112 protein-coding genes and 1 tRNA gene (2 of these 113 cut by a window edge) are annotated in these 114,826 nt (G+C 54.9%); 73 read left to right on the forward strand and 40 right to left on the reverse strand.

The features are described from left to right. The 3 genes in view from proS to ACOSDM_RS08110 are tightly spaced (at most 33 nt apart) and all read left to right on the forward strand, a layout consistent with a single transcriptional unit that may run on beyond the window. Positions 1-746: the 3' portion of a proline--tRNA ligase gene (gene proS / locus ACOSDM_RS08100; protein WP_420723992.1), read on the forward strand. It extends 604 nt beyond the left edge of the window; 746 of the gene's 1,350 nt are visible here — the last part of the coding sequence; its start codon lies beyond the left edge, outside the window; it ends in the stop codon at positions 744-746. Positions 747-779: 33 nt separating this feature from the next. After that, positions 780-2,024, forward strand: a complete 1,245-nt coding sequence (locus ACOSDM_RS08105; protein ID WP_420723993.1) for a lipoprotein-releasing ABC transporter permease subunit — start codon at positions 780-782, stop codon at positions 2,022-2,024. Continuing rightward, on the forward strand, positions 2,017-2,715 hold the full coding sequence (locus ACOSDM_RS08110) for an ABC transporter ATP-binding protein (protein ID WP_420723994.1): 699 nt from the start codon (positions 2,017-2,019) through the stop codon (positions 2,713-2,715). The genes ACOSDM_RS08105 and ACOSDM_RS08110 overlap by 8 nt, the downstream gene beginning before the upstream one ends. A gap of 37 nt (positions 2,716-2,752) precedes the next feature. Here ACOSDM_RS08110 and ACOSDM_RS08115 read toward each other — a convergent pair whose 3' ends face one another. Both ACOSDM_RS08115 and ACOSDM_RS08120 read right to left on the reverse strand, forming a co-directional pair. Beyond that, a complete protein-coding gene (locus ACOSDM_RS08115; protein WP_420723995.1) occupies positions 2,753-3,355 on the reverse strand; it encodes a HupE/UreJ family protein in 603 nt (200 codons plus the stop codon). Next, a complete protein-coding gene (locus tag ACOSDM_RS08120) occupies positions 3,352-3,957 on the reverse strand; it encodes a HupE/UreJ family protein (RefSeq protein ID WP_420723996.1) in 606 nt (201 codons plus the stop codon). Before ACOSDM_RS08120 ends, ACOSDM_RS08115 begins: the two co-directional genes overlap by 4 nt. A gap of 100 nt (positions 3,958-4,057) precedes the next feature. Between ACOSDM_RS08120 and ACOSDM_RS08125 the strand changes: the two genes are divergently transcribed. After that, a complete protein-coding gene (locus tag ACOSDM_RS08125) occupies positions 4,058-4,900 on the forward strand; it encodes a SapC family protein (protein WP_420723997.1) in 843 nt (280 codons plus the stop codon). 5 nt (positions 4,901-4,905) lie between these two features. Here ACOSDM_RS08125 and ACOSDM_RS08130 read toward each other — a convergent pair whose 3' ends face one another. Then, positions 4,906-5,337 (reverse strand): cyclic nucleotide-binding domain-containing protein, encoded by a 432-nt coding sequence (locus ACOSDM_RS08130; protein WP_420723998.1) that lies wholly within the window; start codon positions 5,335-5,337, stop codon positions 4,906-4,908. Positions 5,338-5,340: 3 nt separating this feature from the next. Further along, positions 5,341-5,790, reverse strand: a complete 450-nt coding sequence (locus ACOSDM_RS08135) for a cyclic nucleotide-binding domain-containing protein (protein WP_420723999.1) — start codon at positions 5,788-5,790, stop codon at positions 5,341-5,343. A 280-nt stretch (positions 5,791-6,070) separates the two neighbouring features. Between ACOSDM_RS08135 and ACOSDM_RS08140 the strand changes: the two genes are divergently transcribed. The 3 genes from ACOSDM_RS08140 to ssb all read left to right on the forward strand — a co-directional run bounded on the left by ACOSDM_RS08140 (position 6,071) and on the right by ssb (position 7,772). Then, the gene (locus tag ACOSDM_RS08140) at positions 6,071-6,583 is read left to right on the forward strand and encodes a response regulator (RefSeq protein ID WP_420724000.1); all 513 of its coding nucleotides are present in this window, start codon (positions 6,071-6,073) and stop codon (positions 6,581-6,583) included. A 32-nt stretch (positions 6,584-6,615) separates the two neighbouring features. Next, a complete protein-coding gene (locus ACOSDM_RS08145) occupies positions 6,616-7,128 on the forward strand; it encodes an Hpt domain-containing protein (RefSeq protein WP_420724001.1) in 513 nt (170 codons plus the stop codon). Between the two features lie 122 nt (positions 7,129-7,250). Beyond that, on the forward strand, positions 7,251-7,772 hold the full coding sequence (ssb, locus tag ACOSDM_RS08150) for a single-stranded DNA-binding protein (protein ID WP_420724002.1): 522 nt from the start codon (positions 7,251-7,253) through the stop codon (positions 7,770-7,772). A gap of 17 nt (positions 7,773-7,789) precedes the next feature. On the opposite strand, the gene ACOSDM_RS08155 is transcribed toward ssb, so the two are convergent. Further along, a complete protein-coding gene (locus tag ACOSDM_RS08155) occupies positions 7,790-8,188 on the reverse strand; it encodes a hypothetical protein (RefSeq protein ID WP_420724003.1) in 399 nt (132 codons plus the stop codon). A gap of 86 nt (positions 8,189-8,274) precedes the next feature. Beyond that, positions 8,275-8,991 carry a glutamine amidotransferase-related protein gene (locus ACOSDM_RS08160; protein ID WP_420724113.1) on the reverse strand — a complete coding sequence of 239 codons (717 nt, stop codon included), beginning with the start codon at positions 8,989-8,991 and terminating at the stop codon, positions 8,275-8,277. A gap of 217 nt (positions 8,992-9,208) precedes the next feature. Here ACOSDM_RS08160 and gyrA point away from each other — a divergent pair, with 217 nt between their 5' ends. The 3 genes from gyrA (at position 9,209) to ACOSDM_RS08175 (ending at position 13,663) form a co-directional block, all read left to right on the forward strand. Next, positions 9,209-12,031 carry a DNA gyrase subunit A gene (gene gyrA / locus ACOSDM_RS08165; RefSeq protein ID WP_420724004.1) on the forward strand — a complete coding sequence of 941 codons (2,823 nt, stop codon included), beginning with the start codon at positions 9,209-9,211 and terminating at the stop codon, positions 12,029-12,031. A 57-nt stretch (positions 12,032-12,088) separates the two neighbouring features. After that, complete coding sequence (gene coaD, locus ACOSDM_RS08170) at positions 12,089-12,595, forward strand: pantetheine-phosphate adenylyltransferase (protein ID WP_420724005.1); 507 nt, start codon at positions 12,089-12,091, stop codon at positions 12,593-12,595. A gap of 189 nt (positions 12,596-12,784) precedes the next feature. Continuing rightward, positions 12,785-13,663, forward strand: a complete 879-nt coding sequence (locus ACOSDM_RS08175) for a hypothetical protein (RefSeq protein WP_420724006.1) — start codon at positions 12,785-12,787, stop codon at positions 13,661-13,663. Between the two features lie 19 nt (positions 13,664-13,682). Here ACOSDM_RS08175 and ACOSDM_RS08180 read toward each other — a convergent pair whose 3' ends face one another. From ACOSDM_RS08180 to ACOSDM_RS08190, 3 genes are all read right to left on the reverse strand, one after another. Next, positions 13,683-14,141 (reverse strand): hypothetical protein, encoded by a 459-nt coding sequence (locus ACOSDM_RS08180; RefSeq protein WP_420724007.1) that lies wholly within the window; start codon positions 14,139-14,141, stop codon positions 13,683-13,685. A 222-nt stretch (positions 14,142-14,363) separates the two neighbouring features. After that, a tRNA-Lys gene (locus ACOSDM_RS08185) sits at positions 14,364-14,439 on the reverse strand. A 357-nt stretch (positions 14,440-14,796) separates the two neighbouring features. Then, complete coding sequence (locus ACOSDM_RS08190) at positions 14,797-15,495, reverse strand: Crp/Fnr family transcriptional regulator (RefSeq protein ID WP_420724008.1); 699 nt, start codon at positions 15,493-15,495, stop codon at positions 14,797-14,799. A gap of 119 nt (positions 15,496-15,614) precedes the next feature. Between ACOSDM_RS08190 and ACOSDM_RS08195 the strand changes: the two genes are divergently transcribed. From ACOSDM_RS08195 to ACOSDM_RS08225, 7 genes are all read left to right on the forward strand, one after another. Then, positions 15,615-17,357: a sensor histidine kinase gene (locus ACOSDM_RS08195; RefSeq protein WP_420724009.1), complete on the forward strand. Its 1,743-nt coding sequence runs from the start codon at positions 15,615-15,617 to the stop codon at positions 17,355-17,357. A 183-nt stretch (positions 17,358-17,540) separates the two neighbouring features. Further along, positions 17,541-18,263 (forward strand): DUF502 domain-containing protein, encoded by a 723-nt coding sequence (locus tag ACOSDM_RS08200; RefSeq protein WP_420724010.1) that lies wholly within the window; start codon positions 17,541-17,543, stop codon positions 18,261-18,263. A 135-nt stretch (positions 18,264-18,398) separates the two neighbouring features. After that, a complete protein-coding gene (locus ACOSDM_RS08205) occupies positions 18,399-20,747 on the forward strand; it encodes a transketolase (protein ID WP_420724011.1) in 2,349 nt (782 codons plus the stop codon). A 937-nt stretch (positions 20,748-21,684) separates the two neighbouring features. Further along, positions 21,685-23,241: an ABC transporter ATP-binding protein gene (locus tag ACOSDM_RS08210; protein ID WP_420724012.1), complete on the forward strand. Its 1,557-nt coding sequence runs from the start codon at positions 21,685-21,687 to the stop codon at positions 23,239-23,241. Then, positions 23,238-24,308 (forward strand): ABC transporter permease, encoded by a 1,071-nt coding sequence (locus tag ACOSDM_RS08215; RefSeq protein ID WP_420724013.1) that lies wholly within the window; start codon positions 23,238-23,240, stop codon positions 24,306-24,308. The genes ACOSDM_RS08210 and ACOSDM_RS08215 overlap by 4 nt, the downstream gene beginning before the upstream one ends. Further along, complete coding sequence (locus ACOSDM_RS08220) at positions 24,308-25,231, forward strand: ABC transporter permease (RefSeq protein WP_420724014.1); 924 nt, start codon at positions 24,308-24,310, stop codon at positions 25,229-25,231. The genes ACOSDM_RS08215 and ACOSDM_RS08220 overlap by 1 nt, the downstream gene beginning before the upstream one ends. 67 nt (positions 25,232-25,298) lie before the next feature. Then, positions 25,299-26,381 carry a BMP family ABC transporter substrate-binding protein gene (locus tag ACOSDM_RS08225; protein ID WP_420724015.1) on the forward strand — a complete coding sequence of 361 codons (1,083 nt, stop codon included), beginning with the start codon at positions 25,299-25,301 and terminating at the stop codon, positions 26,379-26,381. Between the two features lie 58 nt (positions 26,382-26,439). Here the strand turns inward: ACOSDM_RS08225 and ACOSDM_RS08230 are convergent, their stop codons facing one another. Then, positions 26,440-28,089, reverse strand: coding sequence for an adenylate/guanylate cyclase domain-containing protein (locus ACOSDM_RS08230; RefSeq protein ID WP_420724016.1), 1,650 nt, complete (start codon positions 28,087-28,089; stop codon positions 26,440-26,442). Between the two features lie 393 nt (positions 28,090-28,482). On the opposite strand from ACOSDM_RS08230, the gene ACOSDM_RS08235 reads away from it, so the two are divergent. From ACOSDM_RS08235 to ACOSDM_RS08245, 3 genes are read left to right on the forward strand one after another with little or no spacing between them, the layout of a single operon-like run. Beyond that, on the forward strand, positions 28,483-29,229 hold the full coding sequence (locus tag ACOSDM_RS08235) for an outer membrane lipoprotein-sorting protein (RefSeq protein ID WP_420724017.1): 747 nt from the start codon (positions 28,483-28,485) through the stop codon (positions 29,227-29,229). 47 nt (positions 29,230-29,276) lie between these two features. After that, positions 29,277-32,072 (forward strand): MMPL family transporter, encoded by a 2,796-nt coding sequence (locus tag ACOSDM_RS08240; protein ID WP_420724018.1) that lies wholly within the window; start codon positions 29,277-29,279, stop codon positions 32,070-32,072. Next, positions 32,072-33,466 carry a hypothetical protein gene (locus ACOSDM_RS08245; protein ID WP_420724019.1) on the forward strand — a complete coding sequence of 465 codons (1,395 nt, stop codon included), beginning with the start codon at positions 32,072-32,074 and terminating at the stop codon, positions 33,464-33,466. The genes ACOSDM_RS08240 and ACOSDM_RS08245 overlap by 1 nt, the downstream gene beginning before the upstream one ends. Before the next feature lie 15 nt (positions 33,467-33,481). Here ACOSDM_RS08245 and ACOSDM_RS08250 read toward each other — a convergent pair whose 3' ends face one another. Continuing rightward, positions 33,482-34,042, reverse strand: a complete 561-nt coding sequence (locus tag ACOSDM_RS08250; protein WP_420724020.1) for a hypothetical protein — start codon at positions 34,040-34,042, stop codon at positions 33,482-33,484. Between the two features lie 370 nt (positions 34,043-34,412). Here ACOSDM_RS08250 and ACOSDM_RS08255 point away from each other — a divergent pair, with 370 nt between their 5' ends. The 19 genes from ACOSDM_RS08255 (at position 34,413) to ACOSDM_RS08345 (ending at position 42,968) form a co-directional block, all read left to right on the forward strand. Next, positions 34,413-34,796 (forward strand): hypothetical protein, encoded by a 384-nt coding sequence (locus ACOSDM_RS08255; protein WP_420724021.1) that lies wholly within the window; start codon positions 34,413-34,415, stop codon positions 34,794-34,796. Further along, positions 34,783-35,178, forward strand: a complete 396-nt coding sequence (locus ACOSDM_RS08260) for a hypothetical protein (protein ID WP_420724022.1) — start codon at positions 34,783-34,785, stop codon at positions 35,176-35,178. The genes ACOSDM_RS08255 and ACOSDM_RS08260 overlap by 14 nt, the downstream gene beginning before the upstream one ends. 25 nt (positions 35,179-35,203) lie before the next feature. Continuing rightward, a complete protein-coding gene (locus tag ACOSDM_RS08265; protein WP_420724023.1) occupies positions 35,204-36,394 on the forward strand; it encodes a protein rep in 1,191 nt (396 codons plus the stop codon). A 125-nt stretch (positions 36,395-36,519) separates the two neighbouring features. Beyond that, positions 36,520-36,873 (forward strand): hypothetical protein, encoded by a 354-nt coding sequence (locus tag ACOSDM_RS08270; protein WP_420724024.1) that lies wholly within the window; start codon positions 36,520-36,522, stop codon positions 36,871-36,873. Then, positions 36,863-37,381, forward strand: coding sequence for a hypothetical protein (locus ACOSDM_RS08275; protein WP_420724025.1), 519 nt, complete (start codon positions 36,863-36,865; stop codon positions 37,379-37,381). Before ACOSDM_RS08270 ends, ACOSDM_RS08275 begins: the two co-directional genes overlap by 11 nt. After that, positions 37,365-38,018, forward strand: a complete 654-nt coding sequence (locus ACOSDM_RS08280) for a hypothetical protein (RefSeq protein WP_420724026.1) — start codon at positions 37,365-37,367, stop codon at positions 38,016-38,018. Before ACOSDM_RS08275 ends, ACOSDM_RS08280 begins: the two co-directional genes overlap by 17 nt. Positions 38,019-38,151: 133 nt before the next feature. Then, entirely contained in the window at positions 38,152-38,286 is a 135-nt protein-coding gene (locus tag ACOSDM_RS08285; RefSeq protein ID WP_420724027.1) for a hypothetical protein, read from the forward strand. 15 nt (positions 38,287-38,301) lie between these two features. Beyond that, positions 38,302-39,168, forward strand: a complete 867-nt coding sequence (locus tag ACOSDM_RS08290; protein ID WP_420724028.1) for a hypothetical protein — start codon at positions 38,302-38,304, stop codon at positions 39,166-39,168. Positions 39,169-39,226: 58 nt separating this feature from the next. Further along, positions 39,227-39,598: a hypothetical protein gene (locus ACOSDM_RS08295; protein ID WP_420724029.1), complete on the forward strand. Its 372-nt coding sequence runs from the start codon at positions 39,227-39,229 to the stop codon at positions 39,596-39,598. A gap of 9 nt (positions 39,599-39,607) precedes the next feature. Continuing rightward, on the forward strand, positions 39,608-39,859 hold the full coding sequence (locus ACOSDM_RS08300; RefSeq protein WP_420724030.1) for a hypothetical protein: 252 nt from the start codon (positions 39,608-39,610) through the stop codon (positions 39,857-39,859). A 4-nt stretch (positions 39,860-39,863) separates the two neighbouring features. Beyond that, entirely contained in the window at positions 39,864-40,286 is a 423-nt protein-coding gene (locus ACOSDM_RS08305; protein WP_420724031.1) for a hypothetical protein, read from the forward strand. A gap of 2 nt (positions 40,287-40,288) precedes the next feature. Beyond that, entirely contained in the window at positions 40,289-40,690 is a 402-nt protein-coding gene (locus ACOSDM_RS08310; protein WP_420724032.1) for a hypothetical protein, read from the forward strand. Positions 40,691-40,694: 4 nt separating this feature from the next. Continuing rightward, complete coding sequence (locus tag ACOSDM_RS08315; protein ID WP_420724033.1) at positions 40,695-41,381, forward strand: hypothetical protein; 687 nt, start codon at positions 40,695-40,697, stop codon at positions 41,379-41,381. Next, the gene (locus ACOSDM_RS08320) at positions 41,381-41,575 is read left to right on the forward strand and encodes a hypothetical protein (protein WP_420724034.1); all 195 of its coding nucleotides are present in this window, start codon (positions 41,381-41,383) and stop codon (positions 41,573-41,575) included. Before ACOSDM_RS08315 ends, ACOSDM_RS08320 begins: the two co-directional genes overlap by 1 nt. Then, the gene (locus tag ACOSDM_RS08325) at positions 41,575-42,039 is read left to right on the forward strand and encodes a cell wall hydrolase (RefSeq protein ID WP_420724035.1); all 465 of its coding nucleotides are present in this window, start codon (positions 41,575-41,577) and stop codon (positions 42,037-42,039) included. Before ACOSDM_RS08320 ends, ACOSDM_RS08325 begins: the two co-directional genes overlap by 1 nt. Further along, a complete protein-coding gene (locus tag ACOSDM_RS08330) occupies positions 42,039-42,218 on the forward strand; it encodes a hypothetical protein (RefSeq protein ID WP_420724036.1) in 180 nt (59 codons plus the stop codon). Before ACOSDM_RS08325 ends, ACOSDM_RS08330 begins: the two co-directional genes overlap by 1 nt. Further along, the gene (locus tag ACOSDM_RS08335; RefSeq protein WP_420724037.1) at positions 42,218-42,367 is read left to right on the forward strand and encodes a hypothetical protein; all 150 of its coding nucleotides are present in this window, start codon (positions 42,218-42,220) and stop codon (positions 42,365-42,367) included. The genes ACOSDM_RS08330 and ACOSDM_RS08335 overlap by 1 nt, the downstream gene beginning before the upstream one ends. Further along, positions 42,364-42,783, forward strand: a complete 420-nt coding sequence (locus ACOSDM_RS08340) for a holin family protein (protein ID WP_420724038.1) — start codon at positions 42,364-42,366, stop codon at positions 42,781-42,783. Before ACOSDM_RS08335 ends, ACOSDM_RS08340 begins: the two co-directional genes overlap by 4 nt. Then, on the forward strand, positions 42,780-42,968 hold the full coding sequence (locus tag ACOSDM_RS08345) for a hypothetical protein (protein ID WP_420724039.1): 189 nt from the start codon (positions 42,780-42,782) through the stop codon (positions 42,966-42,968). The genes ACOSDM_RS08340 and ACOSDM_RS08345 overlap by 4 nt, the downstream gene beginning before the upstream one ends. 199 nt (positions 42,969-43,167) lie before the next feature. Here ACOSDM_RS08345 and ACOSDM_RS08350 read toward each other — a convergent pair whose 3' ends face one another. Beyond that, positions 43,168-43,575 carry a hypothetical protein gene (locus ACOSDM_RS08350; protein WP_420724040.1) on the reverse strand — a complete coding sequence of 136 codons (408 nt, stop codon included), beginning with the start codon at positions 43,573-43,575 and terminating at the stop codon, positions 43,168-43,170. Between the two features lie 231 nt (positions 43,576-43,806). On the opposite strand from ACOSDM_RS08350, the gene ACOSDM_RS08355 reads away from it, so the two are divergent. From ACOSDM_RS08355 to mazG, 3 genes are all read left to right on the forward strand, one after another. Beyond that, positions 43,807-44,751, forward strand: coding sequence for a DMT family transporter (locus tag ACOSDM_RS08355; protein WP_420724041.1), 945 nt, complete (start codon positions 43,807-43,809; stop codon positions 44,749-44,751). A 102-nt stretch (positions 44,752-44,853) separates the two neighbouring features. Next, positions 44,854-46,221: a glutamine synthetase family protein gene (locus tag ACOSDM_RS08360; RefSeq protein ID WP_420724042.1), complete on the forward strand. Its 1,368-nt coding sequence runs from the start codon at positions 44,854-44,856 to the stop codon at positions 46,219-46,221. A gap of 8 nt (positions 46,222-46,229) precedes the next feature. After that, positions 46,230-47,039: a nucleoside triphosphate pyrophosphohydrolase gene (gene mazG / locus ACOSDM_RS08365; protein WP_420724043.1), complete on the forward strand. Its 810-nt coding sequence runs from the start codon at positions 46,230-46,232 to the stop codon at positions 47,037-47,039. Between the two features lie 15 nt (positions 47,040-47,054). Here the strand turns inward: mazG and ACOSDM_RS08370 are convergent, their stop codons facing one another. Genes ACOSDM_RS08370 through ACOSDM_RS08380 form a run of 3 tightly spaced genes read right to left on the reverse strand, consistent with a single transcriptional unit; the run spans position 47,055 to position 49,879 of the window. Then, entirely contained in the window at positions 47,055-47,927 is an 873-nt protein-coding gene (locus ACOSDM_RS08370; protein ID WP_420724044.1) for a VOC family protein, read from the reverse strand. Between the two features lie 43 nt (positions 47,928-47,970). After that, positions 47,971-48,612: a glutathione S-transferase family protein gene (locus ACOSDM_RS08375; RefSeq protein ID WP_420724045.1), complete on the reverse strand. Its 642-nt coding sequence runs from the start codon at positions 48,610-48,612 to the stop codon at positions 47,971-47,973. Between the two features lie 10 nt (positions 48,613-48,622). Next, complete coding sequence (locus ACOSDM_RS08380; RefSeq protein WP_420724046.1) at positions 48,623-49,879, reverse strand: divergent polysaccharide deacetylase family protein; 1,257 nt, start codon at positions 49,877-49,879, stop codon at positions 48,623-48,625. A 352-nt stretch (positions 49,880-50,231) separates the two neighbouring features. Between ACOSDM_RS08380 and ACOSDM_RS08385 the strand changes: the two genes are divergently transcribed. The 7 genes from ACOSDM_RS08385 (at position 50,232) to lexA (ending at position 55,835) form a co-directional block, all read left to right on the forward strand. Then, positions 50,232-50,390: a hypothetical protein gene (locus ACOSDM_RS08385; RefSeq protein ID WP_420724047.1), complete on the forward strand. Its 159-nt coding sequence runs from the start codon at positions 50,232-50,234 to the stop codon at positions 50,388-50,390. 467 nt (positions 50,391-50,857) lie between these two features. Further along, a complete protein-coding gene (locus tag ACOSDM_RS08390) occupies positions 50,858-51,433 on the forward strand; it encodes an anthranilate synthase component II (RefSeq protein WP_420724048.1) in 576 nt (191 codons plus the stop codon). Positions 51,434-51,444: 11 nt separating this feature from the next. Next, on the forward strand, positions 51,445-52,494 hold the full coding sequence (gene trpD, locus ACOSDM_RS08395) for an anthranilate phosphoribosyltransferase (protein WP_420724049.1): 1,050 nt from the start codon (positions 51,445-51,447) through the stop codon (positions 52,492-52,494). After that, positions 52,491-53,294, forward strand: a complete 804-nt coding sequence (trpC, locus tag ACOSDM_RS08400) for an indole-3-glycerol phosphate synthase TrpC (protein WP_420724050.1) — start codon at positions 52,491-52,493, stop codon at positions 53,292-53,294. Before trpD ends, trpC begins: the two co-directional genes overlap by 4 nt. A gap of 2 nt (positions 53,295-53,296) precedes the next feature. Beyond that, complete coding sequence (moaC, locus tag ACOSDM_RS08405; RefSeq protein ID WP_420724051.1) at positions 53,297-53,785, forward strand: cyclic pyranopterin monophosphate synthase MoaC; 489 nt, start codon at positions 53,297-53,299, stop codon at positions 53,783-53,785. Further along, positions 53,785-55,005, forward strand: a complete 1,221-nt coding sequence (glp, locus tag ACOSDM_RS08410; RefSeq protein ID WP_420724052.1) for a gephyrin-like molybdotransferase Glp — start codon at positions 53,785-53,787, stop codon at positions 55,003-55,005. Before moaC ends, glp begins: the two co-directional genes overlap by 1 nt. Before the next feature lie 134 nt (positions 55,006-55,139). Next, complete coding sequence (gene lexA, locus ACOSDM_RS08415) at positions 55,140-55,835, forward strand: transcriptional repressor LexA (protein ID WP_420724053.1); 696 nt, start codon at positions 55,140-55,142, stop codon at positions 55,833-55,835. Here lexA and ACOSDM_RS08420 read toward each other — a convergent pair. Further along, on the reverse strand, positions 55,832-58,021 hold the full coding sequence (locus tag ACOSDM_RS08420) for a ComEC/Rec2 family competence protein (RefSeq protein WP_420724054.1): 2,190 nt from the start codon (positions 58,019-58,021) through the stop codon (positions 55,832-55,834). The genes lexA and ACOSDM_RS08420 overlap by 4 nt on opposite strands. Before the next feature lie 140 nt (positions 58,022-58,161). Here ACOSDM_RS08420 and gltX point away from each other — a divergent pair, with 140 nt between their 5' ends. Beyond that, a complete protein-coding gene (gltX, locus tag ACOSDM_RS08425) occupies positions 58,162-59,565 on the forward strand; it encodes a glutamate--tRNA ligase (protein WP_420724055.1) in 1,404 nt (467 codons plus the stop codon). A gap of 153 nt (positions 59,566-59,718) precedes the next feature. Then, positions 59,719-61,020, forward strand: a complete 1,302-nt coding sequence (locus ACOSDM_RS08430) for a citrate synthase (RefSeq protein ID WP_420724056.1) — start codon at positions 59,719-59,721, stop codon at positions 61,018-61,020. A gap of 35 nt (positions 61,021-61,055) precedes the next feature. Here the strand turns inward: ACOSDM_RS08430 and lpxB are convergent, their stop codons facing one another. From lpxB to ACOSDM_RS08510, 16 genes are all read right to left on the reverse strand, one after another. Beyond that, positions 61,056-62,234, reverse strand: a complete 1,179-nt coding sequence (gene lpxB / locus ACOSDM_RS08435) for a lipid-A-disaccharide synthase (RefSeq protein ID WP_420724057.1) — start codon at positions 62,232-62,234, stop codon at positions 61,056-61,058. Next, positions 62,231-63,082, reverse strand: coding sequence for an LpxI family protein (locus tag ACOSDM_RS08440; protein WP_420724058.1), 852 nt, complete (start codon positions 63,080-63,082; stop codon positions 62,231-62,233). The genes lpxB and ACOSDM_RS08440 overlap by 4 nt, the downstream gene beginning before the upstream one ends. Positions 63,083-63,107: 25 nt before the next feature. Beyond that, a complete protein-coding gene (gene lpxA, locus ACOSDM_RS08445; protein ID WP_420724059.1) occupies positions 63,108-63,911 on the reverse strand; it encodes an acyl-ACP--UDP-N-acetylglucosamine O-acyltransferase in 804 nt (267 codons plus the stop codon). A gap of 16 nt (positions 63,912-63,927) precedes the next feature. Next, positions 63,928-64,395 (reverse strand): 3-hydroxyacyl-ACP dehydratase FabZ, encoded by a 468-nt coding sequence (fabZ, locus tag ACOSDM_RS08450; RefSeq protein ID WP_420724060.1) that lies wholly within the window; start codon positions 64,393-64,395, stop codon positions 63,928-63,930. Positions 64,396-64,409: 14 nt separating this feature from the next. Beyond that, entirely contained in the window at positions 64,410-65,438 is a 1,029-nt protein-coding gene (lpxD, locus tag ACOSDM_RS08455) for a UDP-3-O-(3-hydroxymyristoyl)glucosamine N-acyltransferase (RefSeq protein WP_420724061.1), read from the reverse strand. A 14-nt stretch (positions 65,439-65,452) separates the two neighbouring features. Then, positions 65,453-66,049 carry an OmpH family outer membrane protein gene (locus ACOSDM_RS08460; RefSeq protein WP_420724062.1) on the reverse strand — a complete coding sequence of 199 codons (597 nt, stop codon included), beginning with the start codon at positions 66,047-66,049 and terminating at the stop codon, positions 65,453-65,455. A gap of 1 nt (position 66,050) precedes the next feature. Continuing rightward, complete coding sequence (gene bamA, locus ACOSDM_RS08465; RefSeq protein WP_420724063.1) at positions 66,051-68,522, reverse strand: outer membrane protein assembly factor BamA; 2,472 nt, start codon at positions 68,520-68,522, stop codon at positions 66,051-66,053. Positions 68,523-68,695: 173 nt separating this feature from the next. Then, positions 68,696-69,802, reverse strand: a complete 1,107-nt coding sequence (rseP, locus tag ACOSDM_RS08470) for an RIP metalloprotease RseP (RefSeq protein WP_420724064.1) — start codon at positions 69,800-69,802, stop codon at positions 68,696-68,698. A gap of 15 nt (positions 69,803-69,817) precedes the next feature. Further along, positions 69,818-70,984, reverse strand: coding sequence for a 1-deoxy-D-xylulose-5-phosphate reductoisomerase (locus ACOSDM_RS08475; protein ID WP_420724065.1), 1,167 nt, complete (start codon positions 70,982-70,984; stop codon positions 69,818-69,820). After that, entirely contained in the window at positions 70,981-71,844 is an 864-nt protein-coding gene (locus ACOSDM_RS08480) for a phosphatidate cytidylyltransferase (RefSeq protein WP_420724066.1), read from the reverse strand. The genes ACOSDM_RS08475 and ACOSDM_RS08480 overlap by 4 nt, the downstream gene beginning before the upstream one ends. Next, on the reverse strand, positions 71,841-72,572 hold the full coding sequence (locus tag ACOSDM_RS08485) for an isoprenyl transferase (RefSeq protein WP_420724067.1): 732 nt from the start codon (positions 72,570-72,572) through the stop codon (positions 71,841-71,843). Before ACOSDM_RS08485 ends, ACOSDM_RS08480 begins: the two co-directional genes overlap by 4 nt. A 38-nt stretch (positions 72,573-72,610) precedes the next feature. Next, positions 72,611-73,165, reverse strand: coding sequence for a ribosome recycling factor (frr, locus tag ACOSDM_RS08490; protein WP_420724068.1), 555 nt, complete (start codon positions 73,163-73,165; stop codon positions 72,611-72,613). Between the two features lie 98 nt (positions 73,166-73,263). Next, a complete protein-coding gene (gene pyrH, locus ACOSDM_RS08495; protein ID WP_420724069.1) occupies positions 73,264-73,998 on the reverse strand; it encodes a UMP kinase in 735 nt (244 codons plus the stop codon). A 143-nt stretch (positions 73,999-74,141) separates the two neighbouring features. Continuing rightward, positions 74,142-75,068, reverse strand: coding sequence for a translation elongation factor Ts (tsf, locus tag ACOSDM_RS08500; protein WP_420724070.1), 927 nt, complete (start codon positions 75,066-75,068; stop codon positions 74,142-74,144). A gap of 127 nt (positions 75,069-75,195) precedes the next feature. Continuing rightward, on the reverse strand, positions 75,196-76,053 hold the full coding sequence (gene rpsB, locus ACOSDM_RS08505; RefSeq protein WP_420724071.1) for a 30S ribosomal protein S2: 858 nt from the start codon (positions 76,051-76,053) through the stop codon (positions 75,196-75,198). A 176-nt stretch (positions 76,054-76,229) separates the two neighbouring features. Beyond that, entirely contained in the window at positions 76,230-78,083 is a 1,854-nt protein-coding gene (locus ACOSDM_RS08510; RefSeq protein ID WP_420724072.1) for an ABCB family ABC transporter ATP-binding protein/permease, read from the reverse strand. Between the two features lie 138 nt (positions 78,084-78,221). On the opposite strand from ACOSDM_RS08510, the gene ACOSDM_RS08515 reads away from it, so the two are divergent. Beyond that, positions 78,222-79,055 carry a universal stress protein gene (locus tag ACOSDM_RS08515; protein WP_420724073.1) on the forward strand — a complete coding sequence of 278 codons (834 nt, stop codon included), beginning with the start codon at positions 78,222-78,224 and terminating at the stop codon, positions 79,053-79,055. Positions 79,056-79,101: 46 nt separating this feature from the next. Here ACOSDM_RS08515 and ACOSDM_RS08520 read toward each other — a convergent pair whose 3' ends face one another. From ACOSDM_RS08520 to ACOSDM_RS08530, 3 genes are read right to left on the reverse strand one after another with little or no spacing between them, the layout of a single operon-like run. Beyond that, the gene (locus ACOSDM_RS08520; protein ID WP_420724074.1) at positions 79,102-80,592 is read right to left on the reverse strand and encodes a sodium:proton antiporter; all 1,491 of its coding nucleotides are present in this window, start codon (positions 80,590-80,592) and stop codon (positions 79,102-79,104) included. Positions 80,593-80,651: 59 nt separating this feature from the next. Next, positions 80,652-81,980, reverse strand: a complete 1,329-nt coding sequence (locus ACOSDM_RS08525) for an MFS transporter (protein WP_420724075.1) — start codon at positions 81,978-81,980, stop codon at positions 80,652-80,654. A 51-nt stretch (positions 81,981-82,031) separates the two neighbouring features. After that, the gene (locus ACOSDM_RS08530) at positions 82,032-82,547 is read right to left on the reverse strand and encodes a Panacea domain-containing protein (protein ID WP_420724076.1); all 516 of its coding nucleotides are present in this window, start codon (positions 82,545-82,547) and stop codon (positions 82,032-82,034) included. Positions 82,548-82,664: 117 nt separating this feature from the next. Here ACOSDM_RS08530 and ACOSDM_RS08535 point away from each other — a divergent pair, with 117 nt between their 5' ends. The 20 genes from ACOSDM_RS08535 to ACOSDM_RS08630 all read left to right on the forward strand — a co-directional run bounded on the left by ACOSDM_RS08535 (position 82,665) and on the right by ACOSDM_RS08630 (position 104,916). Further along, positions 82,665-83,456 carry an SRPBCC domain-containing protein gene (locus tag ACOSDM_RS08535; protein ID WP_420724077.1) on the forward strand — a complete coding sequence of 264 codons (792 nt, stop codon included), beginning with the start codon at positions 82,665-82,667 and terminating at the stop codon, positions 83,454-83,456. 163 nt (positions 83,457-83,619) lie between these two features. After that, positions 83,620-84,108 carry a (2Fe-2S)-binding protein gene (locus tag ACOSDM_RS08540; RefSeq protein WP_420724078.1) on the forward strand — a complete coding sequence of 163 codons (489 nt, stop codon included), beginning with the start codon at positions 83,620-83,622 and terminating at the stop codon, positions 84,106-84,108. A 114-nt stretch (positions 84,109-84,222) separates the two neighbouring features. After that, entirely contained in the window at positions 84,223-86,598 is a 2,376-nt protein-coding gene (locus ACOSDM_RS08545; RefSeq protein WP_420724079.1) for a xanthine dehydrogenase family protein molybdopterin-binding subunit, read from the forward strand. Between the two features lie 30 nt (positions 86,599-86,628). Further along, positions 86,629-87,417, forward strand: a complete 789-nt coding sequence (locus ACOSDM_RS08550; RefSeq protein WP_420724080.1) for an FAD binding domain-containing protein — start codon at positions 86,629-86,631, stop codon at positions 87,415-87,417. A 133-nt stretch (positions 87,418-87,550) separates the two neighbouring features. After that, positions 87,551-88,405, forward strand: a complete 855-nt coding sequence (locus ACOSDM_RS08555) for a tetratricopeptide repeat protein (protein WP_420724081.1) — start codon at positions 87,551-87,553, stop codon at positions 88,403-88,405. Beyond that, positions 88,402-91,383, forward strand: coding sequence for an intermembrane phospholipid transport protein YdbH family protein (locus ACOSDM_RS08560; RefSeq protein ID WP_420724082.1), 2,982 nt, complete (start codon positions 88,402-88,404; stop codon positions 91,381-91,383). Before ACOSDM_RS08555 ends, ACOSDM_RS08560 begins: the two co-directional genes overlap by 4 nt. A gap of 86 nt (positions 91,384-91,469) precedes the next feature. Continuing rightward, positions 91,470-91,664, forward strand: coding sequence for a YnbE family lipoprotein (locus ACOSDM_RS08565; protein ID WP_420724083.1), 195 nt, complete (start codon positions 91,470-91,472; stop codon positions 91,662-91,664). Beyond that, positions 91,639-92,034, forward strand: a complete 396-nt coding sequence (locus ACOSDM_RS08570) for a YdbL family protein (protein ID WP_420724084.1) — start codon at positions 91,639-91,641, stop codon at positions 92,032-92,034. The genes ACOSDM_RS08565 and ACOSDM_RS08570 overlap by 26 nt, the downstream gene beginning before the upstream one ends. Before the next feature lie 92 nt (positions 92,035-92,126). Further along, the gene (locus ACOSDM_RS08575; RefSeq protein WP_420724085.1) at positions 92,127-93,056 is read left to right on the forward strand and encodes an AAA family ATPase; all 930 of its coding nucleotides are present in this window, start codon (positions 92,127-92,129) and stop codon (positions 93,054-93,056) included. Further along, on the forward strand, positions 93,053-94,312 hold the full coding sequence (locus ACOSDM_RS08580; protein WP_420724086.1) for a vWA domain-containing protein: 1,260 nt from the start codon (positions 93,053-93,055) through the stop codon (positions 94,310-94,312). The genes ACOSDM_RS08575 and ACOSDM_RS08580 overlap by 4 nt, the downstream gene beginning before the upstream one ends. Continuing rightward, positions 94,309-94,632 (forward strand): XdhC family protein, encoded by a 324-nt coding sequence (locus ACOSDM_RS08585; RefSeq protein ID WP_420724087.1) that lies wholly within the window; start codon positions 94,309-94,311, stop codon positions 94,630-94,632. Before ACOSDM_RS08580 ends, ACOSDM_RS08585 begins: the two co-directional genes overlap by 4 nt. A gap of 7 nt (positions 94,633-94,639) precedes the next feature. Further along, positions 94,640-95,332, forward strand: a complete 693-nt coding sequence (locus ACOSDM_RS08590) for an XdhC family protein (RefSeq protein WP_420724088.1) — start codon at positions 94,640-94,642, stop codon at positions 95,330-95,332. Continuing rightward, positions 95,332-96,942 (forward strand): NTP transferase domain-containing protein, encoded by a 1,611-nt coding sequence (locus tag ACOSDM_RS08595; protein WP_420724089.1) that lies wholly within the window; start codon positions 95,332-95,334, stop codon positions 96,940-96,942. Before ACOSDM_RS08590 ends, ACOSDM_RS08595 begins: the two co-directional genes overlap by 1 nt. Before the next feature lie 77 nt (positions 96,943-97,019). Beyond that, on the forward strand, positions 97,020-98,324 hold the full coding sequence (locus tag ACOSDM_RS08600; protein WP_420724090.1) for an NAD(P)/FAD-dependent oxidoreductase: 1,305 nt from the start codon (positions 97,020-97,022) through the stop codon (positions 98,322-98,324). 8 nt (positions 98,325-98,332) lie between these two features. Then, positions 98,333-98,932, forward strand: coding sequence for an NUDIX domain-containing protein (locus ACOSDM_RS08605; RefSeq protein WP_420724091.1), 600 nt, complete (start codon positions 98,333-98,335; stop codon positions 98,930-98,932). Positions 98,933-98,988: 56 nt separating this feature from the next. Then, positions 98,989-99,990, forward strand: a complete 1,002-nt coding sequence (locus ACOSDM_RS08610) for a cysteine synthase A (protein ID WP_420724092.1) — start codon at positions 98,989-98,991, stop codon at positions 99,988-99,990. Between the two features lie 619 nt (positions 99,991-100,609). Continuing rightward, complete coding sequence (locus ACOSDM_RS08615; RefSeq protein ID WP_420724093.1) at positions 100,610-101,326, forward strand: alanyl-tRNA editing protein; 717 nt, start codon at positions 100,610-100,612, stop codon at positions 101,324-101,326. A 55-nt stretch (positions 101,327-101,381) separates the two neighbouring features. Next, a complete protein-coding gene (gene sseA, locus ACOSDM_RS08620) occupies positions 101,382-102,242 on the forward strand; it encodes a 3-mercaptopyruvate sulfurtransferase (RefSeq protein WP_420724094.1) in 861 nt (286 codons plus the stop codon). Positions 102,243-102,251: 9 nt separating this feature from the next. Then, positions 102,252-103,286, forward strand: coding sequence for a GNAT family acetyltransferase (locus tag ACOSDM_RS08625; protein WP_420724095.1), 1,035 nt, complete (start codon positions 102,252-102,254; stop codon positions 103,284-103,286). Between the two features lie 964 nt (positions 103,287-104,250). Then, positions 104,251-104,916, forward strand: coding sequence for a DsbA family oxidoreductase (locus tag ACOSDM_RS08630; protein ID WP_420724096.1), 666 nt, complete (start codon positions 104,251-104,253; stop codon positions 104,914-104,916). A gap of 34 nt (positions 104,917-104,950) precedes the next feature. On the opposite strand, the gene dnaE is transcribed toward ACOSDM_RS08630, so the two are convergent. The 4 genes from dnaE to ACOSDM_RS08650 form a co-directional block, all read right to left on the reverse strand. Next, positions 104,951-108,460: a DNA polymerase III subunit alpha gene (gene dnaE, locus ACOSDM_RS08635; RefSeq protein ID WP_420724097.1), complete on the reverse strand. Its 3,510-nt coding sequence runs from the start codon at positions 108,458-108,460 to the stop codon at positions 104,951-104,953. Between the two features lie 113 nt (positions 108,461-108,573). Then, positions 108,574-109,716, reverse strand: a complete 1,143-nt coding sequence (locus ACOSDM_RS08640; protein WP_420724098.1) for a glycosyltransferase family 4 protein — start codon at positions 109,714-109,716, stop codon at positions 108,574-108,576. After that, entirely contained in the window at positions 109,713-111,284 is a 1,572-nt protein-coding gene (locus ACOSDM_RS08645; RefSeq protein ID WP_420724099.1) for an asparagine synthase-related protein, read from the reverse strand. The genes ACOSDM_RS08640 and ACOSDM_RS08645 overlap by 4 nt, the downstream gene beginning before the upstream one ends. A 252-nt stretch (positions 111,285-111,536) precedes the next feature. Continuing rightward, positions 111,537-112,430, reverse strand: coding sequence for a helix-turn-helix domain-containing protein (locus ACOSDM_RS08650; protein ID WP_420724100.1), 894 nt, complete (start codon positions 112,428-112,430; stop codon positions 111,537-111,539). Positions 112,431-112,606: 176 nt separating this feature from the next. Between ACOSDM_RS08650 and ACOSDM_RS08655 the strand changes: the two genes are divergently transcribed. Further along, the gene (locus tag ACOSDM_RS08655; protein ID WP_420724101.1) at positions 112,607-113,545 is read left to right on the forward strand and encodes a fatty acid desaturase; all 939 of its coding nucleotides are present in this window, start codon (positions 112,607-112,609) and stop codon (positions 113,543-113,545) included. Between the two features lie 2 nt (positions 113,546-113,547). Here the strand turns inward: ACOSDM_RS08655 and mfd are convergent, their stop codons facing one another. Next, on the reverse strand, positions 113,548-114,826 hold the 3' portion of the coding sequence (mfd, locus tag ACOSDM_RS08660; RefSeq protein ID WP_420724102.1) for a transcription-repair coupling factor. The gene runs 2,210 nt beyond the window's last position; only the last 1,279 of its 3,489 coding nucleotides appear in the window; the start codon falls outside the window, past its right edge; it ends in the stop codon at positions 113,548-113,550.

The raw sequence follows: 114,826 nt of genomic DNA on the forward strand, positions 1-114,826 counted from the left end.
CGGCCGATACGGGTCCCATTGGCGGCGATATGAGCCATGAATTCATCATTCTGGCCGAAACCGGCGAAAGTCAGGTCTGGTGCGATACGGATCTGCTGAAGCTGGACCTGCTGAACATGGATATCGATCACCGCAATGCCGACCAGATGAGCGAGGTCATCGGCAAGGTGACGTCTTTCTATGCGGCAACCGATGAGATGCATGATGAGGCAAAATATCAGGCCGAAGTCCCAGTCGATCGTCAAATGACGGCCCGCGGGATCGAGGTCGGCCATATCTTCTTCTTCGGCGACAAATATTCCGAGCCTATGAACGCCAAGGTTCAGACGGCAGATGGCGGCTTCGCAACGGTCCAGAGCGGTTCTTATGGTGTGGGTGTCTCACGCCTGTTGGGTGCGATCATTGAGGCCTGTCACGACGATAACGGCATTATCTGGCCGGAAGAGGTTGCCCCGTTCAAAGTGGGTCTGATCAATCTGCGCGTCGGGGACGAGGCCTGTGATGCCGCCTGTGAGGACTTCTATGCCAAGCTTCAGGCCGCAGGGATGGACGTCATGTATGACGACCGCGATACGCGCGCCGGTGTGAAATTCGCCGATATGGACCTGATCGGCCTGCCCTGGCAGGTGGTGATCGGACCAAAAGGCGTTGCAAATGGCATCGTCGAGCTTAAATCCAGAAAAACCGGGGAGAAAGAAGAGCTCTCTCCAGAAGCGGCCCTTGCTAAGTTGTCTGGGTCCAAATAAGGCTATCCGCCGCTGTGAAAGGGCGCTTTGACGATGTTTACAGCTGTTGAGCGGTTGGTTGCCTTTCGCTATTTGCGGGCCAAACGGCAGGAGGGATTTATCTCTGTCGTTGCCTGGTTCTCTTTATTGGGAATCATGCTGGGCGTGGCGACCCTGATCATCGTCATGTCGGTGATGAATGGGTTCCGGGCTGAATTGCTGGGGCGCATTATCGGGCTGAATGGGCATGTTACCATCGGGTCCGTTGAAAGACGGATTGAGGCCTATCAGGAGATCACCGACCAATTGCTGGCCCGCCCGGACGTGCTGGCCGCAACCCCGATGATTGAAGGTCAGGTCATGGCAAGCGCCAAGAATGGCGCAGCAGGGGCTTTGGTTCGGGGCGTGCGGGCAGCAGATTTTGAAGCGCGCCCAATTCTGCGGGATTCCCTGATCGCCGGCAGCATGGATAACTTCACACAACAGGATGGAATCCTGATCGGGGTTCGGATGGCCAGTCGCCTGGGGCTGACCCTGGGGGACTCGCTGACGCTGATTTCTCCCAATGGAACGGTAACAGCATTCGGCACCGTGCCCCGCATGAAGGCCTTTCCAATCGTCGGCATTTTTGAAGTCGGCATGTATGAATATGACAATACCTATGTCTATATGCCGTTAACGACCGCCCAGGCATTCTTTCGAACAGGCGATGCTGTTGGATCAATTGAGGTTATGTTGAAAGACCCTGATGCGGCAAAGGCAACGGCCTTTGACCTGCGGGGCAGTCTTCCCCCTGGATATACGGCCACAGATTGGCAGCGTGTTAATTCCAGCTTTTTCAATGCGCTACAGGTGGAACGTAATGTTATGGCGCTGATTCTGTCACTGATCGTTGTGGTGGCGGCCTTCAATGTCATATCGTCCCAGATCATGCTGGTTCAGGATAAATCCCGGGGCATTGCCGTATTGCGCACCATGGGGGCGACGCGGGGATCTATCCTGCGGATATTCTTCATGACCGGCAGTTCGGTTGGCGTCATTGGTACTGTTCTGGGGGCCACGCTGGGTATTTCCTTCGCGCTGAATATCGAGAGCATTCGACAGGCGATTCAAAGCCTGTCGGGCGCCAAGTTATTCGATGCAGAAATTTATTTCCTGTCTCAATTGCCGGCAAAAATAGATCCGACAGAGGTGATCGTCACCGTGACATTTGCCCTGGTAATCAGCCTTCTGGCCTCAATTTATCCGGCCTGGCGCGCGGCGCGATTGGATCCTGTAGAGGTGCTGCGCTATGAGTGACGATACGACCGTATTGCGCATGGACGCGGTTGAACGGACCTATAAGACAGCTGCCGGACCCCTGACCGTGCTGGATGGTGCGTCTTTGCATGTCAGCAAGGGGGAGTTGGTTGGGTTGGTTGCGCCCAGTGGGACCGGGAAATCCACCCTGTTGCATATGGCGGGTCTGTTGGAATTGCCTGACAAAGGCGATGTCCTGATTAATGGACGGGCCTGTGGCACGCTGGGGGACCTGGAACGCACGGCGATTCGGCGCAAGACCATTGGTTTTGTGTATCAGTTTCATCATCTGCTGCCGGAATTCTCCGCCCTGGAGAATGTGATCTTGCCGCAAATGGTGGCGGGGGAAACAAGACGGGCTGCCCGTGATCATGCAGCAGACTTGTTGGAAAGCGTTGGTTTGACGTCTCGCGCCACCCATCGGCCCGCCAAGTTGTCGGGTGGCGAGCAACAGCGGGTTGCCGTTGCGCGGGCCCTGGCGAATTCACCGGCTATCCTGTTGGCAGATGAACCGACCGGCAATCTGGACCCCAAAACGTCTGAGATCGTGTTTGATCTGTTGGTAAAGCTGGTGCGGGAGCGCGGGATGAGCGCCCTGATCGCGACCCATAACATCGCCCTGGCACAGCGTATGGACCGCGTGGTGACATTGGCGGCTGGCAAAATTCAGGGTTTTTCTGCCGAGTCCTGAAGGCGTTCAGGGGATCGGATGCCTTTCAAGATTTCCATCACCGAAGCTCGAAGGCCAGCAGGATCAGGGACATGGCAATCAGCCAACTGCCTGCGATTCGAATGCCAATCACCGCGATGGGGTGCCGAAGCTTCGCGCTGAGTGCCATAATATTCAAGGCGATGATGTTCACCCCGATCCATATGCCAAAGCCCAGCAACAGGGTTTCGTTTGCCTTTAGGGCTTCCGGCTTTGAATCCAGGCCAACGCACAATCCGGCCAGCGCAAAAACACTGACATTCAATAAGCTGGGCACGGGTCTGTTTACAGCCAGCAGGGTACCAGCGATCAGGGTCATAGCGGCCAGTGTCAGGCTGGTGATCTGGGTCGGGTCTATCCAGATCGTTGCTGCATATCCGACGACCAGTCCTGCATTCAATGCGGCCAGCAAAGGCGGAATTTGGCGATCCTGACGACGGCCCATCCATAAACCGATCCCAATCAACAGCAACAGGTGTTGGGGAACGGCGACAGGATGCAGCAAACCGTTTGGGAAAAGGCCAACGCCGGAGATGCTGGTATGGGCATCTGCGGGTGTCGCAAGGCCCAATCCGCCCCCCACCAGGATAAGCAGGGGGAGAAAGAGATGCTGACCCGTCACGCGATGCCGGTCATAAAGGCGACGCCGACCAAAGAGATCGCAACGCCGAGACCGCGCACTGCGATGCGGCCCGATGGCATTTTAACCAGCATGCCAAAGGCAATACCGACCAGGTGCAGCATGCCCGTTGAGAGGACAAATCCGATGGAATAGGTGATCGCATTCGCGGCATGGGGCAGTTCCGCACCATGGGCATAGCCATGGAATATGGCGAATGCGCCGACCAGACAGGACGCAATCCAGATTGGGGGCCGCGCGGCCAGAGCGACCAACAGACCCAGCACGATGGCAGATCCCGCAATGCCGATTTCAACGCCGGGCAGGGGAAAGCCCAATACACCCAGCGCGCCGCCAAATGCCATCACAACTGGAAAAATTATCGGCAAAAGATATAGGGCCGGACGCCCCAGAAAGGCCCCCCATAATCCAACGGCGACCATCGCAACCACATGATCCAGACCAAACAACGGATGCGTTAGGCCGCTGACGAAACCACCCGCCATCCCGGCCCCTTCATGGGCAAAGGCGGCGCTGGAAATCATTGCTGTCGCGGCAAGAATACAAGCGGCAAGGGGGGCAATCCAGAGGACACGGGATGTCATAAAACTATCCTTTCAGGCAATGGCATTTTTTTGGTTTGCTTGATTGATGTTAAACAGCCGATAAAGTATCGCTTCGGCCCAAGGATTGGAAGGTGTAAAGATGGGCAAGACCCCGGTGGCAAGCCGAAAGAAATCTGCATCAAAGAAGCCACCTGTAAAACCGGTGGCAAGCCCTGCTGCAACCGGACTATCGGATCAGGTGGGGGAAACGTTGCGGCAATTGCTGCGCCGTGCGGAACCGCTGGACCTGAAACGACACGCCGATTTTAAAGTTAAGGATGGTCGGGATTTCAGCTTTGCCAGCAAGCTGCATACCATCCCGCTCAGCGCTGTGGAGTTCATGCCAACTGCACGGCATTATCCGATTATTTTTGCCGGTGAGAAAGATATTCATCCGGTCGCCCTTCTGGGTTTGCGATCCGATGAAAATCTATTTGTCGAGGCAAATGGGCGCTGGAAAGAAGGCTGTTATGTTCCTGCGATTCTGCGGCGCGCGCCTTTTGTTCTGATGCAGGATACAAAGCATGGGAAAGATGGCGTCGGTCTGTGCCTGGATGTCGAATCTCCGCTGGTGTCGAAAACCGAAGGCACTCCGATTTTTGCCAATGGCAAGCCAACAGCAATGCTGGCCAAAATGGCGACCTTTGCGGCGTCTTATTCCAAGGAACAGGCGCGCACCCGTCAGTTTGTGAATGCCTGTATGGCCAATGATCTGTTGGTAGAACGCCGGATGGAGATCACATTGGCAAGCGGCCAGAGAATCATATTTTCCGGCTTTCGTGTCATTGATGAGGAACGCCTGCGCAAGCTGGATGATACAACGGCGCTGAAATGGTTCCGAACGGGATGGAGCGCCCTGGCGCTGGCGCATTTTCTGTCATTGGGAAATATGGGCCGTTTACATCATCGCTCTAACGCGCGTGTTACTCAAAAAGCCCCCTGAAGCACTTATTTTTCGTTCGTTTCCGATGGGACTTCTTCATCCTGGGTCAAATCTTCCAAAGAGGCCATTTGTTCGAATTTGTTCTTCTGATCCATGACCGATAAGAGGTTCTGTGCCAGGATTTGAAACAGCGCTTTCACAAAAGGATCGGTTTCTTTTAATTTTTCGTTCAGTCTTGTGCGCTGAATGGTAATCACGGTGCTGGCGGTTTCGGCGCGCGCACCTTCGGTTCTGGGGCGACTGGTCAGCAGGGCAAGTTCCCCCAGGACCTGACCTGGTCCGCGCTTTTCCGTGATATCGACAAAGCCGTCGCTGCCGCGTTTCAATATCTCGATGGATCCGGCCTGGATCATATACATGGCCGTGGCGTCATCGCCTTCGTGATACAGCATATCGCCAGCAGCAAATTCTTGGCGCAGAACCAGGTTCCCACTCATGGATCAGTTCCCTTTTTCGGCCCGCAATGCGGCCGCATGTTCTGCAGAGTTTGCGGCACGCGCCATGGCGGCGATATCGTCCGCGGGCAGCGGTGTTTTGCTGGCCGCCTGGCGCAGTAAACGGATTAACATCAGAATCAGCATTTTTAATCCAGGATCGGCATTGCCCAGCTTCTTTTTCAACAAATCCTCAGTGATGACGATGCAGACACATGACTCTTCAGCAATTGCAGACGCCATGCGTTTGGATTGATCGATCAGTGCCATTTCACCAAAAATGCCACTGGCTTCGACAAAGCCTAATGTGCCGCGCGCCCCCCCTGGCAGGGATTTCGTGATGCGCACACGACCGCTTTGCAGGACATAGGCCTGGTTGCCGTAATCGCCCTCATTAAAAATGACATCGCCTTTATAAAAGGTTCGTCTGTTCAGGACGCGTGAAGAGTCGGACAATAAATATCCCCCAGTGGCTTATTACGGAAAAATATCGCGAATATTACCTTCGCATGCTTTTGTTAACTATAATCGAATTCACGGCCAATGCGTAACACTGATTGACGGTTTTGCTGATATTCTATGATACTGCGCAGCGAATCGATATGTGTGAATATGAATGTGAGGGTTGTTAAAGTCACCTCCTTCCTGTAGGCGGAAAGGGGGCATTGATTACGGTTAAAAAAATATTCCACTTGGATGGAAGTATCGGGGCGTGGAAATCAATCGGTCTTAGAAAATGTCTAAAAACTATGATTTCAGAAATCTGCGCGTGCTTGTCGTTGATGACTGCAAGTTCATGCGTGGCATCTTAGAGCGGATGCTGGACGCGCTGGGCATTGGATATGTGCGCGTCGCTATCGATGGCATCAGCGCGTGGGATCTGTTGCAGACAGAGGATTTCGATCTGGTCATAACAGATTGGGAAATGGAACCAGAAGACGGCGCAACCTTTGTTCGTCGAATTCGCCTGGATCCGGAAAGCCCCGGGCGATACATTCCAGTAGTGATGCTGACGGGGTATACCGAGAAGGCAAAGGTGATGAATGCCCGCGATATTGGGATAACGGAATTTCTGGCCAAACCGCTGGCGGCCCGATCGCTTCATGCACGGATCGTGAATATCATTGAGAATCCGCGCCCCTTTGTCAGAACCACGTCTTTCTTTGGTCCCTGTCGTCGGCGTTTGAATTTGCCCAGTTTTGAAGGGGCGGACCGTCGCGCCGCCCAGGACGATGCGCTTGAGATTTAACCGCCGTTACGGGTTTGAGGAGAGTTTGGTCAATGGGTAGGGAAAAACTTCCAGAGATACCGGCAAATGCCTCCAAATCGTGGCATGAGGTCGTAGAGCGCCCGAATGACCTGGCGAAAAAAGTGCCGCGGACTGGTGGCATTGAACCGGAAAAGGCATTTGAGGCCGCAGAAACCGTCGTCAAACAAATGACGAGTGATTACGTCGACAAGCTGGCTGAAGATATTGAGCAGATGAAGCGGTTGGCCGCGAAGTATCGAGAAGACAATTCGGACGCGACGCTGGATCAATTATTTCGATTGGTCCACAACATGCGCGGGCAGGGTGCCACCTTTGGCTTCCCGCTGATTACCGAAATTGGCCGACATTTCTGTCGCTATGTGCGCGAACGCCCAAAGGGAAAAGCGGTAAAGCCGGCCCTGGTCGATCAGCATCTGAAGGCCTTGCTGGTGGTGTATAATCAGTCCATCAAAGGCAGCGGCGACGAAATTTCACAGGCCGTCGTTTATGCCCTGGCTGAAGTTGTTGATCGCGAATTGTCATAAATTTCGATCCATATGCGCCGTTGTGCTTTAAAGCCGTGACGCACTGTCATAGACTGATGGCAGTCACACCAGAGCCAAGGGCTCACCATTTCCAGTTATAGATACATTTGAAGGGGGCTTTTATGTCCGGCAGCTTAAACAAAGTCATTTTAGTCGGAAATCTGGGCCAGGACCCCGATGTGCGCTCTATGCAGAATGGCGATAAGGTCGCCAACCTATCCATCGCAACGTCCGAAAACTGGAAGGATCAGTCTGGACAGCGGCAGGAGCGGACTGAATGGCATCGCGTCGTGATTTTCGGCAAGGTCGCTGAGATTGCAGAGCGCTATTTGAAAAAAGGCTCAAAGGTTCTGATCGAAGGCCATTTGCAGACCCGCAAATGGGAAAAAGACGGCAAAACCAACTATACGACAGAAGTCGTGGTGCGCGGTTTCAACGGTAACATGACCATGCTGGACAGCCGCGATGGCAGTGGTGGCAGCGGCGGCGGTTATGGCGGCGGCAGCAGCGGGGGCGGTTCGCGCGGTGGTTCCGGTGGCGGATATGATGGCGGTTACGATGATCGCGGTGGCCCCAGTGGGGGCGGCAGTGGTGGAAGCGGACGCGACTATAGCGCCGATCTGGACGACGAAATCCCGTTCTAGGCTACAAATACGCCCTATCAGGTCAGCGGATCGGTCTCTCCCAACAGATACCGCACGACATCCTGTGCGTCGAAGGCAAGACAGATCAGCAAGGTTCCGATCAGGATATACAGAACCTGTCGATACGGTGTTTCGATTGGCGTTCCGCGACAGACCCGCAGGATCAGATAGATCACCAGGGGTATCCAGAAAATCAGGTGGGGCAGGCCCAACAACCGCACATATCCCATATGGTCATACATTTCTGGAACAATGATAAAGACCGGAATATGGGCGATAATCGTAAATAACCCGGCGCGTCGCGTGCTTCGTGATACCAGCAGGATTAGGGGGGCCAGGACCAGCACAAGCATCAGCCACAGCAGCCAGATTTTAACCCACATTGGTTGCAGCATGGCGGCATCAAAGAATGACATCAAATCCTCCTCCTGACGGGTTTCACTTAAATCTGGTCCATAACAAACACAAGGCAAGGCGGTCAAAAGCATAAAATGGCAGTGGGCTAAAAGGGGACCGCCCCTTTGATCCATTTTTCCAGGAAGCCGATGAACCACTCCTTCATGGGTGTGTGATAGACATCGGCCAATTGGCGTTGTGTAAACACATCCTGAGCGCCCGGAATCGTCGTCATGTCGATACTATGCTCCAGCCAATGCTCATGCTGTTCCATGCTGAGTTCCGGATGGAATTGGAAGCCAAAAGCATTTTCTGAATATCGAATGGCCTGGTTGGGAAAATATCCCGATGTTGCCAACAGCGTGGCGGAATCGGGCAGGGTGAATCCCAGAAAGTGCCAATGGGCGACCATCATGCGGTTTGGAAACACCGACAGGCCATCTGGGGTCGGGTCGAGGGTGTAGTAGCCGATTTCAGAAAGACCATCGGGGCTGGGATGCAATTCCGCCCCCAAAGCAACCGCCATGACTTGCGCACCGGAACATATGCCCAGAAACGGGCGTCCAGTCGCCAGATATTGGGAAACCCAGTCAACCTCTTGCGCCATAAAGGGATAACGCCGCGTTTCGGTTGCGGCATACTGGCCCCCATAGACGATGGCGCCAACGTGATGCTTCTCTATAGCGGGCAGGGAATCCCCTTTCGCCGGACAAACCCATTCCAGGTGATAGCCAAGGGCCCCCAGATGATCAGACGCCGTATCGGGCGAATTGGGGCGCTCGTGCGTGATCAAAACAATGGTTGGTTTGCTGGATGATTGCATATCCACACTGTAATCTGCTTATGGGAAATAAGGAAACAAAAGACATCATCCGCTAAGGGGTCTAAATCATGCCATTTTCCCTTATTTGGTTGTTCACCCGGTCACCAATATGCTAAATATATGACAGATCGCGACTCTCGCGGTCTGGTCATTGAAACACCCTTGTGACTGTTTCCGTGCCCTTTTATCCCTTCAGTAAAAAGCGACGATTTGACCCTTGTCTGACGAGAGCAACGCCCCTTCGAATTTCGATATTTCATCGGTCCTGATTGAGGACGAGATGCGCCGCAGCTACCTGGATTACGCGATGAGCGTGATCGTCAGCCGCGCGCTGCCGGATGTCCGCGACGGGCTGAAACCGGTGCATCGCCGCATTTTGTACACCATGAAGGAAAATGGTTACGATTCGACAAAAGCGTATCGTAAATCGGCGCGTATCGTCGGGGATGTCATGGGTAAATATCACCCCCATGGCGACAGCGCGATCTATGACGCCATGGTGCGCATGGCGCAAAGCTTCTCTCTGCGCGTGCCCCTGATTGACGGCCAGGGCAATTTTGGCTCCATGGATGGCGATGCTGCGGCGGCCATGCGATATACGGAGGCCCGCCTGTCCAAGGCCGCAGAGGTCATGCTGGACGATATCGACAAGGATACCGTCGACTTCCAGCCCAACTATGACGAATCAGAGTCTGAACCCCGCGTTCTTCCTGCTCGTTTTCCGGCCATTCTTGTCAATGGTGGGGGCGGGATCGCGGTTGGGATGGCGACAAACATCCCCCCCCATAACCTGGGGGAAGTGCTGAATGCCTGTGTCGCCTATGTCGATAATCCAGACATCACCATTGACGAATTGAATGAGATTATCCCTGGTCCCGACTTCCCAACAGGGGGAGAGATTTTGGGGCGGTCTGGGATTCGCGCAGCTTATAATACCGGACGCGGGTCTGTTGTGATTCGATCCAAGGTTACGACCGAGACTGTTTCGAAGGATAAAGAGGCACTTGTCGTTACCGAGATACCCTATCAAGTCAATAAATCTCGTATGATAGAGCGCATTGCTGAAGTTGTACGTGAGAAGATGGTTGAGGGTATCAGTGACCTGCGCGACGAATCGGATCGCGACGGTGTGCGCGTTGTAATCGAATTGAAGCGCGGCGTTGAGCCGGAAGTCGTCAAGGCGCAATTGTTCAAGCATACGCCCTTGCAGACCAGTTTCGGCATGAACATGCTGGCGATCCATGACGGTCAGCCAAAAACTCTGAATCTGAAGGACATTATCGGGGCCTTCATCTATTTCCGTGAAGATGTGATCAAGCGCCGCACGGCCTATGAGCTGAGCAAGGCGCGGGACCGGGCGCATATTCTGGCCGGTCTGATGATCGCGATCATGAGCATTGATGAAGTGATCGAACTGATCCGTCGTGCACCGGACCCTCAGACGGCCCGTGAGAATCTGATGGCGCAACCCTGGCCCGCCGGGGAGATTCTGCCCTATCTGAAATTGATCGATGATCCAGACGGCAAGATTGAGGGCGAAAGCGCTTGGCTGAGTGAACGTCAGGCACGCGCAATCCTGGACCTGCGCCTGCAACGCCTGACCGGTATGGAGCGGGAGAAGCTGGAGCAGGAAGCGCAGGAAATTCAACTGCGTATCACCGACTATCTGGAAATTCTGGCGTCGCGTCCCCGCCGTATGCAGGTCCTGTCGGATGAATTGATCGATATTCGCGACCGGTTTGCCGATCCGCGCCGCACGATCATCCTGGAAAATGAATTCGAACATGATATCGAAGACCTGATCCAGCGCGAAGACATGGTGATGACCGTCACCCATGGCGGCTATATCAAGCGCACGCCTTTGACGACCTATCGTGCGCAACGGCGCGGCGGTAAGGGACGCACCGGTATGGTGATGAAGGACGAGGATGTTGTTTCCAGCGTCTTTGTAACCTCGACCCATACGCCGGTCCTGTTCTTCTCGTCACGCGGCATGGTTTATAAGATGAAGGTCTATCGCCTGCCGGCCGGGTCGCCACAGTCCAGGGGCAAGGCGCTGGTCAATGTGCTGCCCCTGGAAAAGGACGAATGGATCACGACCGTGATGCCCTTGCCGGAGGAAGAGGAAAGCTGGGCCAATCTGGATGCCGTCTTTGCCACTGTTTCCGGCAATATTCGCCGCAACAAGTTGTCAGACTTCACCAATGTGAAGGCCAACGGCAAGATTGCGATGAAACTGGACGAGGGGGACCGTCTGATTTCCGTCAGCGTCTGTTCTGACGATCAGGACATCATGCTGTCCACGAAGCTGGGCAAGAGCCTGCGGTGCCAGGTTGAGGCTGTGCGGGTCTTTGCCGGTCGATCTTCCACCGGGGTGCGCGGCATTCGATTGGCCGAGGGTGATTCGGTGATCGGGATGTCCATTCTGCGCCACAGCGATGATACGCCAGAGCAACGCGATGATTATCTGCGTGCCCAGGCGGCGGCCAAACGCCTGCAATATGGTGAATATTCTCAGGAAGAAGACCGTAAGCGGGATGAAGAACGCGCTGCGATGTTACAACAACCGCATTTCGCCGATATGGCGGAACGGGAAGAATTTGTTCTGACCGTATCGGATCAGGGCATGGGCCAACTAGCCTCAACCTATGACTATCGCGTCACCAATCGTGGCGGCCAGGGGATCAACAATATGGACCTGCGGGGCGCGAATGTGGCGGCCTGCTTCCTGTTTGACACATCACTGGACGAATTGATGATGGTCAGCGACGCGGGACAAATCATCCGCATCCATGGCAACGGCATTTCCGCACGCCGACGGGGCGGCAAGGGTGTCATCGTGTTTGATGTCGGTGATACGCAAAAGGTCGTGTCCGTTGCCCGCCTGCGCGATGAAGAAGGGGGCGACGAGCCGCCTTTGGATGGGGAAGAAGGGGCAGCCCCGCCAGTTCAGCAAGACATGCCAGAGGCGGATGGCGATAGCCCAATCGAAGAGGGCGATGAAGCAGCCTCTTCCGATCCGGATGAAAGCAGTCTATAAGACGCCGCAACGAGAAGACTGATTTGGCTTAACGACTTCCGGGGAGGGTCCGGCATTATGGGCACTGTTGAACGCATTGGGATTTATCCGGGTACTTTTGACCCCATAACCAATGGGCATTTGGATATTATCCGCCGTGCGGCCACACATATGGTCGATAAGCTGATCGTCTCTGTTGCGATCAATGCGGGGAAGGGGCCGTTGTTCAGCCTGGAAGAGCGGACCCAGATGGTGCGTGAAGAGGTTCAAAGCCTGCCGGAAGACCTGCAAACCCGCATCGAAGTTGCCCCATTTGAGGGCCTGCTGATGCATCATGCGGTCAATGTCGGGGCAGAGCTGATCGTGCGGGGACTGCGCGCGGTTTCTGATTTCGAATATGAATTCCAGATGACCGGTATGAATGCCCGCCTGAACCGGCATGTCGAAACCGTCTTCCTGATGGCCTCAGAACGCCATCAATTCATCTCCAGTCGCTTTGTCAAAGAGATCCACGAACTGGGCGGCGATGTCGAAGACTTCGTCAGCCCCCGCGTCCTGGACCGGCTGAAAGTGAAGTTTGGGTGATTTGAATAGGAAATCTACTGATTTAATCGTTTAACGACCAACAAAAAGAACAAAACGGCAATTTTTAAGGCTAAACTGCTATCTCCAAGGAATTGTTACCATCAACCCGAGCAAGCGATATGTTTTAAGTTGCCTTGGTAGATCGGTTCACTTTGACGTTAGAGACTTGAGGAAGTTGGGAAAAGGCCTATGGCACGTTATACAAGTCTATGGTCGATCATTATTGAAGTGTCAGGTTTATGCGATGAAGAAAAAGTTGAGCTTCGTCATATTATTGCTGATCAAATCGTGCAGGATGAATATTTAGTATTAGGTACTCTTTTCCGTGCTATGGACCCATCGGAGTATGTGCTCTTTGTGGGGGATGGTGATCGGCTACTAATAACCCCATGGGGATTTCAATGCAGTTCCTTCATAAAATATAATAAATATGATGGCGAACGGCTTCCCTACGTTAACGAATTAATGCCAGATCGATTTGCGATTAGCGATAGCGGGCTACGAAGTTTTTTCTGCATGCTAGAACTTTCAATATTTAAACTACTTAAATTGCATGAGGTTTCTGCAGTGATGGGCAAGGATTTTCATAAGCTAACTCTAGGAAAATTAAGTCTCGAGCTGCGAAAGTCTGGTCTCTTGAGTGAAATAGCCATTGATGTGCTTGATAATATTATTGAAACACGCAACGAGTTTAGTCATGCCATGAAGGATGTAAGGGAAGTTAGATACTGCGACCGACCTTTGGCGGTTAGCCATTCAAGCAAATACATACCTTGGGACGACAAAGATAGCACCGTGCAACACTTTTTCATTGATGATGCTTTTCTCGTTACTGAAAAAATCATAGACGCTTACAAGATGAAACAACATAAGGTCGTTAACGGTGAAATCCTCCTGGAATTTATGCGTGGAAACCTTGGGCTCCCCATAATTCAAGGGCAATTAATTAAGTACTTTCGTGACTGTGCACTTGAAGATAAGCACTGGAGTGATCGCCAAAAGTCGGTGGAGGAAACTCAGAAAAAGTTTCTCTCATCAAGTATATCAGAACCGACTTGGGATATTTAAAAGTGAGATAAGTTAATTACTAATTAGCCAGCTGAAACCCAAGGTCTAGTGGCTCAGACCGTTCCGCTTTCTGCGAGACGGGCAGGCCACAGGCACTTTGGGCGGCTGCGCCTTTGGCTTCAATTACTATTGCGTCACCTTCTCCTAGAGCGACATATTGGGCTTGTGTCCCGATCCAAAACGACAGAGAGACATAGGCAACCCAGCCCTTTGATTTGAGAGTGTTATCCCCCCAAGTCCCCTCGCCAAGCCGGGTTAGGGACAGGATTACTTCTTCGTTGCTAGGCAATTCCGCCAAGCCTGGGCAAGCGTCAAAGATCACCGTCTCGGCACGGCGGATTACTTCTACGTCTTGCAAGCTATAATTGCGACCAGTGGCTATAGGGACCTCACTGGCCGCGACCGCGGTTCCAGCCATCATAAAGGCGACAAAGGCCAATCCCCAGACTTGGAACACTGTAAGCAATATGTAACGCATATTTACCTCAGTGGATTGATTAGTGGCACAACTTGAACGTTGTCCCCGTACCATCGCATTTTTATATCCGGAAAGTTCAAAGTTTTTTAGTTTGAACACCGTAAACTGCCCCAGCCACGTCTAAAAGCAAGCCCAAAAAAGTCCAAAATCTCGCGCGCCGCCACAAACAGGCACAACTGGCCGTTTATGGACAGTGCAACTGATTAAAAAATTAGGAAAAAATGGTGGGCACTATAGGATTCGAACCTATGACCTAACGATTAAAAATCGTGTGCTCTACCAACTGAGCTAAGTGCCCGGAGAGGGACGGGACCCTGTGTTTTTGCAAACCAACGGGGTGTTCCCTCGAACCGGGGCGGAACATAGGCAAGTGTTTCGGAATGGTCAATCATTTGCAGCCCTGAAAAGACAGCAAAAATGCATTTTATCCAAAAAAGAGGATGCGACCATATACCATCTCGGACAAGAGCAGTGCCAAAAGGCTGATTGGCACCCCTAAAATCAAGGTTTTCAGCGTTACCATGCTCCATTCCTCCACCGCGTTCTGCGTAAAGTTACGTCAACACAGCACAGCATGCAGTGATACGGGTCACAAAATCGGGCAGGTTCTGGGTGATTTCAGGGCAGGGGCCGGGATTGGCCTGGAAGCAGGGTGTCAATCGCCGCGGAATTGCTCGACCATATCGCGCAGGCGGTTGGTATCGGTCAGAATCAGGACGGAACCTGTACGTTTTACCAGCCCTTTGCGGGACAGGTCGCTGAGCACGCGGGCCACGGTTTCACGGGTGGTGGATACCCGGCTGGCCATTTCCGAATGAATGGGGATGGGTTCGATTCGCCCGGTGCCATCCGGCTGTAAGGTAGGTTTGGCCAATCGCAGCAGTTCGGCATAGATCCGGTTGTTGGCGCCTAACGTGCTGAGATCCATGATGCGCTCAACAGATACCCGAACCATTTGGGTCAGCCGCCGCATCAAACATAGTGCAACGGTAGGGTGTTCTTCCATCACAGAGCGAAAAATCTGAGGATGCATCATAGCGACCGTTGTATCGGTAATCGCAACGACGGTCGCAGAGCGCGGTTCGCCATCAATAGCGGCAAGTTCGCCAAAGATCGATCCCGGTTTTAAATCGTCAAAGGCGATTTCGCGTCCAGAGACGGAATAATTCACAACACGGGCAACGCCACTGGTAATGAAAAACACATCCTGTGTGTCATCCTGGAAATCAATCATTTGTTCCTGGGGTTTAAAGTCACGCCAGCGGCAGCGCGCTTCAATGCGTTTCAGGGCATCTGCCGGTAAATCTTTGAAAAGAAATATTGATGCGAGACTTCTCGCTGTCTCTGCAAGCATCTGGCCCCCCGAAACAATCCATATTCATTAAAATATTACCCCAACCCTGTCAGCAAGGCGATAGGATTGTCGCCAATCTACTCTTTAGCAGCTAGTTTGCTATAGAAATTATTTCTAAAATGAAAGACGTGGCACAGGGAATGGAGCAATCGGCACCGGGCTCAAAGACGAAATCATCGACCCTCTGGGTCGTGGTATTAGCCGTGAGCATCATCTTTGGCGGCATTGCATTCAGCTTTTATGCTGCCGATCAAGTGGATGAATGGGAAGGGGCGGCCTGGAAAGCGCGGGCACAGGACGATACCCGCAGATTGACGGAATTCGGGTCATTGGCTGTAAGTCAGGCACGGAGAACTCTGGTGGCTATCGCGGCCCGGTTGAATTCTGACTCGATGAATCCGATAAATCCGTTGAGGGACGGCGCGGTCGTTCAACCTGACACGATCACGTTTGAATTTATGGTTTTTGCAAAAAGTGCTGATGATCCCAACTCATCCACCCCTCGTATTGAGTCTGTTTCCGCCTATTTTCTGCCAACCTCACAAGCAGAAATGGATTACGCACAGTTCATCGCCAGTGACACTTTCAAAAAATTGACGATGGATACCTATCTATCCGAATCGCTGGGGAACGTGCCAGAAGTCCTGGTCGGCGGAACCTTTTCCCCTGATGGCACAAAACGCTTTACGTCATTGGGTGTCCGCGTCCAGTCGCAGCGGGATCAGGGGGTCTTGATAGCGATCTTTGATCTTGTTGGCTTCTTTAAGTCCTATATGGCGACGATCGCCCCGGATGGACTGGTCCTGAGGTTGAGTGAAATCACCGCGGCCGGCGAACAACATGCTGTAATCGGCGGTGATAACCCTTTACCCGATACAGTCGAAACATTCGTTTTCCCGATATCCTTAGGTGATACAGAATGGCGCTATAGTTGGGATGTGCTCAGCAACTATGAAGGCGGAAGGGACCGTTCGACCGGTACGTTGGTGCGCTATGGTGGCGTGGGGCTATTTACCATGTTCGGCCTGCTTCTGGCTGTGCTGCTGCAGGTTAATCATCGTATTTCCAATGCCGTGCGCCGCCGAACCGAAGAACTGGCGCGGGCGCGCGATCAGGCGGAGGTTGCAAACCGTGCGAAATCAGAATTTTTGGCGAATATGAGCCATGAATTGCGCACCCCTCTCAATTCTGTGATCGGGTTCGCTGAATTACTCGAATCTCAGGTATTAGGTCCGGAAAGCTGGCAGCGCTATCGTGACTACGCTACGGATATCCGACAAAGCGGCCGTCATCTGCTGTCCCTGATTAACGATATTCTGGATTTATCCAAAGCAGAGGCCGGACATCTGGCGCTGGACGATGCCTATATCTCACCGGAAGTGTTGATCGATGCAGCGGTTCGATTGGTTCATGAGCGCGCCCGCAATTCCGGCCTGGAATTGACCGCATCTGTTGAGGATCCCACGCTGTTGCTGCTGTGTGATGAGCGTCGGGCGAAACAGATCCTGCTGAATCTGCTCTCTAATGCGATCAAATTTACCCCCCGTGGCGGGTCCATCACTGTTCGTGCACAGCCCTGCCCGGATGGGGGAATGGAATTGCAGGTAATTGATACCGGTATTGGCATGAAACCGGAGGAAATCCCGTTAGCTCTGACGAAATTTCAACAGTTGGAGTCAAAACCAAGAGGGGATTTCGCCGGCACGGGCCTTGGTCTGCCCCTGGTTGAAAATCTGGCCAGACTTCATGATGCAAGCCTGAACATTCAATCAAAACCGGGGAAGGGAACAACGGTCATTGTGAAATTCGGTCCAGACCGCGTCGCCAAGGCAGACGACATTTTTGGGCAAGCGCCCGTGTAAACAAGCCCCCGTGTAAACAAGCCCCGTATAAACAGGCCCCCGTATAAACAGGCCCCCGTGTGAAGCTATGCACCTCGTATCAAATTCTGATCATTGAATCCTGATGTCTATTGCGTATAGTGAGATACGTATATTTTGCGGTGCAGCATCGCTCTCTTAAAGTTATCTGTAAGGAAATAATTTATGGAGTCCGAAGGCTCTAACATGCCAGAACCGGAAAAGACGCCCGCACCATCGGAACAGACGTCCAAGCTGGGCATATTCGCCCGGCTACGTGCGTATTTCTTTGCGGGCGTATTGGTCACGGCGCCCATCGCCATCACCATTGCCTTGGCGGTATGGATTATCGGCTATATCGATGATCAGATCGTGCCGTTGATCCCCCAGCGCTATAATCCAGATACATATTTCCAGCAGTATTTGGGCGTGGATTTCGGGCTGCCCGGATTGGGGGTTCTTGTCCTGATTTTGGCGATCACCCTCATCGGGGCGTTTACGGCAGGGCTGGTCGGTCGCTGGATCGTCCGATTTGGCGAAAAGCTGTTGGACCGGATGCCGATCATCCGCAGCCTGTACAAGCTGACCAAGCAGATCTTTCAAACCGTTTTACAGAACCAATCCAATGCTTTCCGGCAGGCGGTTCTGGTAGAATATCCACGACCGGGTTTGTGGGCGATTGCTTTTGTCACAGCCGAGACTCAAGGTGAATTACACGAGTTGTTACAACGTGATACAGTCAATGTCTTCCTGCCCACGACGCCGAATCCAACCTCCGGGTTTTTGCTTTTCGTGCCCAAGGAAGACATTAAAATACTCAATATGCCGGTAGAAGATGCCGTCAAACTGGTGATTTCTGCAGGTATTGTTCATCCTGGGGATGATCTGGCCGGAATTGACCTTAAATAGCTTAAGCGAGGCAAAGGTCCTATAATCCGCGCAGGCTAAAGTGCTGTTCTTTTCACTATGCTGGTTTGACAGGCTCTCTCGCTTTACTGTCGGCGCAAAATAAGAATTGCATAGTGGACAAAAGGAGACGACCGCATGGATCAATCATACATATCGTCAAGCGCTGAAGCTGATATCGAAACCCTGGAAGCGTTAGAGGAAAAGGTGCGATGGCTCGCATCCTGGACCATTCACAACGCCAATCATTTGCGGGAAAGCCGCGATGGTTTGAAAGTTGGGGGACACCAGGCTTCCTGTGCGTCGCTGTCTGCGATTATGACCGCGCTGTATTTTCATGTCCTGCGGTCAGATGATCGTGTCGCGGTTAAACCCCATGCCAGCCCTGTTTTCCACGCCATTCAGTATCTTCTGGGTCATCAGACTCGCGAAAAGCTGGAATCCTTCCGTGCCTATGGTGGGGCTCAGTCTTATCCGTCCCGTACAAAAGACAATGATACCGTTGATTTCTCGACTGGATCTGTCGGGCTGGGGGCGGCGGTCACCAATTTTGCAGCCCTGACCCAGGATTACCTCAGGCTTAAGGACATTATTCCATCCAGCAAGCCGCCCGGGCGCATGATCGCCCTGGTGGGCGATGCGGAATTGGACGAAGGCAATGTCTATGAAGCCCTGATGGATACCTGGAAACATGATATCCGAAATGTCTGGTGGGTGATTGATTATAACCGTCAAAGCCTGGATGGGGTGGTAAACGAACAGCTGTTCCGGATTATCGGGCGGTTCTTCCGCGCTGTTGGTTGGAACGTCATCACGCTGAAATATGGCTCTAAACAAATGGCCGCTTTCGCAAAGCCAGGCGGGCAGGCCTTGAAGCGGTGGATCAATACATGTCCCAATGATGTCTATTCCGCCCTGGCATTTCAGGGCGCGGCCGCCTGGCGCGCCCAAATCAAGGGGGACATGCCCCATGATCAGGACTTGCACAGCCTGATCGACAGCTATGACGATGCGGGTTTGAGCGCCCTGATGACCAATCTGGGTGGGCACGATATTCCAGCTTTGTTGCACACTTTCTCCACAGTGCCGGATGATCGCCCGACATGCTTTATCGCCTATACGATCAAGGGATGGGGCCTCCCTCTGATGGGGCATAAGGATAATCATGCCGGCCTGATGAACCCGCAACAAATGGCGGCATTCCAGAAACAACTAGGCGTCCCAGAAGGCCAGGAGTGGGAGCCATTCTCCGGCATGAAAGTACCGGCGGATCGTGTTCAATCCTTCCTGAACCGATTGCCTCAGAAGCAGCATCGCCTGCATGAGGCCAATAAGATCTCCATCCCCGATACTCTGACCTATGGCGCCACCGCCAAATCGTCGACACAGGAAGTCTTTGGAAAGCTGTTGAATGAAATTGCCAAGGCGGGCGGACCGCTGGCAGATCGTATCGTCACCACCTCTCCGGATGTGTCGGTTTCGACCAATCTAGGTCCCTGGATTAATCAACGCGGTCTGTTTGCGCGCGAAAGCCGGCCCGACGAATTCCGGGAGCGCAATTTGCCATCCGCGCAAAAGTGGATACGCTCCCCCCAGGGCCAGCATATCGAACTGGGTATCGCGGAAAATGACCTGTTTTTGAACCTGGCGGCTTTGGGCCTGTCGGAAAGCCTGTTCGGGGCGCGGCTGTTTCCCATTGGAACATTGTATGACCCCTTCATTGCGCGCGGGCTGGATGCGCTAAACTATGCCTGTTATCAGGACAGCCGTTTCATTGTGGTCGCCACCCCGTCCGGGATCACATTGGCCCCGGAAGGTGGTGCGCATCAATCCATATCAACCCCGATGATCGGGATGGGGCAGCCGGGCTTAACATCTTACGAGCCCGCCTATGGGGATGAACTTGCCGTTATTCTGCGCCATGCCTTCGTGCATTTGCAGGATGAAGAGAAGGGGGGCTCCCTCTATCTCAGGCTTTCAACCCGCCCGATTGAGCAGCCTGATCGCAAAATGACCCCGGATCTGGCACGTCAGATCATCAAAGGGGGCTATTGGGTCGTGCCGCCTAAGAAGGGGGCAAAGATGGCAATTGTCTATATGGGTGCCGTCGCCCCCCAAGCCTTGGAAGCGTTCGAGGCGCTGCGTGAAGATAACCCAGATGCCGGACTGATGGCGATCACCTCAGCCGATAAGCTGTATTCTGATTGGCAGACAATTGAACGTGCCCGCCTGGCCGGAACTGATTCGGGTGAAATGGCCCATGTGGAAGACCTGTTTGCCCCCCTGGCATCGGATGCCCGGTTTACATCCGTGATTGATGGCCATCCCGCGGCTGTTGCCTGGATGGGGGCTGTTCGTGGTCACTCCGTTGCCCCTCTGGGGGTGGAAAGCTTTGGCCAAACGGGCGATCTGATCGATCTGTATCGCCATTATGGAATAGATGCGGACCACATCCGCCGTGCCGCAGAACGCAAACCCAAAGGCTGAGGCGCGCGGGGAATTTAGGGGATAATGACACCGGCCATCCAGGGCGGCATGCACCAGTCGCGCTTGGGGCCCTGGATCCCGGATCACGTCCGGGATGACGAAGTATTAGCCAAATGCATCCTCACCCTGAGGAGCGAAGCGTCTCGAAGGGTGTGCCCGCTGAAAGCACTACACTTACAGCCCCTCCTTCGAGACGGCGCTATCGCGCCTCCTCAGGATGAGAGTCTTTGTGCGCCTCCTTCGCGCCCTTCGCGGTTAATCTTCTCGTCCCTCCCGCGCAGGTGGGAGTCCAGGGCGGCATGCACCAGTCGCGCTTACCGCCCTGGATCCCGGATCAAGTCCAGGATGACGAAGTATTAGCCAAACGCATCCTCACCCTGAGGAGCGCAGCGTCTCGAAGGGTGTGCTTGCTGAAAGCACTTTACTTACAGCCCCTCCTTCGAGACGGCGCTATCGCGCCTCCTCAGGATGAGAGTGGTGCCGAAGGTCAGAAGCGACGTGTCATCCCCTCAGCGCTCTTTGCGCCTCCTTCGCGCCCTTCGCGGTTAATCTTCTCGTCCCTCCCGCGCAGGTGGGAGTCCAGGGCGGCCGAGTGAGATGATAAGGCGTGTGGAGATCAAAAAAGTAGGGGCTGCCTTTTGAGCAGCCCCGTCTATCCCGTCCAAACCCACAATGCTGCTGGTGTTTTACCGCGCATTATCGATTAAAATGCTGCCCTCCCTAAACTTGGGCCCCGTTGACGTTTTTTTATCTGTTTTATTGCCAGATGCCGCCGTTCGGTGAGGAATTTATGACAGTAGTTTCCTCGCCCTGTCAACTCATCCCCTTATTGATTTTTGAGTGTAGGGAAAGAGTCTCATCTGGTCACGGCAAAAATGCATCTAGGATTAAAATTCTTACACTTGGAATTTTCACATAGTTTGATTAAACACGATAGATGGACTCTGAAACACCTCTCGCCGTTCCCCCCAACACGCCGCCTCGTTTGCGGCTTCGTGATATTACAAAGCGGTTTCCGGGCTGCCTGGCCAATGATGCCGTCTCCTTGGATCTGGCCCCTGGAGAAATTCACGCGCTTTTGGGGGAGAACGGGGCGGGTAAGTCGACCCTGGTGAAAATCCTGTATGGGGTTCAGGGGGCTGATTCCGGCACAATCGAATGGGAAGGGCAGAATGTTGATATTCCAAGCCCCAGCGCGGCGCGCGCGCTTGGTATTGGGATGGTATTTCAACACTTTTCTTTGTTTGAGACGCTCAGCGTCGCAGACAATGTCGCACTGGCCATGGAACGAGGGACAGGGCGTGATCCCGCCTTGTTGGCCGAAATCAAAAAGCTGAGCATCGAGTATGGGCTGGCTTTGGATCCCACACGCAGTGTGCATGAGTTATCCGTGGGCGAGCGTCAGCGGGTCGAGATTGTCCGATGCCTGATGCAGAATCCCAGCCTGATCGTGATGGATGAGCCGACATCGGTTTTAACGCCCAGTGAGGTTGAAAAACTGTTCGCCGTCTTGCGTCGATTGCGCGATGAAGGGCGCACAATTCTGTATATCTCGCACAAGCTGCAGGAAATTCGTGATTTATGTGATCGGGCGACCATTCTGCGCGGCGGCAAGGTTGTCGCCAGTTGCGACCCGCGCACAGAAACGCCCAATTCCCTGGCGGCGCTGATGATCGGGCGTGCGTTTGATGGGCCAAAGCCAGGCAAGCCCGTTCAGGTGGGGGAGGGGGTTCCCCTATTGTCCGTCCAGGGGTTGAGCATGGAAGCGGACTCTCCCTTTGGCACATCGCTGAAGAATATCAGTTTCACCGTTCGCTCCGGGGAAATCTTTGGAATTGCTGGCGTTGCGGGCAATGGACAGAACACGCTGCTGGCTGCGCTGAGTGGGGAACGCACGGCCCCCCGGGATGACTGGGTGAAATTTGAAGGCCGGTCAATCGGGCGCGTCGGCGCGCGCGGACGCCGTGACATGGGAATCAGTTTCGTGCCGGAAGAACGCCTGGGCCATGGCTCTGTCCCGGATCTACCCCTGGAAGAGAATGCGCTGCTCAGCGGCTGGGGCCGGTGGGGGTTGATTCGCCATGGCCTGATCTCACGGGGGAAATCCCGCCAGAAGACAGAGGATGTGATTGAAGCATTCAATGTTGTCAGCACCGGGGTAGGGGCCGCCGCCCGCAGCCTGTCCGGTGGCAACCTGCAGAAATTTATCATCGGGCGCGAAATCATGCAGGATCCCAAACTTTTAATCGCCGCCCAGCCAACATGGGGCGTCGATGCAGGATCCGCAGCGGCCATCCAATCCGCGCTGATCGAACTGGCACGGGCCGGCGCCGGAGTTGTTGTGGTCAGCCAGGATTTAGATGAACTTTTCACCATCGCCGACAGGGTGGCGGTCATTTTTGACGGGACCTTATCGGAAAGCCGCCCGACCCAGGCCACATCGGCAGAAGATGTCGGGTTGCTGATGGGTGGATTGTTTGAGGGGACGCCATGATCGCCCTGGAACGCCGTCCCAATTCATCGCGACTGTGGCTGTATGCAACACCGATTCTGGCAGTATTCCTGACGGTTCTGTCCGGGGCAATTCTGTTTTCAGTGCTGGGCTTTAACGCGATTGAGGCATTGACCGCCTATTTCATAAGTCCCTTGCGGGATTCCTATGGATTGGGGGAATTGACCATCAAGGCAACACCCCTGGCGATCATTGCCATCGGGCTGGCCATCGGTTTCCGTGCCAATGTCTGGAATATCGGGGCAGAGGGGCAATTGACCCTGGGGGCAATCACCGGGGGTGGGCTGGCATTGCTGTTCTATGGTGCGGAAGGGCCCTGGCTGCCCCCCTTAATGCTGATCGGGGGAATGATTGGCGGTGCTGCCTGGGCAGCGATTCCCGCTTTTCTGCGCACGCGGTTCAACGCCAATGAAATTCTGGTCAGCCTGATGCTGACCTATGTCGCAGGATTGCTGTTAAGTTATCTTGTGACCGGTCCGTGGAAGGATCCGATGGGCTTTGGCTTTCCGCGCACGCGGATGTTTGGGGATGGGGCTTTGCTGCCGACCTTGTTTGCGGGATCACGCATGCATATCGGCTTTCCCATCGCCCTGGTGACAGTCGCTGCGGCCTGGTTTCTGATCGCCCGCAGCTTCATTGGCTTTCAGATCAAGGTGGTGGGCCTGACCCCACCCGCGGCGGGCTATGCGGGTTTCAGTAACAAGCGGATTATATGGGCAACGCTGTTGGGCAGCGGCGCGTTGGCGGGCCTGGCAGGCGCAATAGAAGTTGCCGGGCCGATTGGTCAATTGACTCCGTCTATTTCTCCTGGATATGGCTTTACGGCAATCATCGTTGCTTTTCTGGGACGATTGCATCCACTGGGGATTCTGTTTGCGGCACTGTTGATGGCGCTTAGCTATATTGGCGGAGAATCGGCGCAGATTGAACTGGGGCTTCCTTTGGCGGTGACCGGCGTCTTTCAGGGCATGTTGCTGTTCTTCCTGTTGGCCAGTGACGTGCTGGTCCATTATCGCATCAAGCTGCGCCCGGCGCGGGAAGGGGTGTGATGGATATCCTGGCCCCGATCCTGATTTCAATTATCGCTGCCTCGACCCCTTTGCTGTTTGCCGCCATTGGTGAATTGGTGGTCGAGAAATCGGGCGTCCTGAATTTGGGTGTCGAAGGCATGATGCTGGGCGGGGCCGTGATCGCCTTCATCATTTCGGTGGAAACCGGCAATAGTTCCCTTGCCATTGTCGCAGGCGCAGCCATGGGCGCCATGATGGCCGGGCTGTTTGCCGTCTTGACCCTGGGACTTCTGGCCAATCAGGTCGCAACAGGCCTGGCCCTGACACTGTTTGGCATCGGTCTTAGCGCGCTATTGGGTCAGGGCTATGTCGGCACCCCGCTGACGGCTTTACCAAAGCTGAACATTGCGGGCCTGACAGATATTCCAATTCTGGGACCGGTTGTCTTTGGTCAGGATATTCTGGTCTATCTGTCCTTTGTTGTGACCGCTATTGTCGCTTGGTTCCTGTATCGCACGCGGGCGGGACTGATCCTGCGATCGGTCGGAGAAAATCCGCATGCCGCCCATGCAATTGGATTTCCCGTCATCCGGATACGGTTGTTCGCGGTTCTGTTTGGTGGGGCCATGGCGGGATTGGGCGGCGCCTATCTGTCGCTATCTTATACCCCGATGTGGGCAGAAGAAATGTCGGCCGGGCGCGGCTGGATCGCCCTGGCGCTGGTCGTGTTTGCGACATGGCGGCCGGGCAGGGTGGTCCTGGGGGCCTATCTTTTCGGGGGGCTGACCCTGGCGCAATTGCATCTGCAAGGGATGGGCAGTTCCGCAATTCCTTCGCAATTCCTGAATATGGTTCCCTATATCGCAACCATTGTGGTGCTTGTTCTTATTTCCAGGGACGCCACACGAATTCGTATGAATGCACCCGCCAGCATCGGGAAAGTGTTTCATCCTGATGGCTAAACGGTTACAATTTTGCATCGCAGCACACTTCTAAAACACCATATTTCAAGAACAGGGGGTTCCCAGCATGACCAAACTGACCCGGCGGTCCTTCTCCGCCTTGACGCTTGCCGCCGGTGCGGCCGCAGCCTTTCCCGCCCGCGCAGCAGACCCGTTAAAGGTCGGCTTTATCTATGTCGGGCCAGTCGGCGATTTTGGCTGGTCCTATCAGCATGACCAGGGCCGCCTGGCGATTGAACAGGAACTTGGGGATCAGGTTAAGACCAGCTTTGTCGAATCCGTACCGGAAGGCGCGGATGCGGACCGCGTGATCACCCAATTGGCCCGCAGCGGTCACAAGCTGATCTTCACAACGTCCTTTGGCTATATGGAACCGACCAACAAGGTCGCCAAGAACTTCCCGGATGTCATGTTCGAGCATGCTACGGGCTATATGCGGGCCGACAATGTCGCGACCTATGCCGCGCGCTTCTATGAGGGGCGTTATGTTGCGGGCATTCTGGCCGGTCGCCTGAGCAAGACCAACAAGATTGGCTATATCGGGTCGATCCCCATTCCCGAAGTTATCCGGGGCATCAATGCCTTTACCCATTCCGCGCGCAAAATCAATCCGGCCATCGAAGTAACCCCGATCTGGGTGAACGAATGGTACAATCCAGGCAAGGAAGCGGATGCAGCAAAGGCGCTGATTGACCAGGGCGCTGATATCATTCTGCAGCACACGGATTCACCAGCCCCCGTGCAGACGGCGGAAGAACGCGGTGTTCTGTGCGTTGGTCAGGCTTCGAATATGGAACGGTTCGGTCCAACAGCCCATATGACCGCTATTGTCGATCATTGGGCTCCTTATTACGTGGCACGGACCAAGGCTGTTCTGGACGGCACATGGACGTCCGGCGATGTCTGGGGCGGATTTGACAGCGGGATGGTCGAAATGTCCCCGTTTAACAAGAACCTGCCTGAAGCCGTGGTTGCAGAGGCCAAAGCGGCCCAACAAGCCATTCATGACGGCAAATTGCATCCATTCAGCGGTCCGATCAAGAATCAGGCTGGCGAGATAGCGATTGCCGATGGCGCAACGGCCCCGGACGGAGAGCTGTTGGGCATGAACTGGTATGTCGAAGGGGTGAATGGCAAGGTGCCTGGCTGATAGGTACTACAACATACCCTGGAAAGCGCCCTCCATCGCTTGATGGGGGGCGCTTTGTTTAGAGGGGCAGGATGCCGTTCGAGTCCCGGATCGGGAAGAACACCACAGGTGCGGTTCGCCCCCGAACCGGCACTTCTGACCTTTCCAGGCCAGTTGTATCCACCCCCGCAGCTTGTGCGACTTCCTGAGAGAATATAACGGAAACATCATGGGTCTTGGTCAATCCTTCCAGGCGTGCGGCAATATTGATCGTATCGCCAATGGCGCTGGTGATTTGGGCGCGTGGCGGGCCCATGGCACCGACGATTGCCTCTCCATGATGCAGGCCGATGCCAACCCGCAGCGGGAAGGGAAGCTCACTGGCTAAAGATTTGTTCAGCGCTTCCAGCCGGTTCAGCATGGCCCGTGCCCCCTTAAGCGCGCTTCTTGCCCCATCCTCTTCAGTACCCATCAATCCGTATAGGGCCATCAACCCATCGCCATTAAATTGCGCATAATGGCCATTCGTTTCGGTGATTGCGCTGCTCATTTCTGAAAAGAACTGGTTCAGGATGAACAGAACATCATAAGGAAGTTTTTCTTCCGCCAGTTTTGTCGAGGCCCGAATGTCGATGAACAATGAGGTGACACGGCGTTCCTCACCTTCCAATCCACCCAACTGCTGTCCATCCTTCGCCGTTGCTGTTGGTGGCAGGAGAGGGGATATCCCCAGCGAGTCCTTTGGGCGGATCTGACAGGCCAACCGCACCCCTGCCATGGCCTTAATACGGGTCAGGGCGGTCAGTTCCAGCCCTTCCGGTGGTTCCAGAACATCGCCCCCTTCAAGAATCTTCACCCGACAGGTGGTGCATCGCCCGCGACCGCCACAGACTGCCGCATGCGGACGCCCGGACGAACGCAGCGCTTCCAGTGCCGTGGCGCCGGCAGGGACAGGTACTTTCGTGCCGTCTGGCAGCAACAGGAGAATGCGCGACTTCTGCTCCAGCACGGCACGCAGTTTTCGGGCACCAAAAGGCGCAACCCCCAACAGGGCCAATCCAAATGTTATTGGTGTGACAAGGGCTTGCAGGGGTTCAATGGCACTGCTGTTGTATCGGGCATTCTCCAGAATGGTGGAGATCATATGATCCCTGTCCAATTCAAACAGAATTTCAAAACCGGCGGATACATATCCTGCCAGAGACAAAACCGGCAGGATGATCGCGACGACGGTCAGCTCACGCTGCCAATTCTGATACCAGGGTTTCACCCGCAGCCACAGATACAAACCGATGCATCCATGCATCCAGGCCAAAACCAGTGTTATCGCCTGCAACACGCCCAAAACCGGGCTGGCGACCCATAATGCGGCGATGACATATTCATATGTGGGCTCAATCCCGGCAATTTCTTCCGCAACCCGCGTACCGATTATATGATTGACCATCAGCATTGGTATGACAAAGCCAGACAGAATTTGAGTGATTTCCAACCCGGTCAATTTCAGCGTCCGGCGTTTATAGACACTCAAAAAAGCCACGGCGATATGGGTCACCATGGCGCTGATCAGTATAAAACTGCCCAAGGGTGTGCGCCAAATCTCCATAAGGATGTCGTGGGCGATCCCAAGTGCATCGAAGGAAATCAAACCAAAGGCGTGATTCAATAAATGACAGGACAAATATGCAAAAAGAACTGACCCGCTGAGGGCACGCAATCGCGCCTGCATACATTCAAAACCCTTAAGAGAGTTAGACGTTCACTTTAGTTTATCATGTTATTCGTATGTGTGTCTGAATCAGACAATAAGTCTAAGATTAAGTGAGCGGCCAGCCTTTTGGCTCGCCTGTTTTTAGATATGAACAAATAAGAGCGCCAGTCGTTCATACTTGAAAACATCAATTGAAAACACATTCAATGTATTGAAACTATTAATATATTTCTCCTTAAGCCTTGGCTTCCAAGTGTGCTTCATGATAGTCAAAATAGAGTGAATGTCACAGTCTTGGGGAATTACGTGTTACAGGTATCTGGTTCAGTTTTTCGGTCGTTGTTTGTTTTCATTTTAGCAACGGTTTTCATTTTTTCGGCCCATGCAGATGATTTAAGCGGACGCCAGATCATGGACGAGGTTTCAGCCCGGCATGATCGACCGTTTGAATTTGAAGAGCAGGCGATGGTGCTGATCGATGACAGGGGCAACACAGAAAATCGTGAAGTTCGGCGATATGCCCGCGAATGGGACAATGGCCTGTACCGATATCTGCTGGTTTTTGATTCGCCTGCCGGGGTGCGCGGCGTTGCCTTGCTGACCTGGCAAAACAAAGGCGCCAGCGACGATCAATGGATGCACCTGCCAGCCTATGGACGGGAGATGAAGCGATCCGCAGATGGCGGCAAGCGCAATTACTTCATGGGAACCGATTTCGCCTTCGAAGATATGACATCCGAGGAACGGGAGAAATTCCGCTATGATCGGCAACCCGATGAAACTTTTGAAATAAAAGACGAAACTGGCGCAGTCCTGGATACGGTTGAAGGCTATGTCGTTGATGCCTATCCCAAAGACGAAGAACTGGCCAGTCAGACCGGATATCAATATCGTAGACTATATGTCAGTAAAGACCGCTTTTTCATTCGCCGGATTGATTTCTATGATCGGCGCGGGCGCTTCCTGAAAACTCAGTATTCCTGGGACATGGAACAGATAGAAGGCGATACCTGGCGCGCCAACCGGATCCTGATGGACAATGATAAGCTGAACCATCAAACCCTGATCCGGGTTAACAGCCGCGATCTGACCGAAGGCTCGGTCCCAGCCAGAATGTTTGAACAGCGTTGGGTGACATCAGGACGGCATTTGCGCTGACAATATCAAACTATTGAATTGTAACATTTTTCTGGGGCGTTTGCCAGATGCAGAAGTTTTTAACGTTTGGGGTGAACCATCGCGGCATAGCTATTGCCATAATCGCTGCAATCACGATCTTTTGCGGCTTTGGTCTGGATAAGCTGAGGATTGATACCAGCTTTGACAGCCTGATCAGTGATAATGATCCAACCAAACTGGTCTATGAACGAGTAAAAGAGGAGTTCGGCTCGGACAATACGACCATTGTCTATGTTAGGTCGTCAGATCTGTGGACGCAGGACCGTCTCGTCGCCCTGGAAGATATGCATTTCGCGCTGGAGGATTTGCCCTTTGTCCAGCGGGTCGACAGCCTTTTCACTGTGCGCAGTATTCGTGATCGCGATGGCATGATAGACTCGTCCACCGTCTTGGATGGTGTGCCGTTTGATGATGTGGAAATACAGGCGGCCCGGGACAATGCGTTGTATTCCCCGCTGGTCGTCGGCAATTTTATCTCTGCCGATGGTTCCGTAACCGCGATTAACGTTACCATCATTAAAGACCCCGACAATCCTGATTTCGATCATTATGCCTATGGCGCGATCGATGCTGTGATCGCACCTTACGCGGATCAGTTTGAAGAGATATTTCAAGTCGGTCCACCACGGGTAAACGCCGATACCGAAATCGGCCTTATGTCGGATCTAAGTTTACTGGCCCCTCTGTCCCTGGGCGTGCTGACGGTTACCATTGTTTTGTTCCTGCGCAGTGGGCTTGCCCTGGTCTTTCCGGTGATCACATCGGCGATCAGTCTGGTCTGGGGCTTCGGGTTGATGGGGTATCTTGGTATTCCCATCAATATCTTATCGGCCATGCTTCCGTCTCTGGTTATTGTTATCGGCTCGACAGAAGACACCCATATGCTGTCGACCTATCTGAACGGTATCAATGCGGGCGATAAAAAGGGGACCGGGGCGGAAAAACGGCGCTATGCGGTTCTGTTTCTGATCCGACATCTGGGCTTGCCGCTGGTCTTGACCGCGGTCACAACAACTCTTGGCTTTGCCGCAAATTCCTTTGCGGATATGGGATTGATGCGCAATTTTGCCTATGCGGCATCCATAGCGATTGCCGCCAATGGGGTTATCACCCTGATGCTGGTGCCGTCGTTGCTGTCACTCTTTGGGCCATTGCGCAGCAGATTGCACAACACTTCCCCCAATCAAGAGGCTGTTGATCCAGAGGAAGAAGGATATCGCGGGCTTATCGGGGCCATTCTGAAACTGTGCTATGCCGCGGCGCGCCATCCGCGCTATGTCATCGGGGGAACGATTGTTCTAACGGTCTTCTTTGGGATTTTTGCCTTTCAGACAAAGGTTTCCAATGATCCGATTGCGTTCTTCAAGCCCAAGCACCCTCTTGTCCAGGACGTCAACACGCTGGCTGAGACACTGTCGGGGATGGAGATTTTCTATATCAACCTGTCTTCGACCAAGCCTGATGCGTTCCGCAATCCGGAAAACCTGCGCCGATTGGCAGATATCAAAGACTATATCTTGCGGGACGGGCGGTTTGATACTGCCTTGTCGATTGCCGATCATCTATCCCTGGTGAACCGGGAATTCCATGGTGGCGATGCCGATATGATGGTTGTTCCCGATACGATAGCACTGGTGGATCAATATCTTCTGTTCTTCCAACGGGCCGATCTGGAAAACTATATCAGCCATGATTTTGAACGGGCCAATATGGTCGTGCGCCATAACATCCATAACAGCCATGATTTGAAACAGGCCTTGGTGGATCTGGATCGGGAAGTACGGCGGATCGCAGGGCCTGATTTGACCGTCAATCTGGTTGGTCAAAACCTGATGATCAATAACGCCGCTGATGATCTGATCGCAGCCCAGGTTCAGTCTGTCGGCCTGTTGCTGCTGGTGATATTCATCATCATGTCCATCGTTTACAGCTCTCTGGTCGGTGGATTTCTCTCTCTGGTGCCAAATATTTTACCGATTATTGCGGTATTGGGGATTATGGGCCTGTTTGGCATTCCCTTGAATCCAGGAACCGCCACTGTGGCGGTAATTGCAATCGGGATAGCGATTGATGACACCATTCACCTGCTGTCATCCTATACTCATGAAAGCCTGCGCACGGCTGATCGCGGGTTGGCTGTTCGCCGAACGGTGAGGGGGCAGGCGGTGCCGGCGATCTCAACCTCTATCGCCTTGGCGGCGGGATTTCTTGTGTTGAGCGGGTCAAGTTTCTCCATCATCTGGCAATTTGGTGCGCTATCGGCCATTGCTATGATCGTTGCCATGATCGCCGATTTGATCGTTACACCGGTCTTGATGTCCATGGTGCGCCTGGTCGGATTGTACGAGATATTGACGCTGAAGGTCGGGAAGGACGTGCTGACCAACAGCCCGTTATTCACCAATATGACGTCCTATCAAATCCGGAAGGCTATCTTGTTGTCTGAACTTGTTCCCTTTAAAGCGGGTGACCGGTTGTTGGAGCAAGGGACGATTGGCCGGGATTTATATGTAATCCTGTCTGGATCAGCAGCTGTCACCCTGGATCATCGCCACGGCCATACCGAACTGGACACATTGGCGGAAGGGGCCGTTCTGGGTGAGGTTGGATTTGTTACGCAGCAGCAAAGAACGGCAAATGTTGATGCTGTAACCGACGGCGAGATGCTGCGCCTGAATGCCGATACGGTTCAAAAGAACATGCGTCTATATCCCCATATCGCCAACAAACTGAACATGAATATTGCCCGCATTCTGGGAATGCGGCTTGCCAGCACGTCCAACCGTCTGTCGCGATATGAGAAGCAGGAAGGGCTGACATAGTGATAGATAAATCCGCACTTTCTCGTGGCCTTGCGGTGGTTGTTTCCGGTCTGACCTGTGTCGGAATTCAGGGCGGTGCCGCGGTAGCGGAGCAGGGGGCAGAGGCCTCCCTTCTGGGGCAGGTTCTGGAAAACGCGACCTACGAGTCAAAGACGGTCATGACGGCCTTTCCCCGGGCCGTTCATCAGGCGGATTCCAGCGGGATTGAGGATGAACCGGTCGAGGCGTGGACCCATCTGAGTTTAGACAGCACGACCTTTCTGGATGATTATTGGACTTTTGGCCTGGGGGTGGAGGCTTTGGCGTCAACCTATCGCGGCGCGGAAAGGGGGGCTTTCAGTGCGCCTGGTGTCCGTAAAGGCCATGGCCGCTATGTCGATTTAAGCCGCATGACCCTATCGTATCTGGGCGATACGGTTGAGGTTCTGGCGGGCAAGGATGCTATCCCAATCGGACTGGCCGAAATTTACTCTCCAACCGATCTATATGGCGCTGAAAATACGGCCAATCCCCAGCAACCCGTCGACTATGGCGTCTGGCAATTGCGCACCGATCTGTATGTCGGCAGTGATCGATTGACCGGCATCATTCTGCCAATTGAAGAAAGTGCCCCAGGCCCCGCTGAACATTCGCGCTGGAATGGCCCGAACGGGTCTGGTGGGTCGGACTTCGCCAATTTGAACATCACCGGACTGCCACTCGGCATTTCGCCTGAAATCGTTGATGATTACCGGGATAGCACGCCATCCAACTGGAGTTATCTGCTGCAGTATAAAGGCACGGCAACGAATCTTGATTACTTCATAACTGCTTACAACGGGGTTGGTCCTTATCCGGTTTTGAAGAACCCAGCTTCAGGACAATTCAATCCCTATACAAAGGTATATCCCACCGTATCGATTGCCTCTGCAGGCAGCGCGCTGGTTCAGGGATCCTGGAAGTTCTATGGCGAAGGTCTGGCATATTGGGCAGAAGAAGATACCGATGATGATTTTGCACGCGCGTTGATCGGTGCGAAATATCGCGAAACCCAATTTGCGAATTCAATCGGCTGGAAAGAGATCACGCCAATTATTGAATATTCAAAAGAATGGCGGTTCGGTCTTCAGGATCATCCAGATTACAATACATCCTCGAAAGAGGCGCGACCCAACCCGAATAATGTCCTGATGTCGCTGACAGTTGAAGCGAACGATGAATGGAAGTTTGGGGGCATGCACGGTCATTCCTTAAAAGACTGGGATTCCACCAGCCAGGTTTTTGCGCGCTATCAACCCAACGATAATTTATGGACAATGATTTCCTTTGTTGAATATCACGGGAATGAAGGCACTCAGTTTGGGCGCTATGACAGGAACGACAACGTTTCTTTGACGGTGAATTATAGTTTCTAGTCCTCAATACGTTTCTTAGAAAAAGTGGATAATTGATTGAATTATAATGTATATTCTGTTTTGTTTTGTATTTATATATTTTCCATAATATACACTGATCCCCGAATTCCCGGACAAGTTGGCTGCATGCGCCGGAGACGCGGGAAGTATTGAGACCAACAAAAATGCAATAACGGTAAAACTAACGCCAATTTTCGAAAGGGTCTTGATTAGGTCTTTACTTACCGAAATGCCGTTACCGACATAAACTTCGTCCTGTCCGGTTTGTTTTGCCCATTCTTTTTCATAAATTCTTTGTACGCTCTCTCTATAAATATCCTCATATGCCTCGCTCGCCTCAAAAGACTTTGACGCCCATCGTCTGAGGTCCATGAGCGCAACTTTTGCCGGAATATCCAAAAGGTCGCCAAGTCGGATCATTGCCTCTTCGGTGGGCCACTGCCTTTTTCCCCGCCATGCATTAACCGTCGCTGGTGTCACTCCAATCAATTTGGCGAGCTTTCGATCTGATCGCACAGAAAGCGCATCTTTAGCGTAATCCAAATAGCTGTCGATGGTTGGCAATGTCGATTTCATGGCGGTCTCCTTTGTTAAAAAAACTGTATCGCGTATCGAAACGCGCTTGCAATTGAAAACGAACCATGTATGTATCGTGTCTCGATACACCAAATACAGTGGTTTCCACGATATGAGGTGTTTTGGCGTCGTTGGGGAAACAAGGTTCTGTGTCGCGACAGAAAGAAGACGCTCCCCAGCGTCCGGGTTTTCGGTCATCCCAGCCAGAAAAAACCGTCAAGTTACCCCCCTGAGTTCCTGGACAGTCTCACGGGGGGGATGGTGGCGGAAGCCATACGGTGGGGGAGTGAGGCACAAAACTTTCTCCCCCGTCACCATACGCAAACTGTCCCCTGCGCGGAGCGCGCATAACCGTTGGGGAGTAAAGAAAATGGCAATTGGTACGATTACACCTACTGAGAAAGACGGCGTTTTCCGGTTTCGGATCACAACATTCCATCTCAATCTTTCGGGAATTCTTAAAGTCAATCCGGCCTATGTCGATGATGGTCGCATGAAAATGTCCCATATCGGTCAAGCGCGCGGGTCGCATGGTGAAATTGTCGATGTGTTGGGCGCTGCTCGCTATCGCATTGAAAAGTCTGATGCGGAGTTTCGCGGGGAAAACCTATTCAATCTTTGGTTCACTGATCCTGATTTTCCGACTTGGCGAATGGCTGCCTATCCCCGTCGCGATGACGCGGGGGCAATCTATTGGGACATTCAGCGATCCCAAGAAAAGCAAGCGGACGGGCAGGCCGATGCAGCTTCCTAAAGGACTGCTCACCGATATTCCCTATGATCCGATTGAATACGGGCGGCTGTTGTCCCGGTTCGGATCGTTTGAAATTATCGACGTGCAGCACCTTGAGAAGGTGGGAGAGGATCGTTTCGGCGATCCTCTCTTTCGTCTTTGCCGCTGGTATGAAATCCAATCATCGTGCGGGGATTTGATCCTTGCGGGCGGCATGACGTTGGGGCGTGCGAATGTCATGGTGCGGCATTTTGAACGGTTGCGGGAAATGTACCTCACGCCATCGGCGCTAGAGTTCTGCGAAAACTTCTGGAAAGAACAAGAGGAAAGGGGCGACCATTGGGGGCTTGAAAATCGGGAGGCCCCCGATTGGAACGATGCTTTTTATGGGGTGCTGTCGTGAGTTATCCGGGTGGTGAGGTGACGGCATGAGCGCCGAAACCCTTGTCAATACGCAAGCAGAGTTTCCCCCCCCTACCGAAGGCACAAGGGACCGCAGATATCGTCTCCGTGCGGCTGCAGCGAAGGTAGGTTATGGCCGGGTGCGCCGATGCGGGCGCAAGCGCGTGTCCCTGACAGTGCAAATTCGCAATCATGATGGCGTTTGCTCCGCCTCAGGCTTTGAAACATGCGGGTCTATCTGGTCCTGCCCTGTCTGTGCGGCCAAAATATCCGAAGTACGCCGCCAAGAGGTTCGGAAGGCTATGCTGGGATGCTCTGAGGCGGGCGGGGCGGTCTACATGATGGCATTTACCGCCCCTCATTACCGTGGGCAGGGCCTCAGGGGGCTTAAGGACCGAATGGGCCTTGCATGGCGCAAGATGCTATCAGGCGCGCCCTGGGGGCGTCTGAGGGATGATATGGGCCTTATTGGCTACATCAAGGGCCTAGAGGTCACGCATGGGCTTAAAAATGGCTGGCATCCCCATTTTCACATTCTGTTTTTCCTTGAAAAGCCGCTGACAGAGCAGGAACGGGAGTGCTTTGAATGGAGGCTGTTTGAGCGTTGGGACCGGATTGTCTGTAAAGCGGGGTCTGAGCCTTGTAATTTTGCAGTTTTCCGATTGGAGCAGGCGCATACCCCGGAAGCCGCGGGCGATTATGTCGCTAAATTCGGGTCTGATTATGAAATCACGCACCTGCATACCAAGGCTGCGAAAGGCGGCGGGCGTTCGCCCTGGGGGCTTCTGGATCTTGCGGCCACTGGATACCAGGAAGCCGGGAAGCGCTTTGGGGAGTATTCGCGGGCGATGCACGGCGCACGGCAACTGACTTGGAGCAGGGGGCTTAAGGCGCTCTATCAGGTTGGTGAAGTGTCTGACGAGGACGTAGCGGAAACCAATCACGGTGACGTGGTTATTACCCTTGACGGCAAGGAAGTGGATGAAGTCCAGCGGGCCGGATACCGCTGTTTTCTTGCCATGCTACGGGCTGCGGAAACTGGCGGGGCGGTGGCAGTGCGGGCTTTCCTGCGCGATTTCGGGCTTGGGCGACGGTCTGATGATCTTAGGGCTTTTCGGTCGCAATACTACGGAGAAACAGACAATGACGACAAAGGCGAATTCGCTGGTCGTGCGCCTGCATCCAAGCGGGACATGGCGGTACATGGGGTTCACTGAGCAAGGCGCTATTGCTTGGTATCAGGACGCGAAACAGGCTGAGGCGTATTTCGCTGATGATGCTCACAAACTCGCAAATCTGTACAGCAAGCGCGGCTGGGATATGCACGTAAGGACGGTGTGATATGGCTAAACAGGACGTGATCGGATATGCGCCGTGTCCCGATCCAAACTGCAAAAACATGGCGGAAGTTCGGGTTCGCAGAACGAAAAGCGGGCCGGGGAATATTTATATCATCCATGACTATTCCCCGCCTCAACGCGGCTGTGGATCGAGCCAAAATCTGACCAATTGGGACCAGCATACCGCGTCTGATTGGCCGGGGTTTGTGCCATTGGCTAAGAAACCAGAGCCTAAGGCTCCAATTCCTAAGGAAACAAAGCCTCAGGAACCGGAATCTAATGCAGCCAATCCTAAGGAAACGAAACCTAAGGTGAGCCTTGCGCGGCGCATCTGGGACGGGGGCGATGATGACTGAGGAAAAAGACCCTTACATCGGCGACCTGGACGATGTGACCTGGGATGCTGCCAAAGATGATTTCAGCTATGGACAGCAAGAAATCCCTAAAGAGGTTCGGGACGAATTCCCGGAAATCGGCGCGCAACAAGGCGGCATGGAACGGGAAGAATTTGACCGTATTGTCGGGACAGATCGATTTTCGGCTCACGTCGCCAAGCTGCTGAATTGGAACGCCAAAATTCAGGGCGTACCGGAGGCCCGTATCGATGCAAGCGATCAAGGTTTTAATGCTGCTATGGAGGTCGTTTATCGCCGCCTCTTGGATGGGCCGGGGCGCTATTTGCTGCCTTACCTTACTAACCGCGATCTTATCGATCTATGGATGGTTTCAACGTGGGCTGTCCCGTATGCGATCCGGTTTCGCAAGGCGATTGCGGCGCGGAAAAAGGCGGCGCGCGCACAGGCGATGGCACAACACAAGGCGAAAGAGCCTGAGCAAAAGGGGACTGATGAAAATGTCAACTGATGGCAAGCGGATTTTTATTGCAGGATCGGCGGGTTCCGGCAAATCAGTGTTAGCGCGGTCGCTGGTCGCGGATCGGCCAAGGGTTATAATCTTTGACCCAAAAAACGAAGTGCATTGGCAGGACGGCGCGGAACGCATTCACCACATGGCACAGTTTAAGACCTTCCTGGGGGATATGCGCGATGGCGCTTTCCGGGTCTATTATCAGCCTGAAACAGGGCGCGAAATCGAGCGACTGTCGAGCCTGTCAACCCTGCTGATGAAGTTCCAGGCGGGGCACAATGCGGGCAAGATTGAACGACCGATCACATTGATTGTGGAGGAGATGGCGGCGGCTGCGCCTTTGTCCATCCCGCCAAAGCATACGGGCTTCCCGCAACTGATCCGAATGGGCCGGTCCTATGGGATATCAGTGGTCGGGATTGCGCAACGTCCAGCGGAAGTGTCGCCAACATTCCGAGGTAATCTGAATGCGGCTTTTGCATTCCGGTTCTCATTCAAGAATGACCGTCAAGCCATCGCCTATGCGATGCAAGATGAAGCGGTTGAACAGGCCGTCCAGGACTTGCCGGAATTTCATTATCTCGCCTTTGACGGTCGCAGTTGGTCAAAATGCGATCCGGTTCCGCTGACATAAACCGCCCGATTTCCTAAGGCTTTGTTTCCTTAGGGTCGATAGACGATTTAAGCAAAGTGCCCCTGTCCTGATCCCATACAGGCGGGGGCATTTTGCTGCCCGTCACGTTTCAATCTCAAACGTGGGTAGGGCGATGAAATTCACCATTAAAAATCTCGCAGTGATTGCTGTGGGCGTAATGCTGGGCCTGATTGGTCTGAATTACGTGAAGAAGCTGCCGGGTGCGGCTGAATTGGCTGAGGGCGAAAGCTCTTGGTGGCCTTTCTAAGATAGGGAGGCTTCAATGCCAAAATTTCTGAAACGCATGCAGTCTTTCAGTAACGTCGCGCCGTCGTCCATCGCCGTCGCCGCGTTGCCGGTCACGAAAAAGTACCACAAGGTCTTGCTGCGGCTGCGGCATGATACAACGGCGGGCGGCGGGGCGGCTGGAACGCTGATGACGCAAGCAAACATGTTGACGCACATTGCCGAAATCCGGTTGCGCGTTACGTCGCTGTCCTTTGGCACTCAAACGCTGTGGGAATTGTCGGGCGCTGATTTTATCAAGTGCATCAACAATTTTTACAATATCGATAGCGCGGCGGGCGTTCTGCCTTTGATCTTTGGTTGTCCCTACTGGAACAATCCAGCGATTGAAGACTTTTTCAGCCTGGGTACGCTGGACCTGACCAATGTGGAAATTGAAGTCAAATTCGATAGCACGGTTGTCGGGCCGGAATTGGTCGGGTTCGCATACGAATACAGCGGGCCGAATGAGCCGCTGGGCCGGTTCCTGAAATATCAATACAACAACCTGTCGAATACAGCGACAGGTTGGCATGAAGAGCCTGACTTGCCTGTGGTCGGCAACGGCATTGGCTTGAAGGCGATGCACCTATCGACCAATGCAATCAGTGAAGTTGAATTGCGGTCCAATGGTGAAGTGGTTCACGAAGACCTGGCCGAATTCCGGCCTGTCCTTCTGGACCTGAATGCTTTCCGCACCGATGGCCGGACGGAAGACGCCAACTACACCCACCTTGACCTTGCCGGTAACAACGCGGCGGACGTGTTCAACATGTCCAACGTTCGGGATTTCCGGGCCAAGTTCAATCGGACGGGAACCGGCGCTTTCCGTTGCATCACGGAAACCGTGATTGGCAACTCGTAACTGAGCGAGTTTCAAAGGGTGGCGGGCTACGGCCCGCCAACCTATGAGGAGAAAGATTATGCCTGCTTACAATCCAGGTGGCATTGAAGGGACGTCAACGTCTCAGTCTGCGATCAACACGGGCACGGGCGGCATTGGTAGCCTGTTTTCAGACGGGGCCGATTGGCTTTCCAATCAGGTTGACGACATCCTGAATAGTGCCGGGAAAATCTGGACCACGATTTCAACGTACAAACTGTCTGAGGCGCAATTACAGGCGCAACGGGACAAGCTGCGCACCAATCAGGAAGCGTATCAGCCTGTATCGGCATCATCGGCGATCCCGAACATGGGGTCATTCTTTGGCGGTCAAAGTCAGATCGGTACGTACCTGATGCTCGGCGGGGCAATATTGCTGGCAATTTGGGGCATCCCAAAGCTTCTGAAATAGGGGGCGGCGATGGCGGCTCAAGCCGGAATTAACGTCGATGTGAAGGACGCCCTTAAGGGCGGGCCTGCCTATTCCGGGGCCGATGGTTATCAGGGGTCTTACCTGGGGCAAAATTACCAGGGCGGCTTTGGTGGCTACTACGCGCCGTTTTCGCCGGGCGGGTCGGGTGCCTTTGCCAGTGCATCGGGCGAAAGTTCCATTTGGAAATGGCTGATTTTTGGCGGTGTGGCCTTGTTCGCCTACCGCGTCTGGAAAGGGTGATCACATGCAACACGATATCCGTTTTCCGCCAGCTGAATGGACGCCTCAAGTCCAGGCCGTCATGAACGCCGCAAGCGGCCTCAATGCGGCTTACACGGTCGAAGACTTGCGCCGTGAAGTGTCGCGCGGGGCGTCAAAGCTGTTGGCGGCTGTTGAAATCATGCCGGACGGTTCAGCGATGCTACTGGGGTATCTGTGCTTCTGGACAGAGCCTCAGGGGCAAGGCCGGGAATTGGTGATCCATGCCGGGGCCGCGCTGACTGATGAGCGAAAGACGTTTGCTAAGGTCGCACCGCATATCAAACGCCTCGCCTTGGAAAACGGGTGTCAGTCGATCCGTGCGCATACGGCATCGTCTAAGCGTTTGGCGATGTTCAAGGCGAATGGCTATCAGATGGTTGAATTTGTTGTCCGGCAATGGGTGTAGATATGGGCGGCAGTTCATCCAGTTCATCCAGCCAGACCCAGACGACGGACAACAGTCAGAAAACGTATATCGATGATACGCGGGCGGCTGTTTATGACCAGGGTGTCGCGATCACCGGGACCACGGGCGCAATCACCTATTCCGATTTGTCGCCTGACGTCGCCGCTGAATTGCGCAAGGCGGGGGAGGCGGGTTTCGATCTGTCGGCGGATGTTCTGAAACTCGGTTTCGATTTCGCCAATCAGGCGAATAAGTCCGTCCAGGAATTGGCGGGCACGGTGTCGGCAGTCGCAAAAGAGGCGACGGAGGAAGACGCCAAGCAATTCCTGACCGATTTTGTCAAGTGGGGGCTGTTGGCCTCGGTGTCGGTTGCGGCGCTGTTTTTCTGGTCTAAGAAAGGCTGATCGAATGCCAAATACAGTGATCTATGAGGTTCGGGAATATGTCCTGGACGCGAACGGCGAGACGAAAGAATACATCCCGGCAACGCGCTTCCGGGTACTGAGCGCGACGGGGCCTCTTGCGATAGCGTTTGGTCCTACCGATGGTTTCCAGCGCATTGAAAGCGGCCTTGGTATCAGCACGATTGAGCCATTCAATATGGTTCGCATTAAGGATATTTCCGGCGCGCAAAACACGATCCTGGTTGCCTACGCGGGATCTGATGTAGCCGATAGCCGGTTGACCGTCACGGGCGGTCAATTGGGTGTGCTTGATCCTGTGGGCGGCGAAAGCTTTTCTGACATCGTAACTGCGCTTCAGGCGGTCACTGCGGCAATGCGTGAGGCGACATTATTGCGGGCGCCATTGACTACATTGGATGGCGCGACATATGCGGCGGCGAACAACACGACGACAGAGGTTGTTTCGGCTGCAGCTAATACTGATGGGGTAATCGTTCGGCTTGCGGGCCTGTCGGCTGCCTCGAATGCGGCCTATGTCACGGCGGGCGGGAATTACCTTCTAAATCAGTACAGCAATGAGCCGGGAAAAAAGATGATTGAGAATGTGTTCGTCCCTGCGGGCAACGCGATTTCTATTTCATCGGCGGGGGCTGGGTCTCAAACAACATTCATTTGGTATGAGGTGCTCTAATGGGCAATCCAACTGCAAATTATTCCTTTGAGGGAATGTCCGACGCTGAAAAGGCGGCATTGGCCGTCGATCCGGTAACGGGCTTTAAAATCGTCGCAAGCGCAAAGCGTGGCGGTGTCGAATGGCTGTCTTTTGAAGACGGAACGGAGGCGGTACGCGACCAGGACGGCAACGCGGCTGTATGGCCTGAATAATGCGCGCGATCCTGCTGGTCGCGCTGTCATTGATCCTATGGGGGTATAACAAAATGAAGTTGAACGAGGCACAATTGACAATGGCGCGCACCATGTATGGCGAGGCGCGAGGCGAGGGCGCGACGGGCATGCAGGCGGTCGGCAACGTCATCATGAACCGCGCTTTGTTGGGCGGATGGTGGGGTAATAGCATCGTGTCCGTTGCTCTGAAACCGTGGCAATTTTCGGCCTGGAACGCGAACGATCCGAACCGCGATGTAATCGCCAATCTTATGCCGGGCGACAATCAGACCTTTGATCTTGCATATGAGATTGCGGGCAAGCTGATCGACGGGGACTTGCCGGATATCACGGGCGGCGCAACGCACTACTACGCCGATACGATTTCGGAACCGGGATGGGCGCGCGGGGCCAATCAGACGGCCTATATCGGGCATCATAAATTCTTTAATGAGGTCGCGTGATGCAGTTCGTTCCTATCGTGATCTGGTCGCTGGCCGGGTCTATTGCGACACTCTGGGCAACCCGCCAAGAGGGGGAAGCTGAAACCGTGACGGAGCGGATCACAACCAATCTGGGCGCGGTCTTTATTGCCGTGGCCGGGGCCGTTGCGACCGCCTGGGTTTGGAAAAAGGTGCGGTAATGCAAGCGATTTTCGACATCATTAGGGAGGCGCTGGGCGTCGGATCGGATGCGGCGATCATCGGGTTTGCGTTGATCCTGTGGCGGATCGAGCGGCGCTTGTATCGGGTGGAATTGCACCTGTGGCCGAAAGAGGGAGGGCGGTTATGATCTCGGAAGTTGTCAAGGGCATTGCGGGGCCATTGTTTGGCCTGGTTGACAGTCTCTTTACGTCGGATGAAGAGCGGGCGGCGGCAAAGCTAAAGCTGATGGAGATGGAACAGCGCGGCGAATTGGAAACCATGCGGGTCCAAATGAGCGCCATTCTGGCAGAAGCGAACAGCAAAGACCCCTGGACAAGTCGCGCGCGTCCGGCGTTTTTGTATGTGATTTACATCATCATCCTATCGGCCTTACCGATGGGCATTCTGAGCGCGTTCCGGCCTGATATGGCGACGGAAATCACCCTGGGCGTGAACGCATGGCTGTCGGCGATCCCGGATGCGCTCTGGACCCTGTTTGGGGCCGGTTATCTCGGATATGCCGGTGCGCGCACGGTCGATAAGCTGAAAGGCGGTCAAAAATGATGCTGCGGAAAATGCTGGTACGGGCCGCAATTCTGGGCGGTGCATCGGCCTTGGCGGCGTGGGTGTCCAGGGCGGTTGTGCCGGGGGAGGCCGACCCATTCGCACCGACTGGTGAAGGCAAAACGGAAGTGATCCGCGCGGGATTGGCCGGCGCGGTTTTTGGCCTGGTCTCAGGCATCATCTAATGCCGTGCCGGATATGTAAGGGGCACGGTGATTTAAGGTGCGGCGTTTGTTATGGCTGCGCAATCAAGGCGGAAAGGAATTCAAAAATGGCACGTAAATCAGTATCGAAAAAGGCGGCAACCAAGGGCAAGGGACGCCTGAAAAAGGGCTATCGCTAAGCGAAGGGCGGGCGGATCGTGAAGGCGAAAAAGCGGTGACGCTATCGGCTGCGGTTTGGCGTCTTGTGCGGGGCTGGCTTTAGGCGGTCTGCCAGGGTTGATTTCGGAATTCTGAAATCGTTCTCAATTGTTCTCAGGGACGCGCCTTTGCGGCGTTTGATTTCTGCACCTTGGAGGCGGGCCGATAGGTCCGCCTTTTCTCTACGCTCGATCTCTAACTGCACCGGAGTCACGGGCAGGCAAAATCGTGCCGCTGCACTGGAAATAGCTGCATCGGCTGCAACGTCATTTTTTATCATCATGCGATCGGCGAGGTCTGCGGCGCGACGGATCACAGAAAGGCGCGACGATTGCGCCTCTCTGTCGGAAATATCCGTTGCCTCTCTGATAAGTAATTTTTCAATCTCGCCGAAGATACCGGCAAGTCTATAGAGCGTGTCCGAATTCATCGCTTTCCCCGATTATTGTTATGCCATATTCAAGCGGGGGAATGCGTGAATGACAAGGGAAACCGCTTTCTGAGCCATTTTCTTAATTTTCCATAATATACATTATCACGATTAATATAAAGAGATACGTGGAAGAGTCGGCCACTGCCTTGCGCCACCCTCTTGCCAATAAAACGGAAACCAACTACGCCGTTAAGCATACAAGGTATCCTGCGATCAGAAACGGACGTCATGACAAACACATCAACCCGGCCCTCGGATCACAGCGTCCCTGATCAGCAGGTATTGGGCATTGTGCTGATCCTGGCGTCCAACGTGATCATGGCGCTGGGCGATGCGCTGATAAAATATGTTAGCGCCGATCTGACGATCTGGCAGATATTTGTCGTCCGGTCTGTTTTCGCGTTTTGTTGTCTGGGCGCCTTTGCCTATTGGAACAGAGGCCCGGTCGCGCCCAGGCACTATGGCTGGGTTCTGTTACGCAGCCTGTTCCTGGTATTGACCTGGTTGTCATTCTACGCCTCCCTTCCCGTTCTAAACCTCTCTCTGGCCGCCGTGGTGATTTACACCAATGTGATCTTCACAACGCTTTTGTCTGCGGTGCTGTTCAAAGAGCGCGTTTCCGTCAAACAATGGCTGGGCGTTCTGTCCGGATTTGTCGGCGTCGCAATAATCTTACGGCCCGGCACCGACAGTTTCTCCTGGTTCGTCCTGATGCCCTTGGCGGGCGCATTGTGTTATTCCTTAGCCAGCCTTGTGACGCGCCATAAATGCCAGGGGGAACGCGCCCTCACCCTCGCCGCATCTCTGCATGTCTCTTTCATCTTCATTGGGGCGCTGGCGACGGTTCTGATTGCAGCGATTGGTGTCACTGACACGGTTAGAGACTTTTCCTACTTTCTGTTTGGCAGTTGGACACCCCTGACAATGAATGCCTGGGGTATCATGGCGCTGTTAGGGCTGTTATCGGCGTCTTTCTCCCTAGGGGTGGCGCGGGCCTATCAGGTCGCCCCCTCCCAGATCATCGCCACATTTGACTATAGCTATCTGGTTTTTGCCGCCGTCTGGGGGTTCCTGTTCTTCGCAGAAATCCCTTCGATCACAACTCTCATCGGGATGGCTGTCATTACTTTCGCAGGTGTTCTGGTTTCAGGCCGAACCAGGCCCCGCGCTTAAAGTCAGCACGGAATAGGCAATCAAGTCTGGACTAGGCCTCGACGGGTTTGATCATTCTCCCTAAACTGACCAAAAGCTGACATTGTGAATGGGTCATTTCCTATGCCAAAGCCTATCAGAGTGAAAGAAGTTGAAGACTTTCTGTCCACCCATCCCGACACGAAATATATAGATGCGTTTATCTTTGATCTGTGCGGATTTCCCCTGGGAAAGCGCTATCCGATCCAGGATATCGACAAGCTGTATGCAGATGGACTGACGATGTGTGCGGCGGTGTCGCTGTTGGATGCGACGGGCAATACCAGCGACCCGATGGGGCTTGGCGTCTCGGATGGGGACCCGGATGCGCTGGCCCTACCCATCCCGGGCACGTTAGCCCCGGTTGCCTGGGCATCAGAGCCCACAGCACAGGTTCTGCTGGAAATGCGCCGGCCCCAGACAGGCGATATTGTCCCGTTCGAGCCACGCCAGATTCTGCGTCGCGTTGTGGATCGCTTTGCGGACCTGGACATCACACCGGTCGTCGCACTGGAACTGGAATTCTATCTGATCGATATGGACAGAGCGGAAGATGGCGGGCCCCTGCCCGTTAAATCCCCGCTGAATGGCCGCCCGGCCCGGGCCAATCAGGTTTATAGCATTGAGGCATTGGAAGAATATGCCGAGATCCTGACGGCGATTACCGATGCCTGTGCCTTACAAGGTGTCCCCGCCTCTATCGCGTCGGGTGAGTTTGCCCCTGGGCAGTTTGAATTGAACCTGACTCATGTGGCTGATGCTATGGCGGCCGCTGATCATGCCTGCCTGCTGCGGCGTACCGTGCGCGCCGTGGCACGGACTTTTGGCATGGAAGCGACCTTTCTGTCCAAACCCTTCCTGGAAGAGTCCGGTTCCGGCCTGCATGTCCATATGAGCTTCTGTGACAAGGATGGGCATAACATCTTCCACGAAGAAACGGACACGGATGAAATCCAGATGCGCCGGGCCATGGCGGGATTACAGGCCGCAATGCCGGAATCCATGGCGATCTTTGCGCCCAATCTGAATGCGTTCCGACGGTTCGCGCCCAACCTGTTTGTGCCGGTCACACTAGATTGGGGCTATGACAACCGATCTGTCGCCTTCCGCATTCCATCCGGACGGGGACAGGCCAAAAGGATTGAACACCGGGTCGCGGGCGCGGATGCCAATCCCTATCTGGCGCTGGCCAGTGTTCTGGCAGGCGTTCATCATGGCCTATCGAACAAGTTGGAGCCGATCAGTGAGGCACGCGCGGGCAATGCCGGCGAAGAGGTCGACCCGCGCCTGCCATTGACGATTTGGCACGCTCTGGAGCGATTGGAGGATGCACCCATTCTCAATGACTATCTGGGGGCGGATTATGTACAGATGTACAAAACCGTGAAAGAGAATGAATTTAAAGACCTGCTGTCTGCCGCCCTGCCCCGTGAATATGACTGGTATCTGTAAGGAACCCCATGACCGACACATCCAATATTGATCGCCTGTTGGCGGTCATGGCCAGATTGCGCGATCCCAACGGCGGCTGTCCCTGGGATCTGCAACAGGACTTTACCAGCATTGCCCCCTACACGATCGAGGAAGCCTATGAGGTCGCAGACGCGATCGAGCGCGGCGACCGCAATGACCTGAAGGACGAACTGGGCGATCTGTTGCTGCAGGTCGTGTTCCATGCTCGCATGGCGCAGGAGGAAGGCAGCTTCGATTTTGATGCGGTCGCAGGCGCAATTACGGACAAGATGATCCGTCGCCATCCCCATGTCTTTGGCTCCCATGTTTTTGGCAAGGATGGTGCGGATACACCCGACAAGGTCAAGGCAAGCTGGGAGGAAACCAAGGCCGCTGAACGGGCCCAGAAAGGTCAAGATGACAGCGCCCTGTCTGGGGTGGCGCGCGCCCTGCCCGCCTTGATCCGGGCTGAGAAACTCTCCAAACGCGCGGCGCGTGTCGGCTTTACATGGTCAGAGCCCAGTGAAGTCTTCCGCGACCTTGAGGAAGAAGTCGAAGAATTAAAGGAAGTCATCGCGGAAGGCGGTGATCCGGACCGGCTGGAAGACGAGATGGGCGATATCCTCTTCGTCGCTGCCAATCTGGCCCGCATGCTGAAAGTTGATCCCGAAAAAGCCCTGGCCCGCACCAACCGAAAGTTCGAAATGCGGTTCCGCGCGGTCGAAGCAGCAGTCGCGGCAGACGGCAAGCGTGTCGAGGATGTGCCCCTGGCCGAGCTGGACCAACACTGGAACGCAGCCAAGGGTGTTGAGAAGTAGGCCTAGCCGGTTGTTTTATGCTGGCTCAAAGCCAAAGAACGCACCCCATTGTGAATGATGCGCGACGATAAGACGGTCCTTGTGACGATTGAAACCTACTTGATTTCGGTTAAACAAGTTTTCGACCGCCCCTAAATTGTCGACGCCGAATATCAACCCTCTATGTCGCAACTCCGTGTCGCTGAGCGTTTGTTCGATACCATATTCCGATGCTATTTGATCTGGCGTTTGGAGGGAAACGCGGCCATTTTCCAACTGACACTCAATCGTCTCGTGCCCTGAAGATGCCTCAGTCATCGCAAAAAGGGTATGGTAAAAGTCACGATAAATCTCCGGATTCCGTGTGCAAGAGAGCACCTGTCTTGCTCCTAAGGTCGTGTTTTCATGCTCCAGAAGGGATGATCGATCAATCTTTGGGACAATTACATCCTCACAGGTGAAAAAGTATCCCGATAAAGCCTTTGGATGCGTGGCAAAGGCCAACTTGGCCGAGACCGTGTCCAGTGTGCCATCAGGTTTTTCAAACCTTCGGGTGAAAGAAACCAAATCCCCACCCGAGACACCCAGCGCCAAATAATCAGAATGATCTTTGTCGGCGTCCAGGGACGTCGTCACGATATGGGAAAAGCCATCATGCCCGTGTCGGTCCCGAAAGGCAGCATCATTCTTAACGAAGGTATTCCCATCTTGGATCGCTTGCGCATATTTAACGGCGTCTTCAACGGCCAAGGTCTCGATCATAGGACCGCTGCGAAAGTACATATTCGCATTGTATGTCCCAAAGGGGTGGACACCATTCGGCGCAACAGTAAACCCCATCCGCTGATATCGTTCCCGGGCTGAAGACAGATTATCCGCAACCAAAACGTAATGATCAATCAAGCGCATTTACTAAACCTTCGATCTAGTGAAACAGCATTCTTACGTGTTTTTATGAGGTTAGGAAGACATCATAAGAAACCATGATATGTTCCCGAAAGGCAGGGCGTTGCGTTAAGCTGGTATAGTAGCGGGCAAGATTTGGCAAATTTGCGCGGTCAATTTGAATGTCATAATAGCGATACAGGATATGTCCGAACTGTATATCAGCCAGGGTTAGTGACTCCCCGACCAGGTAAGACTGATCCTTCAACCTGCTATCCGCAATAACGAGTTTTTCTTCCAAAGCAGCAACGGCCATGCGAATGGCATGATAGTCCACTTTCTCCTTCGGTGTGCGGATCAGGCGCCAGAAGATCGGGACAGTAAAGCCCATGGCGACATTGATTTTGGACCATTCGGCCCATCGGTCCACCTCTGTCCGGGCCAGCAATTCCTTGGGCCAGAAGGCGTTGTCTGCATAACGCGTGGCCAGATAGCGCAAGATCGCTCCAGTTTCCCACAGTGGCGGATTTGTCCCATCCTGCAACACGGGAATGGCGCGATTAGGATTGAGTTGAAAGAACGCGTCGGTATCGGTGCCGCCAAAATTATGGCCGATGTCATGGCGTTCATAGGCAAGGCCCAGCTCCCCGATGCACCACATTAGGGCTTGGACATTTGATGAGGTCTTTCGACCCCAGACGGTTAACATTGTTCAATTCCTAACTGCGTGGCGAGATTTGTTGCAGGCGCACAATGGTGGAGACCGGGACAAGTTGAAATCCCTGTTCGCGTGCTGTCTTCATCCATTCTGACACAACCGCCAGTGTTTCGGGATGCGGGTGACCAATGGCGATGGCATAGCCTTGGCGCTTGGCGGTCTCTTCAACCCGGCTTAACTGCTTGCGGATCGCATCGGTATCGATTGTGTTGTCCAGAAACACATCCCGCACGGCGTATGGCATCCCCAGTGCGGCGGCGGTGCTGTATCCTTTAGAGTCCGAGGTTGTAACCGAATCGACGAAGATCAGGCCGCGTCGCCTTAATTCGCTCAGGACAAGGCGCATCCCCTCCGAATCCGCCGTGAAACGGCTGCCCATATGATTGTTGATCCCGACATAGCCGGAAAACTGGGAAAGGCCCCAATCCAGTCGTCGCAGGATTTCCTGGGGTCCCAATTCCTTTTGCAATGCATTGGGGCCGGGATCAACGCCAAGGTCCAGCGGAGCCATGGGCATATGAACCAAAATCTCGTGGCCCCTTTGACGTGCCGCGGAAACCATTTCCTGTAAATGATGACCATAGGTCAGAAACGCCAGGGTCAGCGGTGCTGGCAGATTGATTGCCTCCCTGCTGTGCGCCTGATCAATGCCCAGATCATCAAAAATCAGGGCGATCATGGGCATACCGGGAATGGGCGTCAGTGGGACGGCATTGGCAAGCCAGGTATCTGGATCCGCCATCGGACCGGGAGGCGCCAAAGCGGGCGCGTCGGGCAATCCGTTTTCAGAGTTTCGGTTCTCTGGGGCCGCGGGTTCCGGTACAGATAGCTCCGGGGCTGGCACTGGCGCGGCGGGTGCAGGAATCGGGGTGACCAGGGCAGGTTTTGCTGCCTGTTTTGGGGCCTCATTCGGGTCCGGGCGCAATGCTTCTGGTTGGTTCGCCAGACTTTCTTCATACAGCCGCTTCGCGGTTTCTGACCCCTGTACGATGACAGGTAAAGGCGGGCCTTTGGGCAGGGTCGCTTCGTCGATGTCGTTCTGATTGATCTGAACGGTGGATTGGGGAGAAGGCACGGTTTCAGAGGGGGCCAACCATAAACCCAAGCCGGTCCCCACCAGGATTCCAATGACCAAAACCCCGCCGACAACGGCGCTATAGAGAAACCGGGTTGTCCGGAACCAAGGCAGACGATGCGCTGCGTGACGAATGCGCGCGCCAGACGCCCCCTTGCCTTTTTTTCTTGAAGCTGTCGCCATAAGGCTTTTCCAAAATCTGTGCCTGGCCAAGAATGCCAGATGCCGTGGTCGCTGAGTCTAAAGCCGAAGGATGAATAAAGGCAAGGCGCGGACATCTGATCCCGTCCGACCCTAAGGTCAAGCCCCTTCGCGCAGGCGGGCATCCAGGGCCACACGCATCAATCGCGCCTGCCGCCCTGGACCCCGGATCACGTCCGGGGTGACTATGCTGATGATGGATACGCCGATGCAGCCCCTCCTCAGGATGAAATCTGTGCGGGTGGTGAGAATATGGGCGCATAAAAAGTGCACTCACCCTGAGGAGCGCAGCGCCTCGAAGGGTGCCTTTCTGCAAGCACCCCCCCTCCCCGTCATGCCCGCGCAGGCGGGTATCCAGGGCCACACGCATCAATCGCGCCTGCCGCTCTGGACCCCGGATCACGTCCGGGGTGACGATGCTGATGATGGATACGCCGATACAGCCCCTCCTCAGGATGAGACCTGTGCGGGTGGTAAGAATATGGACACATAAAACGTGCACTCACCCTGAGGAGCGCAGCGTCTCGAAGGGTGCCTTTCTGCAAGCACCCCCCTCCCCGTCATGCCCCTTCGCGCAGGCGGGTATCCAGGGCCACACGCATAAATCGCGCCTGCCGCCCTGGACCCCGGATCACGTCCGGGGTGACGATTTCGATAATGGATACACCCTTACAGCCCCTCCTCAGGATGAGACCTGTGCGGGTGGTGAGAATATGGACACATAAAAAATGCACTCACCCTGAGGAGCGCAGCGCCTCGAAGGGTGCCTTTCTGCACGCACCACCCCCTCCCCGTCCTTGGCGCCTCCTCAGCGCTCTCTGCGGTTACTCTTTATAGCCCAGACGGGGCGCTGGGGCCGATCCTTTGCCAGATGTCTTTTCCCATGCCGGAACGCTTGCTATAACGCGAACATCTTATCACTTGTGGGCCGATAGGTCCTTACCCGCTCGGATTGGGCCTATGTATCTCTTGATCGATAACTATGACAGCTTCACCTACAATCTGGTCCATTTTTTGGGCGATCTGGGGGCGGAGTGTGAGGTATATCGTAACGACAGGATTGATGTTGAAACGGCGATAGGTCTGAAGCCGCAAGGCATTGTCATTTCGCCTGGCCCCTGCGATCCGCCAAAGGCTGGCATCTGCCTGGACCTGATCAAGGCGGCGGCAGAAAACAATGTGCCTTTGATGGGGGTCTGCCTGGGGCACCAATCCATCGGCTACGCTTATGGCGCAACGGTTGAGCGTGGCCCTGCCCCCATGCATGGCAAGGTCTCTGAAGTCTCTCATACCGGGCAAGGTTTGTTTGAAGGCCTGCCGGATCGGCTGAAGGCAACGCGCTATCACAGCCTTGTCGTGTCGGAACGGGATTTACCGGACTGTTTTACCGTGACCGCGCGCACCGATGATGGCGTGATCATGGGCATGGAGCATAAAACCTATCCATTGCACGGCGTGCAATTTCATCCAGAAAGCATTGCGTCGGAACATGGTCATGAGATATTGGCCAATTTCCTGAAAAGAACGCGGAATTAGGGGGATTTGGCATGGCAGCCGACCTGCAGGATATGAAACAACTGATCGGGAAAGTCGTTGGCGGCGAAAGCCTGACCGTGCCAGAGGCAGAGCGCGCGTTTGACATTATCATGTCGGGCGACGCGACCCCGTCCCAGATGGGCGGTTTCCTGGCGGCACTTCGTCTGCGCGGTGAAACGGTGGAGGAAATTACCGGGGCTGCGCGGACCATGCGTGCAAAAGTGTCGCGTATTCATGCGCCGGATAATGCCATGGATATCGTGGGAACGGGCGGCGACAAGCTGGGAACACTGAATGTCTCGACCGCTGCGGCCCTAGTCGTTGCGGGGTGTGGTGTGCCCATTGCCAAACACGGCAATCGTGCCGCCTCCTCTAAATCAGGCACAGCGGATGCGTTGGGCCAGTTGGGTGTCGATCTGGATTGTCCCTTCCCCAATATCGAACGGGCCATCAAGGAAGCGGGCATTGGATTCATGATTGCCCCGCGCCACCACGGGGCGATGCGCAATGTCATGCCGACCCGGGTGGAACTGGGCGTTCCCACAATTTTCAACATTTTGGGGCCCTTATCCAATCCGGCCTTGGTGAAACGTTATCTGATCGGCTGTTTCCGTCCTGAATTCATTGAGAAAATGGCGGAAACCCTGGGCGATCTGGGGGCAGAGCGCGCCTGGGTCGTGCATGGGCACAGCGGTATGGACGAGATCAGCACGACCGGCCCTACTCGGGTCGCCTCGCTGGAAAACGGGAAAGTCACCACATTTGACATCTCCCCAGCGGACATTGGCTTGCCGGTCGCGGCGTTGAAAGACCTGCTGGGTGGCACGCCGGAGCATAATGCGGGGGCCATCACGGCCTTACTGGACGGGACGCCGTCGGCCTATCGTGATATTGTGGTCTTTAATGCAGCGGCTGCATTGCTGATTGCTGGTAAGGCCAAAGATTTGAAAGACGGCGCGACACAAGCGGCCGATAGCATCGATTCAGGCCGTGCCAGACAGGTGCTGACAACCCTTGTGGCTGTTACCAATGATTATCCAAAAGAGGGAAAAGCCGGATGAGCGACGTCCTGGCCAAAATCTGTGCTGACAAGCGCAACCATATCAAGGCCCGCAAAAAGGCTGTGCCAGAGGCGGATATTCGTGCCCAGGCCGAAACCGCCCCTGCACCGCGCGGATTCGCTGAAGCATTGAGGAAAAAGGTTGCGGCGGGTGACTATGCGCTGATTGCCGAAATCAAGAAGGCATCGCCGTCCAAGGGGCTGATACGGGCTGATTTTGCGCCTGCTGCCCTGGCCCGGGCTTATCAGAAAGGCGGTGCGGCCTGTCTGTCCATCCTGACGGACGAACCCTATTTCCAGGGTAAGGATCAGTATCTCAGCGCAGCCCGCATGGCCGTGACCCTTCCGGTTCTGCGCAAGGATTTCATGCTGGACCCCTATCAGGTCTATGAATCGCGCGCCTTGGGGGCCGATTGCATCCTGCTGATTATGGCAGCCCTGACGGACAAGGTTGCGATTGAATTGGAAACCCTGGCCCATGAACTGGGTATGGATGTCCTGATCGAAGTCCATAATGAGGAAGAAATGCAGCGTGCCTTGCAGCTAAAGTCCCCTCTTCTCGGCATAAATAACCGCAATCTCAAAACTTTAGAGGTGGATCTTAAAGTTACTGAGGAACTGTCTGAAATGGTACCTGAGGGCAAGGTTCTTGTGGCGGAAAGTGGTTTATACGGCCCGGCTGATCTGGCACGGATGGAGAAAGTCGGCGCGATGCGCTTTCTGGTTGGCGAATCTCTGATGCGTCAGGACGACGTGACGGCTGCTACGCTGGCCCTGTTGACCCGTGCACAGGCAGCCTGACCATGGCAGAACTGACCCATTTTGACGCGAACGGCAATGCGGTGATGGTCGATGTCTCCGACAAGGGGGAGACCGAACGCACAGCAACGGCCCGTGGTCTGGTGCGCATGGCGCCGGAAACCCTGGCGACGATCAAGGAGGGCCGCGTGAAAAAGGGCGATCCCCTGACCGTCGCGCAATTGGCAGGCATTATGGGGGCAAAGCGCACGCCGGACTTAATCCCGCTGTGTCATCCCCTTGCCCTGACATCGGTAAAGGTTTTCCTGAGCCTGGATGAGGAGATTTCTGGGGTCAGGATTGAAGCCACGGCGAAGCTGAAAGGCCGAACCGGTGTGGAAATGGAGGCCCTGACTGCGGTGTCCGTGGCCGCACTGACCGTCTATGATATGGTCAAGGCGATTGATAAGGCGATGCAAATTACAGATATCCATCTGGTTCATAAAGCGGGGGGCAAATCAGGCGAGTATCGGGTTGCGGAGACAAATTCCTGATGATTTCCGTCGCTGAGGCCCGTGAACGCATTCGGTCAGCCCTGACGCCGGTTGGGATTGAAACCATATCACTGGATCAGGCGCTTGGCCGGGTCACGGCCTCTCCTTTGCTGGCGCGTCGCACGCAGCCTCCTAAGGACGTATCTGCCATGGATGGCTATGCGGTGCGTGGCGCGGATGTCCAGACGGTGCCGGTATCGCTGAAAGTCGTTGCGGAGGTTGCAGCAGGCGCATCTTATGAAACAGAGGTGCCTGCCGGTCATTGTGTGCGGATTTTTACCGGTGCCCCCCTGCCCGCCGGCACCGATACGATCGTCATTCAGGAAGACGCGGATGCGGACGAACAGACCGGCACCGTCACCATCCGGGAAGGCGCGCGGATAGGCACCTATGTGCGCAAGGCCGGGTTGGATTTTGCCCAAGGTGATGAGTTAATACCCGCAGGCTATCGCCTGACCGCGCGGGATATTGGCACAATCGCCGGAATGAACATTCCCTGGCTGTCGGTATATCGTAAACCCCGCATTGCGATCCTCTCGACGGGAAATGAAATTGCCATGCCGGGCGATCCGCTGGGACCCAATCAGATTGTCAGTTCCAATGGACCCGCCCTGGCGGCTGCGATTACGGCGGCAGGCGGGGTGCCAACCCTGCTGCCCATTGCGGCGGATGATCCAGAGGCGCTGAAAGCCCTGGCCCATCATGCGGCCGGTCATGACCTGCTGTTGACGACGGGGGGCGCCTCGGTCGGTAAGCATGATCTGGTCGGTAGTGTGTTGCAGGATGTCGGCCTGAAGCTGGATTTCTGGAAGATTGCTATGCGACCCGGCAAGCCCCTGATGTTTGGCCTGTTAAACGAAATGCCGATGTTGGGGTTACCGGGCAATCCGGTCTCTGCGCTGGTCTGCTTTCTGTTGTTTGGACAGTCTGCCCTGGCGCGCCTTGCCGGCATGAAAGATACAGACCCGGCCTTCGAAACAGCGCGTTTGGGCGTTGAACTTGGCCAGAACGATCAGCGGGAAGATTACATGCGCGCAACCCTGCGACGCGATTCGGATGGTTTTCTGGTGGCGGAGCCTTTTCAGCGTCAGGACAGTTCCATGATGCGCCGCCTGGCAGCGGCGGATTGCCTGGTGCGACGCCTGCCACATGCTCCTCCGGCAGTAATGGGGCAACCGGTTGAAATCATGCTGTTTTCTGGTGGGTATCTTAGCTTTTAGGGGAACATATACCCGCTAAAGAGAACATATGTTCTAATTTTACCCCTTGACACAGAGTGCGAACAAAATTAGTCCATAGAACAGGTAATCACGGTCTGAGCGCCATTGCGCCCCATGAACAGGAGAAGAACAAGATGCTGACCCGGAAACAATATGAACTCCTGATGTTCATTCACGACAAACTTCAAGTTTCGGGGGTATCCCCTTCTTTCGAAGAAATGAAAGAGGCATTGGACCTGAAATCGAAGTCTGGGATTCACCGCCTGATCACAGGGCTGGAAGAGCGTGGATTCCTGCGACGCCTGCCCAACCGCGCCCGCGCCTTGGAAGTTGTGCGCTTGCCTGAGAATTCGACGCCGGAGCAGTTGCCGATCCGCAATCGCCGCGTCGAAATGCTGCGCCAGAAGGAAATTGGCAGCAAACGATCCATGATGCGCGGCGGCGGTAACACCGTTCAATTGTCCCTGTATGGCCGGATCGCTGCCGGAACACCGATTGAGGCGCTGCGCGATCATTCCATGCTGGTTGATGTGCCCGCCACCCTGTTGGGCCGCGGCGATCATTATGCCCTGGAGGTTGAAGGGGATTCGATGATCGATGCCGGAATCCTGGACGGGGATACTGTAATCATTGAGCGCACGGAACATGCCAGCAATGGCGATATTGTCGTCGCGCTGGTTGAAGGGATGGAAGTCACCCTGAAACGCCTGCGCCGCAAGGGGGAAAGCGTCGCCCTGGAACCCGCCAACCAGAATTACGAAACCAGGATTTATCGCCCCGATCAGGTAAATGTTCAGGGTCGGCTGGTCGGTTTGCTGCGGAAATACTAATCCACGGACCGTTGGCTGGTTAACCCGGATTTGGTCCAGGGTCTGTGTCCCCGCGCTGCCTCAACCGTTTCCACGCCAAGGGCTGGCTTGCTGTCATAGAATACATGCACGCCATCGCGATACAGATCGGCGGGAGTGATCGCGGTGCGTTCCCGGCACAGGCTGGGATGCGGGACGATGGGCAGCCGGGTCACATCGGCCTGCAGGCAATCTTCGGCAACCGCCCTTGGGTCCTGGGTAAAGGCAAACACCCCTGCCCGGCCGTCTGACAGGGTAATGTTCAGGCTGCATCCCAAAGGATCACAATGCAATGGGGTTTCCCGCAAGGCCATCAGATCCTGCCAATCCCCGCCCAGCGGAAGCGCCGTCTTTTCCTGCCAAACCGACAGGGTGAATTTATCGCGCCGTGTGGACTGGACCCATAGTTTGCCCTGCCAGATGATCGCAGCCTGATCCGAAGTTTCATGGAACAGCACCAAAGGCGTTGGCTGTGACAGGGGAGAGGCCAATCCGGCGATCACAAAAGGCGCCCCCAGATATCGCCACCGATGCCGCCAGATTGCCGCCCATAACCCGCCCAACGTGACACAAATCAGGCCCCAACCGGTCATGGGGGGCAAGTGTCCAGTGGCACCGGGTAACGTCGCGACCCAATGGGCGATGGTCAGCACCGCATCGATCCCCCATCCCGCCGCCGATAAGGGCCATGCTTCCAGGCCGAAGGGCATCACCAACAGGCTCAACAGCCCCATGGGCATCACCCAAAAGGTGACAATTGGCACAGCGACGAGATTGGCCAGGACCGAATAATGCGCAATCCTGCCGAAATGATGGATCGCAAAAGGGGCGGTCGCCGCCCCGGCGATCACCGTGGTCAGGCACACCGCTGCCATATAGAAGGCCGCCTTTCTGCTCCATCCGCGCGCCCCATCCTGTTTCCCACCCCCAAATCGATAGCTTTCATAAACAGCGACCAGGGCAATCACGGCGGCAAAAGATAACTGGAAGCTGGGGCCGATCAGGCCTTCCGGCGCGATCAACAACACCACCATGGCTGCAAAGGCGACCAAACGCATGGAAATCGCCTGTCGATCGGTCAACACTGCCACCAGAACAAGGCCGGTCATAAGAAAAGCCCGTTGGGTTGGAACCGTCGCGCCGGAAAGCAACAGATAGCCAAAAGATGCGATTAACGCCCCGAAAGCAGCCCATTTTTTGATTGGGCGATCGCGTGCCCAAGATTCCCGCAGGGCAAGAAGGAAACGCAAGGTCACAAAAACGATCAGGGCGATCATGCCGATATGCAGCCCGGAGATAGCCAGCAGATGGGCCAGTCCGGATTGGCGCAGGTCTTCCAGAATTGGTTCAGGCACGGCGGCGCGATCCCCGGTCAACAGGGCGGCCATGACCCCGCCCCGTATGCCAGGCAGGGCAGCCTGCAACGCGGCGGAAACATCCATTCTGGTTTGCTGTATCGCTATATGGGCTGTTTCCCATAGATCGGGTTCTGAAAGGCGCGGAACCTTTTCCCAATCCGACAGGCTGAACCCGACAGCGCCCAATCGATCAAACCAGGCCACACGGGCGAAATCATAAGCGCCTGGATAAGAAGGTCTGGGCGGGGGCGATAGTCGGGCCATAAGGCGGACCCGATCTCCAATTCCAGGATATGCCCCCGCCCGAAGCTTAATGCGCACGACTTCGGGGACTGGATCGCCCCGCCCCCGCCAGCCGAAGTCTAAATCCTTCAGACGAATGCGGGCACCGTCCGGGAATGTCTCGACGGCGGCAACTCGGCCACTCATGCCAGGATAGACCTGCGCGCGTTCCAGAACCGGGGCGGCCACCCAGTGCGTTTTCCATACGCTATAGGTCAGTCCGAATAGGGCAAACAGCAACAGAATCAGAATTCCAGAAAGGCGTGGCGCCCCCATCCAATGCGCCACACCTGTGATCAGGCCTGCCAGGACGCCGCAGAATACAAGGGGCAAAAGCGGTGGCTCTATGGGTAGAGAGAAGTATGCGGCTATACCAATGCCAAAGAAGACAGGGCACCACAAAGCCCACCGGTCCCGCTCGCCGGCCAGGGTTGCAGCAAGGGCATTCTGCCAAAAACGGGCAGAAAAGGTATTATCCCGCCGCATAAACGACGCTGCGTTCTGGCCTTTAAAATGACCGCTGTTCATGGTGTCCCCCCGCCAGAATGCCACCATAAAGCGACAGGTCATGACTGGCGAGATACTTTTCCAGGCTTTGCCCAACAGGTGGCTGCTGTGCTAAAGGACACTCGCATTTGCTAAATCACCATCTCATTTTAGGAGTGACCATGACTGTTGTTACGCGCTTTGCCCCCTCTCCGACCGGATTTTTGCATATTGGCGGCGCGCGTACGGCCCTGTTTAACTATCTGTATGCCCGTCATCATGGCGGCCAATATAAGCTGCGCATCGAAGATACCGATCAGAAACGCTCCAGCCAGGAAGCGATAGACGCGATCAAAGACGGCCTGTCCTGGCTTGGCCTGGAAGGCGATGGCGACATTCTGATGCAATCCAGCCAGGCCGCGCGCCATGCCCAGGTTGCCCGTGATCTGTTGGCTAAAGGTCATGCCTATTACTGTTATTGCACGCCAGATGAACTGGTCGCGATGCGCGAGAGAATGAAGGACGAAGGCCGCAAGACACCCTATGACGGGACCTGGCGGGACCGGGACCCGGCGACTGCACCGGCAGGCGTTGATCCGGTAATCCGGATCAAAATGCCCCGTGATGGCGGCAGCACGACGATCCACGACCTGGTACAAGGCGATGTGACGATTGAAAATGATCAATTGGATGATTTCATCCTGTTGCGGGGCGATGGCACGCCGACCTATATGCTGTCTGTTGTCGTAGATGATCACGATATGGGTGTCACCCATGTGATCCGGGGGGATGACCATCTGGTCAATGCCTTCCGCCAGCACCATCTGTTCCTTGCGGCCGGTTGGGTTGTCCCAGCCTTTGCCCATATCCCCCTGATCCATGGTCCAGATGGGGCGAAACTGTCCAAGCGGCATGGCGCTTTGGGGGTGGAGCAGTATCGGGAAATGGGCTATCTGCCGGAAACCCTGAAAAATTATCTGCTGCGCCTGGGCTGGTCCCATGGGGATGAGGAAATCATCTCGGAAGAACAGGCAATCGCCTGGTTTGATATGGATGCGGTCGGTCGGTCGCCGTCCCGCATGGATTTTCAGCGTATGCAAAACCTGAATGCTCATTACATGCGGCAATCCGATCCGGTGCGATTGGCCAGAATGATCGCCCCTGCCCTGAATGTTTCTGATGATGCGGATATGATTGAACGCCTGGCAGCGGGCATGCCCGGCCTGACACAGCGGGCCAGCACTCTTCCTGAACTGGCCGATGCTGCGCGGTTTTATGTTCAACGCCCCCATTTCCCCTTGGAAAATCCGAAGGCGGCAAAACTGGTTTCGGGCGATGGTCCGGCAATCGCCAAGGATTTTGCCGATCAGGTCTTATCCACCCTGTCGCCCTGGACAACCGAGTCCTTACATGATGCGATGCAGGCCTATTGTGACGCGAAAGGCCTTGGCTTTGGCAAAGTCGCTCAACCGATCCGGGGGGCTGTAACGGGCAGCAATGCCTCTCCTGACCTGATGGAAGTGCTGTTTGTCCTGGGACGTGATGAGTGTTTGGCCAGGATTGCCGCAGTTCCAGCAGAGTCATAAATTTGTAGGCACTTTCGCCATATTGTGCGCTGCGTCATTACCTTGTACTGTTCCGCACCGAAGCGAAGATAATGCTCATATTCAGCCCTGCCCTACACTCATGGGGCGCACGGTAACAGAGATTGGGCACATTGATAATTAGGAGGTTCCAGCATGAGCGATAAAAAACAGCATACAATGACCCTGACCGATAACGCGACGGGCAAGAGCTGGGAATTGCCTGTAATGAGCGGGTCTGTCGGTCCCAAAGTGATCGACATCCGGAAGCTTTATGGTCAGACCGGCTATTTCACCTATGATCCAGGTTTCACCTCTACCGCCTCTTGCGACAGCGCGATCACCTATATTGATGGTGACGAAGGTGTTCTACTGCACCGCGGCTATTCAATCGAAGATCTGGCGGAAAACTGTGAATTCATGGAAGTCTGCTATTTGCTGTTGCATGGGGAATTGCCCAATAAGAAGGAAAACGAGACGTTCAAGCACACCATCACCTATCACACGATGGTGCATGAACAACTGCTGTATTTCTATCGCGGCTTCCGGCGCGATGCCCACCCGATGGCCATTATGGTCGGTGTGGTTGGCGCATTAAGCGCGTTCTATCATGACTCCACGGATATTAATGATCCGGCACAGCGCATGATCGCCTCTCACCGGCTGATCGCGAAAATGCCGACTATTGCGGCGATGGCGTTTAAATATCCAATCGGCCAGCCGTTCATGTATCCCGATAACAGCTTGAGCTATACCGCAAATTTCATGCGCATGACTTTTGGTGTGCCGGCGGAAGACTATGTCCTGTCCCCGGCGGTTGAACGGGCGATGGACCGAATTTTCATTCTACACGCGGACCATGAGCAGAATGCGTCGACATCAACGGTACGCATTGCAGGCTCTTCCGGGGCCAACCCCTTTGCCTGTATCTCCGCTGGTATCTCGTCCTTGTGGGGGCCTGCCCATGGCGGCGCAAACGAAGCTGTTCTGAATATGCTGGAACAGATTGGCGATGTGAAGAACATCCCCAAATTCATTGAGCGTGCCAAGGACAAAGATGATCCTTTCCGCCTGATGGGCTTTGGTCACCGTGTCTATAAAAATTATGATCCACGCGCAGGCGTTCTGAAGAAGAGCTGTGATGAAGTGCTGGCCGAACTGGGCGTGAATGATCCCCTGCTGGAAATCGCTCAGGAATTGGAGCGTATCGCGCTGGAAGATGAATATTTCGTCAGCCGCAAGCTGTTCCCGAATGTCGATTTCTATTCAGGCATCATTCTGAAGGCAATCGGCTTCCCGACCAGCATGTTCACGGTTCTGTTCGCCCTGGCCCGCACCACTGGCTGGGTCGCCCAATGGAATGAAATGATCGCAGATCCCCATCAGAAGATCGGGCGTCCACGTCAGTTGTTCCTGGGATCGGATCGTCGCGACTTTATCGAAATAGATAAGCGCTAATACGCAAATATCTGACATGAAGAACGCGGCTCAACTTACTGTTGGGCCGCGTTTTTTATGGTCAGACTGGCAAGGATCATGCGGGCGGCTGCCACGCTTGGCGCATCCTCGCCTGATGGTTTCAACTGATCCAGATAGGGTGCCAGCAGTGACGCCTGTTGGGCGCCAGACGGCCCCAAAAGGGCATCAATATCCTGGGCCAATTGGCCTGCCAGACAGTCACTTTGAATGCGTTCCGGCACAATTTCGCGTTGGGCCAGAATGTTCAGCAAATGGGCATATTGTGTTTTGATCAAGCGCCGCACCAGAAAATGGGTCAGCCCATTGATCTTGTAGGCAATAACCGTTGGCACCCGCGCCAATGCCAATTCCAGGGCGACGGTACCAGACGCTGCCAGCGCCGCATTTGACGCGGCCATGGCATCATATTTCTGCGACTGATCTTCCAGAACAGTCACATCAACCGGCCAATCTGCTGCTTGTGCCTTAATTGCCTGTACCAGATGCGGCACAGCCGGGATAATCACGTGCAAACCTGGATGTTTTATCTTTGTTTCTGCGACAGCATCCTTAAACACTGGCAGCAGTCGCTCCATTTCGCCACGTCTGGACCCTGGCAGGACACACAGCACCGATGCATCAGAGGCAATGCCAAATCGCTTTCTAAACCCGGGGCCATTCCCTGTGTCGGCACCACTTTCCAGAATGGAATGGCCAACAAAGTCTGCTTTCAGGTCAACAGCCTCAAAATAGGGCGGTTCGAACGGCAACAGGCACAGCAAGCGGTCGAACAAGGCCTTGAACGCAAAGACCCGCTTTGGTCGCCAGGCCCAGACCGTGGGCGCGACATAATGGACTTTGGGCCATACTGTGGCCCCGCAGGCGCGCGCCAGGCGCTTGTTGAAACCAGGCGCATCAATCGTCACCATAACATCGGGATCAAAGCGGATGGCCGCCTGTGCCGCCTGGGCAATTCGGCGCTTCAGTTTCGGGATATGTGGCAGGATCTCGATCACCCCCATGATCGCCAAATCGGATAGGGGAAACAGGCTATGCAGCCCTTCCTTTTCCATTTCCGGTCCGCCAATCCCCTGCAGTTCAATGCCCTGGGGCGATAGCTTTTTCAGGGCGGCGATCAAGCGCCCACCCAGAATGTCGCCGGAAACTTCGCCGGCTGATATGAAGACCTTCAAGGGGCGCGACGGCTGCGTCACTTTGTGTCGTCCCCATCCGTCACAGCCAATAGAAACAAACCAGCAGAATCCGCGGCCGCAATCGTCTCAGCCTTAGACACCAACAGGCTGCGGCCCGCCTGAATGACCACACCGGAAAATCCTGCCCTTGCGGCGGCGCTGATGGTATCGGGTCCAATGGTCGGCAAATCGGCACGCTCCGTCTGTTGCCGCTTGCTCAATTTCACCAGAACGGGTCCATGGCCGCCTTCTTGCCCCGCGCGCTTCAAATGACCGCAGCGATTAATAAGAGCATCGGTCCCTTCCGCTGCTTCGACGCCCAGGATTACGCCATTCTGAACCACGACCGCCTGACCGATATCCAGTCCGGCCATGGCGTTCAAAACCGCGCATCCTTTATCGATATCAGGCTGTACGTCCAATGGCACCGCAAGCGCGCCCAATTGTCCAGATTCCGGCATGATATCATCCAGAATGGTATGGATGGGATGAACAAACAGCCCCTCTTTCTCTTCCAGATAGGTTATCACGGAGCGTAGAAGCCCATCATCGCCCAATTTCATAAGGCTGCTGCCCACGATGGTCAGTGCCTTTTTATCCGGACGAAGCTCAAAGAGGGATGGACGATTGACCGCGCCAACAAAGACCAGATCACGAATGCCAAGACTGCGGACCAGATCGATGGATGTCTGGGCGGCCCCCATACGAATAACGTGACAGGCATATTGTTCCTGATACAAGGACGGATCAGCCTGATCCTTCAGGATCAGGACTGTGACATCCACCCCCATGCCGCTGGCGCGTTGAGCGACCTTTAGCGGCAGATCCCCGCGTCCCGCCACTATTCCCAGTTTTTCAAAGGGCATCATGGCGACGTCCAATCCTGTTATTTGCCTAGTCCGCCTGTCCAAGAGCGCGCGGCTGCGTCAGTCCACGGCTGGACTGCGCCTGAACGAAATCGACGATCTGTTTCACGGCCTCGTCTGTGCCGAAGATTTCAGCAACATCTGCGACGCGTTCCTTGATCGTGCCTTCATCTGCAAACAGCATGCGATAGGCAGAGCGCATTCTGTGAATGGTTTCCTTATCAAAGCCGCGCCGTTTCAGGCCGACCACATTCAATCCACACAGGCTGGCCCTGTCCCCCATCACGGAACCATAGGGGATGACGTCATTTTCAACGCCAGACATGCCACCGATCATGGCATGCGGGCCGATACGGACGAATTGATGGACCGCTGACAAGCCACCAATAATGGCGAAATCTCCAACCGTCACATGCCCTGCCAGGGTCGCATTATTGGCCAGAATGACATTATTTCCGACCATACAATCATGTGCCACATGCGCGCCCACCATGAACAGACAATCATCTCCGACCCGGGTCAGCAAACCGCCGCCCTCTGTGCCGGGATTCATGGTCACATATTCACGGATCTTATTCCGCTTCCCAATTTCCAGGAAGGACTCCTCGCCACGATACTTCAAATCCTGCGGCGCCATGCCGATGCTGGCGAAGGGGAATATTTCCGACCCCTCGCCTATTTTGGTGCGGCCATTGATAACGACGTGGGAATGCAAATGCACATCCGCGTCCAACACGACATTCGGGCCGATGCTGCAAAATGGCCCCACGCGGACGGTGTCGGCCAGGGTTGCCAGAGGATCAACAATGGCGCTGGGATGAATATTGGTCATTAAATGGGTCCTGACCCTAGGGTTTGTCCCGTATCATTGCGGAAAATGTGGCTTCTGCGACGACTTTGCCGTCGACACGGGCTTCCCCACGGAATTTCCAAACCTGGCCCCTGTTTTGTTTCTTGACGACATGAACTTCCATGCGGTCGCCGGGAACGACGGGGCGCCGGAACTTCGCCTCTTCGATGGACATGAAATAGACCAGCTTTCCTTCGGACTCTGGGCCCAGGCTGGTCACAACCATAACACCGGCGGTTTGTGCCATGCTTTCAATGATCAAAACGCCCGGCATTACAGGCTTCCCAGGGAAATGTCCTTGAAAATGCGGTTCTCCGATGGATACGCATTTGATGCCAACTGCGCTTTCATACGGAACAACATTATCAATCCGGTCGATCATCAGGAAGGGATAGCGATGCGGAATACGCTCCATCACCTTTAAAACATCAATATCGTCCAGGTAATCTGTTTTTATGTCATCCATGATTTGCTCATCTCTTATTTATTATTCTGCCCCTTACGCATCAACGCAGCTACAAAAGCATGTTGTTTAAGCCATTGGCGCATTGATGTAGCAGGATAGCCCCCCACCTTCTCCCCAGGCTCAACATTGCCGATCACGCCACTCTTTGCCGCCACTTGTGCCCCGTCGCCGATTGAAAGGTGCCCGGCAATGCCAGATTGCGCACCACAGGCCACAAAATCGCCCAGCTTTGTGCTGCCTGCGATACCGGATTGACCCGCCAAAACACAGCCGCGTCCTAAGACAACGTTGTGCCCGATTTGAACAAGGTTATCAATCTTGCAGCCATCGCCTATAACCGTATCCGGCCCCATGCCGCGATCAATGGCCGTATTTGCGCCGATTTCAACATAGTTTCCGACCTTAACACTGCCGGTCTGGGGGATATCCAGGTGGCCCCGACCACTCATCGCGAACCCAAATCCACGCGTTCCGATGCGCGCGCCAGGAAGAATTTGGCAGCCCTCCCCAATATCTGCATAGCCGATATAGACGTTAGGACCAATTCGGCTGCCAGCACCTATTGTAACGCCTGTATCGATAACCGAATTCGCGCCGATAACAACGCCCTTCCCCAGTACAACATGCGCCGCGATACTGGCCCCGGCCTCTAATCGAACGCTGGGATCAAGGGTCGCGGTTTCATCTATGTGGGCTGTTGGGTGCAAAAAGGGCTCAACGGGCGGAAGAGGATAATATAACTGGGATATTTTTGCGAAATCGTAATAAGGATCTTTTGAAATCAGGCCAATCGTCGCCGGCGGCAGGAATTCTGCATCCTGCTTGGTTATCAAAACAGCGCCCGCTTTGGTTTGACCCAGCGCCGATTTATAGCGCCGATTGAAAAAGAAACTTAAAGTATCCGGCCCGGCCCCATCCAGGGTCCCAACATCCGCAATGGAAACATCTGTTTGCGCGCCATCAACAACTGCGCAGCCAACAGTGTCGACCAATTCTTTCAGCAAAAACGGGCCGGCCTTCTGGAAGAATCGTTTGTCCGCCATAAAAACCGTCGATGCTATTGAGCGGGTGGTACGGTAAAATCGATTGTCTGAACGCGCTTATCCAACCGTTCAATCACGATATCAGTGATTTCAATATCATCCGTTGCCAGAACGATGGTTGGATCCCCGACGGACCGATCCAAAATCAGGTTGATACCATTGGATGTGGCGATTTCACCGACAATTTCACGATAGTAAGTTACAATTTGGCCTTTTGCTTCAGCCAAAGCTTTTTCCATCGCTTGCTTACGTTCCGCTGCTTTCTTGTTTGATTGCTGCAGACGTTCTTCGAATTCTTTGCGTTTGGCCGCAAAAGCGTCTGCGGAAAGAATGGCCTGCTGTTGCTGCAAGGCTTTTCCATCCTCTTCCAGACTGGCCTGCATTTGACGCAATTCGGCCAGCGTCGCCTCATTTGCTTTCTTGAATTTGACGCGTAAATCCTGCCAAACCAAGGCACGTCGTTCAATTTCCGGGACATCCAGAACAGCGATCTTCGGAGCGACGACATCTTGTGCGTAGGAGATAGCAGGTGTGGAAACACTGTATCCAACGGCGATCAGCCCCATAAAAAGGGCCAATCCAGCCGCAGAAAGCGGCATAATACGGATCATTTTAGAACCTCGTTCCGAAGTTGAAGCGGAAAATTTCAGTATCATCGAAATCTTCCTTTAACACGGCCTGAGAGAAATCAACCCGGATCGGGCCGAATGGCGAGACCCATTTGATACCGGTCCCCACTGACGCGCGTATTGAACCGGTATCCTGAATGGTCGTGCCACCGGAATCAACCCCCGAAAGATAACCGGCATCCGTAAAGACGGCCCCGGAAACACCGAATTCATCTGGAAGCCCTAGCGGGAAAACCAGTTCAATCGACCCATTGGCCATACGTTCCCCACCAAGGGAATCGCCACTGATGGAATCGCGCGGTCCAGCGCCCCCATTTGCGAAACCGCGCAGATTGTCACCGCCCAACAGGAAGCGGTCGTTCAATCGGATATCGTCGCCCAATCCGATCAATGACCCGACTTCAGCGCGGGTCACCAGACGCATCTCATCGGTAATTGGCAGATAATGGGATCCTGACAGGGTAGACTTAAGATACCGCACAGACCCACCAAATCCGGCTAAATCGGTTCCCAGAGCAATAAGATAGCCATCGGTGGGGTCCAATCGGCTGTTCAGCTTATCATAGGTCAGTGTCTGCCCGAAAGTTGATACAAGATCGTCGCCGGCGGAGGCCTTCACGAAGCTACTGGCATTTGGATCAACGTTTTCAATGGTTTCCTGGGAAAGGCGATAGCGAACCTGTTGCCGCCAGTCTTCATTGAAATCATATCCAAGACGAACGCCCGCGCCGGTTTCCTGACTGTCATAAGACGCAATATCCTGACGGTCGATAACGGTATGGAACAGGTCCAGGCCAGCTGAGAGCTCACGGTCCAGGAAATATGGTTCAGTGAAGGAAAAATCGATCGTCGTGCGACGCTGTGACAGCGTTGTCCCCAACCGCAGATCTTGACCCCGCCCCAGCAGATTGCGTTCCCGCATCTGAATTTCACCCAAGGCGCCATCGGCTGTGGAGAACCCGGCCCCGATTGACAGTTCCCCCGTTGACTGTTCCTCGACATCAACCATCACGACGGTCTTGTCGGGGTCTGAACCAGGAACGTTCGTTACTTCAACATTAGAGAAGAAATTCAAATCCTCAATACGCTGACGGGAGCGGCGCAATTTGGTGGCGTTGAAGGCATCCCCTTCCACAAGCAGGAATTCGCGACGAACAACTTCGTCCAGGGTGCGCACGTTGCCGCGCACCTCAATACGCTCCACAAATACGCGTGGTGCTTCCTGAATTTCAAAGGTGATATCAATCGTCAGCGCATCTTTATCGCGGTTTACGATGGGCCGAACATCCACAAACGCATAGCCCAAATCGCCTACGGCGTTTGTAATGGCGACAATTGTGTCATCCACTGCATCGGCATTATACCAATCGCCGGTTTCCAACTCGATCACAGGCTTTAGAGTTTCCGGATCGATATCGGGAATCTTGGATGTCAGATCAAACTTACCAAATTTGTAGCGCTCACCCTCATCCACTGTGAAGGTGATGAAAAAGTTTTCCTGGTCTTCCGAAAGCTCGGCAACGGCAGACGACACCCGAAAATCAGCAAACCCGCTGGCGAGATAATGGCGACGGAGCAATTCCCGATCAAATGTCAGCTTGTCTGGATCATAGGTGTCAGAGCTGGATAGGAAGCGGTACCAACGGGTCTCTTTGGTGACCAGTACTTCACGCAAGGCGCTGTCTGAGAAATACTTGTTCCCGACGAAACCGATATTTTCAATGCCCGTCAATGCGCCTTCATTAATTTCAAAGACCAGATCGACCCGGTTCTGCTCCAATTGAATGACCTTGGGCTCAACCTTTGCGGCAAAACGACCGTTACGCCGATACAAATCAATAATGCGCTGAACATCGGTTTGAACCCGGGTGCGCGTATAAACGACGCGGGGACGCAATTGGGTTTCCGTCTGCAGTGTCTCATCATCCAGACGCTTGTTCCCCTCAAACGCGATTCGGTTGATGATCGGATTCTCTACCACCCGGATGGCCAGCGTATTGCCGCTCATCTGCATGCTGACATCGGCAAACAAGCCGGTTGCAAACAAGGTTTTCAACGCCTGATTCACGCCACGCGAATCAATCTGATCGCCTTCCCGCACACCAATATAGGAAAGAACGGTTTCACGCTCGATCCGCTGGGTGCCCTCAACTTCGATGCGCGTGATCGTCGGGGATCCGGGCTGAACAGTATTTGAGCCCGACCCGGAAACACCCGGTGCCGTCCCCTGCGGTTGCGGGGCAACGATTGGCGGTACGGTTTGTGCGGCGGCGAAATCAACGGAGACTGTCAGCGGCAGAAGACATGCAACAAAACCACAGGCGAGCCGAAACGCATGACCCAGCCCAGTGTAACGCCTTTGTGGACCACCCTCAGACTTTTGTGCCACCACAAAGCCTGCAAGGTCCGCTTGCGTAATCTCAAGGCCGAAACCGTTATTGGAATTGTTCCTCACCCACACGCCCTTTTTTCAAGCAACCGCACACAAAACGATACACTGGTGATTCAGCTTACACTGATCACAGCAGTGTTCATACCCTATCCTGAGTCCAGATTAAACCGGAAAATGCGATGTGAATCAAATTGCTTAGCCCGGATTCGTTATGTTCTCAAAACGCGATGGAACACCTATCCGGAGAAGCCCAGTAAAGTCGGGAGTTTCAGATCGTTTAATGTCACCAGGATCATCACGCCCAACAACAATGCCAATCCAGCCCGCAACATATATTCCTGCATACGCTCGTTCAGGGGTTTTCCGCGTACAGCTTCGATCACATAGAACATCAGGTGTCCCCCATCCAGCATGGGAATGGGCAGCAGGTTCAACAGCCCCAGATTGATGGACAGAACCGCCATGAAGACAACCAAATCCAGGGCGCCGCGCTGGGCCACCTGATTGGACATATCGACAATTTTTACTGGCCCGCCCATATCATCCAGGCTGCGGTTTCCAGTGATAATCTCCCCGATCGCAGAAAGCGTCAGGATGCTATAGTCCCAGGTTCGCTCAGCCGCCATTCCAACAGACTGAAAGGGTCCAAAGGTCACAACCTGAAACGGGGCATGAATGCCAATCAAATAGGTTGACGACGCCTCGTTGAAATTTGGCTGCAAACGCTTGGTCAGGACCAGTCCGTCCCGGTCGACCTTAAGCAGAAGCTCCCGTCCCTCGCTGGATTGAACCGCATCAACCAGGCTCGCCCAATCGGGAATATCACGACCGTCAATGGACAGAATGCGATCGCCTTCCATCAACCCGGCCTGTTCTGCCGGGCTGTCGGCGACAATTGCGCCAATGCCATAGGTCGCAACATCTCTGGATTCACGAATGCCCGCGCCGCCGAACAACAGCGCCAGAACCGCGATTGCGAATATGAAATTGGCCATTGGACCGGCCAGGACAATCGCAAAACGTTGGGCTAAGGTCTTATGATCAAAGGAAACAGCGCGATCTTCCTGGGTCATCGCCATGCCGGTTTCGCCCTGGACGGACTCCATGCTGTGTTCGCCATACATGCGAACATATCCCCCCAGGGGAACGATGCTGAATTTCCATCGCGTTCCATGGCTATCGGTCCAGCCGAACAATTCTTTGCCAAATCCGATTGAGAAAACCTCAATACGGACCCCGCACCAACGCGCGACCAGATAGTGCCCCATTTCATGAACAAAGACCAAAATACAAAAAACAATCACGGCATTGAAATAACCGATGCCACCAATGAAAGAGTCCATGTTGGGTCCTTACCTTTATTCCGCCGCCTGCGCGGTGAATTCCAATGCCCTCGCCCGGGCTTCTTCATCCAAGGCGAAAACAGCGTCCAAATTGTCTAATGCGCGCGCCGGAATTGCATCGATAACACGTTCGACCGTTTCCCAGATATCGCAGAAACGTCCCTGCCCTTTCAGGAAAGCTGCAACCGCAACCTCGTTCGCCGCATTCATGATACATGGGGCATGTGGCCCCGCGATCAAGGCATCCCGAGCCAATCGCAGAGAGGGAAAGCGCGCCGGATCAGGGGCTTCGAAATCCAATCGACAGGTTTCCAGAAAATTCAGCCTGGCAGATGGGCTTTCCATGCGATTGGGCCAGGCCAGGGTATTGGCAATCGGCGTTCGCATATCGGGGCTGCCCAGCTGAGCGAGAACCGATCCATCGGCATATTCAACCATGGAATGGATCACCGATTGCGGATGAACCACGATCTCAATTTTATCTTCCGGCATATCGAAAAGATAATGCGCTTCAATCAGTTCCAGTCCCTTGTTCATCATACTGGCGGAGTCGATGGAGATTTTCGCCCCCATCGCCCAATTGGGATGAGCAACGGCCTGATCTGGTGTTGCCGCCACCATTTCCAGGGCGCTCCAGGTTCGGAACGGGCCACCAGACGCGGTCAGGATCAATCGTGAAATCGCAGCCCTGTTATGCGATTCGAAGACCTGAAATATCGCATTATGCTCTGAATCCACCGGCAGCAGCGTCGCGCCATGAGTGGCAACTTCCTGCATCATTAAAGGACCAGCTGAAACCAGACATTCTTTATTGGCGAAGGCAACACAGGTGCCGGTCCGAACCGCCGCCAAAGTCGGCTTCAGACCCACCGCGCCGACAATTGCTGCCATGACATAATCCACTGGCTGTGAAGCCAGGTCGATGACCGCCGATTCCCCTGCAACGGCCATGCAATCACTGCCAGCCAATGCAGCCTTCAAATCAGCATACAGCGCCTCATCCGCAATGGCGGCGACCTTGGCCCCAAACGCTTTGGCATCCCGCGCCAGGGCGGCAACATTGCGATGCGCGCTTAATCCATAGACATCAAACCGATCGGGCGCGCGACGAATAAGGTCCAGGGTGCTTTGCCCGACAGAGCCGGTTGCGCCCAGAATGGTCACGCGGCGTTTTCCCGTCATGGAATCATGCCCCCAAACTCCTGATACAGCAGCCACGGCCCCAGCCCCAATAGGGATGCCCCCAGAAACCCGTCAAATCGATCCAGTAAGCCGCCATGACCGGGGATCAAGTTTCCGGAATCCTTTCGTCCCGCTCGGCGCTTCAACCAGGATTCCACCAGATCCCCAATTTGGGAGCACACGGATAATCCGGCCAACATCAGCACCATTTCAAGTTCAGAATGCGGTACCAGGTCCCCATGGAACAGATAAATCGTCACCAAGCCCAGAATAATGGCGGAAACCACGCCCCCAATTGCGCCAGACCATGTTTTGTTTGGACTGACCCTGGGGGCCAGCTTCGGCCCGCCAACAAGGCGTCCTGTAAAATAAGCCCCGATATCAGTACCGATCACCGCGGGCACCAACAGGATAAGCGGCGGAATCGTGTAAAAATCTGCCCGCAACTCAGACAGAACCATTGTCAAACAGGCTAGACAAACCGACGCGGCGGCAACCATTCCCATAGGAAAGGCGCGCTTGCGCGTTGATGCCGCCCAGGCGACCAGCAGGGTCCCCGCCATCAATAATAAGGCAACCCAGACCGGAAATCCCTGATTCGGTAAGGCTGGGATCATCGCCAACAGACCAAGCGCGCATAACCCCATCGCAAGCAAACGCGGGCCAGTCCGCTGAACCCCGGTCAGATCCAGGGCCTCCCAGATCATGCCTGCGGCCATGGCTGCAACAAAGATAACAAAAAACGTGCCGCCCATATACAGCTCTATCGCGGCAATCAGGATCAGCACAAAGCCGGAAATGGCCCGAACCTTCAGATCAGACGCAAGCTTGGGAGAAAGTGTCGGGGCCGGGTCGGTCATGCGTAATGCGCGGTCGTGCCATAGCGTCGATCACGGCGGCGAAAATCATCTACCGCCTGCTGAAACGCTGATTTGTCAAAGTCAGGCCAGAATACATCGGTAAAGAACAGTTCTGCATAGGCACATTGCCACAGCAGAAAATTACTGATGCGTTTTTCACCGCTGGTGCGAATGATCAGATCCGGATCGGGCAATCCCACCGACCAGAGGTAATTTTCAAACAGGGCCTCATTAACGGCGTCAGGCTCCAGCAATCCTAATTTCACAGATTGCGCAATTCGCCGGGCCGCATCGGTGATTTCCGCCCGACCGCCATAGGACAGCGCAAGCGTTAAGGTCTGGCGTGAATTATGCTCTGTGGTGCGTTCCGCCTCTTCCACCAATTTCTGAATATCGGGGGCCAGACGTTTACGCTCCCCAATCACCCGAAAGCGGATATTCTTGCCGTGCAATTCCGCAATTTCAGACTTCAGATAGCGACGCAATAGGCCCATCAGATCACTGATTTCGGTTTCCGGCCGTCGCCAGTTTTCGGACGAGAAACTAAACAGGGTCAGATACTCGATCCCCATATCGCCCGCAGCCTCGACCGCTGCCCGCACAGCCTCTGCCCCTTTACGGTGCCCGGCCAGCCTGGGAAGGCCCCGCTGTTTAGCCCATCGACCGTTGCCATCCATAATGATTGCAACATGTTTTGGCGTGGGTTTGGTGTCGTGATCTGCATCCATGCTAAAGACCATTTTTGGGAAGGAGTAAGCTTGATCCGTTAGACCTGCATGATGTCCTTTTCTTTTTCAGCCAGGGCTGCATCGACCTTGGCGACGAACTCATCGGTCAATTTCTGAATATCATCCTGGCCTTTATGCAGCTCATCCTGACCGATATCACCGTCTTTTTCTTCCCGCTTCAGGGTATCGATCCCGTCGCGGCGAATATTGCGGATCGCAATGCGTGCCTGTTCCGCATATTTGCCGGCAACCTTTGTCAATTCGGCGCGGCGTTCCTGGTTTAATTCCGGCAAGGGAATACGCATCACCGTGCCTTCAGTCATGGGATTAAGGCCCAGATCTGATTCACGAATCGCCTTTTCAACCGCCTTTACCATGCTGTTATCCCAAACCGTGACCATCAACATGCGGGGTTCAGGAGCGGAAATGCTGGCCACCTGATTAAGCGGCATTGAGGCACCATAGGCGTCAACATGGATGGGGGTCAGCAGGTCCGTAGAGGCGCGCCCAGTCCGCAAACCCTGAAACTCCGTCGCCAATGCATCAAGTGCCCCATCCATACGACGGCGCAGATCTTTAATTTTTGCAGACATATCGTTCTTTCCCACTAATCTGGATCCCCTTGGGATCTCTTTGATTGCTTAAACCGTGATCCTTTTAACTGGTTTGCCCGGTTGGGTCCAACCGATCATCACACAGCGTCCGTAACAATGGTGAAGCGCCCTTGGCCGCACACAACCTTGGCAAACGCACCTGGATCATAAAGCGAGAAAACCAGGATCGGAATATTGCGCTCGCGTGACAAAGTTATGGCGGAGGCATCCATGACCTGTAAATCATCTGTCAAAACCTGATGATAGCTTAATCGATCATATCGTGTCGCGGTGCTGTCCTTCATCGGATCCGCTGTATAAACCCCATCCACCTTCGTTGCCTTCAACATCGCATCGCAATCCATTTCGGATGCGCGCAGGGCAGCGGCTGTATCTGTGGTGAAGAAAGGATTTCCTGTGCCCGCAGCGAAAATGACAATGCGGCCCTTTTCCATGTGGCGCGTGGCGCGGCGGCGGATATAGGGCTCGCACACCGTTGCCATGGGAATAGCGGATTGAACGCGTGTCGGAACGCCCTTGGCCTCAAGGGCCGCCTGCATTGCCAAGGCATTCATGACCGTAGCCAGCATTCCCATGTAATCGGCCGTGGTGCGCTCCATTCCCTTGGCAGCGCCCGAAACACCGCGAAAGATGTTGCCCCCGCCGATGACCAGACAGATTTCACAGCCCATTGAGCGCACGCTGATAATCTCGTCTGCGATTCGCCCCACTATTTCCGGATCTAATCCAAATTCCCTATCCCCCATCAGGGCCTCGCCGGAGATTTTCAACAAAACACGTTTGTAGACAAGGGTCCCGGTTTCGGTGGGCATACACATTCTCCACGGATCAGATCTTTGGGGCGGGATTATTCCAGCGGGCGCATTGTGGCCTGAGCCCCCGATTCAGGCAAAACAAAAGCAACAAAAAAGGGCCGCCCCAATCTGGAAGCGGCCCCCTTTTAAAGCAGTCAGGATCAGCCTTTGACGGCAGCTGCGACTTCTGCTGCGAAGTCTTCTTCCTTCTTTTCGATGCCTTCACCCAGGACATAGCGCGTGAAAGCGCTCAGTTTAACAGGGGCACCGACATCTGCTGCGGCGTTTTCCACCACTTTGCGAACCTTGGTTTCACCGTCGATCACAAATACCTGCTCCAGCAGCACTACTTCTTCATAGTATTTGCGGATACGGCCTTCGACCATTTTCTCAATGATGTTTTCAGGCTTGCCTGATTCGCGAGCCTGTTCGACCAGCACGGCGCGTTCCCGCTCCAGATTGCTGGAATCGACATCTTCAATATTCAGGGCTTCAGGCTTGGCGGCTGCGATATGCATCGCAATCTGCTTACCCAAGGCTTCCAGCTTCGCCTTGTCGCCGGTTGATTCCAGGGCGACCAGAACACCGATCTTACCCAGGCCCGGTGCAACCGCGCTGTGAATATAACCCGCGACCACGCCATCATTGACCGACAGCGCCGTGCAGCGACGGAAGCTCATATTCTCGCCAATGGTTGCGATGTTATGGGTCAGCTGTTCCTGAACCGTGCGACCCGTTTCGGGATAGGCTGCGGTCAAGACCTTCTCTGCATTGCCATTTTCCGTCAATGCGATCATGGCGACGTCGCTTACAAATGTCTGGAAGCCTTCGTTACGGGCAACAAAGTCAGTTTCCGCATTGATTTCCAACAGCGCGCCCTTGGTCCCGTCGGTAACGACCGAAACCAGGCCATCGGCGGCAACGCGTCCGGCTTTCTTGGCAGCAGCGGCAAGGCCCTTGGTGCGCAGCCAATCCACTGCGGCATCCATATTGCCATCGGTTTCTGCCAATGCTTTCTTACAATCCATCATGCCTGCGCCGGTCGTATCGCGCAGTTCCTTCACCATGCCTGCCGTAATCTGGCCCATGGAAATGCTCCTCTCGTCTCTCGGTTCAAATTGTTAGGCTACGGGAACAATGGTTCGCCGCGCGTCCCGTCGCTGTGCCACAGAATTGTGACAAAGTGACGGTCGCGACAAATATTCCCGACGATCCTCAGACTTTTGCGTCGTCTTGTGCCGGTGCGTCTTCTGCTGCGGCCTCTTCCACAGCAGGGGCTGCCGTTTCTTCTGCAACAGGAGCCTCAGCCGATTCTGCTTCCAGGGCAGGTTCAACAGCAGGTTCAGCCGCCGCACCCAGATCAACACCCGAAGCCGTCATCGATTCCTGCAATCCACCCAGAACCGCACCCGCGACCAGATCGCAGTACAGGTTAATGGCGCGCATGGCATCATCGTTGCCCGGTACCGGGAAGGTCACGCCATCTGGATCAGAATTGGAATCGAGGATCGCAATAACCGGAATATTCAGGTTGTTGGCTTCCTTGATCGCAATTGATTCCTTGTTGGTATCGACGATGAAGATAACGTCCGGGACGTTGCTCATGTCCTTGATACCGCCCAGGGCGCGATCCAGCTTTTCCTTTTCGCGTTCCAGACCCAGGCGCTCGCGCTTGGTCAGGCCTTGCAGGTTTGCTTCGTCTTCGAACTGGGATTCCAGAGTCTTCAGACGCTTGATTGAATTTGCGATTGTCTTCCAGTTGGTCAGCATGCCGCCCAACCAACGGTGATTGACATAGTACTGACCGCATTTCAGGGCGTTTTCAGCCACGATGGACTGTGCCTGACGCTTGGTGCCGACGAACAGCACGCGACCGCCAGCAGCAGCAACACGGCCGACTTCTTCCAGCGCGCGGGTCAGCATTGGAACAGACTGTTCCAGGTCAATGATATGAATGCCATTGCGTTCGCCAAAGATGAACGGTTTCATCTTCGGGTTCCAGCGACGGGTGGTGTGTCCGAAATGGACGCCAGCTTCAAGCAACTGACGCATGGTAAAAGTTGGCACGGCCATAAAATGGCTCCTTTGCTTCTCCGGTTGATCCTCCACGAAGCCTTGGTTAGCCAGGATTTTATCCCCTGGCACCGGACGGAACGGACCCTATGACGGCCACATCCCGGAAGCTCCGTGTGTGTGTTGAGCGCGGCTATAAACCGCCACCCCTTAGAATGCAAGCAAACTTGTGACGATTATGCTCCGTCCGTGCTTTCCTGTTGGCGGCGCCACATCGCGGCATAGACACCATCGGATGTCACAAGATCCGCATGCGTGCCACGCTCCACCACCCGGCCCGCATCCATCACCAGGATTTCATCGGCATCAACGACGGTCGACAGACGGTGTGCGATGACCAGCGTTGTGCGGCCCTGACTGACCTCCCGCAGGGATTTCTGGATTTCCCGCTCGGTTGCGGTGTCCAGGGCGGATGTTGCCTCATCAAACAACAGGATGCGCGGCCCTTTCAGGATTGCCCGCGCGATTGCGACGCGCTGCTTTTCGCCGCCGGATAACTTCAGACCGCGTTCACCAACCATGCTGTGATAGCCATCCGGCAGGCTTTCAATAAATTCATGAATACGTGCCAGCTTGGCCGCCGCCTGAACCTCTTCGCGGCTGGCGGTTGGGCGACCATAGGCAATGTTGTATTCAATGGTATCGTTGAACAGGACAGTATCTTGGGGGACAATTCCAATAGCGGCACGCACGCTGTGCTGCGTTGCGTCGCGCAAATCGACACCATCCAGCGTCACAGAGCCGGCGCTGGGATCATAGAACCGGAGTAACAATCGGCTGATCGTCGATTTCCCGGCCCCGGATGGTCCGACAATCGCCAGGGTTTTGCCCGGCGTGACTGTGAAATCCACCCCTTTCAGAATCGGGCGACGGGGATCATAGCCGAAATCCACCGATTGAAACCGCAACACCCCTTCTGGATTTTCAAGCGTAACCGCGGCCGGCTTGTCCAGAACCTCGAAAGGAACGCCCATCAGTTGGAACATATCTTCCATATCCGTCAGACTCTGGCGGATCTGACGATAAACGAACCCCAGGAAGTTAAGCGGCAGATAAAGCTGAATCAGATAGGTATTCACCAGAACAAAATCACCCAATGTCAGCTCGCTCGCAGCAACCCCATTGGCAGCCATCAACATCAGGGCAACCAGTCCCACGGCAATGATGGCCCCCTGCCCGACATTTACCACTGACAAGCTGGTAATTGAGCGTACCGCCGCATTCTCATAGCGCTGCAGGGCATGGTCATAGCGCCGGGCCTCGTGCCCCTCATTGCCAAAATATTTGACGGTTTCATAATTCAGCAGGCTATCGATGGCCTTGGTATTGGCGACGGTATCGCTTTCATTCATCTGGCGCCGATATTTCAACCGCCATTCCGTCACCAACAGCGTGTAAGCGATATAGCCAACGATCGTCACAAAGGTGACAAGCGCATAGCTGATATCAAAAAGGCCCCACAGAATGCCACAGACCATGCCAATTTCCAGCAAGGTCGGAATGATATTAAACAGCATGAAGGACAGGACGAATTCGATGCCCTTGGTCCCCCGCTCTATCACTCGCGACAGACCGCCGGTCTGACGTTCCAAATGAAAACGCAGACTCAGGCCGTGCAGATGTTCGAATGTCTTCAGGGCGACCGTGCGGATGGCATTCTGGGCGACACGGGAAAACAACGCTTCCCGCAATTCCTGAAACAGCACCGCCATCAGGCGCATCAATCCATAACCCAACAGTAAGGCAACCGGAATGGCCGCAATGCCAGCGCCCGTCGCGACCGCCGCTGTGGTTGATGTACTTGTATCCATAGTTTTGGAGAGCTTATCGAGCGCATCCACCGCATCGCGGTAGAACAGGGGCACCCAGACATTGGCGACCTTTGCCAAAGCCAGCGCACCCATGGCCGCAATCACGCGCAGCTTTATCCCGGTGCGATTCTTTGGCCATAAATAAGGAACGACCGACAACAGTGTCTTGAAGTGAACACGGCGTTTCGCATTCTTGGGCTTGCTGTCGGATTGCATCATATTCTTTCGATAAGGTGGCGTGGTCGGTATAGCAAGTGGCATCGACGTGCTTGAAAGGCAATTGCCTGCATTGCAATGATACAAGCCGGGCGGTAGTTTTACGTCAGAAAACGCAAAAGCCGCAAAGGGATGTTATTTATGTCGATCAAGACACTGCTGGTTCACCTTGCACCCGACCCTGATCGAGAAACACGATTAAAGGCGGCGGTTGGTATCGCCAAACAGTTGGATGCCCATTTAATTGCCCTGTATGTGGCGATGCCTGTCCATATGCCAGCCGGTGCCGAAGGACGTGGCGCCTCCTCGCTTTATCTGCACGAGGCGCGGTCTGCGGCTAAGGAAAAGGCCGGTGCGATTGAAGCGCAGGTCCGGGAATTTTGTGACTCGGCTGGGATCTCTTGGGAATGGGCCTATGGCGAGGAAGATCATTTAGAACACTTGCTGGAAGAAGTGTATCACGTTGATCTGACGATCCTGAACCAGGTCAGTTTTGATAATTTTGAAGACCGTCTGATTTATCAGTTACCGGAAAAACTGGTGATGGGCGCCGGTGGCCCCGTTCTGGTCTTGCCAAAGGGGGTGGATCAGGTGGATCTGAAATCCTTCGATTCGGTTCTGATCGCCTGGACTTATTCAAAGGAAGCCATTCGGGCGTTGCGTGACTCCCTGCCGATGATTGAAAAGGCGAAGCATGTGAAACTGTTCACCTGTGGCAAAGCGCCGAAAGTTGGCGAAGATCTGGCAAAGCCAGTCCTGGAATATCTGGCGCGCCGGGGGATCAAAGCGGACCATATCAATCACTCCCGCTCCGGCCATGCTGGTGAGGAGATTCTGGATCTGGCCGATGAGGTAAAGGCCGATCTGATTGTGATGGGGGCCTATGGTCACAGTTCCATGCTGGACAAGCTGTTCGGCTCCGCCAGTCGCTATGTGATAGGGCATTCAAAGGTGCCCCTGTTGATGTCGCATTGATTCCGCGATTAACCGTACTGCTGTCGCACCGCCAGTCTGGTCTTATTTAGACAAAGAACAGAATGGTGATCAGCCCGAATATCGGCAGCAGGATCAGGCCCGACCACAGCATATACCCAAAGAAACTGGGCATTGGAATCCCGCGCTCTTCTGCAATAGACCGGACCATGAAGTTCGGGGCATTCCCGATATAGGTATTGGCCCCCATGAAGACCGCCCCGGCGGAAATTGCCAGCAACGTATTCGCCATCGGTCCCATCAGGGCCTCCGGGTCGCCACCTGCGGTATTGAAGAATACAAGATAGGTCGGCGCATTATCTAGGAAGCTGGACAGGACTCCCGTAGCCCAGAAATACATCGTATTCACAGGTTCCCCGTTATGGGTGACCAGCGATACGACCGGTTCCAATGCGCCCGCAGTCCCTGCCTTCAGAATAGCAATTGCGGGGATGATTGTGATGAATATTCCTGCGAACAGCTTTGCGACTTCCAGAATGGGAAACCAGCTAAAGCCATTGGCTTCGCGGCTTTGCCGGGATGTCAGAATCCAGGACAAAACAGCCAGGCCCAGCAGGGCGACGTCCCGAACGAGGCTCTGCAAATCAATGGTCACATGATAAATTTCGAAATCAATGCCCGGCTTCCAAATTCCGGAAATCAGCACAGAGGCGACAACACCGGCCAATAGCAGGATATTGATCCCCCCTTCCAACCGGATCGGATGGCGATCTTCCTCAGCCGGGGTTTCCACATGCAACCCTTCCTTCTGTTCCTTGCGATACAGATAGCTATCAACAAAGAAATAACCAACCAACAGAATGCTGGCCGCTACGACCATGGGCAGGAACATATGGACAGTCGGCCAGAAGAAAGAGACCCCCTTCAGAAAACCCAAAAACAGGGGTGGGTCCCCTAAAGGCGTTAAGGACCCGCCGATATTGGCAACCAGAAAGATAAAGAAAACAACAGTATGGACCTGATGTTTGCGGGTTTCATTTGCCCGGATCAAGGGCCGGATCAGCAGCATCGCCGCCCCGGTTGTCCCCATGATGCTGGCGATGAATGTGCCAATCAACAAGATCCCCACATTCACAATTGGCGCCCCTTGCAGATACCCTTTCACCCGCACGCCGCCCGCAACCGTGAACAAGGATAACAGCAGGATGATAAAGGGGATGTATTCCAGGGACATGACATGGACCAGCTCAAACAAGGCCAATTCAAAGCCATAGAAGATCGTAAATGGAATCAGGAACAACAGCGCCCAGAAGGCGGAAATCTTGCCAAAATTATGATGCCAGATATTCGGCGCAACCAATGGGAATAGTGCGATTGACAACAGAATCCCAACAAAGGGAACAATCCAAAGAAGCTGTAAATCCGCACCGTTCAAATGCGGTACCCCTTCACCCGCCGCAAAGGCCGGCCCGATAAACGCCGTCAGAAGATAAACGGCAGCGCCGCCAATCGTTGATAGACCAATCCTGTTTGAAATCAGCACCGCATTCATACCCTCTGGACCGTTGTTTCTGGTCACGCCCCCCTGTCAGGCGCTTATGTGATGGTCTTTGTGTCTAATACCCTTGTTCCAATAGATCAAGTCGACCGGGATGCCGCTTCCCGCTCTGCATCTTCCTCTTCAAGGCTGGGTGAAGAATCGGCGCGGGGATCCAATTCAACGGCCGCGGGGGTAGATTTTGGCACCGGCTGAAAGCCTTCGCCGGATGGTTCGATCCGCCCCGGGCGTTGACGCATCCGAAACAGGATGTAACAGCCCATGCCGCCATGCACCGCTGCTGTCCACCAGAACAGGGAGTGATAATCAAACAAATCCATCAGGGTTGCCGCAGGCAGGGCCCCGATCAAGGCACCAACCCCATACAGCAACAGCAAGCCACCACTGGTGGACACAAAATCTTCTGGTTCCGCTCGATCCCCGGCATGGGCGACAAGAATGGCATAAATTGACTGTGCGAATGCGCCATAGACAGCCGCCACGGCCAGGGTCAGAACGACACCATTGATAAAGGACAGCGCAAGTCCCAACGTCGCCGCGCCGAAGAAACAAATCAGGACGGGTATACGGCGATCCAGCTTATCCGACAGCCAACCGATCGGCCATTGCAGGACCGCATTGCCCAGAATTACAGCGGTGATGAACATCCCGACCGTCTGGGTCGATAATCCGATCCCCTGAGCATAAAGGGGTGACAGGCTCCAAAAAGCACCATTGGCAAGCCCAACCCCCAAACACCCTAATGTCGCAACAGGGGACGTTCTATATAAAGGTCCCATTTTTAGTTTAGCGGTCCGCAGGGGGGCTGGTGTCTGTGAAGTGGTCAGCGCGATGGGGACCAATGACAGGCACACCACAATCGATGCGACCATAAACAGCGTGGAATCTTTCGCGGGAATAAAAATAAAGAGCTGCTGACTGGCAATTTGGGCGCCGATATAGCACAGGGTGTATAGTGCCAGCACCCGACCGCGATTGCTGGCCCCTGCCCGTTCATTCAGCCAGCTTTCCACGACCATGATCAGGCCGGCACCAACAACACCATAGATGAACCTGAAACCGATCCAGGCGACGGGGTTCAGAAACAGGATGAAACACAGGCTGCTGCTGGCAGCGATGGCGGCCATCGCCCCGAAGGCCCGGATATGCCCGACCCGGCGCACCAGCCAGGGCGTCAACTGGCACCCCAGAATAAACCCGATGAAATAGCCAGTCCCCATGCCCCCGACGAATATTGCGCTAAAGCCTTCCTGTCCTGCCCGCACCGGCAGCAATGTCCCCATCAGGGTGTTGCCACCGTACAAAAGCGCAATGCTTGCCAACAGTGCAAAGAAAGACCCGAAGACTCCGGGCATACGAAACTCCTCAATAGCAGGGCAGACTCCAGAATGGTGCGCCCATGCCCGCACTGTAAACAATCAAATCATGTCTGGGAAAGTCTTAGCTGGCTCCCTGCGACATTATCCCTGTCGCAGAACGGGCTTTGCAGAGGGCATCCATTTTCGCAGGATCCGCCCGTCGGAGGTTTTGACCTGAGCTTTGGGCTCCGGCTTTTGTGTAAAGTGCTGGGCGATCTGTTCAAATGGTATGACGGTTCCCGCTTCCTTGCGATAGGCACGGCGATAAACATCGTTATGGGTCATCATACGATTCAGATAGTCGGCGGAATGGTGGCCATATTTCCGCCAGATGCGATTTAGGAAATTATCCGCGACAGGCACCAGCTTGCGCATCATAATGGGCGGGCGGCTGTCTTCGAAGGCATGAAAGACTGTTGGTTCCGTCGGGCCGGTTTCTTCCGCAACAAAGGTGGCAGGCATGAACATCCGTCCATGGTTTTCCGCCGCATACAGGGCCTGAGTGATCCACAACAGACGTTGCAGCTTTTGCGCCGGCAAATGCAGATCATCGCGGCGCGATTGGTCAAAGAACCATAACGCCACGTCCAGCGCGGACGAAACAATCGGTACAGTCATGCCTATTTCGTCTCCCGATTTTCAAATCTGTTCTGAATTGGTATAGCAAATCGAGTGCCAAGTGGCGATATTGATACCTGAATCGAATGAACGCGACGAAATGAAAGGGATTATCTAATGGAAATGACTGGCGAGTATCGCATTCCAGCGGCGCGTGAAACCGTTTGGGAAGCGCTGAACGATCCGGAAGTCCTGAAAGCCTGTATCGCGGGCTGCCAATCCCTGGACCGCACCGAAGAAGGCGGCTTTGAAGCCACCGTCAAAGCAAAAGTCGGCCCGGTCAGCGCAACCTTCAAAGGGGCCGTTCGCCTGGAGAATGTGAATGCGCCGGAAAGCTACACCATCGTTGGGGAAGGCAAAGGCGGCGCAGCGGGCTTTGCGAAAGGGGGCGCCGATGTAAACCTGGTTGAAGAGGGCAGCGATACAATCCTGACCTATAAAGTGAATGCCCAGGTTGGTGGAAAACTGGCACAGATCGGCGCGCGCCTGGTTGATTCAACAGCCAAGAAATATGCGACAGATTTCTTCGATAAATTTGTCGTCATTGCGCAGGAACGCGATTCAGGGGCGGCTTCTGCGGCACCGGCAGCCCCTGCTGCTTCGGACACACCTGCAGACACCACACCGGAAGCCCCCGCAGAACCGGCAGAATCTGCCCCATCGCCTGAACCCGAAACGCATCAATCGGAAGCGGAACAGCCCCCCCGCCCTGCGCCAAAGGAAACGCCTGTTGATCGGGATGCGATCAAGGCAGAGGCGAAACGCGCAGCCGTCGACGCGGTGCATAAACAAACCGCCAAGCGCTGGGGGCTGACGCCAATGCAATGGATCATGATCCTGGTTCTGGTCATGTTGGGCCTGTCCCTGGTTTTTGGTGGCGAAGCCCCGATGCCTGGCGCGGGGAATTAGGGGTTCATCGATAACATTTCCCCAGGGGGCAGCCTGTCATCATGAATTCACAGGATTGTGGGTGCAACCGGACTTGACCGCACGCGCTGTCAGTTCCACACTCATTGGTAAGAACATGGCTCTTTATCGCCATGCATATCACGTCATAAGGGAGGACTAATCTATGCCATCCGTTTCAATGACGGTGAACGGAAAGCAGGTTTCTGGCACTGTTGAGCCCCGGACTCTGCTTGTCCAATTCATCCGTGAGAATCTTCATCTGACGGGAACGCATGTTGGCTGTGACACCAGCCAATGCGGGGCCTGTGTTGTTCATGTCGATGGGGCTTCGGTTAAATCCTGCGCCATGCTGGCCATAGAAGCCGATGGATCAACTGTCACGACCATTGAAGGTCTGGCTGGGAATGAAGATGTGCTGCACCCGATGCAGGAAGCCTTCCGGGACAATCACGGTCTGCAATGCGGTTTCTGTACGCCAGGGATGGTGATGAGCGCGATTGACCTTGTGAACAACAACCCGTCCCCATCCGAACATGAAATCCGCGACTGGCTGGAAGGCAATATCTGCCGCTGTACCGGCTATCATAACATCGTGAAATCCATTGCCGCCGGCGCGGCCGCGATGAAAGGTCAAAAGGCTGCCGCAGAGTAGCCGCAGAAAGAGGAGCGTTAGGACTATTCGCGCGCCAAAAGAGAACGGCATAAATGTTCCGGCGCAGCAAACAGGCAGTCCCGTATCGTCGGGATCACCCAAGGGAGAAACGTCATGAGTGCTACTGGGATCGGCGCCTCTGTGAAGCGCAAAGAGGATTTCCGCTTTTTAACCGGACGCGGCAATTACACGGACGACATCAATCAACCCAATCAAACCTACGCGTACATCCTGCGCAGCCCGCATGCGCATGCCAAGATCAAGGGCATTGATACCGCAGCGGCAAAAACTGCCCCGGGCGTTGTCGCGGTCTTCACGGGCGAGGATATGCAGGTTGGGTCCATCCCGTGCGGCTGGGGCGTGAACAATAAAGACGGCAGCCCAATGAACGAGCCGTTCCACCCTGCCCTGGCACAGGGCAAGGTCCGCCATGTCGGCGATCAGGTCGCTGTTATTATCGCTGAGACCTATTCCCAGGCAAAAGATGCGGCAGAACTGATCGAAGTCGATTATGAGGAGTTGCCTGCCGTCACCAATACCGAAAAAGCCATCGCCCCCGGCGCGCCACTGGTTCATGACGACGCTGCGCCCAACAATATGTGCTATGACTGGGAATTGGGCGACGAAGCCGAAGTGGATGCGGAATTTAAGAATGCCGCCCATGTTGTCTCTATTGATCTAACCAACAACCGCCTTGTTCCAAATGCGATGGAACCCCGTGCAGCCGTTGGGGATTATAACAAAGGCACCGGCGAATATACCCTGTACACCACCAGCCAGAATCCACATGTGATCCGGCTGTTGATGGGCGCATTCGTGCTGCAATTGCCAGAACATAAATTGCGCGTTGTCGCCCCGGATGTCGGTGGCGGATTCGGATCGAAGATTTATCATTATGCCGAAGAAGCGATTGTCACCTGGGCTGCTGGAAAAGTCCGTCGCCCGATCAAATGGACGGCGGAACGGTCCGAAAGCTTCCTGTCGGATGCGCATGGTCGCGACCATATCTCTCATGCCGACCTGGCGCTGGATGCGGACGGTAAATTCCTGGGGTTGAAGGTTTATACAAAGGCGAATATGGGGGCCTATCTTTCCACTTTCGCAACCTGTGTACCGACATATCTGTATGCCACATTGTTGGCGGGCGTCTATACAACGCCCAAGATCTACGTCAATGTGAAGGCGATCTTCACCAACACCGTGCCCGTCGATGCCTATCGCGGTGCCGGTCGCCCCGAAGCAACCTATCTGCTGGAGCGTTTGGTGACCAAGGCTGCCAAGCAACTGGGCATGGATCAGGTTGCCATTCGGCAAAAGAACTTCATCCCCGCCGATGCCTTCCCCTATCAGACACCAGTTGCCCTGCAATATGACAGCGGCGATTACGAGGCGACCCTGAAAAAGGCGATGGAACTGTCGAAATGGAATGACTTCCCCCAACGCAAGGCAGAGGCCGCCAAACGCGGTAAACTGCGTGGCATAGGAATCTCCACCTATCTGGAAGCCTGTGGTATCGCCCCTTCGGCGGTGGTTGGATCACTCGGAGCCCGCGCTGGACTTTTCGAATCGGCCAATGTCCGCGTGCACCCGACGGGATCGGTTTCGATCTATACCGGGTCCCACAGCCATGGTCAGGGACACGAAACAACCTTTGCACAACTGGTTTCGGAAACCCTTGGTATCCCCTTAGAAAATATCAATATTGAACACGGGGATACGAACCGTATCGCATTTGGGATGGGAACATACGGCTCCCGCTCTCTCGCGGTCGGCGGCGAGGCCATCATGAAGGCTTTGGGCAAGGTCGTGGATAAGGCCAGCAAAATCGCCGCTCATCTGATGGAAGCCTCCCCCGAGGATGTTGAATTCAAGGATGGCAAATTCACGGTTGCGGGCACGGATAAGGAAGTTGATTTCGGGACGGTCGCATTGACCGCCTATGTGCCCCACAACTATCCCCATGAAACGCTGGAGCCGGGTCTGGAAGAAAATGCCTTCTATGACCCGATGAACTTCACCTATCCAGGTGGATGCCATATCTGCGAAGTGGAAATCGATCCGGATACCGGCACGATTGAGGTGATTAACATGACCGCTGTTGATGATGTCGGACGGGTCATCAATCCAATGATCGTCGAAGGACAGATCCATGGCGGTTTGGCCCAGGGTATCGGCCAGGCCCTGCTGGAAGCCTGTGAATATGATGACAATGGACAGCTCACATCGGGCTCCTACATGGATTACTGCATGCCTCGCGCGGATAATCTGCCGAATTTTGTGGCTACGACCGAATCCACACTATGCGCCCATAACTCATTGGGCGTTAAAGGGTGCGGGGAAGTTGGTGCCATCGGGTCCCCGCCAGCGGTTATCAACGCTGTTCTGGACGCCCTGCATGAGCTTGGGGTAGAGGATATCTCCATGCCCGCAACACCGCAGAAAATCTGGCAGGCAATTCAGGCCGCCTCCATGCCTGCCGCGGCCGAATAAGCCCGGCGCGGATAAGAAAGGAAGACAATCATGTACGAATTTTCCTATCACAAGCCCAGTTCTGTTGCGGATGCAGCACAGGCAATGGGCTCGGCGGATGATCCAAAGATCCTGGCGGGGGGCCAAACCCTGCTGCCGACAATGAAGCAACGGCTTGCCTCCCCCACGGATGTCATCTCCTTGCGGGGATGTCGGGATCTGGTTGGAATATCCTCTGAGGGGTCAACGGTTACCATCGGGGCTATGACGACCCATGCCGCCGTTGCAAATTCTGCGGATGTCCAAAAGGCAATCCCAGCCCTAGCCGCGTTGGCTGGTAATATCGGTGATGCGCAAGTGCGCAATCGCGGCACGATTGGGGGCTCACTGGCCAATAATGATCCAGCAGCGGATTATCCTGCCGCTGCTCTGGCGCTTGGGGCGACGATTGTCACCACCAAGCGGGAATTGTCAGCGGACAATTTTTTCACCGGCATGTTTGAAACCGCGCTTGAAGAGGATGAGATCATCACTTCTATCCGCTTCCCGGTTCCGCAGGCGGCTGCCTATGCCAAATTCGACAACCCGGCCTCTCGCTATGCCCTGGTAGGCGTTTTTTATGCCAAGACATCCGATGGGCCCCGGGTTGCAATCACCGGCGCTGGGCAGGGTGGTGTTTTCCGGTCGACAGAGATCGAAGACCAGATTGCCGCTGGCAAAACCCCTGACAGCAGTAGCATTAATGAAGGCGATCTGAATGCCGACATTCACGCATCCGCAGCCTATCGCAAGCATTTGATTGGGGTTATGGCCAAACGCGCTGTTGCGGCGGCGGGTTAATCCAATCGACAAACTTGATGTAAAGCGGCCCTGCTTCGGTGATACGCGGCGGGGCCGTTCCTTTTCCAGCCCTTTCTTTTTTCTGCATAGGTCGGCAAAGTACCTGGATGGACATATCCACTGGATCCTTACCATGCAGCCTTACCGGTTTTTCCTTCTCTTCCTGACTGTGTGGGTGATTGCCAGCACACATGCGACCGCCCAAAGCGTTGCGCAGACAGTTGCCCAGCGGGAAGTTCTTTGTCGGGCAGCGGACACGGCGGCAGAAGTACGCCTCAGCGCCTGTGGCAGCCTGATTGAAGGGGCCGTCTATACCAACCTGTCGGATTACGCCGTGACGCATTTCAATCGGGGAATGGCCCTGGCGCAAACTGGCGCCTTGGAGGCCGCAATGACAGATCTGGACACGGCGCTGGATTACGATCCCTATTTTTATCAGGCCTATATTCAGCGCGGCACGGTGCTTTTATCCAGGGACGAGCCCTATCGCGCCATTCTGGATTTCAGCGTGGCGGCAGGATTAGAACCCTTAATCGCAGAACCTTATGCCAATCGCGCCCTGGCCTTGTTTGCCAACAAGGAATATGCAGCAGCCCTGAAGGACCTGGAGACCGCCCTGAAGTTCGATCCGACCAACACAGCGGCGCGACGCTCCCTGGCTTGGATGCTGTCGGTTGTACCGGATAAAACGCTGCGGGATGGACCCCGTGCCATCAGCTTGATCGATGGTGGTCAACAGGCACAGACCGATCAGGTCGTCTTTGCTGCTGCGCAGGCAGAATCCGGTGATATCGATGGCGCCCTGCAAACCTATCAGGTGCTGGCAGGGCAAGATCCCCGTGCCGCGCAACGGTTTCAAACGTATCTTATGGCCGCTGGATATTATCAGGGACCGATTGACGGGAAATTCTCCCCCGAACTGGAAGCCGCGCTGAAACAATGCCTGCAGGCGGGCTGCCGCATCGGTGGACCGATGGCTCGTCCATGACCCCGACCCCCGAAAATGAATTGAAAGTTGGCGAACGGCTGGTGGAGGAGGAACCACCACCGGGTCCCGGCCTGCTGTATTGGTTGGGGCGGGGATTAAGGACGGCCCTGATCGTGCTTGTCGTCCTGTGTCTATTAATAGGATTGGGCTGGTTGTTTCGGTTGCCCATCGCGAATGCGATCCTGCCAAAGGTCCTGGAATCTTATTTAGATCAACCCGTTACACTGAACATCACACAAATAGAATTATCAGACGTAACGATTGAAAATATTGCTGTTTTGAATGGCCCCAGCATTGCGACCCTGCAATTGACCCCCAATTTATCCCTGACCGATGGGGTCTATCTGAATTCCATATCCTTGGCGGATCTGCGCGCCGATATTCATGTGACCGATACGGGCGGCACAGAAATACAGGGACTGGAAGCGCTGTTCACCCCCCAGTCATCCACGCAGTCGGATAGCACCCTGCCCCAGATACCCATTCGGCGCATTGATGTTTCTGGCATACAAATTCAGGCAACGACCCCGATTGGCCCGCAACTGTTAAGCGGCAGTCTGGCGATGGTGCTTGAGAATGCGCCTTCCCTGATGCCAATGACCCTGGATGCCCGCCTGAATGCGCCAGACAGCCAAAGCGCGCTTCTGGCGACGGTTACAGCCGGTCCCCGTGGATTGGTCGCCGATACCACACTGGATTTGTCACTGGGCCATTGGCTGCCCTTCCTGCCTGCCATTCAGGCTGCAACGGGTCGAACAACGGCCAGTCTGGCCCTGTCCAGTGGCCCCCTGAATATGGCCCAGATTGAAGAAATGGGCCTGCCCGGTCTGATGGCGGCATTGACAGGATCTGCAGAGATTGCCTGGTCCGGCGCAACAATCAAACCCGATGATTGGTCCCTTCTTACTCTTGAAGACGGCCTTGCACGGTTAATGATTGAAGGTGGGCGCGCCCAGGTCCGCCTACCAACCCCGATTGAAATTGACAGCGGGCCAATTCCTGGCCCTCTGCGTCAGTCCCTGCCCGACAGCTTGAAGACTTATGGGGATGGCAATCCACAAATTACTGTCACCCAGAAAGAAGAAATGCCCGCCCTGGTTCTCAGACCCGATGCGGGCGGCGGCTGGGCCACCGACTTTGCTCTGGATGCCAGTTTCGCCCTAGGGCCGTTTTCAGCCCAGATCACACCGGAAAGCCTGAGCTTAAACGACAGTTTCACGCCCGATACACTGTCCATCACAACCGCCAGCATCGATATGGTACGGGGCCTTGATCTGCCGCGTCAGATTACCGGCCATCTTGAAACCGGCCACCTGGATATCATCCTGCCGCTGCTGCTGTCTGATCCATTAACGCATCCCGCTTTTGATATCCCCTATCAGGCGGATGTGACGGTTTATGGGGATATCCTGCCACCAATATGGGCCCGATCTGCTGCCCTGAAATCCACCGGCACGGCCCGATTGCGCCAAGGTTTAACAGGGTTGGACATGACCATTGATCGGGGCAGTCAATTGAAACTGGACGGATTGACCGGAACGGGGGATGTGCGCCTGTCACCGCAATTGCGCCTGGATGTCGCGGGGCGCGATCCAATGTCGGCAGGGATGGATTTTACTGACCCATTCAACAGCCTGACGGTTCAGGGGGCGTTCCGACTTGGCGCGCTCAGCCTCGCCATTCCCGGTGCCGATCCGCCGCTTTCCCTGAACCTGGATCGGCAACCGGTCTCCCTGCGCTATCAGAAAGGCGCGGCAACCCTGGCCCTGGGTCCGGTGGATGTCACAATCCCGGAACGAAATGCCGGGCTCAGCCGTGCTGTTCTGCACCTGGATATCGGCGGACGATCAGATGGCACCCAATCCGGAACCGCCACGCTGTCGGCGGAGGGTATTTTGTTTGCCGGAAAACCGATCCTGCCAGGGCGCATGACCGCCAGCATGGCAATTAGCCAGGCCATGAATGGCACCATATCCATCGATGGCCCGATCTCTCTGGCCGAAGGGCGCGTGACCACCAGTTTATCTGCGGAACATACGCGCGATGGCAATAGTCATATTTCCCTGGAAACGGCCCCGATACAGTTTGGTGCGGAAAACCTGACGCTTGGGGACATCCTGCCACCGTCCTTGTTGGGTGCGGATCAAGCGATGCCCAATGTAACCGGGCAAATTGATGCTGCGCTGGATTTAAAATACTCCCCCGCCGGACAATCCGGAACAATGACGGTCAATTTGGCTGACATCGGTGTCATGGATGCAGAAATGGGCGCAAAGGCCATCAATGGCACGCTGCGGTTCGACATGGCCCATCCTGGCGCGACGCAGGGCCAGCAAGTTCTGACCGGCACTGCCATAGCGCCTGGACTGCCGGAAATGCCCAGCACAATTGCCTTTTCCGTGGATGATGCGCGCCTTGTTCATATCAAAGAAGCCACCTTGGATCTTTTCGGGGGGCAGTTCGCACTGATCGACACGCAACTGGATCCTGCCCAGGTCAGCTTGAACGGCACTCTGCGCCTGCGCCGTGTTAACCTGTCCACCGCCCTGAAGCACTTGGAAATAGAGGGTGTTGAAGGAACGGGGACAATTTCCGGTCTGATACCGGTGCGTGTCACAGGTGGGGATGTCATCCTGAAAGACGGCAGTCTTGCAGCGGAAGGCGGCGGCGTTTTGAAAATCGACAATGAAACCGTCAATCAAGCGCTGGCGAGTGATCAAGAGCAGGTTCAACTGCTGACACAGACCCTGAAGGACTTCCATTACGATGGGTTGACGGCGACAGTTGTGCTGCCCGCCGGACAGAATGGAACGATTGGCTTATCGCTGAGCGGTCGTAACCCGGAAGTGATGGACGGGCACCCATTCGTCATTAATGTCAATTTAGAAAGTGATTTCAGGAACTTATTTCGTATTCTTCTGGCATTCATGGATGCGTATGGCTCCGTGCTTGACAAAGCAAAGCTCCCATCGCCCTGATCTTGCCCTTTTCTAAAGTTATAAATCAGTTGTAGAGTCCCTTTACAGATTGTCACTGCATACGATCGGATAAAAACCCCGTGTTTATGGCCCCCGGAAAATTTGGCCTTGCCGCCGCCCTGCTGAGCGTATCGCTTGCATCGGCCTGCACGCCGACCGTCCAATTGGAGGCTCCACGTGAGCCAATCACCATTAATCTAAACGTCAAGCTGGACGCCGATGTCCGCTTACGGCTGATCAAAGAGGCGCAAGAAGATGTTAAGCAAAATCCAATATTCTAACGCCCGACCCGCTGCGCTTTGGTCTCGCCGCTCTGCGATGGTTGCCTTCGCAGCCCTGATGTTTGCCGGAACCCTGCTGTTTGCCCAATTGCCAAATGCGCTGGCCGCTGATTCGCTGGACGGTCCGCGATCTGCTGGCACGGTGGGAGAGCGCTATGATGGCTATGCCGTTGTGCGCGAGGGCGCAGGGGGCGATGTCCAACAGCTTGTCGCCTCCATCAATGCCAAGCGCAAAGAATTCTACCAATCCAAGGCGAATGAGCAGGGCGTGGACATCACTGCAATCCAGGTCATTTATGCCAAGGCCATCTATGACAAGGCCCCCAGCGGCTGGTGGTTCCTGACCGAAAGTGGCTGGGTTCAGAAATAACCCGCACGGCTATCTGGGACCATCAAATCGGTTGAGGCGTATGCCCGGAACCCTATATCGTAGGGTACTGGTTCTATATTACGTGAGGTTTTATGTCTGGCACCCTTCCCCAATCTGTTGATGAAACACAGAAAATGCTGTCTGACGGGCGCTATGTAGCAGATCGTTCCCTGTCGACCGCGCTGTTTCTGTCCTTAAAGCTGCATCGGCCCCTTTTCCTGGAAGGCGAAGCTGGAACTGGAAAGACGGAGATTGCGAAGGTCTTGTCCGAGACATTGGACCGTCCCCTGATACGCCTACAATGCTATGAAGGGTTGGACATCGCCTCAGCCGTGTATGAATGGAATTATGCCCGCCAGATGATGGAAATCCGCCTGTCAGAGGCATCGGGCAGCGGGGATCGCGCCGCGTTGGAGGCGGACCTGTTTTCAGAGCGATTCCTGATCAAGCGACCTATCCTGCAAGCCTTGGAATCCGCAAAGAAAGGTAAGGCCCCGGTTCTGCTGATTGACGAATTGGATCGTACAGATGAACCTTTCGAGGCATTCTTGTTGGAAGTCCTGTCCGATTTTCAGGTCACCGTCCCGGAATTTGGCACGGTAAAGGCCGAAGAGCCGCCGCTGGTTGTCCTGACCTCTAACCGCACCCGTGAAATCCATGACGCGATCAAGCGGCGCTGTTTCTATTATTGGGTCGATTATCCAGACGCCGCGCGGGAATTGGCCATCCTGGCCCTGAAAGCCCCGGAAGCACCAGAGGCCCTGAGCCGCCAGATCGTCGCCTTTGTTCAGAAAATCCGGACCTTGGACCTGTTCAAACTGCCCGGTGTCGCGGAAACCATCGACTGGGCCCAGGCGCTGACACAGTTGGACCGTCTGGCGCTGGATCCAGACACAATAAACGATACCCTGGGTGCGCTGTTGAAATATCAGGACGATATCGCCCGCCTGCGCGGGTCAGAAGCCGCCCGCATTCTGGAAGAGGCGAAGGTCGAACTCGCCCAGGCGGGCTATGCGGCGTGACGGATCAGGCGCATCAACCTGTTGCCAATCTGGTTCTGGGCCATGCCGATGGCGGTCGACTGGCTGAAAACATCATGCATTTCGGGCGCGTGCTGCGGGCTGCGGGCCTGCCTGTGGGTCCTGGAAAAGTGCTGGACGCGATTGAAGCCGTCAGCACCGTTGGCGTCGACAGCAGGACAGATTTCTACTGGACCCTGCATGCCATATTCGTCAATCGCCGCGATCAGCGGGAAATCTTCGATCAGGCGTTTCACTTTTTCTGGAAGAACCCGAACCTGCTGGAAAAGGCTATGGCGATGCTGTTGCCCGCCATGAAGGGCGAACAGCAACCGGAAAAGGCGGAAATGTCGACCCGTCTGGCAGAAGCATTGTCAAAGGAACGTCCCCCTGCCCCGGAAAATGATGCGGACGAAGACGAGGATGAAGAATTCGACATTGATGCCAGCCTGACATTCTCCCGCAAGGAAGTCCTGACAGAAAAGGACTTTGAGAAGATGAATACGGCGGAAATGGAGGCCGCCCGCAAGGCGATCACCCGCATGCGATTGGCGTTTAATCCAGTGGCGACACGGCGGTTCTACGCAGACCCCAAGGGGCGGCGGACCGATTTGCGCGCCACCCTGCGCCGGGCCGCCCGAACCGGAGGGGACCTGGCGCAATTGAGCATGCGCAAGCGTCGCCGCCGGGTGCCGCCCCTGGTCATTCTGTGCGACATTTCCGGATCAATGGACCGCTATGCCCGCATGATGCTGCATTTCATCCATGCGCTGACCAATGATCGGGACCGGGTTTCCAGCTTTCTGTTCGGTACCAGACTGACCAACATCACCCGCACCATGCGGCGCAAGGACCCTGATGTCGCCATCGATCAATGTGCTGCGCAGGTGGAGGATTGGGCAGGCGGCACCCGCATCGGCGTCACCCTGGCCGAATTCAACCGCATCTGGTCCCGCCGGGTGATGACACAGGGACCGATCGTACTGCTGATCACAGATGGCCTGGACAGAGATGGCGCAAAAGGTCTGGAAGCAGAAATGGAACGCCTGCATAAATCCTGTCGCCAGTTGATCTGGCTGAACCCGCTGTTGCGCTGGGATGGGTATTCCCCCAAGGCAAGCGGGGCCAAGGCGATGATCCGAAATGTCGACAGCTTCCGCCCCATCCACAATCTGGACTCCCTTGAAAAACTGGCAGATGCTTTAAGCAAGGAAACCCCGGCGCAAAACCTGGCGCGATGGAAGGAGATGGCGGCATGAGTGATCCAATCGACCCCTTAACCCAGGCCAAGGAATGGCAGGACCGGGGGCTTAAAGTGGCCCTGGCGACGGTTGTGGAGACCTGGGGGTCGTCCCCTCGCCCGGCGGGCAGTCAATTGGTGGTCAATGAAGAGGCTGGCTTCGAAGGCTCCGTATCGGGTGGCTGTATCGAAGGGGCTGTGGTGACCGAAGCGCTGGATATTATGGATAGCGGCGTGCCTAAGCTGATGGAGTTTGGCGTATCGGATGCTATGGCTTGGGAGGTTGGACTGGCTTGCGGCGGCACGGTGCGGGTTTTCGTCGAAAAGTTGGAGGCCTAACGCCGCCATGAAACGATCCGTCCTGGAACAGTTACAAGCCGCCCGCGATGCCGTTCTGCCAACCGTGCTGATTACTCATCTGGCGGATGGTGCACAGGCATTGATCGTCAAGGGAGAGGTTGTCGCCGGGGATTTAGTGCCCGACACCGCGCTGAAGACCGCCGCCGATGACTGTCTGCGCCAGGATAAGTCCCGCACGGTGGATGGATATTTCCTGCAAATCTTTAACCCGCCGCTGCGGCTGATCGTTATTGGCGCGGTACATATTGCCCAGGCCCTGGTGCCTATGGCGACGCTGGCGGGCTATGCGGTGACTGTGATCGATCCGCGCGGTGCCTGGGCCAGCGAGGCCCGGTTCCCCGGCGTTAACGTCATTCAGGACTGGCCGGAAGAGGTCATGATCGCCCAAAAGCCGGACCGCCGCACCGCAATCGTGGCCCTGACCCATGATCCGAAACTGGATGATCCGGCCCTGGCCGTCGCCCTGAAATCAGACGCCTTCTATATTGGCGCATTGGGCAGCAAAAAGACCGCTACCGCCCGCGCAGAACGACTGAAGCAAAGCGGAAGTGATCCAGATGCCATCGCCGGTATTGACGGACCCATCGGATTAAATATCGGCGCGGTTTCCCCGGCTGAGATCGCGGTTTCCATCCTGGCGAAAATGACCCTGGCCCTGCGGGGGCCCAAGGGGGGCTGATGGAATTTGGTCCGGTTCCCTCAAATACAGCGGCAGGCGCCATCCTGGCCCATTCTATCCGGTTGCCTGGGCGTGCCCTGAAAAAGGGGCATTTGCTGACCTCAGATGATGCAGCAGCCCTGCAGCAGGCCGGCATTGAAACGGTCACTGTCTGTCGCCTGGATGCACAGGATGTGGCGGAAGATGCTGCTGCAGACAGCCTGGCAAAGGCTGCAACCGGCCATGGTTTGAGCCGCAGTTCCGCCTTTACCGGGCGGGTGAACCTGATTGCGCAACAGGATGGTATTCTGGTTTATGACGCCGCGCAGCTGGATTCGCTGAACCGAGTGGATGAGGGCATAACCTTTGCGGCCCTGCCCCCCTATAGTCGGGTTTCTGCACGTCAGATGGTCGCCACGGCCAAGATTATTCCCTTTGGCGTGCCCAATGCGGCGTTAAAGAGCGCGTGTCCCGAAGCCCCGATCTTTAACATCCAGCCGTTCCAACCGCTTTCCATCGGCCTTATTCAAACCGTCCTGCCCGGCGTGAAACCCAGTGTTCTGGATAAGACCGATCAGATCATGTCGGCACGGGCTGCAAGCCTTGGCACCACGCAAATAGCCCCTGCCCGCTGTGCCCATGATGAACAAGACCTGACGATCGCCCTGACCGCGATGGTTGCGGAAAATGTTGCACTCATCACCATTGTCGGGGCATCGGCGATTGTTGACCGTCGCGATGTGATTCCCGCGGCTATCACGCGATGTGGCGGAGAGATTGAGCATTTTGGCATGCCCGTCGATCCGGGCAACTTGCTGCTGCTGGGGCGGATAGGCGATGTACCTGTTATCGGCGCGCCGGGCTGTGTCCGCTCCCCCAAGCCCAATGGTTATGATTGGGTTCTGGAACGATTGGTTGCGGGCGTTCCGGTCGACGGATCCGGTATCATGGCGATGGGATCTGGTGGGTTTCTGAAGGAAATCCCCGTGCGGCCCCTGCCCCGTGCAGAAGCTGGCGCGACAAAACCCACCAGCCAAACGCCGCGCATTGCGGGTCTGATGCTGGCGGCCGGACAGTCCCGCCGCATGGGCAGCGCCAATAAATTACTGGAAGATTTGGACGGAAAGCCGATGCTGCGCCATTCCCTGGAAGCGCTGTCAGCATCACAGATCGACGGAATCACCGTCGTAACCGGACATCAGGCCGATCGGGTCCGGGCCTCTGTTTCGGACCTAGCGGTATCCTTCGCAGACAGTCCTGCCTATGCCAACGGACTGGCGGAAACAGTAAAGCGCGGTATCGCCGCCCTGCCGGAATCGGTGGATGGGGTTCTGATCTGCCTGGGGGATATGCCCCGGGTGAAGACCGAAACCCTGAACCGCCTGATCGCCGCCTTTGACCCCACGGAAGGGCGTGCAATCTGTGTTCCTGTCCATCAGGGAAAGCGCGGCAATCCGGTCCTTTTTGCACGACGGTTTTTTACCGAGATCATGGACTTATCCGGCGATACCGGGGCGAAGTCGCTGATCGGTGCCTATGAAGATCAGGTCGTAGAGATTGCCGTCGATGACCCCGGTGTATTGTTGGACCTGGACACGCCTGAAGCCCTAAATATGGCGCAAAATCGTTAGAAAAGTCGCTTGAGACGGGCCCCTTGCCGGTGTCATAGTCGCGCATCTTAAAATCTTCTAGCGAGAATGGGTGCAGTATGGCTGAGCAATTTGATGCGATTGTAATTGGGGCGGGCGTTATCGGGGCCGCTGTTGGATTGGAACTGACCCGCAAGGGATACAAGACCGTTAATATCGATAAGCTGCCTGCGGCAGGATATGGATCAACCTCTGGCTCCTGCGCCATTATTCGCACCTATTATTCCACCGTCGATGGCTCCGCCCTGGCTTATGAAGGGTATTATTACTGGAAGAACTGGCAGGCCTATCTGGGCCTGGATGATGGCGAAGACCTGGCCTATTTCCATGAGACCGGCACCATGGTGATGAAGGTCGAAGAAAACGGCTTTATGAAAAAAGCCATGAGCATCGCCGATGAAATTGGCGTTCCTTATGAGGAATGGACCAATGACGACATCCGCAAAAAAATGCCCCATTACGACCTGAACTGCTTTCATCCGCCCAAGCGACCCGACCAGGATGGTTTTGGGGAACCGACAGGCGGCGACGTCGGTGGGGCGGTTTTCTTCCCCAAGGGCGGCTATATCAACGATCCGCAACTGTCTGCACAGAACATTCGCAAAGCCGCTGAAAAGCTGGGGGGTAGCTTTAGGTTCAATGCGGAAATCACTGAAATCAGGAAGAATTCAGACGGTTCGATTGCTGGTATCACCTTAAAGGATGGCAGCCAGATTGATGCGCCCATCCTGGTCAATGTTGCCGGTCCTCATTCCGCCAAGGTGAATGCCATGGCCGGTGCGCTGGATGATATGAATGTGAAAACCCGCGCCCTGAAACAGGAAGTCACCCATGTCCCAATGCCAGTCGAAGGCTGGTATGAGAATGGGTTTGTCACCTCAGACAGCGACATCGCCTGTTACACCCGACCTGAAAAAGGCAATTTCCTGCTGATCGGGTCGGAAGATCCTCCCTGTGACACCCAGATCGAGGTCGATCCGGACAATTGGGACCGCAACTTCAGTGAACAATGGCGCATTCAGGCCTTGCGGGTCGCACAGCGCATCCCCTCGCTGGGCATTCCAAGCGTTATGAAGGGCATTACAGAGCTCTACGATGTCTCTGACGACTGGATCCCGATCTATGACAAATCCCAGGTGCCCGGCTTCTATATGGCGATTGGATCATCAGGCAATCAGTACAAGAACGCGCCTGTTGCCGGGAAAATGATGGCGGAACTGATCCACAAGGATCAGAACGGTCAGGATCATGACAAGGACCCCGTGATTTTCCACATGGACTATACCAATCGCGATCTGAATCTGGGATTCTTCTCCCGTCGGCGGGAAATCAACAAAGACAGCACCTTCTCTGTGCTGGGTTAAGGGTAAAAATGGCGCGGATGGTAGAGCTGATCCTGCGGGAAATCCCCTTCAAGGGCTATTTCCAGGTCAGCCGCTATCATCTGCGCCACAGTCAATTCAAAGGCGGCATGGGTCCCCGGATCAGCCGCGAAGTTTTTGAGCGGGGTCACGCCGTCTGTATCGTCCCCTATGATCCCATACGCGATGAAATAGCCTTGATTGAGCAATTCCGTCCGGGTGCCTATGCGGCAGGAGATCCTGATCCCTGGCTGATTGAGGTCGTGGCAGGCATAATTGATGCGAATGAAACGCTGGAAGATGTTGCGCGACGGGAATCATTGGAAGAAACCGGCCTGACAATCAGCGCATTAGACTATCTGGGCAAACATTACATGACGCCCGGCGGCAGTTCCGAATCTATCGCCATGTATGCCGGTTGTGCTGATTTCACGCAATTGGGCGGCCTTCACGGCATGGCAGATGAAGGCGAAGATATCCGGGTTTTCGCCGTCCCCGCCGGTGAAGCAATCGCCATGGTGCATGACAATCGGATCCGGAATGCGATGACAGCGCTGGCGCTTTTGCTGTTTGAATCGCGGCGTCAGGTCTTGCGTCAAGACTGGCATTAACCTATTTACCATTCTTCTGAGAGGGTATTTAGGAATTCACACAAAGGATCCGGATAATGACATTCCGCAGCGATTTCACCGATGCCGTGGGCAATACACCGCTGATTAAACTGAAACGTGCGTCTGAAGAAACAGGCTGCACCATTCTGGGTAAGGCGGAATTTCTCAATCCCGGTGGATCCGTGAAAGATCGTGCAGCGAAATACATCATCCTGGATGCGGAAGAACGCGGCGAATTGGAACCAGGCGGGTTGATTGTCGAAGGAACCGCGGGCAATACGGGCATCGGCCTGGCCAGTGTCGGAAATTCCCGTGGATATCGCACGCTGATCGTGATCCCGGAAACACAGAGCCAGGAAAAGAAAGACGCCCTGCGTCTGCTGGGCGCAGAGCTGGTGGAAAATATCGCCGTTCCTTTCAAAGATCCGCGCAACTATGTTCATACCGCGCAGCGCATTGCCGAAGAACGCAAGGCGACCGAACCGCATGGCGCGATTTATGCCAACCAATGGGATAACCTGTCCAATCGGGAAGCGCATATCCGCTCTACCGGCCCGGAAATCTGGGAACAGACCCAGGGAAAGATCGACGGTTTTTCCTGTGCCATGGGAACTGGCGGCACCCTTGCAGGGATGAGCCTGTTTCTGAAGAGCAAAAACAAGGATATCAAAATCGCTGCCGCCGATCCGATGGGGGCGGCAATGTATAACTGGATCAAGACCGGTGAATTGAAGGCGGAAGACGGCGGCTCCATCGCGGAAGGCATTGGCCAGGGCCGGATCACTGGCAATATCGATGGCGCGGTATTCGATGATGCCTATAAGATCACAGATGCCGAAGCCCTGCCCATCGTGCACCGTCTGTTGAAAGAAGAAGGCCTGTGCATGGGCCTGTCGACCGGCGTGAATATCGCGGGCGCAATCCGTCTGGCAAAGGACCTGGGGCCGGGCCATACCATCGTCACGATCCTGTGTGATTGGGGCCATCGCTATATGGGTAAGGTCTGGAACCCGACTTTCCTGAGCGAAAAAGGTCTTCCCGCGCCGGACTGGCTGTAAGGAAAGGTTGAAGGCCTCCGTTCATCCCGTCCAGGGCCGCATAGGGGACGTTCCACCTGCCGCTCCTGGCCCCCGAATCATGTCCGGGGGTGAAGATTATGCAAACAGCACCCGCATCCTGAGGAGCGAAGCGTCTCGAAGGGGAGCCTGATGGGTGAACCAGACTTGCGGTGCCTCCTTATTATGAGAGAAGGGCGGGGGCTCAGATGTCGTCATGAGGGCCAACGCACAAATCGAGCTTGCCGCCCTGGATCCCGGATCAAGTCCGGGATGACGAAGATATCGATAAAAGCACTCTCACCCTGAGGAGCGAAGCGTCTCGAAGGGTGAGCTTGCTGGACGCATCTGACTTACAGCCCCTCCTTCGAGACGGCGCGGTGCGCCTCCTCAGGATGAGGGTGGTGCGCAATTGCATACACCCGTCCCGATTTCTTCGCATCCTTTGCACCCTCTGCGGTTGATCTTCACCAGTCACCTCAGTCATACTCGTGCCGATGGGTTATCCAGTGCGGGGTAACGCTTCATTTCCGAAATCATCCGCTTTCACGAAAATCAGGGTGGCATTCTCTGGCCCCATGACTAGGCTTGGGAAACAGGTTGATAATATCGGGTGGAAACCATGACGGACCGGACGGAAGAACTTTATCGCGACGATTCCTATCTGAAATCATGCGACGCCACGGTCGTGGAAATCACGGATCGCGGCGCGCTGGTTCTGGATCGCACGGTCTTTTACTATACAGGCGGCGGACAACCCGGCGACAGCGGCACCTTAACCTTTGACGGCGGGGCCATTCGCATCGGGACAACCATTCAGGCCGATGGGGATATTCTGCATATCCCGGAAGAAGGCCAGACTCTGCCCCCTATTGGCACAAAAGTCGTTGCCGAGATCGATTGGGACCGACGCTATCGGTTGATGAAGATGCACACGGCAATGCATCTGCTATGCGCGCTTGTCCCCTGTGGCGTGACCGGCGGTCAGGTTGGGGAAGACAAAAGCCGCCTGGATTTCGATGTCGGCGAACACACGCTGGACAAGGACGCGCTGACCGCGCAGTTAAATGACCTGATTGCACAGGATCATCCTCTGCAAACACTATGGATCAGCGATACGGAACTGGACGCCAACCCCGAACTGGTGCGCACCATGTCCGTGCAGCCGCCCCGCAATGCGGGCCGCATTCGTCTGGTCAAGGTCGGGGAAGCGGTCGATCTGCAACCTTGTGGCGGCACCCATATCGCCCATACCGGGGAAATTGGGCCCCTGCGCATTGGGAAGATTGAGAATAAAGGGGCGAAAAACCGCCGCGTGAACATTCATCTTGAAGCATAAATACGCTAGGACTGTTGCTGCCTTGATGATCCCTAACCATTGAAAGCCATAAATCATGTCACATTTTCCGCTCGTTTCCGCCCAATGGTTGAAGGGTGCCCTGTCCGACCCTGATGTGATTGTTGTGGATGCAACCTATCATCTGCCCACGGTTCAGCGGGATGCGAAGGCTGAATATCTGGAGCGCCGAATTCCAGGGGCGCGGTTCTTTGATGTTGATGGCGTGTCTGATGCATCGGATCCCCTGCCCCATATGGTTCCCAGCCCGGAGGCCTTTGGCGACATGATGGGGGCACTTGGCATTTCCAATGACAGCCATGTCGTGTGCTATGACAGCTATGGCATATTCTCATCTGCCCGCCCCTGGTGGCTGTTTCGATTGTTCGGCCATGATAAAGTTTCTGTCCTGGATGGCGGTTTGCCTGCCTGGATGGCAATGGGATACGCAACCGAATCCGGCCCTGCCCCAGTCGCTCAGCCAACCCAGTTTACAGCGGACTTCCGCCCGAACCTGTTGCGGCGCGTGGCAGAGGTTCAAGCCAATCTGGAGGGGGGGACAGAAGTGGTTTTGGATGCACGGGCTGCCAATCGCTTTAATGGCAGCGCACCAGAACCGCGCCCCGGCACACGATCAGGTCATATTCCGGGTTCGCTGAATCTTCCCTTCTCCAACTTGGTGGATGCCGATACAAAGAAAATGATCAGTGTTCACGGATTGCAATCCGCCTTTGACAAGGCCGGGATCAAGTTGGGGCGCGACAAGGTTGTGACAAGCTGTGGATCCGGCGTTTCCGCCTGTGTTCTGGCACTGGGACTGCATCTTCTGGGTGATGAGAGCGCTGCGGTCTATGATGGATCCTGGTCCGAATGGGGCACGCGCAGCGATACCCCCATCACCAATCCATCCGACTCCTGAAGAAGTATCATGAAAACACGACCCTGTACGCTTGCGGATATTCCCCATGTTGTGAACCTGTGGAAGGCCTGTGGCCTGACGCGCCCCTGGAATGATCCCGCGCAGGATATGGAAATGGCGTTGAAACACAGCGCATCGACCGTCCTGATTGGTGAATTCAATGGCGCCATTATCGCCAGTGTTATGGCCGGGTTCGATGGCCATCGGGGCTGGCTGTATTATGTCGCGGTTCGCCCCGACCTTCAGGGCAATGGTTATGGTCGCCAGATCATCACAGAGGGTGAAGACTGGTTGCGCCATAAGGGCTGTCCAAAAATCCTGCTGATCATCCGGGCAGACAATAAAAAGGTTATCGATCTATATGCCTCCCTGGATTACGTCCAGGAACCACGCGCGATGATGTCGAAATGGCTGATTGAGCCCCCCGCCCAGAATCCGGAGGCTGCCCCGTCGCGCAAGCTGGATGTGACAATCACTTATCTGGAAATGACCCAGGCCCCGCAACGCCCGCCTCGGCCAGCCCCGGTAACCCCCAAGCCACTATCATTACAGCGCGTGCACAATCCAACCGTATCCTTCTATCGCTATTTACAGCACACGGTGGGCGATCCATGGCTGTGGTGGGAACGCCGCGTGATGCCTGATGAAGCCATCGCCGAGATTGTCCAGGACCCAAAGGTTGAACTGTATGTGTTGACCATGGGCGGGGTTCCGGCCGGCTTTGTCGAATTGGACTTTCGCGCCATGCCAGACAAGGCAGAAGTTGCTTATTTCGGGCTCCTGCCCGAGTTTATCGGCCACGGGCTGGGGCCTTACCTGTTGGAATGGGGCATTGATTGCGCCTGGAACCGCAATCCCGCGCCAAAGCGCCTGACGGTCAATACCTGCACGCTGGACCATCCAAAGGCACTCAGCGGGTATCAGCGCGCCGGGTTTGAGGTGGTGGATCAAATCCATATACAAACCTCAGACCCGGTCGCCAAAGGCCACATCCCCAAATCCGTCCGCATCCTAAGCCCTGGATACCCGCCTTCGCGGGAATAACGGGGGTGATTGCCTTTGCAACACCTACGTTTCTCCGCGCCTTTTGGGTTCCCTTTCCATCGTCACCCCGGCCCTGATCCGGGGTCCAGGGCCGCAGGCGCTTCTGCCTGAATAGCCGCCTTCGCGATTCACAAATCGTCAAACTCTCATCCTGAGGAGGCGCGATAGCGCCGTCTCGAAGGATGCTCTGTAAGTATGGTGCTTATTACAGTGGGCTCCCCCTTCGAGACGCTACGCTCCTCAGGGTGAGTGTGCAGTTATAGGCGACAGCGTCACCCCAGACCCGATACGAGGTCCAGGGCGGCAGGCAATACTGCCTGAATAGCCGCCTTCGCGGTTCAAAAATCGTCAAACTCTCATCCTGAGGAGGCGTGACAGCGCCGTCTCAAAGGATGCTCTGTAAGTACGGTGCTTACAGTGCGCTCCCCCTTCGAGACGCTACGCTCCTCAGGGTGAGTGTGCAGTTATAGGCGACAGCGTCACCCCAGACCCGATACGAGGTCCAGGGCGGCAGGTAATACTGCCTGAATAGCCGCCTTCGCGATTCACAAATCGTCAAATTCTCACCCTGAGGAGGCGCGACAGCGCCGTCTCGAAGGATGCTCTGTAAGTACGGTGCTTACAGTGGGCTCCCCCTTCGAGACGCTACGCTCCTCAGGGTGAGTGTGCAGTTATAGGCGACAGCGTCACCCCGGACTTGATCCGGGGTCCAGGGCGGCAGGCGCTACTGCCTGAATAGCCGCCTTCGCGGTTCACAAATCGTCAAATTCTCATCCTGAGGAGGCGCGACAGCGCCGTCTCGAAGGATGCTCCGTAAGTACGGTGCTTACAGTGGGCGCCCCCTTCGAGACGCTACGCTCCTCAGGGTGAGGGTGCAGTTATAGACGACAGGCGCAATTGGTCCTGGACGGTGCCCTCTATTTCGTTACTAGAATCTGCCGCCTGATTTGCTTATAGTGATGGCATGATAACAATTGATGTCTTTTCCGACCCAATCTGTCCCTGGTGCTATATCGGAAAGAAGCGCCTGGATCAGGCTTTGGCTGCGCGGCCGGACCTGCCCATTGCTGTACGCTGGCGCGCGTTTCAGCTTAATCCGGATATGCCGCGTGACGGAATGGATCGACAATCCTATCTGTCTGCTAAATTTGGCGGTGCGGATCGCGCATCCGAAGTCTATGGGCAAATTCAGCGCGTTGGCGCCCAGGTTGGTATCGATTTTCAATTCGATAAGATCCCGCGCACGCCCAGCACCCTGAATGCCCATCGGCTGATTCGTTATGCTCAACGCCCCGGCGTGGAGAAGGCTGATGGCCTGATGCCTGCCCTGTTTCAGGCCTATTTCATGGATGGCAAGGATATCGGGGATGTTGCCGTCCTGTTGGATATCGCCCAAGCCGTCGGCCTGGACCGACCTGCCGTGCAGGAATATCTGAACAGCCGGGAAGACGAGGATGAAGTTCAGGCCGAAGACGTGTTCGCCCGACGCCTTGGCATTGGCGGCGTGCCCTGCTTTATCATCGACGGAAAATACGCCCTGTCCGGCGCTCAGGAACCCGAAGCCTTCCTGCCCCTGCTGGACATGGCGGTTCAGGAACAAACCGCCGGTCAGAGTTCAGTTGAGGGTTGAGCCACAATAATTTGATATTATTAAAAATATCTATTTACAAATCCTGTACATCAACAATGCCTGCGATGGATTTGATTGCCTGGCGGAAGGCAGCATTTACCTGATAGGGCTTGTCCAGGGTGAAATCGACATCGCCTTCTTCTGTGTTTAAGGCGCGGATTTCGATACGGCCACGACCGGGCTTGGCATGCCCCTCAAACACTTTGCGCAGGGCCTCAATCGGATCGGGCGTATCCAGTACAATGCGCATGCCTTTGGCGGCCTGGGCTGCTTCCTCGTCCAGGGATTTGACGGAACTGGCGGTCAGGCGCAATTCAGCATCCGCGCCCTCCCCCTTTTTATCGATATTCACCGTGACCATCAGGGGCTGGCCAGAATCCAGCAACTCCCGCGCTGTGCCCAAGGTTTCCTGGAACATCGTGACTTCAAAGTTACCACTGGCATCTGACATGCTGACAAACGCCATTTTGGAGCCGCGCTTGGTCGTCATAATCCGTTTCGCACCCACCAAACCTGCCAGCTTCACCCCTTGAGAAACACGCACCCGGCCAGCCTGAACATCCGCCCATTGGCTGATCCCCAGTTTGCCAAATGTCGCAGCATAGGCTTCCAATGGGTGGGACGACATGTAAAAGCCAATCGCGTCCAGTTCAAAGGCCAGCTTCTCTGTAGGACCCCATTCCGGCACGTTGGATAGTTTCGGGCGGTTTATGGTGGTCATTTCACCGCCAAACAATCCCGCCTGGGCGCTGACTTTATCCGCCTGCACGGCCGATCCATGACCCAATACACTCTCCAAGCTCTCGACGAGCCGACGGCGATTGCCATCCAGACTGTCAAAAGCCCCCGCCTTGATCAGGTTTTCAACGGACCGCTTGTTCAGCGCCTTGGGTTCTACCCGTTCCGCGAAATCAAAGACATCCTTGAACGGCCCGCCCTCTTCCCGGGCGCGAATGACCCCTTCCATTGCGCCAGCCCCGACATTTTTCAACGCCGCCAGGGCATAACGCACGCAACGCACCCCCTCCTCTGTTGTTTCCACAGAGAAATCGACGGCGGATTTGTTCACATCTGGCGGCAACAGGCCGATTTCCAGTCGCGCGATCTCTTCCCGGAAGACATTCAGCTTATCGGTATTGTGCATATCCAGCGTCATGGACGCGGCCATAAACTCAACCGGATAATTCGCCTTCAACCAGGCCGTCTGATAGGCGACCAGCGCATAGGCGGCGGCGTGGGACTTGTTGAACCCGTATCCAGCGAAAGCATTGATCAAATCAAAGATTTCATTGGCTTTCGGGGCATCAACATCGGAATGCTCCTTCGCGCCGGAAACAAATAAGGCGCGCTGTTCGTCCATTTCCGACTGAATCTTCTTCCCCATCGCCCGGCGCAGCAAATCAGCGCCGCCCAGCGTATAGCCAGACAGAACCTGGGCCATCTGCATGACCTGTTCCTGATAGATCGGAATACCAAAGGTTTCGGCCAGAACCGGTTCCAGCTTCGGATGCGGATATTTCGGTTTCTCCTGACCATGCTTGCGGCGGATATAGGTGGGGATATTCTCCATCGGGCCCGGTCGATACAGGGCCACAACGGCGATCAGATCTTCCAGCCTATCAGGCTTCAGGGTTTTCAGGACATCGCGCATGCCAGAACTTTCCAACTGGAACACGCCCGTTGAGATGCCCTTGCACAGCATTTCATAGCTTTTCGGGTCATCCAGCGGGATTTTAGCGATATCCAAAGGCTCAGTGCGGTCTGGACGCTGATCAATAAGCTTGCGAGCCTTGTCGATGACCGTCAGGGTTTTCAGGCCCAAAAAGTCAAACTTCACCAATCCAGCCTGTTCAACATGTTTCATGTTAAACTGCGTGACGGGGATTTCCGACCGGGGATCACGATACAGCGCGACCAACTCATCCAGGGGGCGATCCCCAATCACCACCCCAGCAGCATGGGTTGAGGCATGGCGATACAGGCCTTCCAGGGCCTTTGCCATCTTCACCAGCCGCGCAACCGCCTCATCCTCATAGATCTGGGCCTGCAACAGGGGTTCCCCCTCGATTGCCTGACTCAGGGTGACTGGATTGGCCGGATTGTTCGGCACCAACTTACAGATGCGGTCGACCTGACCATAGGGCATTTGCAGCACCCGCCCGACATCGCGCAGCACAGCGCGGGCCTGCAATTTACCGAAGGTTATGATCTGCGCGACCTTGTCCGCGCCATATTCCTTTTGAACATACGAGATCACTTCATCGCGGCGGTCCTGACAGAAATCGATATCAAAGTCAGGCATGGAGACACGTTCGGGATTCAAGAACCGTTCGAACAGCAGATTATAGCGCAGCGGGTCCAAATCCGTGATGGTCAGCGCCCAGGCAACGACCGACCCCGCCCCGGACCCACGGCCCGGCCCAACCGGTATTTCCTGTGCCTTGGTCCATTGGATAAAATCCGCAACGATCAGGAAGTAACCAGGAAAGCCCATCTGACCAATCACGCCTAATTCGAAATCCAGGCGCTCTTCATAAGGTTTGGCTGTAGCGATGCGCGAAGCCTCATCCATGTCCGGTGTAAAGACTTCCTCTTCCAGCCGGACTTTCAAGCCTGCGACAGAAAGGTCCCGCAATGCCTCTTCCGCCGTGCGATCGCCGCGCTTGGTATATTCCGGCAGCAGCGGCTTGATCTTTTCAGGCATATAGGCGCAACGCTGGGCAATAATGACCGTGTTATCAACTGCTTCCGGTAGGTCGGAAAACAGGGTGCGCATTTCGTCCGCACTTTTCAGACGGTGATGGGCGGTCAGTTTGCGGCGGTTCGGGTCGGTGATGACGGTCCCTTGGGCAATGCATAATAAAGCGTCATGGGCCTCGAACATTTCCTCTTTCGGGAAATAACAGTCATTTGTGGCAACCAGCGGCAGGTCATGGCGATAGGCCAGATCAATCAGTTCCGGTTCGATCCTGTCTTCTTCGACCAGATGATGGCGCATGATTTCAACATACAGACGTCCTGGAAAGATTGCCGCCAATCTAATCAGGCATTCCTCAGCCGCCGTCGATTGCCCATCCCCCAGCAAACGACCAACCGGCCCATCCGGGCCCCCAGTCAGAAAGATTAACCCCTGAGAATGGGCTTCCAAGTCGGGGATGCCAATTTGGGGCGTCTCGCCAGGCGTGGTTTTCAGATACGCTGCGCTGACCAGCTTCATCAGGTTCAGATAGCCGCTCTCATCCTGTGCCAGCAGCACGATCTTGTCAGGGGGTGGGCGAATGCCCCCTTGCAGGCCGGTTCCGGCACCTTCCCGCTCTTCCTGTCTCAGGCTCAACTGCACGCCTGCAATCGGCTGTACGCCCGCAGCAGAGGCTGCCTGAGCGAATTCCAGACCACCAAACATGTTGTTGGTATCGGTGATCGCAACGGCGGGCATTTTCTGCTCCGCACACAGCTTCACCAAATCTTTAACACGGATTGCCCCCTCCGCCAGAGAATAGGCGGAATGGACACGCAAATGAACGAATTGAGCATGATCTGTCATACCCACAGTGTAGAAATGATTCTCCCCCTGTCATGAGGAACCGTCGTGAACGAAGCGGATTTATTGGGGGTAAGCCGGGGGATAACTTCAGGTTTGGGTCGAAATGATCGACGTCACGACTCCTCAGAGGTCAATGCGGTGAAAACCTTCATGACCCGATCAACCTGTTGTTTGCCGGAAAACATCTCTTCCCCTTTGCGGGTCGCGCAATCGGATATTTCCTGCCACTTTTCCGCATTGGTGGCCAAATCAATCATGGTTGATGCGATCTGTGAGGCATCGAAGTCCGCGAACAAATATCCCGTTTTCTGATGCTCAATCACAGCATTCGTAGTCCCCGTCGCCAGGGCAGGAATGCCAGAGCGTGTCGCCTCAATAACATCGCGGCCCCAGGGGTCATTCCACCGTGATACGCGCAAAAGACACAGGGCAGACTGAAGCTCCCGTTCGGGGTACGGTGTGTGTCCCTTAAACTCAATTCTATCGGTCAATCCACGCGCCTTGACCTGGTCTCTTAGATCTTCCAGAAAATTGGTTCCACTTCGGGCCGATCCGAAGACAGCAATGCGCAGCTGCGGCATAGCCTTTTGATTTTCCAGTTCCGCTGCCACATCGATCAGCCGATCTGCCCCTTTTTCATAGTCTATATTACCAAGGTAGACGGCTACAGGGTCTTTCGGGAATGTTGGCTTTTGGGGTGGGGCTGCCGCGATATTCCAAATGACGTCCCCTGAGACGTGCGCATGATGCAAAAATGCGTCGCGTTCTTCTGGAGAAATATAAAACATGTGGGAGACCAAACCGGCCAAAGTTCGTGCCTCCCAACGGCCCCATAGATTCGATGGAATTCTGGTTCTGGAATGCCCAACAATTGGCAGATCCAGCTGCCGCCGCAACTGGGTGCCCAGCAAGAACAGACCCTCATAGTTCAAATGCACGATCTGTGCCCGATGCTCGACCGTTGCCTGGACTATTTTCTGAACGGCCTTGCGCAGCTTCAGTAGTCGTGGCGCCGTGACCGCGAATATCTTCCAGTTGTTTCGATCCCGTGGCGCGAATGAATAGATCTCAGGGACATGAATTGCCTTGATCCCGATATCTTCATAGCGCTGCTGGATTGGCCCCTTTGTACGACAGATGACCAGGGGACAAACCTTGTCACGATCAAGGCGACTGACCAATTCAAAAAGGCTGCGAGAGGAGCCACCAAAACCGCCTTCGATATCAATATGAACGGAACGTATCGGTGCCGTCACTGTATCTCTCCCCTCCAGGAGAGGCCCTTTTTGTTCAGGTACTTCTCCGTATGCCATGACACCATGTGACGTGCACCCCGACGATCTTTTGCCACTGTTGAATACGGTACAACAGCTTGTGCTTGGAGCGGTTCCATCCAATAGGTAAGATACCGTTTCTCAAATTTATGCCACTGTTTAGCGCCGACCGGTGCATGGGCCACTTTAAGAAGAAATCGCGGTACTCTGATCCATGAAGGTGCCGTTTTTTGAGGGAAATGATAGGATGGGTCGCCCCACACATTGCCCCAATTATTCTTCAACAGCATTGCCTTATACAGTGATTGGTTTGCCTTGAACCGGTAGGGCATCTCTTGCCAGAAATTAAGATACTCCGTATCCCATAGAGGCAGTCGCCAATCATACCCCGCATAGTCATATATCCGCTGTCCAGAAATCACATATTTGCTTTGCCGGTTTACCAGTTCAAGAAATTCATAAACACCATGCAATCCGCTGGTTTCTAGGGGAAGACCTTGCGCCTGATCTTGAAGGCGCGTCCGGATTTGCGCGTTGAAACCGTCCTGATCCAAATCTTCCCACAACCGATAATGCTTTTGGATCTGCGACTGTATAACGAGGTCGAGATTCTGGTCTTTGGTGGCGTCTGGGGCGAGATGACCAAATACTTTGGGAATATGCCCACCGGAGATGAAATCTCCAGAATTGCCATTCACGATCACCCCGTCTTTTGAAAGATACCCCTGCTCTTCCAACGCGCGAATGGCTGGGAGGTCCTGCTCAAAAGGGACATTAGTGCCAGTATCGGCATGCTGCAGATAGTTTGCGTGATCTTCAGAGGCAAAAAATGCGCGCATTTTAGGGATGGTGTAAGGAACAAACCGCCAGGAATAGCCAAGATCACGGGAAATCTTCTCCCCCGCCTGGGCCTCATGATTGCCCGGAATTCCATAGGAAAAGCACTTAACATTCTTAACGCCCAGATGCCGCAATCCAGATACGATCAATCGCGAGTCCAGGCCAGCGCTGAGAGGAACGAAAATTGGGCGCCCATCGACGGAGCGTGCAAGCTTTTCCAGAATGGAAAGCGTGGTCCGGGTTAATGTCTCCAAAGCATCCTCTTGGGAGACATCGACAACATCCCACGCAGAATATCTGTTATATTGGATGATATGGTCCTGGCCGTCAGGCTTAAGGATCACGGCTTGCCCTGGGGTTAATGTCTTAAGCGGCTGATACAAGGTATCGCTTCCGATCGTGTATCCAGACATTGCAAGCGCCCGCGCGGCATCCGGATTACGATCCTCATTCCCCCATTTGAACCGGTCAATTAAGGCATTGGCGTTGTCTGAAATGACCCATCGATGACCGTCCCACGCATAAAACATCGGAATTGATCGAACGCGGTCTACCGCGACAAACGCGGTCTCATCAGAAATTGAAACAAGCGCAAAATGACCGTCTATGGATTGAACGAGATCGCCAAAAGACTTTTCGGTCAGGGAGCCAATCCGGGCTACCTGATTTCTTACCGTTGCTTTATTATATAGATAGCCGCGTACCTGCATCGGCAACGCTGATCCGAATTCGTTAGAGCGCCACAAATCCGGGGCGCACAAGCATAGATCAGGAGCTTTCATAGAGCGACCTTATCCATTAGAAACCTCTAATGCTGGCAAGAGTTTGGACATGCAAAAAGTTAAAGAGGGGTACAACACAAAGCGCGTCTAGTAAATGCCAATTAGATTTCGACATCGATAACCCGCAGACCAAAAAATATTTAAATTCAATTACATAGACTGATCAAATCTGAGGTCGTATTAAGGCTCCTCACATTCCGCCATCAAGCTGCGGATGTAACCCGGCATTTCGTGGGCTTGTACCTTGGCCGCGCGAACCAGGGAGTCGAAGTGGTCGGACAGGGTTCGGATATGTTCGCGTGTATTGAACACGAAATACATCTGGCCCAAAAAGATTGCCGCGCGTCTGGGGCCGAACACCGTATAGGGGACCGCGTACACCTTGCGCCCGTCGAACAGGAACAGACGTACACGGGGATACAGCTCACTGAGCAAGGACGCCATATACTCCAATTGCTCCAACCGCACGCTTTTTGGAAATTCGTCCCAGACCCCCTGTCCCCGCGCAAAAGTGCGCAAAACCTGCCAGGACAGACAAATTTCCATCTCCATCTCCGGGATGCGCGATAGGGCCAATCGGTTCTGGATAGACGACTTTGCTTCCTCCGTCGATTTCGCCTGATAGGTGGCGTATTCCAGGGCCAGAACCGCATCCGTTTTAACCAGATCCGGCAGCGAGGACGGCACATAGCGCACCTTATATCCCACCGCATCGGTATGCCATTGTTCCAGCAATTTATCTGATCCGGCAAAGGTGTCGGGCCGCGCGATTTCAATGGATTCCCGCAGGATTGCCGCCCCCTGTCCCGGTTCTTCCGCCAGCCCCAGCAGCCAGTCCGTGCTGACCTGCAGGGCAACTGCCATGGCAGCCACCGTATCGGCGCGCGGCAGGCGGTCCGCGCTGCGCGACAGCAATTGCGACAGGGTGGATCGATCCACCCCGATGGCGCGGGCCAGACCCGACTGATTAATCCCGACATCCGCCATCGCGCTTTCCAGACGCTTGCGGAAAGAAGACACCGTTTCTCGCCGATCCAGGTTACGCCCGGTCAGATAATCGGTTGCTTTATACATATATACCTTTGTTTATAAAGATCACCATTAACCAGTAAATATAAACATACGCTCTATATTGATGACAAGTATATCGTTTTCAAAACATGAAAATCACGAGACTGTGTTCCCGCACTGCACAATTCCTTTCGGCTTCAACAACACGCACAAGTTCAACAGCACGCACAAGGATGTATATGGCCTCCCTGGCAGGAACCCCTCCCAATCTCGCCCCCAGCCCGGTTCAATCCCGTGGTCGCTCAACCCTGGCAGAATGGCCAACATGGTTGGTCTGGGGTGGCGTTTATGGTGGTTTCTTTGCGGTAACAGCCTTCTGGACCCAAATCAGCCCGTGGATCACAATTCCAGCCCTGGCCTATCTGATCTGTTGGAATGGTCATTTGATGCATGAAGTGCTGCACGGTCACCCGACCCGCAGCAACCTTATCAACCGTTTGTTGATTCTGCCCAATCTGATCGCATGGATGCCCTATGAAATCTATCGCGACAGCCATATTGCGCATCATGAGACGGATCATCTGAGCCACCCGAATTTGGATCCGGAAAGCTATTACATCGCGCCGGAACAATGGGCGCGGACGCCCGGTTTCATGCAGGCCTTATTGCGCGCCAATAACAGCCTGATCGGGCGCATGGTGATTGGTCCCATCGTTATGGTCAGCCGTTTCTGGATGTCGGAAATCCGCCGCTTTGCCTCTGGGGATACCCGCTATATCGGGGCATGGATCATCCTGATGATCAACAATCTGGCCCTGGCCTATTGGCTGTTTGATATCTGTGCCCTGCCGGTCTGGCAGGTGGCGCTGGGCCTTTATGGTGGTTTGGCCCTGGGTACAGTGCGATCCTTCACGGAACACCGGCCAGCCGACAATCAGGATGCGCGCTGTGCCATCGTAGAATCCGGCCCGATGATGCAGTTGTTATTCCTGAACAATAATTTCCATATCGTTCACCACACACACCCATCCCTGCCCTGGTACGAGATCCCTGGCACCTATTATCGCAATCGGGACTATTGGATTGCCAAGACGCAGGGTCATTGGTTCAGCACCTATTGGGATGTCCTGCGCCGCTGTGCCTTCACCGCGAAAGACAGCCCGCGGTTTCCAGACTAGGGCTAGGCGACGACGCGGGCCAACGCTTCCGCAATCTTGCGCACACCTGACAGACGCCTTTCAGAATCACTCCACGCCCGCATGATCACCATTTTATGGTCCGGCCGCAATTTCGCTGCCCCCGCCATCTTCTGAATAAAGCCGATCAGGCCGCCGGGATTGGCAAAATCATCATTGCGGAACGAAATCAGCGCGCCTTTTGGCCCGGCATCCACCTTTGAAATTCCCGCCGCCTTACACGCCTGCTTTATCGCCACAATCTGCAACAGATTGGCAACTTCCTCCGGCATGGGACCAAAGCGGTCCACCATCTCGACAGCAAAGCGATCAATCTCCCGCGTGTCTTTCAAATCGGACAGTCGGCGATACAGGCCCAGGCGCACCGACAGGTCCGGCACATATTTCTCTGGGATCAGCACGGCGATTCCGACATTGATGGTCGGTGTCCAGGTTTCTTCAATCTCTTCTGCAGCGACATGATCGCGGGCGGCGGCGACGGCCTCTTCCAGCATGCGCTGGTACAGTTCCACCCCGACTTCCTTGATGTGACCGGACTGTTCTTCGCCCACCAGATTACCGGCACCACGAATATCCAGATCATGACTGGCCAATGTGAAGCCCGCCCCCAGACTGTCCAGCGTTTGCATGACATCCAGGCGCTTGCGGGCGGTTTCGGTCAGGACCTTGCCCGGCGGCAGGGTCAGATAGCAATAAGCCCGCTGTTTGCCGCGCCCGATGCGCCCGCGCAATTGATACAACTGAGCCAATCCGAACATATCGGCCCGGTGAATGATCATCGTGTTGGCATTGGGAATGTCCAACCCGCTTTCCACGATATTGGTGGACAGCAGGATATCATATTTCCCGCCAACGAAGTCTGTCATGACCTCTTCCAATTCGCGCGCGGCCATGCGGCCATGAGCCATAGCGACATTGGAATCAGGTGATAATTCGCGGATACGCTCCCGCACGCGGTCCATATCGGCCAGCCTTGGGCAGACATAGAATATCTGACCGCCGCGATATCGTTCTCTGCGGATGGCTTCCCTCAGGACAACGGGATCATAGGGCAGAACAAAGGTTCGAACCGCCAGACGATCCACCGGCGGGCTGGCAATGATCGACATCTCGCGCACCCCGGCCAGGGCCATCTGCAAGGTCCGCGGGATTGGCGTCGCGGTCAGTGTCAGCACATGAACATTGGCGCGCAATTGCTTCATGCGTTCCTTCTGCTGCACGCCGAAATGCTGTTCCTCATCAACGATCAACAGGCCCAGATCA

Source organism: Hwanghaeella sp. LZ110 (assembly GCF_048892525.1).
In the GTDB taxonomy this organism is placed as follows: Bacteria; Pseudomonadota; Alphaproteobacteria; order UBA8366; family Aestuariispiraceae; genus Pacificispira.

What these genes read in the sequence shown, in the direction of transcription:
- ACOSDM_RS08105 (WP_420723993.1), top strand. Translation starts at nt 780, where the DNA reads ATGTTTACAGCTGTTGAGCGGTTGGTTGCCTTTCGCTATTTGCGGGCC.
- ACOSDM_RS08110 (WP_420723994.1), top strand. Translation starts at nt 2,017, where the DNA reads ATGAGTGACGATACGACCGTATTGCGCATGGACGCGGTTGAACGGACC.
- ACOSDM_RS08120 (WP_420723996.1), bottom strand. Translation starts at nt 3,957, where the DNA reads ATGACATCCCGTGTCCTCTGGATTGCCCCCCTTGCCGCTTGTATTCTT.
- ACOSDM_RS08125 (WP_420723997.1), top strand. Translation starts at nt 4,058, where the DNA reads ATGGGCAAGACCCCGGTGGCAAGCCGAAAGAAATCTGCATCAAAGAAG.
- ACOSDM_RS08130 (WP_420723998.1), bottom strand. Translation starts at nt 5,337, where the DNA reads ATGAGTGGGAACCTGGTTCTGCGCCAAGAATTTGCTGCTGGCGATATG.
- ACOSDM_RS08140 (WP_420724000.1), top strand. Translation starts at nt 6,071, where the DNA reads ATGTCTAAAAACTATGATTTCAGAAATCTGCGCGTGCTTGTCGTTGAT.
- ACOSDM_RS08145 (WP_420724001.1), top strand. Translation starts at nt 6,616, where the DNA reads ATGGGTAGGGAAAAACTTCCAGAGATACCGGCAAATGCCTCCAAATCG.
- ssb (WP_420724002.1), top strand. Translation starts at nt 7,251, where the DNA reads ATGTCCGGCAGCTTAAACAAAGTCATTTTAGTCGGAAATCTGGGCCAG.
- ACOSDM_RS08155 (WP_420724003.1), bottom strand. Translation starts at nt 8,188, where the DNA reads ATGTCATTCTTTGATGCCGCCATGCTGCAACCAATGTGGGTTAAAATC.
- ACOSDM_RS08160 (WP_420724113.1), bottom strand. Translation starts at nt 8,991, where the DNA reads ATGCAATCATCCAGCAAACCAACCATTGTTTTGATCACGCACGAGCGC.
- coaD (WP_420724005.1), top strand. Translation starts at nt 12,089, where the DNA reads ATGGGCACTGTTGAACGCATTGGGATTTATCCGGGTACTTTTGACCCC.
- ACOSDM_RS08175 (WP_420724006.1), top strand. Translation starts at nt 12,785, where the DNA reads ATGGCACGTTATACAAGTCTATGGTCGATCATTATTGAAGTGTCAGGT.
- ACOSDM_RS08180 (WP_420724007.1), bottom strand. Translation starts at nt 14,141, where the DNA reads ATGCGTTACATATTGCTTACAGTGTTCCAAGTCTGGGGATTGGCCTTT.
- ACOSDM_RS08190 (WP_420724008.1), bottom strand. Translation starts at nt 15,495, where the DNA reads ATGCTTGCAGAGACAGCGAGAAGTCTCGCATCAATATTTCTTTTCAAA.
- ACOSDM_RS08195 (WP_420724009.1), top strand. Translation starts at nt 15,615, where the DNA reads ATGAAAGACGTGGCACAGGGAATGGAGCAATCGGCACCGGGCTCAAAG.
- ACOSDM_RS08200 (WP_420724010.1), top strand. Translation starts at nt 17,541, where the DNA reads ATGGAGTCCGAAGGCTCTAACATGCCAGAACCGGAAAAGACGCCCGCA.
- ACOSDM_RS08205 (WP_420724011.1), top strand. Translation starts at nt 18,399, where the DNA reads ATGGATCAATCATACATATCGTCAAGCGCTGAAGCTGATATCGAAACC.
- ACOSDM_RS08210 (WP_420724012.1), top strand. Translation starts at nt 21,685, where the DNA reads ATGGACTCTGAAACACCTCTCGCCGTTCCCCCCAACACGCCGCCTCGT.
- ACOSDM_RS08215 (WP_420724013.1), top strand. Translation starts at nt 23,238, where the DNA reads ATGATCGCCCTGGAACGCCGTCCCAATTCATCGCGACTGTGGCTGTAT.
- ACOSDM_RS08220 (WP_420724014.1), top strand. Translation starts at nt 24,308, where the DNA reads ATGGATATCCTGGCCCCGATCCTGATTTCAATTATCGCTGCCTCGACC.
- ACOSDM_RS08225 (WP_420724015.1), top strand. Translation starts at nt 25,299, where the DNA reads ATGACCAAACTGACCCGGCGGTCCTTCTCCGCCTTGACGCTTGCCGCC.
- ACOSDM_RS08230 (WP_420724016.1), bottom strand. Translation starts at nt 28,089, where the DNA reads ATGCAGGCGCGATTGCGTGCCCTCAGCGGGTCAGTTCTTTTTGCATAT.
- ACOSDM_RS08235 (WP_420724017.1), top strand. Translation starts at nt 28,483, where the DNA reads ATGGACGAGGTTTCAGCCCGGCATGATCGACCGTTTGAATTTGAAGAG.
- ACOSDM_RS08240 (WP_420724018.1), top strand. Translation starts at nt 29,277, where the DNA reads ATGCAGAAGTTTTTAACGTTTGGGGTGAACCATCGCGGCATAGCTATT.
- ACOSDM_RS08250 (WP_420724020.1), bottom strand. Translation starts at nt 34,042, where the DNA reads ATGAAATCGACATTGCCAACCATCGACAGCTATTTGGATTACGCTAAA.
- ACOSDM_RS08255 (WP_420724021.1), top strand. Translation starts at nt 34,413, where the DNA reads ATGGCAATTGGTACGATTACACCTACTGAGAAAGACGGCGTTTTCCGG.
- ACOSDM_RS08260 (WP_420724022.1), top strand. Translation starts at nt 34,783, where the DNA reads ATGCAGCTTCCTAAAGGACTGCTCACCGATATTCCCTATGATCCGATT.
- ACOSDM_RS08265 (WP_420724023.1), top strand. Translation starts at nt 35,204, where the DNA reads ATGAGCGCCGAAACCCTTGTCAATACGCAAGCAGAGTTTCCCCCCCCT.
- ACOSDM_RS08270 (WP_420724024.1), top strand. Translation starts at nt 36,520, where the DNA reads ATGGCTAAACAGGACGTGATCGGATATGCGCCGTGTCCCGATCCAAAC.
- ACOSDM_RS08275 (WP_420724025.1), top strand. Translation starts at nt 36,863, where the DNA reads ATGATGACTGAGGAAAAAGACCCTTACATCGGCGACCTGGACGATGTG.
- ACOSDM_RS08280 (WP_420724026.1), top strand. Translation starts at nt 37,365, where the DNA reads ATGAAAATGTCAACTGATGGCAAGCGGATTTTTATTGCAGGATCGGCG.
- ACOSDM_RS08285 (WP_420724027.1), top strand. Translation starts at nt 38,152, where the DNA reads ATGAAATTCACCATTAAAAATCTCGCAGTGATTGCTGTGGGCGTAATG.
- ACOSDM_RS08290 (WP_420724028.1), top strand. Translation starts at nt 38,302, where the DNA reads ATGCCAAAATTTCTGAAACGCATGCAGTCTTTCAGTAACGTCGCGCCG.
- ACOSDM_RS08295 (WP_420724029.1), top strand. Translation starts at nt 39,227, where the DNA reads ATGCCTGCTTACAATCCAGGTGGCATTGAAGGGACGTCAACGTCTCAG.
- ACOSDM_RS08300 (WP_420724030.1), top strand. Translation starts at nt 39,608, where the DNA reads ATGGCGGCTCAAGCCGGAATTAACGTCGATGTGAAGGACGCCCTTAAG.
- ACOSDM_RS08305 (WP_420724031.1), top strand. Translation starts at nt 39,864, where the DNA reads ATGCAACACGATATCCGTTTTCCGCCAGCTGAATGGACGCCTCAAGTC.
- ACOSDM_RS08310 (WP_420724032.1), top strand. Translation starts at nt 40,289, where the DNA reads ATGGGCGGCAGTTCATCCAGTTCATCCAGCCAGACCCAGACGACGGAC.
- ACOSDM_RS08315 (WP_420724033.1), top strand. Translation starts at nt 40,695, where the DNA reads ATGCCAAATACAGTGATCTATGAGGTTCGGGAATATGTCCTGGACGCG.
- ACOSDM_RS08320 (WP_420724034.1), top strand. Translation starts at nt 41,381, where the DNA reads ATGGGCAATCCAACTGCAAATTATTCCTTTGAGGGAATGTCCGACGCT.
- ACOSDM_RS08325 (WP_420724035.1), top strand. Translation starts at nt 41,575, where the DNA reads ATGCGCGCGATCCTGCTGGTCGCGCTGTCATTGATCCTATGGGGGTAT.
- ACOSDM_RS08330 (WP_420724036.1), top strand. Translation starts at nt 42,039, where the DNA reads ATGCAGTTCGTTCCTATCGTGATCTGGTCGCTGGCCGGGTCTATTGCG.
- ACOSDM_RS08335 (WP_420724037.1), top strand. Translation starts at nt 42,218, where the DNA reads ATGCAAGCGATTTTCGACATCATTAGGGAGGCGCTGGGCGTCGGATCG.
- ACOSDM_RS08340 (WP_420724038.1), top strand. Translation starts at nt 42,364, where the DNA reads ATGATCTCGGAAGTTGTCAAGGGCATTGCGGGGCCATTGTTTGGCCTG.
- ACOSDM_RS08345 (WP_420724039.1), top strand. Translation starts at nt 42,780, where the DNA reads ATGATGCTGCGGAAAATGCTGGTACGGGCCGCAATTCTGGGCGGTGCA.
- ACOSDM_RS08350 (WP_420724040.1), bottom strand. Translation starts at nt 43,575, where the DNA reads ATGAATTCGGACACGCTCTATAGACTTGCCGGTATCTTCGGCGAGATT.
- ACOSDM_RS08355 (WP_420724041.1), top strand. Translation starts at nt 43,807, where the DNA reads ATGACAAACACATCAACCCGGCCCTCGGATCACAGCGTCCCTGATCAG.
- ACOSDM_RS08360 (WP_420724042.1), top strand. Translation starts at nt 44,854, where the DNA reads ATGCCAAAGCCTATCAGAGTGAAAGAAGTTGAAGACTTTCTGTCCACC.
- mazG (WP_420724043.1), top strand. Translation starts at nt 46,230, where the DNA reads ATGACCGACACATCCAATATTGATCGCCTGTTGGCGGTCATGGCCAGA.
- ACOSDM_RS08370 (WP_420724044.1), bottom strand. Translation starts at nt 47,927, where the DNA reads ATGCGCTTGATTGATCATTACGTTTTGGTTGCGGATAATCTGTCTTCA.
- ACOSDM_RS08375 (WP_420724045.1), bottom strand. Translation starts at nt 48,612, where the DNA reads ATGTTAACCGTCTGGGGTCGAAAGACCTCATCAAATGTCCAAGCCCTA.
- ACOSDM_RS08380 (WP_420724046.1), bottom strand. Translation starts at nt 49,879, where the DNA reads ATGGCGACAGCTTCAAGAAAAAAAGGCAAGGGGGCGTCTGGCGCGCGC.
- ACOSDM_RS08385 (WP_420724047.1), top strand. Translation starts at nt 50,232, where the DNA reads ATGCCCGCGCAGGCGGGTATCCAGGGCCACACGCATCAATCGCGCCTG.
- ACOSDM_RS08390 (WP_420724048.1), top strand. Translation starts at nt 50,858, where the DNA reads ATGTATCTCTTGATCGATAACTATGACAGCTTCACCTACAATCTGGTC.
- trpD (WP_420724049.1), top strand. Translation starts at nt 51,445, where the DNA reads ATGGCAGCCGACCTGCAGGATATGAAACAACTGATCGGGAAAGTCGTT.
- trpC (WP_420724050.1), top strand. Translation starts at nt 52,491, where the DNA reads ATGAGCGACGTCCTGGCCAAAATCTGTGCTGACAAGCGCAACCATATC.
- moaC (WP_420724051.1), top strand. Translation starts at nt 53,297, where the DNA reads ATGGCAGAACTGACCCATTTTGACGCGAACGGCAATGCGGTGATGGTC.
- glp (WP_420724052.1), top strand. Translation starts at nt 53,785, where the DNA reads ATGATTTCCGTCGCTGAGGCCCGTGAACGCATTCGGTCAGCCCTGACG.
- lexA (WP_420724053.1), top strand. Translation starts at nt 55,140, where the DNA reads ATGCTGACCCGGAAACAATATGAACTCCTGATGTTCATTCACGACAAA.
- ACOSDM_RS08420 (WP_420724054.1), bottom strand. Translation starts at nt 58,021, where the DNA reads ATGAACAGCGGTCATTTTAAAGGCCAGAACGCAGCGTCGTTTATGCGG.
- gltX (WP_420724055.1), top strand. Translation starts at nt 58,162, where the DNA reads ATGACTGTTGTTACGCGCTTTGCCCCCTCTCCGACCGGATTTTTGCAT.
- ACOSDM_RS08430 (WP_420724056.1), top strand. Translation starts at nt 59,719, where the DNA reads ATGAGCGATAAAAAACAGCATACAATGACCCTGACCGATAACGCGACG.
- ACOSDM_RS08440 (WP_420724058.1), bottom strand. Translation starts at nt 63,082, where the DNA reads ATGATGCCCTTTGAAAAACTGGGAATAGTGGCGGGACGCGGGGATCTG.
- lpxA (WP_420724059.1), bottom strand. Translation starts at nt 63,911, where the DNA reads ATGACCAATATTCATCCCAGCGCCATTGTTGATCCTCTGGCAACCCTG.
- fabZ (WP_420724060.1), bottom strand. Translation starts at nt 64,395, where the DNA reads ATGGATGACATAAAAACAGATTACCTGGACGATATTGATGTTTTAAAG.
- lpxD (WP_420724061.1), bottom strand. Translation starts at nt 65,438, where the DNA reads ATGGCGGACAAACGATTCTTCCAGAAGGCCGGCCCGTTTTTGCTGAAA.
- ACOSDM_RS08460 (WP_420724062.1), bottom strand. Translation starts at nt 66,049, where the DNA reads ATGATCCGTATTATGCCGCTTTCTGCGGCTGGATTGGCCCTTTTTATG.
- rseP (WP_420724064.1), bottom strand. Translation starts at nt 69,802, where the DNA reads ATGGACTCTTTCATTGGTGGCATCGGTTATTTCAATGCCGTGATTGTT.
- ACOSDM_RS08475 (WP_420724065.1), bottom strand. Translation starts at nt 70,984, where the DNA reads ATGACGGGAAAACGCCGCGTGACCATTCTGGGCGCAACCGGCTCTGTC.
- ACOSDM_RS08480 (WP_420724066.1), bottom strand. Translation starts at nt 71,844, where the DNA reads ATGACCGACCCGGCCCCGACACTTTCTCCCAAGCTTGCGTCTGATCTG.
- ACOSDM_RS08485 (WP_420724067.1), bottom strand. Translation starts at nt 72,572, where the DNA reads ATGGATGCAGATCACGACACCAAACCCACGCCAAAACATGTTGCAATC.
- frr (WP_420724068.1), bottom strand. Translation starts at nt 73,165, where the DNA reads ATGTCTGCAAAAATTAAAGATCTGCGCCGTCGTATGGATGGGGCACTT.
- pyrH (WP_420724069.1), bottom strand. Translation starts at nt 73,998, where the DNA reads ATGCCCACCGAAACCGGGACCCTTGTCTACAAACGTGTTTTGTTGAAA.
- tsf (WP_420724070.1), bottom strand. Translation starts at nt 75,068, where the DNA reads ATGGGCCAGATTACGGCAGGCATGGTGAAGGAACTGCGCGATACGACC.
- rpsB (WP_420724071.1), bottom strand. Translation starts at nt 76,053, where the DNA reads ATGGCCGTGCCAACTTTTACCATGCGTCAGTTGCTTGAAGCTGGCGTC.
- ACOSDM_RS08510 (WP_420724072.1), bottom strand. Translation starts at nt 78,083, where the DNA reads ATGATGCAATCCGACAGCAAGCCCAAGAATGCGAAACGCCGTGTTCAC.
- ACOSDM_RS08515 (WP_420724073.1), top strand. Translation starts at nt 78,222, where the DNA reads ATGTCGATCAAGACACTGCTGGTTCACCTTGCACCCGACCCTGATCGA.
- ACOSDM_RS08530 (WP_420724076.1), bottom strand. Translation starts at nt 82,547, where the DNA reads ATGACTGTACCGATTGTTTCGTCCGCGCTGGACGTGGCGTTATGGTTC.
- ACOSDM_RS08535 (WP_420724077.1), top strand. Translation starts at nt 82,665, where the DNA reads ATGGAAATGACTGGCGAGTATCGCATTCCAGCGGCGCGTGAAACCGTT.
- ACOSDM_RS08540 (WP_420724078.1), top strand. Translation starts at nt 83,620, where the DNA reads ATGCCATCCGTTTCAATGACGGTGAACGGAAAGCAGGTTTCTGGCACT.
- ACOSDM_RS08545 (WP_420724079.1), top strand. Translation starts at nt 84,223, where the DNA reads ATGAGTGCTACTGGGATCGGCGCCTCTGTGAAGCGCAAAGAGGATTTC.
- ACOSDM_RS08550 (WP_420724080.1), top strand. Translation starts at nt 86,629, where the DNA reads ATGTACGAATTTTCCTATCACAAGCCCAGTTCTGTTGCGGATGCAGCA.
- ACOSDM_RS08555 (WP_420724081.1), top strand. Translation starts at nt 87,551, where the DNA reads ATGCAGCCTTACCGGTTTTTCCTTCTCTTCCTGACTGTGTGGGTGATT.
- ACOSDM_RS08560 (WP_420724082.1), top strand. Translation starts at nt 88,402, where the DNA reads ATGACCCCGACCCCCGAAAATGAATTGAAAGTTGGCGAACGGCTGGTG.
- ACOSDM_RS08565 (WP_420724083.1), top strand. Translation starts at nt 91,470, where the DNA reads ATGGCCCCCGGAAAATTTGGCCTTGCCGCCGCCCTGCTGAGCGTATCG.
- ACOSDM_RS08570 (WP_420724084.1), top strand. Translation starts at nt 91,639, where the DNA reads ATGTTAAGCAAAATCCAATATTCTAACGCCCGACCCGCTGCGCTTTGG.
- ACOSDM_RS08575 (WP_420724085.1), top strand. Translation starts at nt 92,127, where the DNA reads ATGTCTGGCACCCTTCCCCAATCTGTTGATGAAACACAGAAAATGCTG.
- ACOSDM_RS08585 (WP_420724087.1), top strand. Translation starts at nt 94,309, where the DNA reads ATGAGTGATCCAATCGACCCCTTAACCCAGGCCAAGGAATGGCAGGAC.
- ACOSDM_RS08590 (WP_420724088.1), top strand. Translation starts at nt 94,640, where the DNA reads ATGAAACGATCCGTCCTGGAACAGTTACAAGCCGCCCGCGATGCCGTT.
- ACOSDM_RS08595 (WP_420724089.1), top strand. Translation starts at nt 95,332, where the DNA reads ATGGAATTTGGTCCGGTTCCCTCAAATACAGCGGCAGGCGCCATCCTG.
- ACOSDM_RS08600 (WP_420724090.1), top strand. Translation starts at nt 97,020, where the DNA reads ATGGCTGAGCAATTTGATGCGATTGTAATTGGGGCGGGCGTTATCGGG.
- ACOSDM_RS08605 (WP_420724091.1), top strand. Translation starts at nt 98,333, where the DNA reads ATGGCGCGGATGGTAGAGCTGATCCTGCGGGAAATCCCCTTCAAGGGC.
- ACOSDM_RS08610 (WP_420724092.1), top strand. Translation starts at nt 98,989, where the DNA reads ATGACATTCCGCAGCGATTTCACCGATGCCGTGGGCAATACACCGCTG.
- ACOSDM_RS08615 (WP_420724093.1), top strand. Translation starts at nt 100,610, where the DNA reads ATGACGGACCGGACGGAAGAACTTTATCGCGACGATTCCTATCTGAAA.
- sseA (WP_420724094.1), top strand. Translation starts at nt 101,382, where the DNA reads ATGTCACATTTTCCGCTCGTTTCCGCCCAATGGTTGAAGGGTGCCCTG.
- ACOSDM_RS08625 (WP_420724095.1), top strand. Translation starts at nt 102,252, where the DNA reads ATGAAAACACGACCCTGTACGCTTGCGGATATTCCCCATGTTGTGAAC.
- ACOSDM_RS08630 (WP_420724096.1), top strand. Translation starts at nt 104,251, where the DNA reads ATGATAACAATTGATGTCTTTTCCGACCCAATCTGTCCCTGGTGCTAT.
- dnaE (WP_420724097.1), bottom strand. Translation starts at nt 108,460, where the DNA reads ATGACAGATCATGCTCAATTCGTTCATTTGCGTGTCCATTCCGCCTAT.
- ACOSDM_RS08645 (WP_420724099.1), bottom strand. Translation starts at nt 111,284, where the DNA reads ATGCAGGTACGCGGCTATCTATATAATAAAGCAACGGTAAGAAATCAG.
- ACOSDM_RS08650 (WP_420724100.1), bottom strand. Translation starts at nt 112,430, where the DNA reads ATGTATAAAGCAACCGATTATCTGACCGGGCGTAACCTGGATCGGCGA.
- ACOSDM_RS08655 (WP_420724101.1), top strand. Translation starts at nt 112,607, where the DNA reads ATGGCCTCCCTGGCAGGAACCCCTCCCAATCTCGCCCCCAGCCCGGTT.